Below are 115,343 nucleotides of genomic sequence, written 5' to 3'. Positions count from 1 at the left end.
CCTGTTACACCAAGGATTTAACCCTGACAGATAAATTTCAGAATGAGCTTGAAATAAAAAACTATGAACTAAAAAAGGAAAACAATGCCCTGGATTCATTTGTCTATAATGTTTCCCATGATTTAAAAGCTCCTTTATCTTCACTGAAAGGATTGATTGAGTTAGTAAAAAACACCGAAGATCCCTCTCAAATTGATTTATATGCTGATTTAATGTCTAAAAGTGTCAATAATTTAGATCGATTCATTCAGGATATTCTGGAAGCTTCAAAAAACTCCAGAATTAAAGTATCTAAAGAAGAGATTAATTTGAAAGAAATCGTTTCAGATATTTTTGAAGATCTCAGCTTTATGGACGAAGCTGAAAGGGTAAATAAAATGGTGAATGTCAAACAGACCGGAACCTTCAATTCAGATTCCAGATGTATTAAGGCCATTATGAACAACCTGATTACAAATGCAATTAGGTATGGTAATTATTATTTAGATAACCCTAAGGTGGAAGTAACCGCAGAAATCACTCAACACTCAGCAAACATCACGATTAGTGACAATGGTATTGGTATTCCTGAGGATCATCTGGAAAAAGTATTTGATATGTTCTACAGGGCTAATGAAGAAAAGAAAGGTTCAGGAATCGGACTCTATCTGGTAAAAGAGGCCGTTGCCAAATTAAATGGTACAATTGCTTTAGATTCTAAAGTAGGAAAAGGAACAACTTTCACAATTGTCCTTCCTACTTTAAACTAAATCACAAAATCACCATTGTGGGTGAATAATTTCTTTAAGATGCTTTTCGTAAACACCTTTAATTTTCTCTAATTCTTCTGCAGTTAGCGCATCCATCTCGGAAGCCAGGATATTGTTTTGAGCATGAGAGATCGTGCTTGCCCCGGGAATCACACAACTGATGGCCTCAAACATCAATACCCATTTGAGCGCATAAAGCGTAATTTCTTCCTTGTTAAGGATGGCTTTAATTTCATTAACTGCTTCCAGCCCCAAATCGTAAGGTACTCCTGAAAAAGTCTCACCTTTATCAAAAGCCTTTCCCTCACGGTTAAAATTTCGATGATCATCCTTATCAAAAGTGGAAGCTTTGGAAAATTTCCCTGTCAATAGTCCGCTCGCTAAAGGTACCCTGGCCAAAATTCCAATATTCTTTTTCGTGGCTAGATCAAAAAAGGAGTCAGAAGGTTTTTGCCTAAACATATTAAAAATAATCTGAACACTTGAAACTCCAGGATATAGCACCGCTTTTTCAGCTTCTGTCACTTTTTCTACACTTACCCCAAAATGCTTTATTTTTCCCTCTGATTTTATTTTCTCAAGACTATCAAAAATTTCGGAGCTTTCGTAAACCGAAGTTGGAGGGCAATGCAATTGCAGAAGGTCAATTTGTTCCAATCCCATGTTTTTTAGACTATCCTCTATAAATCCACGGATGTTTTTTTCATTATAACCCTCCGCATTATGAGGATTGAGTCTTCGTCCGGACTTTGTGGCAATTACAACTTCTTCACTTCTGTTTTTTACAACTCTGCCTACAACTTTTTCACTCATCCCATCCCCGTAAACATCCGCAGTATCAATAAAATTCACGCCTAAATCTATGGATTCATTTATTATCGCTTCAGCATTTTTTTCATTAAAAGGCTCCCCCCATCTTCCACCAACCTGCCAGGTTCCAAGTGATACTTCTGATACGTTATATCCTGTTTTTCCTAGTTTTCTATATTTCATTTCGTAAAGTGTTATTGAGTAATAAAGATCTTTGTTTTTATTTTTGAATCAAATTCGATTCATTTTAACCTTGATTTTATCTCCCTGAAATCTTCTGGATTATTTGCATTTTTTAATTCCTCCGGATCATCAGGATTGATAAGAAAAGCCTCATTCATCATTAATAATTTCCTTGGCCCTGATTTTTCTTTGCTCATACTTTTCTCCAAAAGCGGTAAAGCAGATGGCTCCCAAATAGCAATTAGGGGTTCAGGTTTATGATCAACAGGGCTTTTATAAGCAGTGGCTATTTTCGCTGGATTTCTATGATCAATCAGTTTTTGAATGGTTTCTTTTTTCAAAAGTGGAAGATCACACGCAACCACAAGCCAGGCGCAATTTAAGTTTTGTCTAAATGCTGATAAAATCGCCCCCAGCGGGCCGGCATTGGGAAATTGATCAATAACCACATTATTGCTTTTAAGTGAAGCGACCTGATCTTCCCTACAGGAAAACCAGGTCATTTTACAAAAGTTTTGAATTAAACGAAAAGTGTATTCCCTTTGAGGAAGGCCATGATAATCCAGGAACCCTTTGTCCTTTCCCATTCTGGAGCTTTTCCCTCCTACTAACACTAAACCATTCAATTCGGGAAAATTTTTGACATCCATAGGGATAATTTTTTCTAGTTTTTAAATAAAACTGGTTTAAAAGTCAACATGGCCCAGGCCCAATTATTAATCTGGCTTTTATCTCCTACAAAACCTCCATTTGGAACTCTTTTGATAGCCTCCAGTGCATCTGTTCCAAACATTTGAGAATAACCTAATTGGAAATTGATAAAACTATTGACTTGCAGGTTATAAACTAAATCAATTTCAAACCCTAAAGCTTTATCCAAATTTTCTGATGTAACCTCAGGGTTAATCACATCAACCGGAGAAAGGAAATAATGAGCATGGGTAATTAGCTTTGATTTTTCTCCTGTTTTGAAAACTGACTTCACAAAAATATCATTTAAACCAGCAGTTGTGGCACCTTGCCTGTGATCATTTCCTACATAAAAATAATCCATAAAACCATAAAACTTATGATTTGTGCCATACAATGGGTTCCACGAATTATTTTTTTCCGTTTCGGTAGCTTTAGTTCCCGAAGCTAGATCAACACCAAAATTAATAGGCACTCCTCCTGCTTTAATATCAGCATTTAAGGACACAAAATAGGCACTCACAGATCTTTTTAAGGCATCCTTGCCTCCCTGGTAATAAAATTCGCCATTTAAATTAATCCCTCCCAGTTTTTTATTTCCAATTAGCGCATAAGTCTGCATAAATTTAATTCCGGTAGAATCAAAAGCCTCCCGACCATCATTATGGATTAAAAGAGACAATCCGGACTCCCCAAAATCTTTGTGGAACCAGGCAAACTGCATGGTTTTGTTATTTGACTTTTCATAATAAGTGTCTTCCAGTTTTCCTGGTTCAGTATTAGGAATACTACTTTCATTATAAGTTACTCCGGCATGGAACTGTATCCCTAAACTGTCATTTACATATTTATATAAAACACCATCATGCCTTCTGCCTTGCTGAGCCCATTCCAGGCCTCCTAAAAATCTTTCATTATCGTAACTCAGCATCATTCTACCAACTTTTATGAATGATTTTTTGGTCATTGCATATTCCCCCCATCCAAAATTGAGGGAAGTCATGGCTGGATCGCTTTTTTGAATTTGATCATAATTTCCCCACAATCTCACATCCTGAATAGCAAACTTAAACTTAAACCTATCCATCGCGTAGTCCAGGTAAATCCTTGACCGCTGTTCTACAAATAATACCGGATCTGTACTGGCATTTGTCATTCTTTTAAACCCATTGCGAAATTCTGTTCTTGGACGAATTTCCCCGGTAACTTTTAATTGAGCGAAACCAATAGAACTGCTTCCAATTAATAGTAAAATTGAAATCAAAACAATGTTGTAAACTTTGGTATTCATTTATGAAGTGGTAAATGATTAAAAAATAAATTTTTAAGTTGAGGTATTAATTAAAGGGCAAAAATTAACATCAAAAAATTAAGAAAATACGATATGAATCAAAGCATTCCCCCATTTTAATCATAAAAAAGAACTCCTATCAAGGTTTAGAATAATAAAATAATCCCATAAATGTAGACGCAACCGGATTATCCTTTTATCACATTTTCGTAAAAAGATTTAGCCTTTTTATTAGATTCATTTAAATATAAATCCTCCATCAATTGGCTTACACCTTCCTCCTCCGATAGTAAATCCAGGGCTTTATATGCTGCTATTTTGGTATTAGCATCACTGTCGTAGGAGAAGAATTTCCTTAAAATTTTCACCCCCTGTTGTTTAGTTTCGGAGGGCCTTCCTAATAAATAACTTCCGAAATAATTGATTAAATAAGGTAATTCCTGACTTCCTCTGGTGGCCATTTTTTCATCAAACCAATCAAGTTTACCGGGCACCCCAATATAACTGTAGAAGTCTGCAATGGTTATAATGATAGAAAGATCATTGGAATCTTCAAACTGGCTCACCATTGCCACTGGATCCGGACCACCCATATTGGCATAAGCATATAAAGCGGTGGCTATTACCGCATAAGAACTGTCCTTCATGGCTGATTCCACAGTATTCAGGTACTTAATCCCTAATGTGGATAACACATTGATGGCTTCAGCTCTTACTAAAGAATTATTGTCGCTCAGGGCAATTCGTTCAATTTTTTCACCAATAATATCTTTATCATCTCCTTTGTAATCTTCAAAAGCCTCCAAAGCAGCCTGTCTGATTTTCCAGAAATTATCCTCAAGGCCAGCTAGCACTAGTGGTTTTATCTGTGAATCGCCAAGGTCACTTTTTAATTCATTTATCGCTTCCAGTCTGGCCAGAATTTTATCCGAATGATAAAATTGATAAATAAATTCGTCCGTAGATTTCAAATAATCAATTTCGCATGGCAGATAAGTTTCTGCATCAAACAACAAAAGATCTGGCTTTTTCCCTGTTTCAAACCAAAAATCTTTTCTTTTTTCTGAAACAACTACTTTATGCCTTTCCCTTTTTCCATCCACCCAAATATCTACGAATACTGGCAATTCATAAATTGGGGAAAATTTTTCATCCTGCATTTGCCTTACCCTAAGTTCAACAAAACCACTATCATAATAAGTATGAGCAACATTTAAGGAAGGATGACTTGCCTCCATAAACCACTGATTAAAAAACCAGTTTAAATCCTGGCCGGTAACATCTTCAAATGACATTCTAAGATCATGAACCTCAGTGGTTTTGTAGGCATTTTCTTTCACATATTTTTGAAGAGAAGCGAAAAATGCCTCATCACCAATTATTTTACGGAGCATATGCAACAGCAAAGACCCTTTGGCATAGGAATGACTATCAAACATATCTTCCTTATCATGATAGCCGAAACGGATCATTGGAACCCTTTTACTTTCCGATTCAAAAAGATAGGTTTCCCATTCTTCTTTCCATTTCAGGTCGGCCTCCTCTCTTCCCAATTTGTGTTCCAGCCAGAGGTATTCCGCATAGGTGGCAAATGATTCATTTAATGGAAGATTAGCCCAGGATTCGGCTGTGACCAAATCCCCAAACCAATGGTGGAATAGTTCATGGGCAATGATATCATCCCAATTCTGATCAATTAAATACCTGTCATCCACTTGAAGTTGCTCCATAAAAATAGAAGCTGAAGTATTTTCCATTGCTCCTGAAACATAATCTCTCACCACAATTTGCGAATATTTATCCCAGGGATAAGGATAATCGAGCATGTCCGAAAAGTAGGTCATCATTTCCGGAGTATTTCCAAAAATCTTTTTGGCATATTGAGCATACTCCTTTTCTACATAATAATTCACAGGAATCCCATTCCATTTCTCTTCGGAATATTTGCTAAACTTACCCACCGCCATCATAAACAAATATGGGGCATGCACTTTTTCCTGTTTCCAATAATCGGTTCTGGTACCATTAGCATTTACCCTTTGGGAAATCAATTTTCCATTGGAAAGTGTCTGGAATGCAGTATCCACGGTAATATAAATTTCCTGTTTGGTTTTTACATTTGGTGCATCAAAAGTGGGAAACCAGCACGAACTGGCCTCTGTTTCTCCCTGGGTCCAGATCTGCTGAGGTTTATTTGGATTTTTCCTGGTGGGATTTATAAAGTAAAGTCCTTTATCTGATGTAATGGCAGCACTTCCTCCTTCAGGCAATTCATTGGGTTTGGCCGTATATTTTATACTAATTTTAAATTGATCAAACCTGGTGTATTCTTTATCGAGAAATATTTTCAGTTTCAGGCTGTCATACTCATATTTCAATGAAATAGAATCTTTTAAATTCGCCAATAAAACACTGTGGATATCGAATCCTTTGGCATCGAGAATAACCTCTTTTTGCGGGTAAAACCAGGGTTTTAAGGTCAGTTCTGCTCTTCCATTCAGATACTGCTTATCCCAATTGAAGCTTACATCCAATAAAGTATTTACCAAATGGAAATAATGAGTTCTGGAAGGATTATACTCTCCCGGAGTCACTAACCACTCCGGCTTTTGAAGTACTTCTTCCTCCTCGGGAATTATCGGGACGGGAATAGTAGGAACCCCGGTTACTTCTACGTTTTCCTGGCTTTCGGTAGGAGTTTGTGTAGACTTACAAGAAATAAAAATCAAAAATATCAGAAAGGGATAATAACGTAGGATGGCATTAATATTCATTCGAGCTAAGGTTTAATGTATTTGCAGGAATTGAGTTCAGTTCAAAAAATCATTATCCAAAATTATAAAAGACAAAAATAAACCTGCAATTAAGTATAAGGCGCAAATGTAATGATAAAGATGTTTGGTAGAAATAAAGAATAAATAAATGATCTGAAAAACCAATTCAAAACACCATTAACTATATGAGATACCCACTATTGGAACAAAATTGCTAAAATTTGAATCATTTGTACAATAACCTAAAAGGAAAAACAACCAACTTTGGAAAGGACTAAGAAAAATTATTTTTTCTGCAATTAATCAAAAGTTTTCAAAAAAACCTGGTATAAAATGATTAACATTTAGTGCTTTCCCTTTTAGGGGAAGTACTTTTTTATTTTACCCTCTCCAAGGCTTGTTTTGTTTACTATTTATCCTTTATTTAGGATCAAGTTCCTTAATATTATTTTGAAATCATTTCAAAGACCTAGTTTTATTATGTTTTATGTTATATAATAAATTGGTAAGCACTAACATTTTATTCCTCACCCTTTTTTTATTTTTCATAAACTTTTGTGAAGCCCAGTTACTTACCCTGGCCTCAAAGGACAGCCTGAATAATAAACCCAAAAAAGAATTTTACATCACTGCCTGGTTGAAATTAAATGGGATAATGGATTATCAGGGGATATCCAATACTTCTGCGATGAACCTTACCTTGATCCCCACTGATGGAAGTAATCCTGATCCACATTTTACCATGGATATGTACCAAACCAGAATTAAATTGGCCAGTACTTTCCAAACCCTTAAGCTTGGAGAAATTTTTTCTTTTATTGAAACCGATTTTTACGGTGGCAATGGAGGTGGATTAAGAATGAGACATGCTTATATCCGATTTCTAAATTTTAGAATTGGACAAACCTGGTCAGGATTTACCGATGAAGAAGCCTGGCCAAATATCACCGACTTTGATGGACCTTCGACTGGTGCCTGGGTAAGGCAAACTCAGTTTACCTATTTTATCAGGCCTTCAAAAAGTGAGGATATTTTAATAGCCTTTGAAACGCCCATGCAGGACTTCAACCGTTATATAGAACTGGATACTACCATCACCAGCGGAAACCCAAGCCTCCCAGACTTTACAACCCACTACGAAAAAAGATGGGGAAAAAATCATTTTCAGGTAGCCGCTGTGGCCAGGGTATTTAAGTATAAAAATGAAGCAAATAGGGTCAATTACGAGCCAGGCTATGGTTTTAACATCTCCGGTAAAAATATTCTTTACAAAAGGGACAATATTGTGTGGCAAGCCATATGGGGAAAGGGAATTTCAAGGTATCTGGTTTCATTTGGGGGAGGAGGATGGGATGCTCTGCCTGATACTCAGGGAAACCTTGTAGCACTTCCTGTTTACGGTGGATATTTTGGCTACCAGCATTTCTGGGGCTCAACCGCTATGAGTTCTACCTTTGTTTATGGTTATGCGGCTGTTGATAACCCTTTTGATTTACCCAATGATCATCTTTTCACAGGATCATATGTAAGTGGTAATATTTACTGGCAGCCGATTGGCCCTTTAAATTTCGCTTTAGAATTTATTTATGGAAACCGCAGGGATGAGTTTGGAAACTATGGAGATAATATAAGAGGGCAGTTTGTTTTTGAATATAACTTCTAGGGAAATAAATCCCGGAGCCTTCCATAACTTATAGAGCATTAACAATTTCATCCGTATTTGGAACTGCATTATGTGACCATTTGCCCTTCACTGTGCCATTTTCAAACAGCATTATTCCCGGATTTGACCTAATCATGGCTTTTAGCACAGTAGAATCCACGAAATAGTAGGGAATCGCCAATTGCACTTCATGTCTGAACTCTTCGAAATTGCTGCCATCTGAGGTAAATGCAACCGAGGTTATTTCCGGATTAGATTTTTCCAAATCGCTAATTAACTGGTTGATAGCCTTAAAACTTTCAAAATCCGTTTCACTTACTTTATGGACAAGTATGACCAGTTTTTTACCCTGGAGTGATTCTTCCGTAAAATCCTCCCCTTCCACACTGGAAACATTATAATCCACAATTTTAGGTGAGCAGGCTTTTTCATTCAGCATTTTCATTTCCTTAAATTGATATTCGGGATCGGTGGGGTATTGCTCAAAAACAAAAATCTCCCCGTTCTTTTCCATGATATATTCATATTTACATGGTTCCTGCGGCTGCATCAATGCCCCAATATTGTTACCAATTTTATAAGACCTGAAATCTAACAGAGGCAAATAATTGATCACGTAAATGGCGATTATCATACTAAAAACAGTACTTCCTCCAACTACAAGTGAACTAATTTTTCCTGTTGAATTACTTAAATTTTTATAATCTGTAAGAAGAAAAACAATTAACACAAAGAGAATTACATCTTTAATGAAAGATTCCCAGGGGTCAAGTGGAATTGCATCTCCGAAGCAACCACAATCCGTAACTTTTTCAAAATAGGCTGAATAGAATGTAAGGAAGGAAAAGAATACGATGAGCCCAAAAGTAGCCAGAAGCGTAAATCGGGTTTTAAAACCCACTAAAATGGCCACACCCAAAACCACTTCGAAAATACATAAGAAAATGGCCAGGGGAAGAGCAATAGGAATGAAAATATGGAAGAAAGAAGCAAAATCTGCAGAAAATACTTCAAAATATTCTTCCAGCTTAATGGCTGTACCTACGGGATCATTCAGTTTAATTAAGCCCGAGAAAATAAAAAGTCCTCCTACAAAAAAAGAAACCAGTTTTCTAAGAAAATTCATGTATTTATTAAAATGTAGTTTAAACAGGATATAAAGAAATTAGTGGAAAATTGTCCGGAATATTTGAGAAACATGTCCTTTTGTAAATCTAAAAATATTTATTCCCTTGACTTCACACAAGATGAGGAATACAGAAGCCTGATACTTATACCTGGCCTTCCCCTTTAAGAATTAAAGCAAAAACTGAATAATTAAGCATATCGCTATAATTTGCCCCAACACCTTCGGAAACTAAAGTTTTACCTTTGTTTTCTTCAATTTGTTTTACCCGCAGAAGCTTCATTAGAATAATGTCGGTCAGGCTGCTAATCCTCATTTCTCTCCAGGCTTCCCCATAGTCGTGATTTTTGTTCATCATCAGATCAAGTGTTTCCTGTACTTTTTCATCATAAAGCTTCATCACTTCTTCTACAGGCAATTCCATTTCCTCACTCTTATCCAGGGTAATTTGAATTAAGGCAATTATACAATAATTGATTATCCCGATAAATTCAGACTGGATATCTTCGTGTATTTTTTGGGTTCCTTTTTCCTGTATTGATCTAATCCTTTTGGCTTTGATAAAAATCTGATCAGTGATGGAAGGAAGTCTTAATATTCGCCAGGCGGTTCCATAATCTTTTGTTTTCTTTTCAAAAAGATTTCGGCACATGCCTACCACTTCTTTATATTGTTCTACGGTTTTCGATGACTCAGACAATGGTTATTTTATTTATTTTATTGAGATAAATATTTTGCGCAAATATCCTTTTAATTTTTCATAAGGGTGAAAAATTTAACCCACTTTTAGAAATTTGAAAAAAAATTGTAATAATTACATTTTTCAATTGTCTATTATTTACTATCCAGTTATTGAATAAACTGGTCAATTGTACTAATTCCAAACATAATCAACAAAGTTATAATTGCGAAATATAGAAGTTTTAAGTCCGCACTTCATAAATGTAAAAGGCAGGCTGATCAGGCTGGATAAACCCCTGATCATGGGAATATTAAACATCACACCCGATTCATTTTATGACGGTGGTAAGTGGTTTAACAATGCTGAAAAATTAGCTACTCAGGCCACACAAATGATAAAAGACGGTGCTTCCATCATCGATATTGGTGGATACTCCTCCCGCCCAGGAGCCGATCATATCAGTGAAGAAGAGGAGATAAGAAGAGTAGTAGAAGCTATTGAGGTCATCAAAAACTGTCATCATCAAATTTTAATTTCAGTGGATACCTTTCGGGCAAATGTGGCTAAAAAAGCAGTGGAAAGTGGCGCAGATATTATAAACGATATTTCTGGTGGAAATCTCGATGAAAGGATGTTTGAAACAGTGGCAAATCTGGGCGTTCCTTATATTCTCATGCATATGAGGGGAACTCCTCAAACTATGCAAAAATTCACCAAATACGATGATTTACTTTTGGAAATGATCGACTATTTTCAGGAAAAAGTTTACCAGCTCAGGAAATTAGGCTGCAAGGATATAATAATTGACCCTGGATTTGGATTTGCAAAAAATTTAAATCAAAATTATTTGATTCTTAAGCAATTAGATCAATTTAATATATTAAATTTACCCATGCTGATTGGGCTTTCCCGAAAAAGCATGATTTATAAAAAGTTAAACATCCTACCTGACCTTGCCCTTAATGGCACTACTGCTTTAAATGCAATTGCCATTGAAAAAGGAGCTGCCATCCTGAGGGTTCATGATGTGAAGGAGGCAAGGGAAATCGTTGACTTACTAACAGACAATTAATATTCTTCCTTTTGTAACTATTCTGATATGGACTGTAATTATCGTACATTTTTTTGTACTGACAACTAACTGTATGGAATTTTCTAAAGAAAAACTTAACACAAAAAAGGATAATTTTTAGATTTGACAAAATTAAACTGAATTTGTTTGTACCCTTAATTAAATTATTACTTATACCTTAAAGTGATTTGACGTTTACCTATTAAAATATATTTTTTTGAAGCATAGTAACTAACCGGTATTTTTAAATTTATGTTAGGATTTCATGTTGGTTTTCTGGAGATTCGGTGGGTTGATATCCTGGATATCGCTCTGGTTACCATCCTATTGTATAATTTATACAAACTTATTCGGGGAAGTGTTGCGCTAAAAGTATCCATTGGGTTTCTTTCTATTTATCTCCTTTACCTTGTAGTAAAAGCCACCGAAATGGAACTGCTTAGTTCTATTCTTGGTCAATTTATGAGTGTTGGTGTTTTGGGTGCCTTAATTATTTTCCAAAATGAAATCAGAAAGTTTCTTTTACTTGTGGGGAAAACAACCTCTCTCAGAGATTTCACTTTTTCCAATATTTTCAGCTTCGGCAGATCCATGGAGAAAGATAATTATGATATTTCCCCAATTATTGAAGCCATAAAAGTTTTGGGTGGTACAAACACAGGCGCATTAATTGTCATTTCAAGAAATGACGATCTTAAGTTTTTTGTAGAAACAGGAGATGTTTTGGACGCTCAGATTTCCAAAAGACTTTTAATGAGTATTTTTTATAAAAATAGTCCACTTCACGATGGAGCTGTCATTATTCATGACAATAAAATAGTGGCGGCAAGATGTATTCTGCCAGTTTCTGATAATCAGAATATTCCTGCTTCCATGGGATTAAGACACCGTGCCGGAATTGGAATTTCAGAGGTAAATCATGTAGCGGTTTTAATTGTATCTGAAGAAACAGGGCAATTATCCTATGTTTTCAATGGAAAAATCTTCCATAACCTTTCCCCATTGGAAATAAGAAGAAAACTCAACGAATACCTTTCTGGAAAATCTATTAGCAAATCGATTGTAGCTCCTGAAGATGGGGATATAGCCGATCAGGAACAGGAAAAAGTCCAAAGTGCCTAATTCTTTAATGACAAGACTTCACAAAGCTGCAAAGAGATTTTTTTCTTTTTTTATCACGTTTGCACTCTTTGTTATTTCCATTCCCCTTTTTTATAAACTTACTTTTTATACCCACCTCGATTTTACAGCCCACGTAAACCAAACTATACAGTTTTTGGAAACCGGCTACTGGAGACCAAACTTTTTATACTATTTTTTAATAGCCAGCTTGTCTTTATTTTCTACCTCACCGGCAAAATTATACATGGCTACTACTTTAGTAATGGCACTTTCCATTGCCTTTAAATATTATGTGACAGAAAAAGTACTTTCAGACCTGTCTACCAAAACGAATCAGGTCACAAACGTTATTTTACCTCTCTGTTTCATTTTTCTATTTTCCCTTCCTGTAGCCTATAATCACTGGTATTTTGGCCAGCTGCCACCCAACGTTTGGCATAATAGCACTACCATTTTTCTCATGCCATTTGCCATTTTGTTATTCTGGAATTCATGGAAATTTGCCCAAACAGGCTTAAACAAATTCTTTTATTTTACACTTTTATTTTCGCTGATTAACATCCTGATAAAGCCCAGCTTCGTTTTCTGTTTTATTATAATTTATCCACTTTGGCTTTGGTGGAAAACTGGTTTCTCTAACCGATTGCTTAAAGGAATAATTATCGTTGTTATTTCCATATTTTTAATCCTTTCCCAATACGCCATCCTATATTTTTATCCAGAGAGTAAAGAGGCGCTGAGCGGAAATACAGGCGGGGTTAAAGTAACTCTATTCCATGTTTGGGGTAAGTATTCTGAAAATATTTTCATCTCCTTCTTACTATCTATTCCATTCCCCATTGCGGTATTGAGTAAATACCACAAAGCTGCTTTTAAGTCGGATTTATTTCTATATGCACTTGGATTATTCCTTGCAGGTATCATGATTTTCAGTGTGCTTACCGAAACCGGAGCAAGAGAGTTTCATGGAAATTTCATGTGGCAGACCGTGGTTTGTAATTATTTATTTTATCTATCCTGCCTGGTTATTTTCCTCCAGGAAAGTCAGTTTATTCAAAACTTTCCCAATAAATTAATGAAGCAGCCTACTCCAGATAAACTTATTATACTGATTTTCAGTATTCAATTTATTACAGGTCTGGGCTATTTACTCAGGTTATTCATAAGAGGTTCTTATTCCTAATTTCCTTAAACCAGAAACATTAAATAAGCAACAGAATTTTGGGGCTAATTATCAACTTATTAACCCACTGATACACCTTTCTTATTTCTTTTAGACAAACTTTCTGCTAGTTACACTAGTCTTCCCCTACTAAAACCACAATAGATCGGCTTTTTAATTTATAGGTATTTTCCTCCACCATGGAAGCTTTTTCAAAAGGAATAAAATCTTCAGGATGAGGCAAGGAAGTGTCAATTACCCTTTTCCATCCTATTCCTGAAAAGAGTGGAGGAATCTCAAATTTCAAATCACCCCAATAAGCATTGATCATCACGTGAATATGGCCATTGGTTTTATGATTACCAATGGTAAAGGCAAGTGTCCGGGAATTTACTCCCCAATCCGGCTTATTTAGTTTTATACCATGCCATTTGATATTTGATTCCTTCGGATTTTTCTTATCCTCTATCCAAAATTTTTCTTCGTGAAGAATATCATATCTCTTAAACAAATTATGATTGAGATTTTTCACAAACTCAAGTACATCCTTATGTTTTTGGGTAAGGTCCCAATCGAACCAGCTTATTTCATTATCCTGACAATAAGCATTATTGTTTCCTCCCTGTGTTCGCCTTACTTCATCACCCATCAGCAACATGGGCGTTCCTTGTGAAAGCATTAAAATGGTAAGGTAATTTTTTATTTGTTTAAGTCTTAATTTTTCGATCTCAGGGTTTTGGGTTTCCCCTTCTTCCCCACAATTCCAGCTATTGTTATCATTCATGCCATCTCGATTGTCTTCCCCATTTGCCATGTTATGTTTGGAATTATAGGAAACCAGATCATTTAGCGTAAAACCATCGTGGCAGGTAATAAAATTTACACTTCTGTTAGGGTCACGGTTGATTCCCGAGAAAAAATCCGGACTGCCAATAATCCGCTGCACCGTTCCACCTGCCATCGACTTATCCCCTTTAATAAACTTCCTGATATCATCCCTGTACATACCATTCCATTCCGACCATTTATCGCCAATAAATCGGCCCACCTGATATAATCCTGCAGCATCCCAGGCTTCGGCAATAATTTTTGTCCCGGCTAAAACCGGTTCCGATTCGATTTCCCATAAAACTGGCGGGTTTTCCATTGGCACTCCTTCCTCATCTCTGGAAAGTACAGAAGCCAGATCAAAACGGAAACCATCAATATGCATTTCTGATACCCAATATCTGAGAGAATCCATAATCATTCTCCTGACAATAGAATGGTTGCCATTCAGGGAATTACCACACCCGGTATAATTGGCAAACCGATAACTGTCTTTTTCAAAAGAATAATAGGCAATGTTTTCTAACCCTTTGAAGCATTGTATTGTACCATTATCCCCAACCTCTGATGTATGATTATAAACCACATCCAGGATCACTTCAATTCCTGCCTTGTGCAAGGCTTTCACCATATCCTTAAACTCATTTACAGTTTTGAGAGGGTCATCTGTGGTTCCATATGCATGATGAGGGGCGAAAAAACCAATTGGACTATATCCCCAGTAATTTGTTCCGTTAGGAGCATCCTGTGGATCAAATTGGTGAACAGGCATCAATTCTACTGCTGTAATGCCCAACTCCTTGAGATAGGGTATTTTTTCTATTAATCCCAAATAGGTTCCCCTTAATTTATCATTTACTCCCGAGTTAGGGTTTTTGGTAAATCCTGCTACATGTAATTCGTAAATAATCGTTTTCTTATAAGGGATTTGTAAGGGCTGGTCATCTTCCCAATCGTAATTATCCGGATCAACCACAACACTTTTCATGGCTTTTCCAAAATTATTTTCCCCTACTTTTTTGGCCGCATTTCTGTCATAATTTTCTCCCAGAGCAATTGCCTTGGCATAGGGATCAAGTATCAATTTAGATTCATCAAACCACAACCCTTTTTCTGGATTAAACTCTCCATGAACTCTATAACCATATAGTTGACCTTCCTTTATTCCCGGCACGAATATATGCCAATAATAAAAAGTTTTATTTTCTTCAGGATCAAGAGGAATAATTTTACTTGGAGTGGCATCCTCCACTTTGTCGAAAAACAACAATTCAACTGCCTGGGAATTTTTGGAGAAAACACAAAAATTAACACCTTCTTTGTTTATGGTGGCTCCTAAGGGAAAACTTTGTCCTGTTTGGGTATTGATCTTCATATATTTTTAATATTATCAAATTCTCCTGACTTCAGAAGTCAAAATTGATTGACTAGTCCAATTCAGGAAATTGGGTTGAAAGAAGCTTTAACTTACGGATTTGAGATAATGGCTTTTTTAATTCATATTCATCAAAGCTCCTGGTCTGTGGAGAAAGTGATGAATAAAGCAGTTTTGGTAATTTGATGTCTTAAACTTACTCAGAATTTTTAAAAATCAAATAATTTGGGTGTGGTTCTTTAATGTTTCCGATCAGACTAAATAATTAAGCTACATGTTATTCAAACTTTAATCCTGGCAACCAGGTAACCATTTCCGGAAATAAAACAATCATTCCTAACATTAATAGCTGAATAACTATGAAGGGAATAATTCCTTTGTAAAGGTGCACTGTTTTGACTTCAGGAGGGGCAACTCCTTTCAAATAAAATAAAGAGAATCCGAAAGGTGGAGTAAGAAATGAGGTTTGCAGATTCATTGAAACTAAAATTGCTATCCAAAGCAAATCCATTTGATAGGCGGCAAAAACCGGAGTTACTACAGGCATGAAAATGAAAATAATTTCAATAAAATCGATAAAAAAGCCTGCTATAAATATCCCTACCATTACAAATGCCAAAAAGGCATAAGGACTCATTTCCGTTTCCCGAATAAAATTGATCAAAGCATCATCTCCCTCAAGCCCCCTGAATACCAAACCAAAAACTGTCGCCCCCACCAGAATGATAAATACCATACAAGTTAGGAATGTTGTTTCTTTCATCACATCAGTGAGCACTTTCTTGGTAAGTTTTCCTTCCAGAACGGTGAGGATGGTAGCCATCAGAGCCCCAACTGCTGCTGCTTCAGTTGGAGAAGCAATGCCTAAAAATATGGAGCCCAACACTGAAAAGACCAGCAAAAGAGGCAAAACAAATGCCCTGAATAATTTGCTGTAAAAATCTTTTTCCTTAAAAGCATCAATTTCCTCTTTTGGCACAGATGGTGCAGCACTTGGTTTTATAATTGCCACTACGACTACAAAAAGGATGTAGCATAAAACCAACAAAACCCCGGGAACAATCGCCCCAATAAATAAATCACCAACGGAAATGTTCATGACACTTCCCAACAATACAAGCACAATGCTTGGAGGAATAATCTGTCCCAGAGTTCCAGCTGAAGCGATTGTACCGGTGGCCAGTTCAGGACTGTATTTTCTTTTGAGCATGGTAGGCAAACTCAGTAAACCCATTGTAACTACAGTCGCTCCTACAATTCCGGTGGATGCGGCCAGCATAGCTCCAACCAAAATTACTGCAATGGCCAATCCTCCTTTAATTCTTCCCAAAAGCATGGCCATGGTATTCAGCAACCTCTCGGCAATTCCAGATTTCTCCAGCATTACCCCCATATAAACAAACAGGGGAACTGCAATCAGGATAAAATTGCTCATGGTGCCATAAATCCGAAGGGGCAGTAAGTTAAAAAACTCTACATCCAGAAAAATTAATCCAAAAATTATAGAAACTCCTGCCAGGGTAAAAGCCACAGGGTAACCCAACAGAATGAGAATAATCAGAACAAGGAAAAGTAAAAGTGCTTCCATCTAGTTTGTTTTGTTAGTATTTAAGTTGCTCCACTTATTTTTATATAACTGGCATTCTGCCCTGAAACGGTTTATACCCTATTTGAATCCTTTTCATTATCAGGCTGAGGTTTATCTAAAACCGTAAGTAAAGAGGAAAAAATCAGGGAAATTCCCTGAATTAGCAGAAAGAAAAAGCCAATAAAAATGGAACTTTTAATAATGTACCGGGCAGGTAAACCACCAGCATCATTTGAGCCTTCTGCCAGTTTATAGGAAGTAGCTACATAAGGGAGACTCGATTTGATTATAATAATACAAAATGGAATAAGAAAAATAATACTTCCAATTATATTGACCCAGGCCTGGCCTTTTGGAGATAGCTTTTGATAAAAAACATCTACACGTACATGTTTATCATGCTTTAAAGTATAAGCTGCACCCAACAAAAATATCAGGGCAAACAAATGCCATTGTAATTCAAAAAATGCCACCGAAGATATACTGAAAATATTTTTTATGGCCACATCGAGACAAATAACTATTACCAAAATACTACTCAGCCACGCTATTGCTCTCCCCAGATTCTCATTTATTTGGTTAACGATGTGAATATAGGTTTGTAAAAATTTCATTTTCTTATACACTTTTGCAGACTCAGGGTGGTCTTTGAAGATTTATTCAGATAATTTTTGAAAAACTAAAATTAAGGTGAAAATGGGATTTTCCTAACTATAAGGGCATAAAAAAAGTCCGACAAGCTGCCGGACTCCAATTCAATTTTCTCTGGTTAGGACAACCAACCATCAACTTCATCCTTTGTTGGGTTTTTCACATCCTTAAGTTTGAGCTTTTTCCTCATGCCACAAACATCATTAAACAATTTAGAAGGACTAGATTTCTTTACCTCCTCAATGGTTAGCAATCCAAGTTGCTGAATGATTGGTACCAACTCTTCTCTTATGCCCAATTTCACATAATCTTCTACTGTAGCATATTTTGGTTTCTTTTCAGGTTTCATTTGTGGGAAAAATAAAACATCCTGAATAGAATTTGAATTCGTCATGATCATACTGAGTCTGTCAATTCCAATTCCTAAACCAGCTGTGGGTGGCATACCATATTCCAAAGCTCTCAGGAAATCTTCATCCAGCACCATAGCTTCATCATCTCCTCTTTTTCCCAATTCCAGTTGTTCCTCAAATCTTTGTCTTTGGTCAATTGGATCGTTTAGTTCAGAAAAAGCATTACAAATTTCTTTTCCGTTACAAATCGCTTCAAACCTTTCTACTAATCCTTCTTTGTCTCTGTGTTTTTTAGCCAATGGAGACATTTCCACAGGATAATCAGTAATGAAAGTCGGCTGGATTAAATAAGGCTCACATTTTTCACCAAAAATTTCATCAATCAACTTCCCTTTTCCCATTGTATCATCAATTGGCACATTCAGTTTTCTGGCGGTTTCTCTTAGTTCATCTTCACTCATTTCCGAAATATCAATTTCAGTGAAGTGCTCAATTGCCTCATACATGGTAAACCTTTTCCAGGGTCTTTGGAAATCAATTTTATTTTCGCCCACCTGCACCACAGTATCTCCATGAAGTTTCATGGCTATTTTTTCTACCATTTCCTCCACCACATCCATCATCCAGTTGTAATCTTTGTAGGCCACATACAACTCTATCTGGGTAAATTCCGGATTGTGGAAACGGCTCATTCCTTCATTCCTAAAGTCTTTTGAGAATTCATAAACTCCATCATAGCCTCCTACAATAAGTCTTTTTAAATACAATTCATTGGCAATTCGCATATAAAGCGTCATGTCCAAAGTATTGTGATGGGTTTTAAAAGGCCTTGCAGCTGCCCCCCCATAAATAGGCTGAAGAATAGGTGTTTCTACCTCAAGATAACCCTTATCATTCAGGTATTCCCTCATTACATTCATCAGCTGAGTTCTTTTGATAAAAGTCTCCCTCACCTGAGGATTCACTACAAGGTCTACATACCGTTGTCTGTATCTTAATTCAGGATTTGTAAAAGCATCGTGTACCACACCCTCATCGTCTGTTTTAGGAAGTGGAAGTGGTTTTAAAGATTTTGTTAAAACTTTAAATTCAGTAACATGAATTGTAATTTCCCCAGTCTGGGTGGTAAACACATATCCTTTTACCCCGATGATATCCCCAATATCCAATAGTTTTTTGAATACGGTATTATACATGGTTTTATCCTCTCCAGGGCAAATATCATCCCTTCTCAGGTAAACCTGAATTCTGCCTGTAGCATCCTGAATTTCAGCAAATGCAGCACTTCCCATTATCCTAAAGCCCATGATTCTTCCAGCCAGGGAAATATCCTTGTACTGAAGCTTCATCCTTTCGTAATTTTCATGGATATCTTTACTATGGGCATTAACAACAAATAAATCAGCCGGATAAGGCTCTATGCCTAAATCCAACAATTTTTGTCTTTTTTCTCTTCTTAAAATTTCTTGTTCGCTTAAATGCTGCATCTTTTTAAAAATTTTTCCACCAACCTGTCTATATAAATGGACTTTCTCCATTATTTCCGACAAAATCCTTTTTTGTGTATTTTATCTCAACAATTTAGAAGTTTCAGGAAACAAAAATGTCTTAATTCAACTTCTAATATTATCAACTACCAATTCCCAATATTTTGCAAGGGCATTTATTGGGAAAAAACATGGGATCGGCAAAGTTAGAGAAGAATTTGAGTATATGATATAAAATAATTAATTTGTTAATAATTTTACTTCTGAATTGCCTGAAAGGGTACGGTACATTGATTTTTTAGAGATAAATTTCACGTCTTTTCTTTTAACCAATTAAGCCTTCTTCTGTCTTTTATTGTTTTTAGACTTTTCTGGAAAAACAATTTAGAATTTTGGCATACTTGGTTTAAAGTTTGCGCCAAACTATATTTGAATTTGCCATTTAATAAACAAATATTATTAGTAAATTCCAGGATTTTTTCAACGGCTGCTAAAGAGTACTTTTTTAATTAACAACAACACCGAATCCTCAAAACAAATAGTATAACTATCATATTACTTGACAGCACCAAAAAGACCTAACAGATTTTCTAACTAAATGAAACCTTTAAGGTTAATAATTCACGCGACTGTAGGGGGTATATTTTTAATCATTCTTACCCTGGCCGTCCTAATCAATAAAAGGATTGGGATACTGGAATTATTATTACCAAATGACATTAAGGGAGTAAAAGAAATGGTACTGGTGCCTGGAGGAAAGCTCACCTTAAAACACAGACCTGCCTATATTGACCCATCCGGGAATTATCAAAAAGTTTGGGTTTCGGCCTTTTATATGGATAAAACGCCTGTCACCAATCAGGAATTTGAAGAATATCTGAAAGCCGGAGGATTGCCTACCGCCTATTGGGAAGAAACTGAATTTCAGGATAAAAATAATCCGGTAACAGGAATTAGCTGGTATCAGGCTGTGGACTATTGTAATTGGAGAAGCAAAGCAGAAGGACTTTCGCCTGCTTACATTCAGGTAATGGATAAAGATAGCTGGGGCCAGCAAAAATGGGTAATTGCCCCACTTTCCAATGGTTACAGGCTTCCAAGCGAAATCGAGTTTGAATATGCCGCTTGTGGCGGGCATGAAAAGCATTATTACCCTTGGGGGAATTCCTTTAAAAATACTTTTGCCAATTTCGATAATGAAAAAGGAAATGAAATTGGTAACTGGGTTTATCTCGCTGATGTGTCATCTCAATATGAAAATGATTTTGGGTTGCTTGGTATGAGCGGAAATGTGTGGGAATGGACAGATGACTGGTATGAAGAAGGAAAAGTTAAAATCAGTAACAGAAAAAAATCGGCAAGGGAAAAGCCACATTTCTCCAAGGTTCTGAAAGGAGGTTCGTATGGGAGCCCTTCCAAAAAATTTCTTCGGGTGGCTTCTAAAAGCCATTCCACCCCAGGTAATTTTAATTTTGATATAGGCTTTAGGTGTGTGAGACCTATTTCCCTGCCTATGGTAGTCTCACGGGGAAAAACCAATATCGATTTGGATGTCCCCCACCAATTTTATACACCAAATTACCAGATTACTGATTTTAAGAATGTGGACTTTAAAAGATTCGATGATAAGTTCAACAAAAAGCTTGAAGTTTTTATAAAGGAAAATTATCCCAATTGCCTTTATTTTAGTGAAAACGTAGGTAAACAAAAAGTGCTTTCTCCAAAGGAATTAGCTGATTTGATTATTGAAGTTGCGCTAAACAATAAGGTTAATCCCATTTTTCTCACTGCAGTTTTAGCTTCGGAAAGTGGCTTTGCAAGTGCCGGATTGCCTCGCTGGTTTAATAATCCCCTGCATTTCAGGTGGAAGGAAAAACCCGTTCCAAAGGATAGTTATTATTCAGTTTTACCAAATCATTTTGATCGAAATAAGCAATACAGTGATTTAAGGGCAAATTTTACCGCTTTTTGCAAATTCATTCAAAAAGAACAAATAAAAGCAGCAGGCAAATCAGATTTATACGACTTTCAGCTTAATTATTTAGGAAAAGAAAATAAACGATGGTTTTATGTTTTCCCAAAAATTTATTTCGATTTGGCAGGCATGCCTGTTGGAGCCGATTTCCCGGAAAGAAACTTCGGAAAGCTTGTTTACACCAACTGGAACAGTTATACCCCAAGAGCACCTCTAAAAGCCAAAGTTCCTGTGAAAAAAGCTGAACCAAAGCTGGCCAACAAAAGACCAGAGGCAAACACAAAATACTTTTTAATTGTTGATTCTTTTGAGAACAATGACAAAGCAAAAACTTCTTTGGGTAAATTAATCAACTTTGGATTTGTTGGATCTGAATTGATTAATGTAAATCAGGAATATAATTTATCAATTGCACATTATTCTTCATTGGATGAAGCGCAATCTGCTCAAAGAAGCTTTAGTGAGTTGTACGATAACATCTGGATTTTAGAATTATAGCCCTCCAACTGAAAAATCATGATTATTTCAATGATTGCTGCAGTCTCCGAAAATAATATAATTGGCCAGGACAACAAACTAGCCTGGAATCTTCCTACCGACACAGCATATTATAAAAATACTATACAGGACAAAACCATCATCATGGGAAGAAAAACTGCTGAATCTCCTGATATGTTTTTTTCCAAGAAAAGAAATATTTTAATAACCAGAAAGGGAAACTACCAAAAGGAAAATTTTGAGGTAACCTCAGGCCTGGAAGAAGCTTTAAAACTACCAGAAGAAAATGAAGAAGTTTTTATTACCGGTGGAGGAGAAATTTATAAAATGGGAATGGAAATAGCCGATAAACTTTACATCACCAGAGTACATACAGTAATAGAAGGAGATACAAGTTTTCCTGAAATAAAGCCTGAATTATGGAAAATGATTTCCGAAAGAAAAATTGAGGCTGATGAAAAAAATGAGTACAGTTTTTCATTTTTGATTTACGAAAGAAAATAAGTGGAATGGAAAAATCAATCCATGAAAAATTCATGCAAATGGCCATAGACCTTGCGGTAGATGGTGTTCGATCGGGAAAAGGCGGGCCCTTTGGAGCCATTGTAGTAAAAGACGGAAAAATTGTGGGAAAAGGAAATAATCAGGTGACTTCCACCAATGATCCGACTGCCCATGCAGAAGTGGTCGCCATTCGGGATGCATGCAAAAAACTTAATACTTTTCAACTAGATGGATGCATCCTTTATACGTCCTGTGAACCCTGCCCGATGTGTCTGGGGGCCATTTATTGGGCCAGGCCGGATCAGTTATTTTATGCCTGCACGAAAGAAGATGCTTCAGAAAATGGCTTTGACGATTCCTTTATTTACAGGGAATTAGATTTAAAATGGGAAGATAGAAAAATCCCTACAAAACAAATCTCCAGACATGAAGGGCTGGAAACCTTTCTGGCCTGGAGAAATAAACCTGATAAAAAGCTTTATTGAAAAACTAAATCAGTCAGTTACCTTACTTTTAGCTTTTTTATCTTTAAGCATTTTTATGATTTTATCCTTATCCTTAAGTTGTTCTTTAAGGGTTTCTACCTGTTCCTTCAGGTATTTTATTTCCAAATCCTTAGAAAAGTCATCTTTTTTATCCTCTTCTTTTGTAGGCACAACTTCCTCTGAGTTATCCCATTCAAATTTTTGTTTGAATTTGTTGAACATATCGAACAGATCATCCATCCCCGGATTTCTGCCATTATTCGCTTGCCTGAATTTATTAAATCCTCTGGACATCATTTCCTTAATAAATTCATTTATCAGTGATTCTAATTTATCATCATTCTGCTTCATAATTTCTGGCTTTAATCTTAAGGCTTCAATTTAGAAAAAGAAGCCGATTTAATATTTACAGTAAATTTAACGAAATCTTTACTCTATTAAACAAAAAGATTCCTTGTATAGATTCATTTTAATTTAAAAGGTTCATTAGCTTTATATTAGGCTACTTAATTTCAGAATTCTGTGCTGCAAATAATCTTTATTTAGAAGGAATAATACTAAATGAAAGGCTCGTTTTAATATTATAAAAAGGGAATCATGCTTTAGGAATAATGCGAAATTCCCTAAAAAACAGGTATAAAAACATGTTAGAATCCAAATCTTTTTTTCTTGATTTTTTAGGATGATTGAAATTAGATTTATTTCTAATTTAGCTTTTTGAAAAAATTTCTGGCAGCAAACCGCTACCCTTTGATTTCTATTTTTTATGAATTTTTAGTTGGTAATTTAATTCACATTTAAGAGGATAAGGCAAAATAATATTAATAAATGCCCATAATTACATTCATATCCGATTTTGGTAATACTGATTTTTACGTTGCTTCCGTAAAAGCAGCCATCCTATGCCATTTCCCCAACCAGCAGATTATTGATATTTCTCACTCTACGGACTGTGGTAATATTGCTTATGCCGGATTTAATTTAAAAGCTGTTTACCAGGACTTCCCTGAAGGCACTATTCACCTGGTGGCTATAGGGACTACGGATAGTTTTCAAAACCAGCATTTATTGGTAAAAATAAACGGCCACTATTTTATAGGTCCTGATAACGGTATATTCAGCTTAATTACCGAAGAAGAGCCCGAAATTATTATTAACCTTTTCAAGCCCGACAATTGGATAAAATCATTTCCTGCCAAATCGATTTATGCCAATATCGTAGTTCGATTACTTAGCGGACATACTCCCGAAGAGTTTGGTGAGCCAATTTCTTATTTTCAGAAGAGAACTTTGGGAAGTGTTTCGGTAAATAAAAATCAGATTAAAGGGAAGGTAATTTATGTGGATTTTAATGGCAATCTCATTACCAATATTGACTTAGATACTTTTCAGAAAATCAGAAAAGAAAGACGGTATGAAGTTGAATTTGAGTATGAATCCATCAGAAAAATCACTCACCATTATTCTGTGGTAGAGTTTGGGGACTGTGTAGTTATTTTCAACAGTTTAGGCTATCTTGAAATTGCCATCAACCAGGGAAATGCCAGTAATTTACTGGGCATGACTGTCAATAGCCCGGTTTTAGTTTCCTTTCACCCTGAAATCAATTGAATTTAACATTTCTTTAACAAATTTTCATTGCTTTAAAATGTAAGTTTGTGACGCGTCAAATTTTTAGTAAATTGAATTTCCTCAATCATATTAATTGCGAGGGAATCCATCTCTTTATCAAGTAGTTGATGCAGGACTGATGGAGCTTTTTTACCAACTTGACTTTTACAAACACATTATCGATTTTATTTTTTTACTAAAATTTTTTAAAATGAAAACACACAAATTTCTACCCATTTTTATCGCCATTTTTACATTAGGACTTTGCAGTGCTGAACTATTCGCACAAATTCAAATGCCTCAGCCAAGCCCTGCTGCCAGTGTAACTCAAAAGGTTGGACTTACCAACATCACGGTGGAATATTCTTCGCCTGGAGTAAAAGGGAGAAAGGTTTTTGGTGAATTACAAAAATTTGGCACTACCTGGAGAGCAGGAGCAAACCAGCCTACAAAAATTACTTTCAGTACCGCTGTAAAAGTAGGAGGAAAAGAACTTAATGCGGGTTCATATGCTATTTCAATCAAACCTATGGAAAGTGGAGACTGGACAATCTACTTACACGGTGATGGAAAAAGCATTTTCACCTACTTCAATCAGGGAAATGTAGATGAAGCTAAATTAGAATCGGAAGCTGCTGTAAAATTAAGTGCTACTCCAAAACAACTTTCTGATGCAGTGGAAAGATTAGTTTATGTAATTTCTGCAGGAGATAACAAAACAGGAAAAGTTTCTATGGCCTGGGATAAAACTATGGTATCTTTTGATGTAGATACAAATCCAGAGGGTATTATTGAGAGCATGAAAAATTCCTTGAAATAAGAAATTCCAATTTTATAATAGTGGTAAGTTCGCTTGCCACTATTTTCCCTTCTATCTGCTCATTACTTCCACTTACTATCAAAAAGAAAAAAATTCAGACCTTTTCACCCTGGAAATTGTTAATTCATAAAAATCCAATAGATATTAAGGATTCCATTTTCCATTTTTGTTGAGAATAATATTCAAACTTTTTTATTTGTCAAACACTTTCTCTCAAAGCACAAATTAATTCTGGCATGTCTCATAAACCAATAAAATCAGCCTTCATATTGTTGGCAATTTTAATTTTACCATTTGAAATTTTAGCTCAGGCAGGCCCTGATCCCTCTAAAAACTCTTCAGAAATAAAACATGCCCTAAATAAATTACAGGTATTGGGTTCAGTGCTTTATGTAGCAGCCCACCCGGATGATGAAAATACCCGGATGATTACCTACATGGCTAATGAAAAAGGCATGAGAACAGCTTATCTTTCCTTAACCAGAGGCGATGGTGGTCAAAACTTAATTGGTAAGGAAGTAAGAGAACAAATGGGTTTGATCAGAACTCAGGAGTTACTGGCAGCCAGAAGAACAGATGGGGGGGAACAGTTTTTTTCCAGAGCCAATGATTTTGGATACTCCAAACATCCGGATGAAACCCTTACCATATGGGATAAAGAAAAAGTACTGGCAGATGCCGTTTGGGTAATCAGAAAGTTTAAACCTGATGTGATCATTACCAGATTTTCTCCTTATCGGGATGGAGAAACACATGGCCACCATACAACCTCAGCCAAAATTGCCCTTGAAGCCTTTTCAGCAGCAGCCGATCCCAACAGGTTTCCGGAACAATTGGAATTTGTAGCACCCTGGCAGGCCAAAAGAATTTTATGGAATACTTCATGGTGGTTTTTCCGCACCCAGAAAAATCATGATTATTCCCAATACCTCAAAATAGATGCAGGAGCTTACAATACCCTTTTGGGAAAATCCTATGGAGAGATTGCCGCAGAAAGCAGATCAATGCATAAAAGCCAGGGCTTTGGGGCAAGTAAGCAAAGAGGAAGTGAAATTGAATATTTAGGCCATTTGGCAGGGGATAGTGCTGCCACAGATTTATTCGAAGGAATTGTCACAAACTGGGATAGGGTAGATGGAAGTGAAAAGGTAAAAGCCCTTATTAAAAAGGCAATTGCCAATTATAATATTGAAAAGCCTTCTGCTTCACTGAGTACACTTTTAAAAGCACATGCAGAAATAACTAAACTACCTGCAGATAATCATTATGTAAACCTGAAAAAGCAGGAATTGGAAGATTTAATCTTACAGTGTGCAGGAATCTGGGCAGATGCCAACAGTAAAGTTTACAGTACTTCTCCCGGAGATAGTTTATTTGTGACAGCAAGAATTATTAAAAGATCAGAAGCAAAGGTTGTTCTAAAGGAAATCGATTATCAATATACCAAAATTAAAAATGATTCTCTGCTGGAGTTTAATAAGCTGGTTTCTGTTTTGGATTCTTTTAAAATACCCACTAATCTCTCTTACTCACAACCCTACTGGCTCAAAGAAACTCCTCTAAAAGGTATGTTTCAGGTAGAAAACCAGGAATTAATTGGTTTACCAGAAAATGAACCACCTTTGTCAGTAATTTATGATTTGGAAATTGAAAGTGAAGGGATCAATAGGGAAATATCTTTAGTTACTCCGGTAATGTACCGATGGGTTGACCCGGCTGATGGGGAAAAATACAGACCGCTTGCAATTGCTCCTCCGGTTACAGCCAATATTGCCGAACAGGTTTATATTTTTGCCAATCAGGAAGCCCTTCCTGTTAATATTGTTTTAAAATCAAACACTCAAGATATTGAAGGAGAATTGACTTTGGACCTGCCAAAAGGCTGGAAAGTTTCTCCTGATAAAATTCCTTTTAGTTTTAAAGAAAAGTTTGAAGAATTAAACACCACATTTCAGGTAACTCCTCCAGTAGGTCAATCTATAGGAAAGGTAAAAGCATTGGTAAAAATTGGTGACCAGATTTTAGATTACAGCCTTAAAATCATTGACTATCCACACATTCCTGTTCAAACCATTTTTCCGAAAGCGGAAGCCAAACTGGCCAAACTGGACATTCAGATTCAGGGTAAAAAAATTGGTTATATTATGGGCTCTGGAGATGCAGTTCCCGAAGCATTAAGACAAATTGGTTATACAGTAGATATTCTTTCCGATGAAGATATCAACACTGATAACCTGAGCCAGTATGATGCAGTTATTACCGGAGTTCGGACATATAACACCAATAGCCGAATGAAATTTCATCAAAAATATTTAATGGAATATGTGGAAAAAGGTGGAAATGTAATTGTTCAATATAACACCAGCCGTACACTTTCTATGGATTTAGGACCTTACCCATTAAAAATTTCCCGTGACAGGGTAACTGTGGAGGAAGCTGAAGTAAAATTGCTTAACCCAAATCACGAAATTCTTAATTTTCCCAACAAAATTACAGAAGCTGATTTTGATGGCTGGGTACAGGAAAGAGGACTTTATTTCCCAAATGAATGGGATAATAAATATGAAGCGATTCTTTCTATGAATGATCCTGGGGAAGAGGCTAAATCTGGCAGTTTGTTAGTTACTCAATATGGAGAAGGGAATTATATTTACACGGGTTTATCCTTTTTCAGAGAATTACCAGCCGGAGTTCCCGGAGCTTACAGACTATTGGCCAACCTGATTGGATATGGAAAAAAAGAACCCTTAAAACTGGAAACTGCCAAGTAAGTAATCAACACTTCATCTAAAAGCAAAAAAGGAATTGATTTTAAAATCAATTCCTTTTTTTGAGACCAGGTTGATGCTTGTTTAAACTGCCATCTGAACAGCTTTGGGCTGAACATGAAGTCCACATTCAGTTTTCGTACTGGTTTTCCATCTTCCGGTTCTGCCTTCTCCTTTCGAAGTACAGTGCATACATCCTACTGAACCATATCCCTTACTCAACAAGGGGTTTCTTGGCAGGTTGTATTTGGCAATATGCTTATTGACTTCATCCAGAGAAACATCTATTATCGGGTGGAATTTTAAAATTTCCTTAGTCTGTTCAAAGATTGATCTTCCGTTTCTAAAATCATTTTGCTGACCAATTAATCCTGAAATCCACACCTGGTGTTTTTCTTTAAGGCTATTGAGAGGCAAAACTTTATTTACCGAGCAACACAAATCCGGATTTTCCTTCCAGGTCTGATTTTCAGTGGTAAATTTATTATGTAATTTATCAGGATGCAGGTCAACTATTTCTATCCCCAGCAAATCCTGAAGTTGATTTTTATAATTTAAAGTTTCCTGAAAGTGATAATTTGTGTTGATAAAATATACTTTCTGGTTTTTATTTATTCGGCTGATCAAATGCAACAAATAAACTGAAGTTGTTCCAAAAGAAGAAGTCATTAAAACCTGATTGTTAGGAAAATCCTGGTATAATAACCCCAACCTTTCTTCTGGTTTTAATTTATTGTAAAGTAAATTAAGCGATTCTGTTTCAACTTCCTGTGTCTCCATTTTTGTCATTCTTCTCAATTAGGTTTGAAGTAATTTGATTAAGTACGTCTATTTTATGCTGGAAATCTCCTTTAAGACTGTCCCTAATGGTTTTGAGTCTGTCAAGGGTTTCCGTAATATTTTCTGGTAAAATATCCTCAAGAAGCATTCTGAACCTCTTGGCAAAAGTTGGTGATTTTCCATTTGTGGAAATAGCAACTTTAAGATCTCCTTTAGTCACAATTGATCCCAGATAAAAATCACACAAATCAGGCGTATCAGCTACATTAGTAAGTATATTTCTGGCAACTGCCAATTCCCTGATTTCCTTGTTTAATTCGTGATCGTCAGTGGCTACAATCACCAGTTTTTTCCCATTTAAATCTCCCTCCTCAAAATTTCTTTTGTGCACAATTACCTGCTCATGTCTTCCGGCTATTTCCGCAACCTCTTCAATGAACTCAGGAGCGACCAGGGTAACTCTTGCATTGGGGCTGCTTTTCATTATATATCTCATTTTTTCTGCGCCTGCATCCCCTCCTCCAACTATTAAAATGTCAAATTTGTCCAGTTTCAGGAAAACTGGATAAAGTACATTTCGAGATATATTTTCAGCAGATTGATCCATAAAACTAGCCTTCGTAGTAATAATTATTGGAGACATATTCCATCACAAACTCAGGATGAAGTTTTACCACCTCCCCAATCACAATAATGGCAGGAGTACCAATTTTTCTCTCTTCCACTTTCTCCACTATATTTTCCATTGTTCCTACCACAATTTGCTCTCCGGGCAATGAACCATTCTGGATAATCAAAACAGGGGTTTCTGCTTTCCCTAAAACTTTAAACAGTTTTGAAATTTGAGGTAATTTTTTCATCCCCATCAAAACTACCAAAGTGGCATTGGTTCCGGCAGCAACTTTGATATCTCCGGTCAATTCATTTTCACTTCCGGTAGCTGTGGTTACCCAGAAACTATGCGTAATTTCCCTTCTGGTTAATGGAATACTTTGGAGACCCGACAGCGAGGTTGCACTGGAAATTCCGGGAATCACTTCCACCTCAATACCAAAACTTTCTGCATATTCCTTTTCTTCATGTCCTCTGCCAAAAATAAATGGATCTCCACCCTTGAGTCTCACCACACTGCCCTTAGTAAGCGCTTGGGAAACAATTATTTCATTAATTTTCTCCTGCTTATAACTATGAGCTCCAGACCTTTTTCCTACAAATATTTTGGTTGAATTTTCCGGAGCATAATCCAATAAATCTGTATGCACAAGAGCATCATAAAGCACTACCCTTGCATTTTGTAGTGCTTTTACTCCTTTTACACTTATCAAATCAGGATCACCGGGTCCCGCCCCAACCAAAGTAAGTTTCTTTATCATTAAGCTTTATAATAATCCTCAATCACCAACTTTTCATCCTGATTTTTGTCTTGTTGGATTTGATCTTTTCTGTGTGCTAATACTTCCTTGAAAAACTTAACTCCATTTGCCAAATAGCTTTCTGCAAATTCTTTGGATGGCTCCTGCTTATTCAATTGAAGTACATCTTCCTCAAAAGAACCTTCAAATTTGAACTTTCCAGTTGATACAAAATGCTTATCAAAATCACGGATGATACCGATTTGTGTATTACATTTTACATCATCACTCAGTAATAGTGCTTTTGCAGCAATGATTTTCACATTATATGCATGGTAAATGGCGTCTGCATAATGTCCTTCCTCAATGGCTTCTTTTGCTAATCCCACTTTAGTTTCAGCATCTTTCAAAATCAACCCAATCATATCATACATTACACCCGCACATTCTCCAACACCTATGGCCAGTTTAAACTCTTCAGTATCTCCCCAATCCACAAAATCTTCTCCTACTAATTCACTGGTATCTGAAAGAGGCTTTAATAAATCGTAGAAATATCTTTTCCCCAACCGATAGAAGTAATCATTGAAATATTCTCCTTCTTCCTTATTTTCCTCAAAATCATTAAGGATCCATCTAATCGCTTCAATCACTTTTTTAGAAGGAAGTTTAATTACTTTTTCGGCTACAAATCCTTTCCCGCTAGGGTCAATTCCTCCTCCTATCACTACTTGCATGGCTGGAATTACTAAAGCTCCTTTTTTTATTGAACTCCCATGGAATCCAATATTGGCAGCCATATGCTGGCCACACGAATTCATACATCCGCTCAACTTGAATTTTATCTGAGAATCAAATACCAGGTCATGGTATTCTTTTCTGATCAGTTTTTCTATCTCAAGTGAAAGAGCAGTACTGTTCGAAACACCTAAGTTACAAGTATCCGTACCAGGACATGCAGTAATATCAGCAGCAGAATTAAAACCTGGTTGAGCAAGATTCAATTCATACAGTTTATTGAAGATTATAGGAAGAGCTTCTTTCCTTGCATATTTAAATAGAAGGTTTTGATCCACAGTCACTCTAATATCATCAGCCGCATAATCTTTGATCAGGTCCGCAAGTTCCCTTGCAGTATCCGAACTAAAGTTGCCTAATGGTACAAGAGCATAAACCCCAAAATATCCTTTTTGCTTTTGCTCAAAAACATTTGTAACCAGCCAGTCTTTATAAAGTTTTTCATCTACTGGTTTAACCTCACCAATTTCTTTTTCCTCTGGAAGACTTACAACCTCTTCTTTTAATTCAATCTTACCTGCTTTAGCTTTAAGCGCTTTTCTTTCTTCCTCCACCAATTCCATGATTTTTTCAGCACCTATTTTTTTGGCTAAAAATTTCATTCTGGCTTTATTTCTACTGGCTCTTTCACCATGTCGGTCAAATACCCTTACCAAAGCTTCTGCAAAAGGTAATACATCTTCTTCCGGTAAAAATTCATAAGCAGTATAAGCAATCATGGAAAGCGCGCCTAAACCACCAGCTATTAAAACCTTAAATCCTTTCTTTTCAACTCCGTCAACCGTTTGTACCCTTGGGATTAAACCCAAATCGTGGAAATAAGTAAAAGCAGAATCATCATCACTTGAAGAAAGCGCAATTTTAAACTTCCTTCCCATTTCCTGACAAATAGGATTTCTCAAAAAGAATTCAAATAACTTTTGTGCATAAGGAGAAACATCAAAAAGTTCATTTGGATCAATACCTGCTGTAGCAGAAGCCGTTACATTTCTTACTGTATTTCCACAAGCTTCTCTTAAAGTAACATCAGACTCTTCCAAATCTGCCCAAAGTGCAGGAGACTCTTCAACTTTTACATAATGGAGCTGAATATCCTGCCGGGTAGTAAGGTGCAAATTACCATTACTGTACTTATCTGAAGTAGCCGCAATAGTTTTCAATTGCTTAGTGGAGATCTTTCCATAAGGAATTTTAATCCTTATCATTTGAACGCCCAGTTGTCTTTGTCCATAAACACCTCTGGTTAGCCTGAAAAGCTTAAACTTGTCTTCTGGAATTTTACCTGCATTAAATTCCTTAATTTTTTCTTCAAGTTCCAGAATATCTTTTCTGGCTTCCTTACTAATATTTGAATTAGGATTTGTGCTCATTTTGGTTGACTATATATATTTTGAGATAAAAAAAACCTTCATATTTAAAATAGGAAGGCTTACACTTTTTGTGATTAACTTTTAATAAAATTAAAATCAATCGGTACGTATGAAGCCTTCCTTTAGCTGCTGTATTTCACAGCAACAACAACAATTACAACAACAATTATTAAAACAATTCATGTGCTTTTGGTTAAGAATAAGGTGAAAATAAATAGCATGGTCAAAAAAAAAAGCCTTTCCATTTGGAAAGGCTTTAGTATTTTGAATATGTACTAAATTTAATGACGTATTGACACACCTTTCCCATAGAAAACCTGCATCATACAACAGCTATGATGTGCATTTGGTCGGCTTTGAAATGGTGTACTTAATGACATAAAATCGATATTTAAACTTTTTCTAGTTACAATATTATAAACTAAACTAAGCCCATGCAAGCTTTTTGTGATTAATTTATTAATATGTTAATGAATCAACTAATCTTTTGCAAATCTATCAGCTTATTTACGGTTTAGTTGAAAAACTAGTATGCATTTCCCTGTATTTAATTTCCCAACTTTATCTGCTAACCTAAAGGCTTGATTTAAAGTTCAATTGATTCCCGATTTTTTTTGATTTTATGAAAAAGAGTAGCTCACAAAAAAAACCCGGGTTTCCCGGGTTTTAAAAGTTTTAAAGGTGGATGGATTTAAAATTCAAAATCGTACTCGTTGAAAGAGTCCTGGAAAACTTCTCTAAGTTCATCCAATTCTTCCTGCTCAAAATCAGAAAGCCTTTCATACATCGCTTTTTGATTTAATTCTTCGATCCTATCGAAAGCCTGGCTGGGCGTCCAGGTAAAATAAATAAAATCCATAATGAAAAAATGTTTGTTATAATCTGCCTGAAGATAATGAATAATGAAAGGAAAAAAGCAGCCTATCTGTTAACAAACCATAATTAGCGTAAAAAAAAGAGAATTTTACAAAAGAAAATTACACTGATTTTTTTCAGGTTTCTATTATTGGATGAGAAAAAAACACCGAAATTTGTCAAATAAATTTAACATTTTTAATGTACCTGTTGAAAAACTATTTTTCCAATATTAAAGCCTCTTATTGGATTTTAAATCCTTCACCATTTAAACAATCAACTACCCTAATTTAAAATGGCCGATCCACTACAATCAATTTCCAGTGCTGAAATTTATTATCATCCTAATTTTTATGAAAAAGAAGGTGCTGCCAATATTTTATCCCAACTGCAAAAAGAAATAGTATGGGAACAAAAGGAAATCCAACTTTTTGGAAAAACGTTCAATCAGCCCCGGTTAACAGCCTTTTATGGGGAGAATGGTATCTCCTATACTTATTCAAAACTTACCTGGAAGGCCATAGAGTGGCATCCTGTGTTGCAAGGGATCAAACAAAAAATTGAAATGGAATACCATGAACAATTCAATTGTGTTTTGTTGAATTTCTACAGAAATGGAAATGATAGTATGTCATGGCATAGTGATGATGAGCCGGAGCTTGGAAAAAATCCGGTAATTGCTTCTATGAGTTTTGGCGCAAAAAGAAAATTCCAGCTCAGGAAAAAGGAGAATAAAAAAGAAAAATATGACTTAGAATTAGAAAATGGCAGCCTGCTTTTAATGAAAGGCAAAACACAGCATCTTTGGCAACATCAATTGCCGAAATCTAAAAAGGAAACTGGGGTAAGAATCAATCTGACTTTCAGGAAAGTCATTCCTCAATAATTTCCGCTTCATCCAAAATATAAATGACTCCGGTAGTACTGAATTCGTTTACCATAAACTTCCCTTTTAGGGTAATCCTTTCTTCAGTATATTCAATTTCCTTTTTTGCATATACTTCCACTACTGTTTCCGGGCCAGCCTTTCCACAAAAGAAACAAGTAGCTATGGGCTTCATGGAAAGCACAAAATATTTGGAAGCTTTAGCGCCTTCCAGCGGATAAATAAATCCATCAAGTGTAATTTCTTTTCCGGTTTTTTCTCTGATTTGTTCGGTAAAAATGGGAGGAGCTATTTTTAATCCAAAGTCGGTTTCTCTTTCCTCGCCAAACATCACCTGAGAAAGAATAATCCAGTTCGGATCATTCTGAGCTTTAATTTTCTCCGGAGCTAAATTGAGAAGTATAAGTACAAAAGCAAAGGTTCCAAATAACTTATCCACAAACTAAATTGACTTTGGTGAATGACAAATATATTTAAAACCTTTTCTAATTTCAGGTCAGGTTATAAATGTCTTAAATTTTTCATTTTAATTAATTACTCCTCCAAAAACTTCAATACTTCCTCAATTCCCACTTCATCTTTTATCTGAATGGCTCTTGAAGCTCCTTTTAGCCTATAAGTATTTCTACATCTGGCAAATAAACTTAGCCCTGTTCTCTGACTTACTGGTTTATTATCTATACTTCTTAAATTTGATAGGAAAAGCGATCTTGGAGCTACAATAGATGCGATATCCTGTACATCTCCATACTCCAAAATTTCCGGCAAGTATATATCCAGATTCCAGTTTTCCCAATTATTATATTGGGTTGAAGTTCCTTTGAAAGTCGCCAGTGGACGATTTACCATTATCTTTTTTATTCTGTCATCAATGGCGGAAGCCACTAAGGCCTGAAGAGCCAAACTGGAAGAAGTATCAGTATCAACCAGAAATATCCGGGTACTGTCACATATTTCTCTTCTGGTAGTTAAATAATCCAATGACCGGATAATATCGAACACCTTTTGTCCAAATAAAGGCTTGCCCAGAAATAAACCATTTGTAAAGGAAAGGTATTGGGGTCCTCTGCTTTTTCTGGGTTTGTTGTGTGCATTCGAACCTTTCCTGAGTTTTACACTGAATACATTAAAGCCATTGGAAATGAGGCTGTCTATTTCATTTTTTGAATTTGAGAAAAGGAAAACCACTGGCTTTTGTTCATCCTTTTTCTGGTAAAATAATTCCCCTGATAAATAAATGCCTGACTCGCTTTCAAATACAAATGTTTCCTCAAAATAACTTCCATTAAATTCCAGACTATTTGACCTGCTTCTGATTTCCAAAGGTCTGTCAAAATACGCATCGAACCCCAATAGTTTTTCTAAATTATTTTTAGTGAGGTTTACAGGAGCTTTTGGAAGTTTCAGGCTTTCTCTGTAAGCAAGAGTTGCCAGGGTAGCAGTGGAATAAGCGGGCATTCCAAAATTAATTACCGAAGCCGAATCAGGGTGCACTTCCCCTTCCTTTTCTGATTCCTCCACCTGGAGATGTTGATTAAAAAAGGCATATACGGCTTCTCTATGCACAATGGTATCTTTATGTCCAATATTTACCTCCTTTAGTGCCAGATGATCTGCTTTCCCATACAAACTGTAAATCTCTTTCGCTTTGTAAAAAGTTCGTTCAGCATTTTTGATTGGGAAAAAATCTTTTGTACCAACTCCCATAAAAAATGGTCTTGGGGCTATTAGCCCTACCAGATGAGGCTGTTCGAAATACTTTCTGGGATTAATAATATAATTATCCATAGTATGAGTCTGGTCAGTTTCAATCATACCATCGTATCCGGCTACGTACATTACCGGAGCCGCACATTTTATTCTTTCATCAATGGCTGCAAGATAAAAAGTCTGGAAACCACCACCTGATCGTCCTGTAGCCCCAATTCTATTCACATCCACCAGATTTTTTTGGGTATATAAATAATCTATTGCCCGAATTCCATCCCATATCTGCCAGCCTCCTGCACTTTTCCCTACCAGATATTGAAATGGCTGGCTTTGCCCTGTAAAAGTTCTTTCTCCTGCTCCCACTTCATCCGGAGCCAATACGATATATCCTTTTTTGGCGAGTGCAATCATACTTTTCTGGTAATTCATTGTTGCTTTACCATCTCCACTATGTCCATTGAGGTAAATTACGGCTGGCAAAGGAAAATTTCTGTTTTTGGGAATATATAAATTAGCAGTTACCCAAAAACCTGGCTGACTTTGGTACACCACATGCCGTATAGTATAATCAGGATATTCCACTGGTTTTCCCACAAAACGACCATTTACCGGAGGTCTTTGATTCAGGCTTTTTTCATCAAACCCAATGGCATTTATTAATTTTTCCTTATAAAATGCTTTTTGTCCTTCCCATTCTTCCAAACTGACTGGCCAGGGCTTTGCCAGTGGAGGAGGAAGCTGAGCTATTGCCTTATGCTGACGGTTTACCATTTCCACCGTATCAATTTCTGAAGTTTTCAAATACAACTGTCTGAAACTTACCTTATCAGTAATTCCCGGCCAGTTGTCCGTACGGAAAGGAGAGGCGGGGAGTCCTTCTATGTTGTAAAGGTTTGCTCCTTCAGGGTCATTTCCCCATGCATATCTTGCAGCTATAGGATTTGGAACTGAATCACTAAAAACCTCAATTTTATTATCATCAATTATATAGGCTTTTGCCCAATGAAATTCCCGGTCAGGACCACAAATTTGGAAATGCTTCCCATATCCATATTTATTATTAAAAACCAATCCGCTTCCAACTTCCTCAAATTCGAGAATAATTTTTTGATTATCAATCTGATAATTTTTGAAAACAGGCCCGGAACTCACAATATCATTTCCATAAGCCTTCTCCCAGGCTAATAGTGCCAGCCTTTTCCCAACTGTTTTCTTATTTCTGGGATGAATATCCGTTTTGTCACCAATATCTATGGTAACTGCCATTCCTGTATTAGGCATATCAAGGGCTTTGAACTGAGCGTCTCTTAATTCCGGCCATTCACCTGGTTTCGGATTATTTTCAGTTTTCTGATAATTGGCTAATTGCACATACAAAAAAGGGAAATTTCGGTTCAATGTATCTTCATCAGCCCAGTAATCCCTCCAGGCATTTATCATTTCCTCAAATAAGGTATTATATTTAAAGGCTTCCCCCGCATTGGATTCTCCCTGATACCAAATTACGCCTTTCATAGAATAGGGAATAATCGGGTGAATCATGGCATTAAATAAAATGGATGGGTATTGATTCGGTTGAATCTGAAAAGTAGAATCCTGATATTGCTGTTGTTTCTCTATTTCCTCTACTGTGCGGTAGCTTTTGCTCATTTCCACCAGTTTTTCCTGGTATTCAGGAAATTTCATCAGTCTATCTGCCGGAATCCAGGTTTCCACTTTTGTCCCCCCCCAATTAGTGCTGATCAATCCAATTGGAACATCCAGCTCTTTTTGAAGGATTTTCCCAAAATAATAGCCTACTGCTGAAAATTCTTTTACTGTTTCAGGGTTTGCTTCCTTCCATTCAGCAGGCAATGTATTATCCTTTGGCTTAAAACTCCGGTCTTTTTTTACTTCAAATAACCTGATTTTTGTATTTTCGGATTGGGCAATCTCCTCTTCCGGATTTTCTGTATTTTTTAATTTCCACCGCATATTCGATTGTCCGCCACATATCCAGACATCCCCAAGCATTACATTTCGGATGGTGATCAGGTTATTTCCCAACACATACATATCATAAGGACCTCCGGCCGGCAACCTATCCAAAACCACCTGCCAGTTTCCCATCCTGTCCGCTCTTGTTCTGTAACTTTTACTTCTAAAGGTAACAGCTACTCTTTCTCCCGGGTTGGCCCATCCCCATACCTTTATTTTATGGTCTCTTTGCAATACCATATGATCACCAAAAAGATAAGGTAGTGTAACATCCGCCTTTGCCAAAGGCAGGTTAATCAGGGAAATAAAAATCAGGAGAAAAAACTGGTACTTCAAATTAACCATATCAAAAAATAGAGGAAATCTTTAAATTCGTGATTGAAATTAAAGGATTTGAAATGATTTTCAATCCTTTGCCAAACATTTTCTAAGGATAATTTTTATGAAGTGAGAAATTTCATAGGGGAAATAAGCACCTTCGTTTTTATTTTCGAAAATAGTAAACTCTCAATCAGGCTTTTATGGCTAAAAAATACTGTCGGTTAGATTTACCTCTTAAAATTTTTGGAGAGTTTTAAATCCTGGCCATAAAAAAACAGCTGAAAAACTTAATTTTCAGCTGTTTTAAAAAGTTTATTTTTTAGGAAAAAGTACTTTCTTAGAATAATTTATATTCACCAGGAACTGCCGGAGCTTTAGTTGACCAATCCAAATCCCAGGAATAATCTTCCATTGGCGGGCCTAAAACTTCTTCAGATTTCATAGCTTCTTCCCAAGTAATTGTCTGGCCGGAATAGGCCGCCATTCTACCAATAATGGCCAGCATAGTACTATTGGCCATCCATTCTCCATCATTCATGTGTTTTCCACTTCTTATCGAAGCAAACAATTCATTATGTTCTGTCTGGTACATATCATTGCCTTCACCCCTGTATCTCCACTTTTCTCCTCCACTTACAATTTCGTGCTTCCTTTTGATACAATCTACCAGGCAACTTCCTTTGGTTCCATTCACATCTACAGCATAACTGTTAGTACAATTTTTTTGCTGGCGACTAAAATGAAATCCTTTCGCACCATTTTCATATTCATAAACTATTGCAAAGTGATCGTACACATGGCCATATTTGGGGTCAATTCTTTGTTGCCGCCCACCGGTTCCTGTTACTTTAACAGGTAAAACATCACCCATCGCCCACGACATCATATCTATACTGTGAACAGCCTGTTCGGCAATGTGATCTCCAGAGAGCCAGTTGAAATACAACCAGTTCCTCATTTTAAATTCCATTTCTGTCCATTCGGGTTGTCTTGGTCTGGACCATAATTCACCAGTATTATAAGTATTGTAAACTGACATGACTTCCCCAATATCTCCATTCAATACTTTTCCAAAAGTTTCTCTTTTGGGGAAATGATATCTCCAACAGAATCCGGATACCAGAGATAAATTCTTTTCTTTAGCTGCCTTTGCTGCTGCATATACTTTTTTCAGGCCTGGCACATCTACAGCCATAGGTTTTTCACAGAAAACATGTTTCCCTGCTGCAATTGCCGCAGATAAGTGTTCCGGACGAAAGGCAGGAGGAGTGGCTAAAAGCACTACATCTACATCAGAATCCAACACTTTTTGATAGGCATCAAAACCTAAGAATTTATGATCATCATCTATTTTAACTTTATCTTTATGAATCTCTTTGAGATTGGTAATTGAGGCTTCCATTTTATCCGGAAACACATCACCCACTGCGGTAAGTATCACATTATCATCTGCATTGAGTGCCTGATTGGCTGCTCCTGTTCCTCTTCCTCCACATCCGATTAACCCAATTTTTAAGGTATCAACATTAGTATTATCCAGTCCCTGGGCCATTCCAATATTGAATACAAATGGGCTGGCCAAAGCAGCTGCACCAGTCGATTTAATAAAATCTCTTCTTGTTCTCGATTTTGAGGTATCCTTTCCTTTTTCCATTGTCTATCTTATGATTGTTTATTTTAAATACATAAAGTAAAAGTATAATGAGAAATAATCAAAATAACCGATTTCCATCTAAGCGGCATTTTTTCCAAATATGACTACATTGGCCTTTTCCCTCACTATTTCCTGAATTGGTCTTTTTTGAATTTTAGATTCCAGCCAGGAAATAATATCAAAATAGATAAAGGGCCTTTTTTCAAATCTGTTACTGGTAAGTGGTAATAACTGATCTCTTAAGTTTTTAAATTGCTCTAAAAGTTTTTCTTCTGTCATTTCCTTATTCAGCCTTTTCAAAAAGTTAAGAATGTATTTTTGATAAAGGTGCAAATCGTCTTTTTTCAGTAAAAACCTGTAAGTTGACTTGATATAATATTCAATTACGTCAGTATTCCCAAGTTCATAATGACTAACAAGGTTTACAATCCGGGCGAAACAGTGAATATCTTCTCTCAAATCTATGTCAGAAGTATTGATAATTTTATTTAGCCATGAAATTACCATTCGGTGATCCGCATTCCCAAAGTACAGACAAGCGATTTTATAAAACATAATTAACTTGGAATGTTCATCAAGCCTGTTGATATAAACTTCAAGGTTGGTTTTAAATTTATTGAACCTTGCCACTCCCTGGGCAAACTCTCCAAGCATGAAATACCTATTAAACTCATGTACATAGTTATACTTAAAGAGTTTTAGCTGAATATTTTCATTTAATTCAATCCCGGGAATATTTTTAATATTCCTAAGTGTTCTGTGGCTTTCTACAAATTCATTATACCGCCAAAGTTTATGCTGGGCAATTAAAAGACTATTTAGTCCCTTAATGTACATTTCCAATCTGGCAGAAATCAAATCTTTAGATCCTTCAAATAAACCCACCCATTTTTTGGCATAACCGTAGCCTTTTTCAAAGTCCTGGATAAAAAAACAATAACTTACCATCAGGTCATAGAGGTGGAGTTTTTCATTGAAGGAAAGCTGATCCTCTTCATAATAGGGCAGGCTGGCATTAAAAAAGTTCTTAATCTTATCATAGTCTTTTTTATTCCGGATAAACCCCAGTTTTAGGTAAAAGGAATTCAGTTTTACTGCCAGGTTGGTAAATGTATTGATATTATTAATTCTATTGTTGGCATCCTGGACTTCAGCTACAATTTTGTTTGCCCTATTCTGATTATCCGGCCCTACAGTATTATTTATGACCAGCTTTTCCCATTTATAAATTTCGAGCAGTAATTCAAGGTTATCATTTTTCCTTGCTCTTTTCTTTGCTTTTTGCAATACTTTCAGGCATTGATCATACAGGCACCGGTTAAATAGAATTTCAGAATAATCGATCAATTCTCTGGTTTCAATATCCAATACTTTGGTTACATTATATTGCCTTAAGCTCTGTAATATCCTTTTATAGAGATGTGCCTTTAAATTGGACAATTGATCTGCTTTAATAATGCTGTCCTTTGCAATAATTTTGTCCTCATCAAAGTCGGATTGTTTATCAATTAAATCAAAAAGCCTGATAAATTTTTTTCCTTTCCCACTTTCTATTTGGGTAACAAATAATTTAAAATATCGCTTTTCACTTTTTTTTAATGACTTAATTAATTTGAACAAGCTATCAGATTTTCCCTTAGCCATCGTATTTATTTTTTCTTAAAAATGGCCTTAAAATTAATAAAAATCCACATAAATCCGATTTAATACCTTTAGAAATTGTAATGTCCTTTTTTTTTAATTTTTATTAAAATTAACTGCGCTTTACATTTATTGAACAATTTGAAATAAAAGAAAACAACATACGCATAATGGAAAACAAAGTTGACATTTTTGACACTACTCTAAGAGATGGAGAGCAGGTCCCTGGTTGCCGATTGAATACCCAACAAAAGGTCATGATTGCCAAATCTCTGGAAGAACTGGGAGTGGATATCATTGAAGCTGGCTTTCCTATTTCCAGCCCTGGAGATTTTGAATCCGTTACCGAAATTTCCAAAAATGTAACTAATCCTATAGTTTGTGGGCTTACAAGAGCCGTTGAAAAAGATATTGATTGTGCTGTTGAAGCATTAAAATTTGCAAAAAGACCCAGAATCCATACCGGGCTTGGAACCTCTGACCAGCACGTTTTCACCAAACTGAAAATTACAAGAGAGCAGGTAATTGAAAGAGGAGTGGCTGCTGTAAAATATGCAAAGAAATTTATTGAGGATGTAGAGTTTTATGCTGAGGATGCCGGAAGAACCGACAATGAATATCTGGCAAAGGTAATTGAGGCTGTAATTAATGCCGGTGCCACAGTTGTAAATATTCCCGATACTACTGGATATTGCATTCCGGAAGAGTACGGGCAAAAAATTAAATATTTAATGGAAAATGTACCGAATATCCACAAGGCTACAATTTCTACTCACTGCCACAATGATTTGGGAATGGCCACAGCCAATTCGCTTTCCGGTGTTCAAAATGGAGCCCGACAGGTAGAATGTACTATAAATGGAATTGGAGAAAGAGCAGGAAATACTTCTTTAGAAGAAGTAGTAATGGCTATCAGAAAGCACAAATGGTTGGATTTTACCACCAATATTGATGCTACTCAGATCTATCCAATCAGTGTTTTAGTATCTGAAACAATGAATATGCCTGTGCAGGCTAACAAAGCGATTGTGGGAAGAAATGCATTTGCCCATTCTTCAGGAATTCACCAGGATGGATTTTTGAAAAACAGGGACAATTATGAAATTATCGCTCCTGAGGAAGTTGGTGTAGAAAAATCCTCTATTGTACTTACTGCCAGAAGTGGCAGAGCGGCTCTAAACCACAGAATAGCGGTTTTAGGTGTAGAACTTACCAAAGAGGAATTGGATATCGTTTATGGTAAATTCCTGGAATTGGCTGATAAATTACAAGTGATTGGAGATAAAGAATTAAAAATATTACTCTCTACTCATTTAGAAAAAACACTTGATTTCTAAAGTGATCTATTATAAAATTTTATAATGAAGCCACTTTTAAGTGGCTTTTTTTATGCTCAAAAATTGATTTTCACCATCATAATAAAAAATGAACAGGCGAAACTTTATCCAAAAAACGATGGCTACTTGCGGAGGTTTTGCCTTTTCTTCCAGTATTTTTTCCGGTATTTTAAGTCAAAATTTAACCAACCAAAAATTTAATTTCATGAATGATTCTCATCCCAATCTCAAATTGATAAATGCCTTTTTTCAGGCTTATGGACGTCACGATATTGAGGCCATAAAAGGAATTCTCGAAGAAAATATAAAATGGCATATTCCTGGAAATCATCCATTAAGTGGCACAAAAACCGGTGTGGATGAAGTACTTGAGTTTTTTGGAAAACTGAATAAGGCAGCATTAAAAGCCGAGCCGATTGTAATGGGCGTAAATGATAATTTCGTGATCGATTGCCATAGAAACTGGAGCAATCTGGAGGATGGGAATAATCTGGATAGTATGTCCTGCTTGCTTTGGAAAATTGAACAAAACAAAATTGTGGAAGTGCATAACTTCCCTGCCGATCAGCAGGTAGTGGATTTATTTTTTATGGAACACTATAAATAATCACCATATTCCCCTGTAAATAAAAACTCCATTGGCATCATCTATGACCAATGGAGTTTTTTTAGGCAATATCTTCTTATTTCTTATCCAGGAAAGTTTCTATCACCCAGTTTCGTCCCTCTTTCTTCAGCAAATCCATTGCTTTTTTTGGACCCCATGAGCCAGCAGCATAATTTGGAAAATCATCTGCCTTAGTCCCTTGCCAGTGGTTTAGAATAGGCATAATTAAACTCCATGCGGCTTCTATTTCATCTGCTCTCATAAATAAAGTAGCATCTCCTTCAATCACATCCAGTAAGAGGGTTTCATATGCCTCTGGCGTTCCTCCATCATAGGAATCGGAATAATTGAAAGACATTTCCACGGGTTGTACATTCATTTCCAAACCAGGCTCTTTTGCCTGAAAACACAATTTAATGCCCATTTCCGGCTGAATATGGATGATTAATAAGTTGGAAGTGGAAGCATGAGAAATATTGCAAGGAAATAACTGATGTGAAACCGGCTTAAATTCTATGGTAATGGTAGAAGATTTTCGTTTCATACTTTTCCCTGTTCTCAGGTAAAATGGCACTCCTTTCCATCTCCAGTTGTCCACTAAAAGTTTAAGCGCCACAAAAGTTTCTGTATTCGATTCCGGGTCAACCCTGGGGGATTCTCTGTACCCCACTACTTCTTTTCCTTTGATTTCACCTGCAGCATACTGCCCTCTTATGGCATTTTCCTCAATCTCATCGGGGATAAATTTTCTCACCGAATGCAACACATCCACTTTCCTGTTTCTGATATCATCGGCAATGTAGGTGACCGGAGGCTCCAGCGCCACCATACATAAAATTTGCAACAGGTGATTCTGAATCATATCCTTTAAAGCTCCGGAATGATCATAATAATTTCCCCTGTGTTCTACTCCAACATCTTCAGCCACTGTAATCTGCACATTGTCGATATAATTCCTGTTCCAAAGGGGCTCAAATATGGCATTGGCAAACCTGAAAGCCAGAATATTCTGAATGGTTTCCTTTCCCAAATAATGGTCAATCCTGTAAATCTGACTTTCTTCGAAACTATTCGACAATTTTTTATTTAGTTCCTTAGCACTTTCAAGGTCTTTTCCAAATGGCTTTTCTACCACAATCCTGGCCCGTTTTTTATCGGCAGCCAATCCGGAAGATTTTAAGTTTTCTGCAATTGGCTCAATAAACTTGGGAGCCACCGAGAGATAAAAAACTTTCTGTGATTTCATTTTCCATGATTCTTCCAGGCGATCTACCTTTCCCGAAAGTTTACCATAAGCCTCAGGATCAGTGAAGTCTGCTCTTACATAGTAAATACAATCCAGGAATTCCTCCAGCTTTTTCTCATCCACTATCCCTCTTCTCGAAAATTCTTCAATTCCTCCTTTCAGCAATTCCCTCAAAGAATTATCATCATGTTCATGATGACTTACTCCCAACAATGCGAAATTCTTTGGCAGCCAGTTATCCAGAAATAAATTATATAATGCAGGAGCAAGCTTTCTTTTACTTAAATCTCCTACTGCACCAAAGATTACAACAATGGTGGCATCTTGTTTTTTTACCGCTTCAATCATCGATTAAAGTGTTTAAGAGTATTTTTAAAATGATTTTTTGCTTAAAAGATCTTTCTTCCCTTATTCCCACTCGGTATGAAATATTCCATCTTTATCCACTCTTTCATAGGTATGTGAACCAAAGAAATCTCTTTGTGCCTGCACTACATTTAATGGCAGCCGCCCTGATCGGAAAGCATCGAAATAAGAAATAGTACTGGATAATGCTGCAATTGGAATACCCGCTTCAATTCCCGTGCTGATAACTTTTCTGGCATCTTTTTCCAAAGTAAGAATAGTAGAAGCAAAATCTGGTGAAGTGATCAGGTTAAATAATTTAGGATCGGCTTTATAAGCCTGCATGATATCCTCTAACAATGCCGCTCTTATGATACAGCCTCCCCTCCAAATCTTTGCAACCGTTTCTAAATTCAGGTTGTAACCATATTCTTCAGAAGCATTGCTTAATACAGCCATTCCCTGTGCATAAGTGATGATAAAAGCAAAATAAAGTGCGCTTTCCACCTGACTTACGAAGGCTTCTTTATCTACAGAAGGAGCACTTCCGCATCCTTCATAAATAGAATCAATGGTAATTCTTTCAGATTTGAATGAAGATAATTCCCTCATGGTCACCGCCATATCTATTGTAGGAATTGGCATTCCAAGATCCATGGCATTTTGGGAAGTCCATTTTCCAGTACCTTTTTGCTTTGCCTTATCTAAAATTAAGTCAACCAAATGCCTTCCACTTTCATCATCCTTCACCTTAAAAATTTTAGAAGTAATTTCCACCAAAAATGACTGCAATCTACCCTCATTCCACTTAGTGAAAACTTCCTGCATTTCATCATTATCCAACCCTGCCACGTTTCTTAAAAGATCATAAGCTTCGGCAATCAGTTGCATTAAGCCGTACTCAATTCCGTTATGCACCATTTTCACATAATTACCAGCGGATTTTGGACCTAAATATGCTACACACGGATCGCCATTTACTTTAGCTGATACTGCTTCCATAATAGGTTTTACTGATTGGTAAGCTGCCTCTGGTCCGCCAGGCATGATACTAGGCCCTCTTCTCGCACCCTCTGCTCCACCAGAAACACCCATTCCAAAGAAATTAATTCCTTTTTCCTCCAGTTCCTGACTTCTTCGGTTGGTATCTGTAAAATAGGAATTTCCACCATCTATAATTAAGTCCCCTTTATCCAGCAAAGGAATCAAATCCTGTATTACACCATCAACTGGTTTTCCTGCCGGAACTAAAAGCATAATCTTTCTGGGTGAAGAAAGTGAACTTACAAATTCCTTAATTGAATCGGTACTTTTTATTTTTCTGTCCTCAGCCTCTTCCTTTAATGCATTTACCTTTTCTTTATCAAGGTCTAACCCTACTGTGGAGAAACCATTATCTGCCACATTTAAAATAAAATTTCTTCCCATTACACCTAGCCCCACCATTCCAAAGTCGTAAAGTTCTTCTTTCATTTTAATTATTTCTTAGATGATTATTAAATTTTGATTTTGAAGTTGTAAAAAAAATAATGCTCCAGCCTTAAGATCTTTATTGAGCTGAATTTAATGACCAGTTACTACTTATTTTATGATAAATCAAAAGGAGTAAACTGATATTTTTTTTACGTAAAATTACGTAAACTAAAAATTAAAAACATTACCCATAAAGATAAAAGCAAGTCAACCCAAAAATCACTAAAGCATTAAATATCAATCAATTAACGTTAAATGAAGGTTTTATCAATTTAAACTTCCCACAAATGTAGCTAAATAATCCGCAGAATAACAACTAAGTAACCTTAAGTGCCAGTCCCAATTGATTTTGTACCAGTTCAACCATTTAAAATTAAAAATAGTTTGGATGGGTTCCATCAGGGAAATATTAGGTATTATTTCTATTCGAGGTAATAATTCCTAAGCCTCTCCAAATCCTGCCGTCCCACATTTAAAGCTTTTTCAAAATATTTTTCGAATGATCCAAAAGTTTTTATCAATTCTCCAAAAGCTACTTCCAGATATTCTTCTCTCACTTCCAATATAGGCCTTACCAACTCAGGGTCAATACTTTTCGACACTTCATTTAATAGCTTTTCGTTATGTTTTTTTCTGTAATAATTGGTAAGTAGATAATCTGCAATTACAGTTTCTTTCGATACACCAAGGGCTATCAGAATCAGGGCTGCTCCAAAACCAGTCCTGTCTTTTCCGGCACTGCAATTAAAAACCAGAGGCACTTCAGAATTAAGCAACAATTGGAAAAGTGCTTTATATTGCGGATAAGCCTTATTGGCGTAATATTTATTCGCAGCTTTCATTAATGCTACTCCATCAACCATTTCCTCTCCTCCTGAATCGATCATTTTGCGAATGGCCTGAAAACCATAGGCTCCGGATATTATAGGATAATTGTGAATAGTAATATCCATATAACCCGGTAGGCGATGTGGCGCCTTTTCTACTTCATCAGTTCTTCTAAAGTCAAAAACTGTTTTGAGGCCTAGGTTTTCGATTTCACGGAAATCATTATCGGTAAGCAGGTCCATTCTATTGGCCCTGAAAATTTTCCCCCACTTCACTGTTTTACCATCTTCTGTAGAATATCCGCCAAGATCTCTGAAATTATCCGTCCCTTCCAATTTCACTAACCGCTTTGGGTGTGGCTTCATAAATTTTTTTGTGTAGGTAAAAAAATAGGGTTTTTTAATCCTCAGTAAAGATAAAAAATAATTATTCGCTTTCTACTTGTTCCTTTTGCCCTATAACTTTTTTGTATTTCCGTGGCTTAGCAACTGCTATGCTCCTTTAAAACGTATCGTTCCGGGAAAAAATAAAAGATGTAAAAAGCGAATATTATTAATTCAACTTTACTTAATCCTCCGGATAAGGTATAAATATAAAGTTCACAAAATCTTTATCCACCACAAAAAGGCAACAAAATTCATCTGGATCTTTATAAGCTTCTTTAAATGCATCTAGTTTTTCAGCATCTACCAGTTTCCTCTGTAAGAACTCATCCAGATAGGAAATGTTAAAATTCCAATCTGTTCCTACTTCTTCCTTACCTAAAAGCTTCTGGCCAATTTGTAAATCAGACTTTGAAATTGGAAAAATCGGGTAATCCGAGATTTTCCGGATTTTAATCTGATAGGCACCTTCTTTTAAAGTATTGGAAACTTTAGCGAAGTCACCAGTTATTTCTCCTAGATATTTCCCGTTTAATTCTGGACTATTTTCCATTGTACTAATTTGATTTTGATATGGAAGCTGTCTAAAGTAAAACCATTCAGCTGCGAATGGCAGATTTTGTTCTATGTTTCCACAGGTGGCTACCCAGCCATTTTTTCGTTACAAAGATGGATATCCATTCTCCCCAGAGCCCCCCCTGCTTTAGACAACTTCATGCAAAGTTCTCATTGTCAAAGTTAAAAACAAAGGTTTATAAAAAATGATTGAGGAATTAAGCTTTAGAAATTCGATTGGGTTTTATTTGTTTTGTGAATTTTTATTTCAATCCCTGAGCTCATAAATCCTACATGGCTGGTTTCAATTAGCAAGCTATGGGACAAGTGTCATTTTTTGCATGAAATCTCCAATTTCCAATTGGTGGACGACTTCCATGCCATTGGTAACTTTACCGAATATGGTATATCTGCCATCCAGATGTGGTGTAGGAGAATGAGTGATAAAAAACTGGCAACTTTCGGTATCCTTGCCTGCGGATGCCACTCCTACATAACCTTCATCATCATAATAAGTATCCGCAAATTCCGATCTTATGGTTTGGGGTAATCCACCAAAACCATCACCCCTTGGGCATCCGCCCTGCACCACAAAGTTAGGTGCTACCCTGTGAAAAGTTTTTCCATCAAAAAAACCTTCTTTAATTAAAGAAGTATATAAACTTGTGGTTCCCGGAGTCTTTTCCACAAACAATTTGAATTCTATTTCCCCTTTATTGGTTTCCACTTTTACTTTTTGATTTTTCTTAATAGAGGCTACTTCCAGCCAGTCTATTTCAGATTTGGAAGTTTTGGGTAAACTGGCAATTGCGCCTTTTCCTTCAATATAATTAATGGTTTTCTCCAGTTCCAGCCAGGCTTCTATATCCAAAGGAAGGTTCAGGTTATCTCTGGTTTCATATAGAAAATCCAGATTGTCATAGGATTCCTTCAGATTAAGAGCCTCATCTCTGAAGGCCTGTGCCGCATAATAAACCAGGGAAATGTCTTTTGATTCAATGGCATATTTTAAAGATTTTTTAAAATCTTCCGGTATTGAACCTTTAAATTTCACAGCTTTACCATAGTGGGCTCCTTTTCTAAATGCCAACATAGCCTCGATAGCAGCTGTTCTAATTACCGGAGCTATTTTTTCATTATAAAGCTGGTTCTGCAAAAAACTAAAATGATGGAATCCTTTACCCATAGCCTGCACAATGGCAGCTTTTTCGTAGTTATTTTCAATTTGAGAATAATAGTGATAAACAAAATCATCCATTTCCTTCAGGGAAGCCATATTAAAAACAGTTCCAATTAAAATGGACCGAATTCTCCAGTTTTTCTCAACTTTTGCTCTGTCAATGTATTTCCTTAAATCTGCCTTTATTCCTTTTTTGGAAAAATATTCTGCTGCCACTATACCTACATTTACATTTTCATCATCTAAAGCTTTCCAGATTTCTTCATTAATAAAATTATAATCCAGTTTATCAGCTGCCCTAATCGCATTTAATCTTACCCGATAATCGGGGTCAGAGGCAATACCATTTTTAATGGTTTCCATGCTATGAGAATCTTCAAAGTTTTGGAGGGCAATTATAGTGTTCATCCTTACATATGCTGCCGAATCGAATCGTGCTGAATTGGCTATTTGGGTGGCATATTCACTAAATGATTCATCTCCAAATCGCGATAAATAATTAGCCGCTATTATTCTTGTTTTAACCCAAACATTGGGGTGTAAAAATTCTGCGATTTTTTCTTTGGTAAAGGAAGAATGGTAACCTTTTACTCCCGCCCGGTATAAACCCAGTGCCTGACCGTATTTTAAACTATCATTTGACAGACTGAGCATGGCCAGATAATCAGGAGTTGATTCATTGGCACATTTTCCCAATGCTTCAAGGATTTTTATCTGGATCTCTGGGTTATTTTCAATTGCTAAAGCTTTTTTCAGGGAGTTTTCAGCCTTATTATTTCCTGTCTGGCCCAGGGCAAATGCTGCGCTCACTTTTAATTCCGATGGAAAATCACCTTTTAAAACCTCCTGAAGTTCGGGAATGGCGGCACTATCCTGAACAGAAGCCATTCCATTAATTGCAACCTTTTGGGCGATTTGGTCATCTGAAAAGAAATACGCTGTCAAACTATCCGTTTTTCTGGCATCAACCAGGTTATAAATTTCCTGATATCCCTGGTTGGAAAAAAAATGATTAGTAAAATTTCTTTCTTGTCCATTATCAATAACTTTGTTACAGGAAATTGATAAAATTGCAAGAAAAAAAGTAAGCAGATTTTTTTTTTGCATTATTTAATTTCTGGTATTTTCATTAATCTCTTTCTAACAAAGAGATGATAAATTTCAAAAAACAGAGTGCATTTAACTATCCAATGGAAATATACAAAAGTCAATTCATCGAAATTCAATTTTTCAAAAAAGATTCCATCATAAGGAATTCATGGTCTCCTAATACCTGTATTATGCAGGAAGGTGAATTTAAGTCGGAATTGCTCAAAATTGTGGAATCCATCTCCCAATTCAAACCAAAATATCTGCTGTCCATAGCTACAGAACTCTTTTTTAATATGAGTCCGAATCTGCAGGAATGGGCAAAAGAAAATTTTATAGATAAGGCTTTTAATCTCGGGATTACTAAAATTGGGGTTGTCCTTAGTCCGGAAACTTTCGATAAAAACAATATCCAGGAACAAATTGACCAAACCTTTGATCTCCCTCTACATTATTTTTCGAATGAAAAAGAAGCCAGGGTTTGGCTGGAGAAATTTTAAGACCTTAAACCTGTTTAACTTCCAACTCAGTTTTTTTCTCTGCCTGTAATCTGGCCAGTTTCCTTGCCTGTAATTTCTTTTGATATTTGGATTGAACTACATCTATAATTATGAGTACAGCAATTACAAAGTAGAAAGTAGTTTTGCTCATTGGAGTGATCTCATTTCCAAAAATGTAGATATGCGCCAAATGACCACCTTCTGTTAATAACATAATACCGACAATAAAAAGAATAAATAACCCAAGCACTTCATACATTCTGTTTTTTTGCAAGAATGTAGAAACTGTACCCGATAGCCAAATCATCAGTAAACCTCCTATGATTATGGCTGTAGCCATTACCCAGAAAACTTTAGTGAGTGCCATGGCACTAAGGATGGAATCGAAAGAGAAAACGATATTCATTAATATTATCCAGAATATAATGGTATTTACAGAAGCTTCTTTCTTTTTTCCATGATCAGCCTCTTCAAGACTTAGCATATGGATAATTTCCTTTGTTGCGGTATAAAGAATAAAAATGCCACCAATCAGCACAATAAGGCTGTGGACATTCATTTTAGCAGATAAAATATCGGGAATATCGAATTTTAAGAATGGATCCTGAAAATATTCTATTACGGAGATAAGCACGAATAATAACCCAATTCTAAGGATCATTGCCACCCCTATGCCCATCTTTCTAACAAATGCCTGTTTCTCTTTGGCCACTCTTTGAGATTCCAGGGAAATATATAACAAATTATCAAGGCCAAGAACTGCCTGAAGCAAAACCAGCATTAACAGGGTTAGGATATTTTCAATCATGTTGTTTGTTTTTTCAGGTTAGTTATCATTTCTAATGAAAAAAGGTGAAATTAAATTCCACCTTTATAAGTGCCAGAATTTCGCTACGGGTTACAAATTATATGGTATTTTTTTCTGTCCTAGCACTTATATAATTCCTTTAAAGTTATCAGATCAAAAAATAAATACAAATAGAATTATGTTTTCCTAAGGTTAATTTTTTATTTCCGGTTTCACTTCAATTAAAGAAATATCAATTTCTTCATCTTCATCTTCCACATAAAAATTATCATATTTCTCAAATAATGATTGAAGAGAAATTCTTTCCTTAGTGATATCGAATGACCTGAGTAAACAAGGAAGTAAAATAAGGTTGGTAATCATGGCGATTAAAAGAGTCGTTGAGGTCAAAGCGCCTAAGGCTACTGTTCCTCCAAAATCAGATGCTCCGAAAATCACAAAACCGAAAAACAATACAATTGAAGTATAAATCATACTGGTTCCCGTTTCTTTCAAACTTATGGAAATTGCCTTGACTACATCGAAATTATGGGCCACCAATTCCTGCCGGTATTTGGCCAGAAAGTGGATGGAATCATCCACTGATATCCCAAAAGCAATACTAAACACCAAAACAGTACTTGGTTTCAATGGCACATTTAAAAAGCCCATTAACCCGGCAGTGACTATCAATGGAACCATGTTAGGAACAAGGGAAATGATAATCATCCTGACATTTTTAAATAATGTACCCATGATTAAGGCAATTAGGAAAAATGCGATAATCATACTGGTCCTCAGGTTGCTGATCAGGTACTGATTTCCTTTTATAAAAAGCAGGGTTGTTCCTGTAACATGGACTTCATTCTCTGTTTCTGCAAAGATAGAATCAATGGCCGGGCGAATTTTTTGATTCACCAGCGTATCCATTTTAATTGATCCCAAATCCGCCACTTTCATCGAAACCCTGATAATCTGGCCAGAGGTATCCACAAATGAATTAAGAACATCATTTTGCTGATCGGCATTTTTAAGATATCGTTGAATAAAGGCTTCGTCTCTCTTTGCCGGAAGTTTATAATCCTTGGGATTATTATTGAAATAGGCCTGGTTGGCAGCCTTATAAAAACTCACTAAGGAAACCGGGTTAGTAACTTCAGGAAGTGAAGAAAGATATGTCTCCAGTTCTTCCACTTTTTGGATATTTGATCTTTTTCTTATTCCCTTTTTCTTTTTGGTATCTACCACAATCTCCAAAGGCATTATTCCCTTAAAATTACTTTCAAAGAAAGCCAGGTCCTTCCTAATGATGCTATCTTCAGGGATATCATCTACCATAAAGGCAATTGCCCTGATTTTCCACATACCAACTAATGAAACACAAACCAAAACAATGGTAATAGCATAAACTGTCCCTCGATGATAATTAATTAATTTATCAAAAAACAACAGAATTTTGTTGATCGGCTCAAAACTTAAATGCCTGATATGCCTGCTTTCTGGTGCCGGCCGGTAGGAGAATACTGCTGGAATAAAAATAATACTGATAAGGAAAGTTCCAATGATATTGATGGTAGCAACAATTCCAAATTCTTTTAAAACACTTATATCAGTAAAAGTTAGTACGAAAAAACCTATGGCAGTAGTCGTATTGGTAATTAAAGTTACTATACCTATTTTCCTGATAATTCTACTTAATGCCTTGTTTTTATCGCCATGGAGAGCATATTCCTGATGGTATTTATTTAAAAGGTAAATACAATTGGGAATACCGATTACTACCAAAATTGGAGGTAGTAATCCGGTAAGCATGGTAATTTTGTAACCCAGTAGGGCAATGGTTCCAAGTGTCCAGATGACCACCATTCCTATCACTGCGAGAGAAAATATTACTGGAGAAAAGGAACGGAAAAATAAAAAAAGGATTACTCCGGTAATGATCAGTGAAAATACAAGGAACATATTAAGCTCCTTTTTTACCTGAGACTGAATTGAAGTTCTCACATAAGGAAGCCCAGCATAGTGAAGATGGATTCCGGTAGATTCACTAAATTCCTCCCCTGCCTCGGTAATTTTATCCACCACATTTCCCCTTCTTTTCGAATTGAGATATTTCTCATCCATTGAAATCAGGATCACTGTAGCTAAATTTTCAGGATTAAAAAGCCGCCCTTCAAAGTATTTTAACTGAAAGGTAAATTTTAAAATACTATCCAGTTCTGCCTGAGTAGTGGGGTTTTGACTAAATATTTTTGGACTTTCAAACTTTTTTTCTGCCTTATTATTTAAAAGATAATAAGTTTTTGGGATGGATACTACATCTATTATACCTTCCTGTTCTGAAATAAAATCATTGAATTCAGCAAAGGCATTAAACTTTTCCAGTTGGTAAAGAGAACTGTCTTTTATCCCTATGGCAAACATATTGGCATCTTCTCCAAACACCCGATTGAATTCACTGTAATAAATCATATCAGGATCATCGGGAGGAACTATCTTCATAAAGTCATATGATAGTTCAGCTTTTCTACCAAAAAATCCCATTAATGCTGTTAAAACCACCAGACCAATGATCAGGGAAAGTCGGTTTTTAAGAATAAATTTTGCCAGCCAGGTCCACATGTTACTAATGAATTTCCCTCAACAGGGTTTGAATTTTATTGATGCCCAACAAAAAATCAGGGCTGAAATTATTTATTTAAGGTTTAGGTCCGATTATCGGACTAAACTTTTTAGTAAAAGTTTAACATTTTAATTGCCGCAACAGCTGCTTCTACCCCCTTATTCCCATGTTTTCCTCCAGCTCTGTCCAATGCTTGTTGCAAATTGTTAGGTGTTAATACTCCAAAAATGACAGGTTTGTTATATTTAAGCGATACATTGGTCAATCCATGAGCTACTGCATCACAAATAAAATCAAAATGTTTGGTCTCTCCCTGAATGACACAACCAAGGCAAATCACAGCATCAATTTCCTCAAGCTGGGCCATATATTGAGCACCCAGGCTTAGTTCATAAGCTCCGGGAACTTCTCTTTTAATGATATTATCTTTTAGGGCACCTTCTTTCAAAAGTGTTTCTTCCACGCCTTGATAAAGTGGATTGGTAATCTGCTCATTATATTCAGAAATGACTATACCAAACTTTTTCTGGGAAATATCTGCCAGGTTTTCCTTATTATATTCACTTAAACTTTTTAATGAAGAGGCCATTTATTATTAATTATATTTTTGGGTTTCATTCAAAGGATGCAAAGTTAGTAATTCTTTAGTTAAAGGCTGCGAAAAAGCATTCAAGCTTTAATGCTATCTTACTTCCTTCAATTTAAAAAAATCAGGCTCGTTAATTAGCAAGTGTATAGCTCGCCTTCCGGGTAATGGTGAAAAAACTGTTATCTATTTGATTAAAAATAACTTCCTGATACTCAGGGTAAATAAAGGTAATACCGTTTATCTGGTTCACACCATATTTCCCATCTCTTAGCAAAATAATATAGTCATTCCCACAATCCTGCACTTCCTCATATCGTGGGTAAAGAATTGAAAAATCCTTACTTGAAATCATTCCGTATTTTCCATCTTTTTTTATAATGAAGTTGCCGAAAGCTGATCTTTGAATATTATCCCATTCGGGAGCAATGACTTTTTTTTCCTGTTTATTTATAATGCCAAACTTGCCCTCCTGCTTTATTTTAGCAAATCCCTTTTTAAAAGGATATACTTCTTCAAATTTTGGTTGGATTACGAATGATTCTCTTTTGTCAATATAGCCCCATCGACCATTAAGTTGAAAGCCGGCCAGGTTTTCGGAAAAATTCTGCACATTTTCATACCTGTTAGAAATTCTGATTCTCCCCAAGTAATCAAGAAAGCCATAACTATTCATAATTTTGGCCCTGAATAATTTTTCACCCGACTGTTGGTCTACTTCAAGTCCGCTAAAAGCCTTAAAGTTGGGCGCATCTTTTTCCTCAATATCCATGAAAGTCATCTGCCCTTTTTTGTAAACTTTTATGATGCCATCGTCCGATGGTTTTGATATTGAATCGTATACTGGTTCCAGCATAAGTGATCCAAATTGATTAAGCAGGCCCTTCTTTCCCTTCTCTTCGATTTCTACGCAGCCACTTTCCAGCACTTTATATTTCAGGGAGCTTTTGTATAGCTCAATTCCCGAAGGATTAACAGTTCCCCATTCGTTGTTGTCATGGAAAACAAAATATTTATGGTTAATAACCTGAATATCATCAATATAAGGACTAATTATCCACTTACCATCGCTGTCAATTACACCAAAAAGACCGCCTTCTGCTACAGGAGCATAATCGTGCTTAAAAGGTTTGGCATTTTCAAAAGAAAACACCGGGTTCAGTTTTTTATCAGTAAAGATTTTCTGCCCATTTGCTTCTATCAGGTAAAACTCATTGGAAAATTCACTAATAAAATCGTAATTTCCATTGGTAATATTTTCGCCTTTGGTATTGAATAGTTCTGGCTGATTAAGCTTTGTTGCTCTAATTAAGCCTGATTTGTCCAGTGAGATTTTATCATAGGCTATCGGGATAATATTTTGCCATTTAGAATTAATCACACCAACCTTATTTCCACTTTTTATGATTAATAAATCGTCAACCAGATGTGTGAGATTAAGATTTGTATCAAAGCCAAAGAGTTCATTCTCTTTATTTACCCATCCTGCTTTTCCATTCATAAAAATTTGAAAAACATCTGGAGCAATATTTTGAAGACTGTCACAATATAAATCCAATTCTTTTTCTGAAGAGGGTTTTGCAAGGGAAAACCGCGTGAAGGGAGTAATGTTCAATTCCTGGTTTTTGCCCACAATTGATTTATTTCTAAAATCAACCAACACATTTCCGTTGGGCTCAATAATTCCAAAGCGATAATCTTTTATTGCAATGGCTTTTCCGTGTTCGAAAGGAAATACTTCAATAAAAGATAAGTCACTTATTTTCTCCCCTTTAGAATTATAGATTTCCCACAATTGCATATCATTTAACCCGGCAAAAATACCGTCACCAAGCTCCTTCAACTGATTGTATTTACAGGGAATCAATTCCTTTCCGTTGAGGGAATAAAGCCCAACTTTTCGCTGGTCTTCAGTTTGAATTTGTGTTTTAAAAAACTGGCCTGTTTCATCTCTTTCCAGTTGGGTAAACTGAGGTTGAATTACAAAACTTCCATCTTCAGCAATTGCTCCATAGGTAATGGCCCAGTTGTCACTATTGAGCATCCCAACCTTTGCAATCTGTTGTTCAAAAAAATTAATGGAATGGAATTGAGGAGAAACAACTTCTTCACCCTTCACCGTAATCAAACCCCAAAAACTACCTTGTTTAAAGCCTACTTTATCATTATAAAATTTGGGCAGGCTATCTGTATTGGCCCAGCCCAGTGAATCGTATTTACAATCAATCAGGTATTTTCCTTTTTTATTGATTAGTCCAAATTTTCCATCCAATTTCACAATTGCATTTCCTTCAGCAAATGGAGAGGCTTTTTGGAAAATAGGCTCTACCACTATTTTATTTTTCGATGGCAGGATATAACCAAAAAGCTGATTTTCTTCCGATTGAAAAGGGACGGGAAATTCCGATTGGCCCCAAACCAGATTTGATAAAATACAGGTAAAAAAAATACTAAAAGCTAATTCCAAAATGGTTTTGGAAAGTTTAAAAAATTTCATTGCCAACACGTATCCTTTCGGGTATTACTTTTTCTTAAAACCCAAAGGTATGGCTTTGGGCTGAATTTAGCTTGCTTAATTCCTTATGAAACAATCTTTAGGATTTAAACCGGCTTATTTATATATCGGTTATAAATATCTTTTATTGATTCATAAGTATTGTTAAATGCAACAGATTCCACTTCATTAGCAGTAAACCATCTAATTTCTTCAATATCTTCCTCCAATTGTGGTTTTGCATTTTGATCATTTTCACAATTCATCAAATACCAATGGGTCTCTTTTAAAATATCCTTTCCTTTTTGAATATAAGTATGCCAGGTTTCTCCAATTTTTTGATTTAGACTTACTTCAATACCACATTCTTCGTTTACTTCTCTCACTGCCGCTAATTCAATTTCCTCCCCTTTTTCCACCTTTCCTTTTGGTAAATCCCACTTTTTCCACCTGGAAATAAATAAAAACTGCTCATCCTTTTTTACAAGACCTCCTGCCGCTTCAATAAGCTTAAATTTTGATTTGAGCTTCTCAATCACTTTTTTATAATCACTTACCTTAAATACCATATGAGCCTTGCCTTTTATTTTGCTTTCCACTGCCATCTGGTAATGTTCCCAAATTTGCGAAAATGAAGCATTACCCAAAACATACATTTTTTCACTTTCTATATATTGAGTTTGGGCAGGCAGGATGTCAAAACAAATTTCATTGGTAAAAAATCTCATATTTTTGATATTGTTTAAAATACTCGAATTGATTTGGACATGGAAGTGAGTACAGCCGAATAAGAAGGTCTTGAAACCACAAATAATATGCTTGTGGCAAAATCAGATATGAGCCTCATTAATTTCGGAGAAATTGAAAGTATAATCACACTTTGAATGAAAGGTCCCACAAGCTTTATTTCTGATAATTAATTTTAGCAGGAAACTTTGAATAATCAGCATCATCAGAAGAAAAATTCTGGGTAGCCTTAAACATAGGCGGTTGATCTGAATCTTTAGGCACATCCAGAAAAACACCACAACCCAAAAACACATATTTCTGGTTTTCGATATTTGCCCTGTGACCTGGAGATTTCATCCATTGGGTTACCATCGCTCTTGCAGCATTCCAATAAGTATGATTTTTTATAGGCTCTCCTCTAAATTCCAGGCTGAAATACCCCCCGTTTTGTGAAGGAAGATAAAAGGATTCCCCTTCTTTCATTTCAAGAGCGTAAGAATAGGCAATATTTTCACCGGCATAAATATTTTCCAATCCCACCAGCTTTAGCCGGTCACTCAAATGCTTTTTCCCTTTTACTTTACTGGTATGACTTACAAACCTGTACTTTACCATATCTCTGGAATGTTCAAAAGCCGCTTTTTCCAATGCCTTGGAATATTTGAAAGGGGGGAGAGCATTTAAAACTCTTTGCCGGTTAGTTTCATAAAAAATAGCCGCATGAAGTAATGCATAATCTATTTCTTCAAAATTGATTCTCTCGTGTACTGGCTCATATTTCTGAAAGGTAGTATACTCGAAATCCTGGTACATGGAATCTGTCCACTGTGCATTTACAGTAAATGGGGAAAGACAAATTACCAATATTAATATCTTAAAGAATGGATTCATTATAATTAGAAAACTGACAAAACGAATTAAAGGTTATCTACTAAATCAACATTAAAAATTGGAAGATAAATATTTTCCAGGTTCAAAATAATTAAAAAAATGCTCTTTTGTGAATAAAAAGGCCTTTTCAAAGGATTATTTTTCATTCCAATCCTAAATTGATTGCCCCATATCTTTTTCCTCTATTAATTAAAATTGCAAACCATTTTAAATTCTTTCTAAGCAGATAAAAATAAAGCCTTTCCCATTTATCGAGAAAGGCTAATTATTTTAGATCAAATTAATAGAATTACAACTTGATATAAATTTTCTTTCGGTAGAGTATCCAAACTGGGATAAAGCACATGAATGCATAAAACAAGGCCCAAAGCAATGAGGCCATTTTAGGATCCATTCCAAAATCCACTAGACCATTATAAAAAACTGACCGCAAAGAAAATAAATTGAAAATTGTATAAAGAATTCCGGACAATACATAAGCAGTAATGGCATTGGCTCCGAATATCAGTCCTATTTTTGTCCATTTTTTATATCCTAAAACATCCACAAACCAAATTGAACAGGCTAGAGTAAGACCCGCCAGGCCTGAAGAATATAACACATAAGAACTTGACCAAAGGTTTTTGTTTATAGGGAAGAACCAATCCCAAATTCCCCCCAGAATAAAACTTAGAAATCCAAAGGTGAATAACCACACTATTTTTTTATTTTGATCCATGTTGCTAATAATCAGGTGTCCGGCCAACATTCCCGTAATTCCTGTGACAATAGCCGGGAAAGTACTTAACAACCCTTCAGGGTCCCAGTTTCCCTGATATAGCCTGCCAGGAACTAGCAGACTATCAATATAGGCTGCCAGGTTTTTTCCTGGTTCTAAAACTCCAATCCCTACACCCGGAACAGGAATTAGCATCATAGCCGCCCAGTAAAGCAACAAGGTTATTCCTCCAATTTTAGCCTGGGTTTTCCAATCTGTATGAAGAAATAAAAGCCCACAGGCAAAATAACAGATTGCGATTCTCTGAAGGACACCCGGAATTCTTAAATTCATAAAATCGAATTTTGGAAAAAGAGCCAGAAATATCCCCAAAGCAAAAATCTTTAAAGACCTTATTACTAATTTTTTTATTATTTCTGACTTAGGTTTATTTACTTCTAATTGTTTGGTAAATGCGAGCGTAATGGAAACTCCCATTATAAAAACAAAGAAAGGAAATACCAGGTCAGTTGGAGTAACACCATGCCATGACGCATGTAAAAGCGGAGGGTAAACATTTGACCATGAACCTGGTGTATTTACTATAATCATTCCTGCAATGGTAAGCCCTCTGAAGGCATCAAGGGAAATTAACCGTTGCTGAGTTTTGTTTGTTGCTGTTTTTGTTGCTTCCATATAATTTAAAAATAAAAATTTCAAGCCTGAGAATTTCTCATTTACCCATACCTGAAATTCAAGTAAAGTCGCCAGATAAAAACTGGAAAGTAAAATTATAAAAAAAATGTGTCCGAGCACATTTAATCAATCACCAAACAAAGCCTATCCCCCAATTTGTAGTATAATTTCAGGCATTAACAAAATTCACCTACAAAAATCGCTAATTAGTCGCAGCGTTTTGGAAGTTTCTTCCGTGATTAAAAACAGACACAGCGTAAATAATCTTTCAACCAGCTTATTTTCTTTAAATTAAAAATAAGCTCAACTAACTCATTTAGGCCTACAAAATAATCAATTGGTAATGGAGCTCTTCACCATTGGCTAATTTATTAAATTACTCAGGATGTTTGTGGATTAAAACCCGCAAAAATTTCCTCAATTCACTAATTAAATTCAATACCTGAACTGGTAATCTAATTGAAATCAGACCACATAATTGTGGAAATTAAAGTATCAAAATCATTAAATTAGGTAATGGTTTTGGTAACCTGACACTTTAATTCAATCTCTTTATGGCTATCTAATTTAGCCTGGGGATTATGCGAAATCTTATTTGTTAAAAAACTCAACTTTAAATAATTATGAAAATCTTTCCCAAGATAATTAAACTTTGGCCAGCATTCTTTTTTCTGGTTTTAATGGGGCTGCAAGGCTGCGAGGATAAATGCGAAAGTGTTTACACCTACATGACTTACGAACCTGTATATATGTCTTTTGCTGAGCTGAGGAGTGCTATTACTGAAACTACTCCCCAAACCATAGAAACTCCGGGGAAAATTTATTTGTATGATAATTATCTCCTCATCAATGAAGTAAATAAGGGAATTCATGTAATTGATAATGAAAATCCCGCTTCTCCCCAGAAATTAAAATTTATTGAGATTCCCGGAAATGTGGATATGGCGGTAAAAAACGGTTTTTTATATGCTGACAGCTATGTGGATTTGGTAGTGTTGGATATTTCTGATATCAATTCTGTGAAGGAAGTAAACCGGGTGGAGGATGTATTTCCAATTCATGTAAATTGGGAAAGACATTTTACTTTTGATCAAAGCCAGGGAGTTGTAACAGACTGGATAGAAAATGAAGTAACAGAAACCAGAGATTGTGGATCAAATCAGGTAAGCGTTTGGAGAGAAGGCGTATTTTTTGACCTTTCAAATGCGCAAAGAGGCAATAGTACAAACTTTACTCCTCCTTCCTCCCCAACAAGTATTGGAGGTTCAATGGCGAGGTTTACTGTGGTGGATAATTATTTATATACTGTTGATGAATCCTCGCTTAATCCATTCGATATATCATCCCCATCCGATCCAGTGAAAGGAGACCAAATCTGGACTGGATTTGGGATTGAAACCATTTTCCCTTACAAAGATCATTTATTTCTTGGCGGACAGACAGGAATGCAAATATTCAGTCTGAAAAATGCAGCTGCCCCAGAGTTTGTTTCCAATTATGCACATATCAATAGCTGTGATCCTGTAGTGGTAAATGACGATTATGCCTATGTAACCCTCAGAAGTGGAAATCCCTGTGTAGAGGTTGTCAATCAATTGGATGTACTTGATATTTCTGAAATTGAGAATCCCAAACTGCTTAAGTCTTTTTCTATGCAAAATCCCCATGGGCTGGGTATAGATGGAAACAATTTATTTATATGTGAAGGAGAATTTGGTCTTAAACATTTTGATGCCGCTGATCCACTAAAAGTTGGTGAAAACATGATTTCCCATTTTGACGATATGCATGCTTTTGATGTAATTCCTTATGATAACCGATTGATGATGATTGGTAATGATGGATTGTACCAATATGATTATTCTGGAAATGAATTAAAACTTTTAAGTACCTTAACGATTGTACCAAAACCTTAAAAAATCTCCATCTAAAATATACCAGGAATGACTTTCAATAAATTTTTAAGACCGGGACTATTTATCATCTTTTTGCTCATTTCGATTTATGGGTTTTCCCAAAAAGGAGAATCAGATATAGTAAAACTCAAAAACGGAAGTGAAATAAAGGGAAAAATAATTTTGGAAGATACAGAGAAAATCGAAATTCAGACATATGACAAAAGCATCTGGGTATTTACTCACGATGAAATTGAAAGTAAAACCATCATTCCTGTAAAAACAAAAAATAAATCCATAGCAGCCAATGGACCAAGGTTTGTAAACCTTAGTTCAATTGGCTTGTTGATTGGCCGATCATTTGGCAGTAATTTCAATAGTTTTTCCAGCCCCACTGAGGCCTCCTTAAGCCTTCATACTTTTAATGGAATTCAGGTTACTCGGGGATTTGGAATTGGGGCTGGATTTGGGATTGATGGATACCAAACTATGGTGATGATGCCCCTTACTTTACAAGTCACTGGGGATATTGCTCCAACCAAAATAACGCCCTTTTATGTAGCGGCATTGGGTCATGGTATGGTTTGGCTAAAAAATGATGGTGAAACTGTTTACAAAGGAGGAACAACTTACGAAATAGGAGGTGGTTTAAAAGTCTATACTGGAGCCTCACACCATGCTTTTACTTTTTATTTAGGTTATAAAAGTCAGAAAATGTCCACTAATTATTCTGGCTGGGGATGGGGAAATTCTGGTAATGTAACCGACTCTTATACTATGAACAGAACAAATTTTCGAATTGGTTTTGCATTTTAACCCAATAAAAAGGAGGTCACATCCAGTGCAGAATCTTCTGGTATTTCCTCCATGGGTAGATGCCCGACTAAATCATAAATAATTAAATCATTGGTAGGAATTATTTCATGGAATCTGTAGGCATTTGCCACAGGAATCCAGCAATCTTCTTTTCCCCACAGGATTAAAGTTGGTACTTTTAAATCCTTTAGGTGATTTGAGTTATCCTTATAACGACTGTTTACCATCTTGAGAAAAGCCTCAGGGTTTCCTTCTCTGGTAAACAAGTCGTAATAACGGTCGGCCAACTCCTGAGTTACTTTCGACTTATTAAAATAAACTTCCCTTACAAAATCTTCTAATAAAGATTTCCTGATTACAAATTTGATAACCTTGTTTAAAAATGGCGTTTTAGCCATTCTGAAAGGAAGTGGTAATTGATTGTCGGTGATAAAGCCCGCTGCATCAATTAAAATCAGCTTTTTTACTTTTTTGGGAAACTGAAGGGCATATTCCCATGCAATCCAACCTCCAAGGGAACTTCCGGCAATACTTACTTTTTCAATTTTCAACATTCTCAGGAAGCAATCAATATATCTCAGGTAAGTTGGAATATTATATTGATCATTCGGCATTGGCCCGGTTAAACCAAAAGCAGGCAAATCCAGCCGGATCACTGTAAATTTTTTCGAAAGGATTTTAGTCCATTCATCAAAAGTGTGAAGGGAAGAAAATGAACCGTGAAGGAGAAGCAAATTGGGACCCCTTCCTTCTTTTCGATAGTGAATCAAGGTTCCTTTTACAGGTAAGAACCGTGAATGTTCATTGGTATATTTTTGAATAAGCTCAGTCACAAAAAATTGCTGGTTGTTATTGGAATAAGGTGAATCACTCGGGCCTGGCGCCCCAATCAAATATAATTTAATTAAGAAAAAATTAACTTTTCTTTAAAGGAATCAATGGTAAAAATGTTAGTAGCTTTTAGATGGGTCTATTAATAAAAACGCGTATCAGGTACATAAAGTGTCAGTAGGCATATTATAATGAAAATTTGGGAATAATTCAAAAATACGCTTAATAATCATTATCCTTTCTATGTCAAAAGATAATTCACAATTTTCTATCAGGTTGTTTTGTGTTTAAGCACATTACATCCTAATATTGAGCAGCTTTAAAGCCTATCCTAAGACAACATTAAACGATCATTTTTTTCGGATTTTTTGTTCAAACCAATTTAGAATATGAGAAAAAGCCTCAACCTGCTTATCTCGATAGGAATTCCATTATTAATCCTGATACTACCCCAATCAGTTTTCCCTTTTGAAAATTTTACCATTATAGAACAAAGGGTGGTAGCTATTTTCTTTCTGGCTGCCCTTTTTTGGGTATTAGAACCCATTCCTATTTATGCTACTTCAGTTTTGATAATTGTACTGGAACTTATGATGCTCACAGAAAGTAGCTTTGTGCTGTTCCAGGATCATGGGAACAGAGAAAACTTTGGGAATTATCTGAGCTATAAAGAAATAATGGGAACTTTTGCTTCTCCTATCATTATGCTTTTTCTGGGCGGTTTTTTCCTTGCCATGTCAGCCACTAAGTACAGACTTGATCAAAATTTAGCAAGAGTGTTGTTAAAACCATTTGGTAAAAATCCGAAAATGGTCATGCTTGGGTTGATGAGTATTACAGCTATATTTTCCATGTTCATGAGTAATACCGCTACCACCGCTATGATGCTTTCTATTCTCACACCGGTTTTAGCAGTTTTTACACCAAATGATAAGGGAAAAGTAGCATTTGCATTGGCAATTCCGGTTGCAGCAAATATTGGGGGAATTGGTACTCCTATTGGAACCCCACCTAATGCTATTGCACTTAAATATCTTATCGGTGACGATTTGGTAACTTTCAGCCAATGGATGGGGTTTGGGATACCATTTGTGATTATTCTTTTACTTTTTTCGTGGGTTTTATTGGCTGTTTTGTTTCCCATTGAAACCAAAGAAATTAATCTGGATATAAAGGGAAAGTTTTTGAAGTCTCAAAAGGCGATTATTGTCTACTTTACTTTCAGCATTACGATTTTACTCTGGTTAACCGATTTTATCCATGGAATGAATTCATATGTGGTTGCCCTTATCCCGGTGGCCGTATTTTCTGCTTTGAGTATAATCAACAAAGAGGACTTAAAAAAATTGAGTTGGGATGTTTTGTGGCTGGTTTCAGGAGGAATTGCCCTGGGTATTGCTCTGGAAAAAAGTGGGCTGGCTTTAACTGCGGTGGAAAGTATCCCTTTTGAAAATTTCCCCCCATTATTGATTGTGGTTGCCGCATCAATATTAGCTCTTACTATGGCCAATTTTATGTCAAACACCGCTACGGCTAACCTACTGCTTCCGATTATTGCTGCTCTTGGCACATCTCTAAGTAGTCTTGATGACTTTGGAGGCAATCAAATGCTTATTCTGGCGGTAACCTTTGCAGCTTCTATGGGAATGGCTTTGCCTATCAGTACACCTCCCAATGCGCTGGCCCATGCCACAGGACTAATTCAGACAAATCAAATGACAAAAGTGGGGTTAATTGTAGGACTTTCAGGAGTGTTACTTACCTATTTAATGTTGTATATTATGAACCTAATCAACTTTTTTTAAGGAAAATTTATAGAGGTGAGTAGTAAACGTTTTTTACAAAGTGTAGATTTAGACTGGCTAAAGGAGGCCTACTTTTCAAACCCTGAACAGCGCAGAAGCCTGAAAAAGGGGGATGTCCTGATGAAACAGGGTGAGAAAAATGATAAATTATATCTCATTCTAAGCGGAAGTTTAGTTGCGCATTTAACAAATGAGGAAGGAAATAATTTTGAGGTTTTTCGGTCCACTACCGATATGTTTGTTGGGGTTTATAGCTTTTTTTCAAAAACTTTTTCGAGTTATGCTACTATACTGGCAGAAGAAGATAGTGAACTGGCTTTCATTGATTCCCATCAGGATGTGGTAGAAGATGATGAATGCCGAACTTTTGTAGAGCATTTTATGCCTATTGTGGTGAGCGAAATTTCTGCAAGACAGCTCATGGCTCAAAGAGTAGCTATGGAGAAGGAAAATACCTTAAAAAAACTGCTACAAACTGAAAAAATGGCAACACTTGGCCAAATGGCTGCAGGATTAGCTCATGAATTAAACAATGCCATTGGTGTACTTCAAAGAAAAACAGAATGGCTTTCCGAAGAAATATCTGAATACCTTAATGAAAAGGATACTAAAGGAATGTTTTCCTTTTTCAAAATCGGATTAAAAAAAGGACAATTCCTTTCCAGTTCAGACGTGAGGAAAAGGCAAAAAGAATTACAAAGCAAATATCCACTTGACAATAACCTGGCGAAAAAACTGGCAAAAACCGGGTTAACCGATGATGAACTTTTACCATTTAAGGAAGAGATCTTGGAAGGTGCAGAGCGAATGAATTATTATTGGGAAATAGGATCTACATTTCACGATATGCTTTTGGCGTCAAATCATGCAGTTCATGTAGTGAAATCTGTGAAACAATTGGGAGTAGCCAATGTGGGAAAAACTGAAGATCTTGATCTTAATGAATCCATTAAGGAGGCACTTTCCTTACTAAAAAGTATCTTGAGAAGAGTTGATCTAAAACTAGAGTTGGGAGAATTAAAAACTATTTCTGCCAATAGTGGAGAACTCGTTCAGATTTGGCTTAATATCATCAAAAATGGTTGTGAAAGTATGCTGAACAGCAATACCGTGTCACCAACAATTTTGGTAAAATCTACTATGAAAGGTAGGTGGATTAATGTAATAATTGAAGACAATGGCCCTGGAATTCCCGATGATTTAAAAGATAAGATATTTCAACCCAGTTTTACCACCAAAAAAGATGGGTTATCTTTTGGTCTGGGTTTAGGGTTAGCCATAGTGCAGAGGTTGGTTGAAAATTATAGTGGAAAAATTGGGGTTGAAAGCCGACCCGGAAAAACAACATTTAAAATAAAATTACCTGTTTCCTAAATTAAAAGAAAATGGAAAAGCTGTATATAATTTGTGTTGACGACCAAAGAGAAGTTTTATCAACTATAGCCAAAGATTTAGCAGTTTTCGAAAATGACCTGATAATCGAAGAATGTGAATCGGCTACAGAAGCAGAAGAACTTATTGATGAAATTGATTCGGAAGGGGATTTTGTTGCTTTAATTATTTCCGACCATGTAATGCCTGGGAAAAGTGGGGTTGATTTCCTGAGTGATGTCAATAAAGATGAGCGATTTCCTAATACCCAAAAAATATTACTCACCGGATTAGCTACTCATCAGGATACAATTGAAGCAATTAATTCAGCCAGTATTAATCAATATCTGGAAAAACCCTGGAATAAGGAAGAATTGATAAAGTCGGTAAAGAAATTACTGACCAGGTTTATTTTAAAAACTGGGTTGGACTACCAAAAATATCTTCCTCTTACTGATCAGGAAACATTATTTGAAATATTAAAGAAACAAGGGTAAAAAATAAAAAAAAACGGACTGTCAAATAGTTTTGGTAGTCCGTTTTTTTTAGCATTAACTGGAAATTAACTTTCTACAGATTCATCCGGGAGTTTGCCTACCATTTTCTCTAATTTTTCAATTTTTGCCATGTATTCCCTTTCTTTTCTTTGAACCTGTTCCTGAGTTGCCTGCATTTCTTCCATATTCTGTCTCATTTCCTCGTCCTTCATTCTCAATTCTTCTGACTGAATTTGAGATTCTTCCAATAAACTCTTTGTCCTTTTATTCACCGAAATACTTGATATTGTAGAGGCAATACTTTCAGAAAGTCGCTCAATGAACTCAATATCATGTTTGGAAAATACTTTAAATGAAGCTATTTCGATAACCCCATAAATTTCCTCATTAAATTTCAGAGGAACTACCAAAATTGATCTTGGATTCGACTTGCCCAGCCCGGAAGTAATTTGTACAAATTCTTCAGGCACATCCGTCATAAATACAGTATCCTTTTCTCTCCAAACCTGACCAGCAATGCCTTCTCCATAGTTTACTCTCTTTTTAAGGTGTTTTCGCTTTTTCCAGGCATAACATCCAATCAGTTCTAAGTGTTTATCATCCAGGTTTTCTTCATTCAGGATAAAGAATGCTCCCTGATTGGCATCCATATACTTCACCAATTCAGAAATTAATTTTGGACCTAATTCTTCAAATGAATCGGTACTACTTCTTAATAATTCTCCGAATTTCGCATAACCTTCATTCGCCCAATTTCTAAACTTATCTTCCTCAGCAACCATTTTCAGGTTATCACGCATAGCTAATAAAGAATTTCCCAATTCATCCTCTTCGCTTAATGCATGGTATTCCATGTCATAATTTCCTTTCCCAATTTCATTGGCAAATTTTGAAGTTTCTTTTAACCCTGAAACCAAATGGTTTACAGATTCCATTGTGGCTCCTATTTCATCCTTTAATGTATAATTTAGATTTTCTGCCAATTGACCTTTACTAAGCTTTTCTACAGTTAATTGAATCTCTTTCACCGGTACAGTAATCCTGTTGGCAGTAAGTAAAGAGGTAAGTATAGAAATGGCCATAATTACCAATCCACTAATAATGATACTAATGGTTATATAATAGTTATTAGTTAGGAGTTCTTCTCTGGCAGTGTTTTTTTCTAAAACTTTTTGGTCTATTAATGTTTCCAGATCGGCAACTAGACTTTTACTTAAAGGCAGGATATGAAAATCCAGATTTTCTTCAGCTTCAAATTTTATTTGAGGATCATCATACGATTCAAATTCAGATAGTGAAGTCATTATTTCAAGCTGCATGGCTTGAATTTCCTCATATTTTGCAAACGTAGAATCCAATGAGGCCTGAGATTCCGAATCCCAATCCTGAGCAAGTTTTTGAAGCTTTCCTTTTAGCAGAGGATAACCTTCCTTATTAATCTTCCTTAATTCCACCTTGTCTTCCTCATCCTTAATCAGGTAAACCCAATTGGTAGTTAGCTCTCTGGAATGGGTAACCAGTAATTTAAATTCATTCAAGGAACTTAAGGAAGGATCTTTTCCATCATATAAATCACTGATGATGGATTCTGATTTTTGAATAATGATGTAGTTAAATACTGCACTTACAGAAAAGAGTATTACCAAAATAAAAAAGCCTGTAATAATTTTTCCTCTTATCGTATCAAAAAACCTAAACTTCATGGTTGTTATTTAATTTTGAATTGGTCTCATTTTGGATACTTTATGAATATCCATGTTTTTAATGCCTGGTTAACATTTATATTGTTAATTTTTCTACATTAATTCCACATTTTAATAGCCATGGAATTGGCGATTATTAATTGTTTTACCTTAAGTGATTTCAGCTGGCAGGAGGTAGGTTGTTAATTTATTTCAGGTTATATTTTAAATCTCTTAATTTTTTTATTGAATTATGGGATAATACCATTTGGTACTCACTTCAGAAATTTCTCCTTATTCTGGTAATTCGTAATTACTATGCTTAATTTAGTGTTTTGAACACTTTATTTTTTGTTATTTTTTGATAGAGTGAAGGGGATTTTTACAAAAAATAATTTTTCATTTTTTTGATCTAAAGAATTATAAATATATGGGTTGTGGCTCTTGCTCCACAGGTGCTTGTGGTTCGGTTGCTGCAGAATCTACTATCCAAAGCAACACAAATGGGAAATGTAGTTCGGGCGGGTGCAGTAAAATGAACTCCTTTGACTGGCTGGGAAATATGGATCTTCCCGGAGAAACCTCTTTTAATATTGTTGAGGTAAAGTTCAAAGGTGGCAGAAAGGAGTTTTTCAGAAATATTAATAATTTGGACCTTACCACTGGTGATTCAGTGGTAGTAGAGGTTCAAAATGGGTATCATCTAGGTTTTGTGGCCTTACAGGGAGAACTGGTAAGGCTTCAGATGATTAAGAAAAATATAAAAGACGATGACAAGGTAAAACAGATTTATCGTAAGGCGAGTGAAAAAGACCTTGAAAAGTTTGAAAAGGTAAAAAAACGGGAATTGCCTACCATGTTCCGTACACGGGAAATTATCCAAAATCAAAAACTACAGATGAAATTATCGGATGTAGAGTTTCAGGCGGATAATACCAAGGCAACATTTTATTACTCTGCTGATGAAAGGGTTGACTTCAGAGAGTTGATTAAGATAATTGCCGGGGAATTTAAAATCAGGGTAGAGATGCGTCAGATAAGTCTCAGGCAGGAAGCCAGCAGGATAGGAGGGCTTGGTTCCTGTGGAAGAGAACTTTGTTGCTCTACCTGGCTAACTGATTTTAAAAGTGTTTCTACCGGTGCAGCCAGATACCAAAACCTTTCCTTAAATCCCCATAAATTATCCGGTCAGTGTGGAAGGCTTAAGTGTTGCTTAAATTATGAACTGGAAACTTATATGGATGCTCTGGTTGATATTCCCAAAATTGAAAAACCATTACTTTTCAGCAAAGGAAAAGCTCTTTTACAAAAAGTAGATATTTTTAAAAAGGTAATGTGGTTTTGTATTGAGGGAGAAAATTCCTGGTTTTCACTTAATGTGATAGAAGTAAAAGGTGCAATTGATACTAATAAAGCAGGAAAACCGGTAGAATTTTTCAAGGTTGAGGAGGAAATCAAAACCCTGGACTTCGAGTCTAAACTCAATGATACTTTACCCAAAAAAAATTCAAACCAGAAAAAAAGATCAAACAAAAAAAGAAGAAGGAATAGGAAAAATAAACCCAAACCTCCAAAGAAATAATTTTTTTTTTGGTTTCCAATCCCTAATTGAACTAAAGTTATTGATATTACTTATGACTAAAAATTATACACTCTGTTTAATTTTTTCCATTCTCATCCTTTCATCAGGTTGTTCCAATCAGGTAGTTTATGAAAATTACATCGACCTGAATGATAATTATTGGGCAGAGGATAATCAACTTGAATTTGCTTTTGAAATTCAGGATTCCGGAGTACCATATGACTTATCAGTGTATATTAGAAATGGATTATCTTATCCATTTTATAATCTTTATGTGAAGTACGAATTATTGGATGATAAAAAAAATACAGTTTTATCATCTGAAATGAAAGAAACCTCTCTGATGGATCCCACAACAGGAAGACCTTTAGGATCAGGAGTAGGAGATTTTTATAATAATGAGATGAATATCTTTTCAGATTTTAAATTCCAGTCTCCAGGAAAATATTCTTTAAAAATCAATCAATATATGAGAATGGACTCCTTACCTGATATCACTGCTATAGGATTAAAGGTGGCCAAAAGTGAAGATTAGCCAAAAACTTTATGCAGAAAGCTTTCTTTCTTCCTGTTTGGCCTTTTTAATCATTTTCCGTTTAATAATAGCCTTTCTGATATCATCAAGATCTCCTCTGGGGATGGCATTAATTAATTTTTTGGTGTATTCTGATTGGGGGTCTTTATAAATATCTTCCGCAAAGTTTAATTCTTCTTTTCTACCCTTGTTCATCACCAAAATTCTATCTGCAATAAACTTTACCACCGCCAAATCATGGGAAATGAAAATTAGCGTAAGGTTCAATTTATTCTTTAAGTTATTTAGCAAATTTAACACCTGAGCTTGTACGGAAACATCCAGGGCCGAAACTGATTCATCACAAATTAAAAACTTTGGTTGTAATGCAAGCGTTCGGGCAATGCAGATTCTTTGCCTTTGGCCACCAGAAAATTCATGGGGATACCTGTTAAAATGTGCACCACTTAAGTTTACCATTTCCAGCAATTCTATAGCCCTTTCATTCATTTCCTTTTCTGTATCATAAACTTTATGAACCTTCATGGGTTCAATGATAGCATCACCTATACCTTTTCGAGGATTCAGGCTGGAATATGGATCCTGAAAAACTATTTGCATATCCTTTCTGATCGCCCCTAATTGCTTACTGTTTAGCTCCAATAAGTTTTTATTTTCAAAAACTATCTCCCCTGAAGTTGGTTCAATTAACCTTAACAAACTTCTTCCCAGAGTTGTTTTTCCACAACCAGACTCTCCCACCAGCCCCAAAGTTTCTCCGGGATACACTTCGAAAGAAATATCGTTGACTGCTTTTTTGAATTCAACTGGTCTGCCAAGCCAATCTGTTTTTTCAGGAAAGAAGGTACATAGATTTTTTACCTTTAAGATTGGTTCTTTCTTTTCCAACTCTTCAAATTGCTCCCTCAAGTCCAATTCGCTTTGGTAATTCTTCATGATAGCCTCCCCAACTGACTTGAACCTGGCATTTACCACAGTTGGAATGGAGCCATCAGAATTGATATGAAGAAAGTCTGTAATCACCGGGAGTGTTTCCAATTTTATATCTAATCTGGGCCTACAGGCAAGTAATCCATTGGTATACGGATGTGTAGGTTTTGAAAAAATATCCCATACCGAGCCTGATTCTACCACATCTCCACGAAACATCACCATGATTTCTTCCGCAATTTCAGCCACAACCCCCAGATCATGAGTTATGAAAATTATTGAAGTATCTTTGTCATCACGAAATTCCTGTAATAATTCCAAAATGGTAGCCTGAACGGTAACATCCAATGCTGTAGTGGGTTCATCGGCTAATAAAATTGAAGGTTTGCACGATAAAGCCATGGCAATCATTACCCTTTGCTTCTGGCCTCCAGATATTTTATGTGGGTATGAACTGAATATTCTTTCGGGTTCATTAATTTTTACTTTTTCAAAAAGCTCAATCGTTCTTTTTCTGGCTTCTTTTCTGGAAATATTTTCATGGTGAAGAATGGTTTCCATTACCTGATTTCCACAAGTATAAACCGGGTTTAGAGAACTCATGGGATCCTGAAAAATCATGGAAATTTCACCTCCTCTTATAGCTCTCATTTGCTTGGGACTTAGCTGTAAGATATCTACAATCCCAAATTTTCGGGAATTAAAGATAATTTCTCCACTAGTAATTTTTCCCGGAGGAGACTGAATGAGTTGTAACAAACTCATAGAGGTAACAGATTTTCCCGATCCAGACTCTCCAACGATTCCCAAAGTCTGCCCCCTTTTTAAATCAAAACTTATATTATTTACTGCAGTAATTTTACCTTCCTGATTGTGAAATTCAATTGTTAAATTTCTTACAGAAAGAATGGTATCCTGATCTATAGTATATTTTCTAATCATAGAATCGATTGATATTGAATATACGAAGCCCCGATTAAAATTTTAGTTATAAATTCATTCGGGGCCCTTTAACTACGATTGTAGTATAATTTTCCTGTTTGATGAACCAATATTTAAGGGAATTATTACAGAAAAACCCTAATATTATAATGGAATGCAGTCAGGTTTCATCAAAATATTTCTACTCCTATTAAAGTTGTCTAAACCATAAGTTTTGAGTTTCCCATTCCGGTATTCCTGCCTTTTTTAATAGTGACCAGAAGTTACCTTTACCAAACCCCATATTTGAAAACTTAGGCATGCATCATAATGTATTTTTTGATTAAAGGCGATTGAGTGAATGAAGGAGGGTATTTTTAATTCCCATGACAAAAAATAATGATTGATATGATATTGCGTTATGACAGCGCATCAAGTTTTTGAATGATCTTTTTCCAGCTTAATATTTTTTTGGAATCTCTTAAAATGGCCTTCAGAAAAAAACATACCAACATATATAAGTTAATAATTGCGGCTACTGCACTTATTTATTCCAATTATTCATTTGGACAAATGGAGTCAACCGCATTTTCAGCAACCGGAAGAGGAGGCGTTGCCACCACGTTCGTAACTGATTATCAGAGTATTGGTATTAACCCGGCTAACTTAGGTTTTCATAAGAGTTTTAGAGATCCCAAAATTACATTTGGTTTTTTTGAAGTAAATGCCACCTGGTTTTCGGAAGCGCTTTCAAGAAGAGAACTTAAGCAAACATTGTTTAATTCCAGTGAAATAAAATTTACAAGTGAGGAAAAACAAGCAGCAGCAGAAAAGTTCGCCAACACCATACAGGCGGTAAATGCTGATATAATGTTAATTGGGGGTAGTTTGAGACTTCCCAAAAACCAGGGAGTAGCTTTTAGTGTAAGAGATAGAATTCAGGTTTTTTCAAAAATTAATCAAACAACATCTGAATTGGCCTTTTTAGGTGCTAATGCAGGTTACTTTCCTCAATTATTGCTTTCGGACGGAAGCACGATCAGAAACCCAAGGCATCCGTCCAACCAGGGTATGGATGATTTGCCACAGGAAATTCAGGATCAGGTAATTCTGGGATTATATAATAATAGTGATTCCGCTAAATTTTATTCCAGAATAATGGATGGTTCAAAAGTTTCAAGTTCCTGGTTTAGAGAAATCAATGTCAGTTATGGAAAGCAGCTAGTCGACACTTATGATTTTTCTCTTTTTGCAGGGATTGGGGCCAGATATATTTTAGGTATTTTAATGATAGAAATGGAGGCAAACGGAAATGAACTGGTTTCCTCTAATATTTCCCTTTCTGCAGATTTTGGATTGGACTTTGGTGATTCAGCCTCAGTTTCAAGCCCTACTTTCAGGCCTCCGAAGGATGTAAGTACTTTTCGAAGGTTAGCTTATCCTAAACCAGTAGGCAGGGGTTTTGGCTTCGATCTTGGAATTACCATGGTAGTTAAAAGAAATTTATACATTGGGCTTGCAGTAACTAATGTAGGAAGTATAAACTGGGATGGAAATGTGTATAAGGTAAATGATGGAAAACTTGTTCAATTTGCCGGAGCTGGTTTTAATAATTTCAATATTCTCGCGAGTGATGCTGGGGCTTTCCAATTTGCCGGTGACAAATCCCCATTAGCCTGGGAAGGCTCAAATAGTTTGAAAGTACAATTACCAAGTACTATACGATTGGGTGCCAGCTACGAACTTTACAATACTTTTCATATTGGTTTTGATATTATCGCCCCAAGAAATAAAGCGCCAGGAAACCTTGAAAATACGCTTTATGCAATCGGTGGTGATTATCGTCCGAGTAAAATATTTAAAATATCCACAGGATTAAATTATGGTGGGAACAATACAAGTAAAGTTAATATACCTTTTGGTATTACCTACATTGCTCGTAAAGGATTTTATGAAAGTGGCATTGCCACCAGAGACCTCACCACATTTTTTGCTAACCTGGGCGGAGGCAGCACCATTTCACTGGCGGCAGGTTTTCTAAGGTTTAAATTTTAGGAGAGTAACGTTAATATTTTATTAGCTTTTCATATTTCCCTTTCCTGATAAAGCTGCTTATTATTCTGGCAGTATCTTTATTATCTTCAAATGGTTTAATTACCTCTTTTAATTGCTCAGGGGCAGAAAAACCTTCAGTAATATCCACAAAACCGAACCCCTGGTAAGTTCCATTTTCCACATGAATCACAGACTTTTCCTGATCATGCCTTCCAGGCTCTATGATAAAAAAGTTTTCATTTTCATAAAGAAAGAACTTAATAGCAATCCTGGCTCTTTCATTATAAATCTCCACTCCTTCTTTTTGAACACAAGCCCCATTACATTCCTGAACCAAATAATTAAAACATTCTTTCCTAGATTCATATAAACCACATAATTTTTGGCAAAGCCTATATTTTTTTAGTGCCTTTTCCAGGAGGTTTAGTCCATGAGACTTGGCATAAACTCTTGCTACTGGTTCTTTCTTAAAATCTTTTAACCTTTGCACAGAAAAAGTAATATAACCCTCAGGTGAAAAGAACTGATAAATTCCATACCTGAACTTCCCCCACTTTTGTGCACTATTAAATTTGGGCTGGTTCTTTTTTATTTCATGGGATTCTAATAAAAGGGCAACTAGTTCACTTCCGGTTTCCTCATAGGTAATATCTGAAACTTCATTTTTTAAAAGCTGACCTTTTTTAGTTTGTGCTGCAGCGAAATGGCTCATCACCCTATGCCTGATATTTTTACTCTTCCCTACATAAATAATCTCTCCATTTTTATCATGCATATAGTAAATCCCTGTTTTTTCATCCAGGTTATCTATCGTTTCTTTTGAAATATTCGGATGATGCTTAATACTATAAGTATCAATATTTAATAATTGCTCAAAAACAGGCTCATAGTTTTTTGAAAGCAATAACTCAAAAACTTTTACGGTAGCAAAAGCGTCTCCTCTGGCCCTATGCCTTCCTTCTATTTTTATTCCCAATTCTGTGCACAACTTCCCCAGGCCATAAGAAGACATTCCTTTTATCAGTTGTCTGCTTGTTTGGATTGTACACAAATTATTCCTGCGATAATTGAATCCCAGGGCCTTAAACTCACTTTTTAGAAAATTATAATCAAATCCTACATTATGTGCCACAAATATGCAGTCCTTAGTAATTTCTACAATTTGCTTAGCGATTTCGTAAAATTTGGGAGCATCGGCTACCATCTCGTTGGTAATTCCTGTCAGGCGGGAAATAAAAGGAGGGATATCTCTTTCAGGATTGACAAGTGAGGTAAATTCATCTACTATTTTTTCCCCATCATGAATAAAAATAGCGATTTCTGTAATTTTATCAGTAAATGAAATTCCTCCAGTACTTTCTATATCTACAATTGCATACATCTTATCCTTCCTGAAAAATAGAGACACTTTCCATGTCTATGTAATTTTGAATATATAGATTCACTTAGTTAAGTAAATCTCCAACCAAAGGCCTTTTCTACAACTCTGCACAATTTTCATCAGCGCAGCTTTCAAACAAAGATAACTGTTTCAATACAGGCCTTACCTTTTGTTTGGTTGCCTCATCATCGCACAGTAACAAGAAAATTTCTCCATAAGAAAAATTAGTCTCGAGCTTCTCATTAAATTTTCTTCTAAAAGCTTTAATAAAACTTTTTTCTTTAGAAGTTAAACTTAAAGTCAGCCTTTCTGTTCTTCTTATTTTTTTTCTTCTTCTGGGCATTGGGGTTAAAATAAATCCGGAACAATTCCCGGAAACCAGTTCTGGATGTAGTTTAGTTTAATTATTCGTCACTGAACCTTTATATTATTTTCACTATCAGCTTATCTCTTTCAAATAAGAATAAAGCTTTCGCAAAAATAAAATATCATTAATTAAGCCCAGCCACTTATTTCCAAAAATAGTTAATAATTTATTTAAGCTATAGGTTAATAGCATTTCAAATCCACATTTATTCATTATTCCTGAATAAATATAGAATTATTCACACATTACATTGTTCACAGTTTATAACCGCTTTTAAAACTCAATACAATCTTTCATTTGCTTTCTACCAGACAAAAACAAAAACCACTGATTTTCAACACTTTAAATTCATTAAAATTAATTTATTAATAAATTTTTTTGGGGTGCTAGTAAATATCAGAATAACACTCTAATTTTGTGCGGCAAATAAAAGAAGCTAAAATTATTTGCTATGTCATTAAATTCATCCAAAATTTCATACGAGGCATTAACCTATGATGATGTCTTGTTAATTCCGGCTTATTCGGAAATCCTCCCCCGCGATACCGATACTTCAACTTTTCTGACAAAAAAAATTAAGTTGAATATTCCCTTAGTTTCAGCTGCAATGGATACTGTTACTGAAGGAGAGTTGGCAATTGCCATGGCTTTGGAAGGAGGAATTGGTTTTATCCATAAAAACATGTCCATTGAAAGCCAGGCTTCGCAAGTGAGAAAAGTGAAACGTTCTCAAAGTGGAATGATCCTGGACCCTATCACGCTAAAACCAGATGAAACACTTGCCGATGCCAATAGAATAATGCGGGAATATAAAATTGGCGGTATCCCGGTAATTGATGCTTCAAACAAACTTATTGGTATTTTAACCAACAGGGATTTAAGATTTCAGAAGGATTTATCCAGAAAAGTTTTGGAAATCATGACGAAAGATAACCTGATAACTGCCCCAGAAGGAATAGGTTTGGAACAGGCGGAAGAAATTTTGCAGGAATATAAAATTGAAAAACTTCCAATTGTAGATGAAAACAATAAATTAATTGGGTTAATCACTTATAAAGATATCCTAAAAAATAAAGATCGGCCAAATGCCTGCAAGGATGAATTCGGTAGACTTAGGGTAGGAGCTGCAGTTGGGGTTACACCTGATATTATTGATAGAATTCAGGCATTGAAAAATGCCGGAGTTGATGTGGTGACTATTGATACGGCCCATGGTCACTCTAAAGGTGTTATTGATTCTCTTAAGGCAGTGAAAGCTAAATTCCCCAATCTGGAAGTTATTGTAGGAAATGTGGCTACGGGAGAAGGAGCAAAAGCATTAGCTGATGCTGGTGCCGATGGCATAAAAGTAGGAGTGGGACCTGGGAGTATTTGTACTACAAGGGTAATTGCAGGAGTTGGTGTTCCTCAATTATCAGCTGTTTTTGCAGTTGCAGAGGCTTTAAAAGATACAGGTGTTCCGTTTATTGCGGATGGTGGTATTCGTTTTTCCGGTGATATTGTGAAAGCCATCGCTGGGGGAGCTAGCAGCATTATGATTGGTTCTCTTTTGGCTGGAACAGAAGAAGCTCCAGGAGAAATGATCATTTATGAAGGGCGAAAATTCAAGTCTTACCGTGGAATGGGTTCTGTTGAGGCCATGGAACATGGTTCTAAAGACAGGTATTTTCAGGATGCTGAAGATGATGTGAAGAAATTAGTTCCAGAAGGAATTTCAGGAAGAGTTCCTTACAAAGGCAGGGTAAATGAAGTTTTATATCAAATGATTGGTGGATTAAAAGCTGGAATGGGTTATTGTGGAGCTCCTGATATCGAGACCATGAAACAGGCTAAGTTCACCAAAATTTCTGCTGCAGGCGTTCAGGAAAGTCATCCACATGATATTTACATCACCAGGGAAGCTCCAAACTATAGCAGAAAAAATTAAAAAAATAATATTATTCAGATTGAGCCAGGTAAATAATAATTTATCTGGCTTTTTTCATTTATCCCAAAATCAAAATACCTAAAATAGCCAAAATAAAATAAGGAACCAGAGTGGCTGCTCCTTCATAATCTTTAGCTAGTCTTTGCCCAAAAAACAACATTACAATACTTAGGGCAGATAATTGTGCTCCGATTAAGGAAAGACCTGTTGATTCCGCAAAAATGATAAAAACTACCCCGACTGCCGAGAGCAACCCTGCTGAAATTTCGAAAATAGTGATTACAAATAAAAGAAATGGCACTTGTCCTTTCAATGGACTTTTTTCAAAATGACCTTTCAGCCAGTCAAAATTTCCTTTCCAGTCGAATACTTTATCCAAACCAGATTGGAGAAATAAAATAGCCAAAATGGCTGAAGTAAGGACTTGTGCTGAAGTTTCTCCTTTAAGTAAATCTGACAGGTTAATGATTAAAAGATCCATAATAAGGCGCTAAAGTTGTTTGTAAGTTGGTATAATAATTCAAAAATATAAAACCTAATTCAAAATGGCTGAAAAATCAGATTTCCTGAATGGTTTCCCCTTTTAGCCAACCCACATTTCCATCACTCAGTTTTATTTTTTTCCAGTTTTCCTTTATTTCCATCACTTTCACCTTAGTTCCTTCATGGATTACAAATAATCTTGTTCCGTTATCATCAGGCATACTTTTTACCGTAACACTTGGCTCAAAAACAATAGCCTCCAGATTTTCTTCTGCAAACTTTTTCTGTTGCCAGGCAAAAACAAAAGAGGTTCCTGAAAAAATAAAAAATACCAGTGTGACCCAAATGGCTATTTTCTTTATTTGTATGTCGTAAAAAAATAAAAAGATAGATAATCCTGCCAGGAACACCACAAAAGTAATCATACTCATAATGGACCAACCATTCGAAGAAACCGCATTGATAAAAGATTTATACCACTTCGCTACTGACAATTCGGGTAATTTATCAAACTTATCCACAGTATGTTCCTGGGCTAAAGACAAGTTAAATAGTAAATCTTCCTGATCGGGATCGAGCTTTTTGGCTCTTTCATAATTTAGAATGGCTGCCGCATAATTTTCCGACTTATAATATGCATTTCCCAAATTATAATATAACTCAAATGCTTCATATCCCTGACTGGCAATTTTCTCATAATTACTAATAGCCTCCTCATACTGACCTGCATTATAAGCCTCTTCAGCTTGTTTTAATTCCTGAGAAAAATCGGCTGCAGTTGCCAATTTACTTACCAATAAAAGCAGACTTAAAAAGAGTATATTTTTCATTTCTTAAGATTCTTGATGTTTAGGTCCATTCAATTAAACCCTGGCCGCAACTTTTCCTTTTATATTTCCTTCAAGTTCGCTGATCAAATCGATGGCCTGATTATAATCTTTGTCCATTGCCCCTGAGCCTCCAGATGGTGAAAACTGGGCAAATTCGCAATCGTTCATAAAAGCAATAAATTTTTCTATCAATTCCTCACCAACCTCCCGTGCCTGTAATCGCTCTTTTACATTATCTTTTGTCAACTCAGATAAAGGCATATTCAACTTATCGCCAATATAACCCCACATGGCATTGAGCAACTCCTTATAGAATGGGTCCTTTTTCTCTTCTTTTAAAAACAACTCTGCCTGTTTTAAGCGCTTTTTGGCCATTTTCCCTGCTTTCTTATTTTTCACGAGTGTGATATCAGATTCCTGCTTTCTTTTTTGTTTAATGAAAACAAATGCTAAAAGAAAAAGACTGGAAGAAACTATATAAACTGTATTGAAAACAGTAGAACCAAATAAGTAAGTATCTTCTTTTTGGAGTTCAAAATCATTGGTTTTAATATACCGAATATCACTTCCTATCATTTTCACATTTTCCCTGGTTGTTCCCGGAGTAGAAAGCTCTGCTACTTCATCGTTTTCCCCTTTTACCACATGAATTTTAAATTCTTCAGACTGATCTGTCTCATATTTTTTTGTTTCAGGGTTGAAATAAGAGAACTTTATTGGGGGAATGGAATAATCACCATGATGTCTGGGAATCATCAGGTATTCAAAAGTTTTTGTTCCTGAAACCCCTGAGGAAGTGGTACTTAAATTATTTTGAACTTTCGGATCATAAACCTCAAAATCTGCGGGAAATTCGATTTTTGGTGGTTCTAAAAATTTCAGTGTTCCATTGCCTGCCACATTTACTTTTAGGGTAATGGGATCATTTGAAGTAGCTTCCAATTTATCGATAGTAGTGGTCATCTTTAACTTACCAACAGCTCCGTTGAAAGTACTGGGTCTGGTGTTGAGGGGTAAAGATTTCACTTTTACAGTTACTTTCGGACTGGAAACAGTCTTTTTTAATTCCACACTGGAAGTTCCAAAAAAATCATCGAATGGGCTATTACTTCTCCTTCTGGTTTTTACCCTGACCACGCAACCTAATTCCGCAGGTTCTATCACCAAATCCCCCGATCGTTGTGGGAATAATATAGAACTTTTTAAAACACCTACATTAAATACTTCTCCATTGTAAACTTCCCTTTGGATCGAAATCTGATTTGGTAAATCTAAATCTTCACTCCAAAACCCATTAAATGCCGGAAATTTGGTGTTTTCAAATCCTACAAGATTAACCCTGGTATAAATTTTCACAGTAGCCTGTACATGCTCTCCCTGAAAAACTTCTTGATCAGGTACAATTACCCTCACAAAAAGGTCTTGATCGGAGATTTGTCCATTTTGACCATTAGCGCTGTTGTTTTGATTCTGTTGCCCTTGTCTGGCCTTGGCCACCTCAATTTTTGGGCTATTTGAAGTATATTCCTTTCCATCTACCGTAATGGTTGCTGCGGGCAGTGAAAATTTTCCCTCCCTGGTAGCCTGAAGGATAAAAACATAGGAATAGGAAACACTTTGGCTCATTTTTCCATTTATGATCTGCACACTACTACTGGTAGAGAGGTTTGGTCCTGATAATACAGAAAAACCTTCCAGATCTCCATGCTTAAAATTTTCCCCTTCAGCATTCACTTCATAAACCAGGCGAAACCTATCACCATTGGCCACAGCAATTGGTGCAGAAGCTGTAAATTTGACATCCTGCCCCAATGCCATATGACTTAGGAATACTATAAATATTATTTGGATTAAAAATTTCATTTTTTCTAGATTTGGAAAATCACCTAATCTTCCTTTATTATCACCAGTCTTTTTCGATTTTCACAGGATTCCCCTTCATTTTTTTCTTCTTCATGTCATTTTGCAATTGCTGCTCCTGATTTTGCAAAGCCTCTAACAATCTTTGAGCATCCTCTTTGGAGATACCCTGTTTTTGAGGAGATTGCCCCTGCTTTGGAGGCTGTTCATCTCCTTGTTGCTGCTGTTGTTGTTGGTTTTGTTGATCCTGATTTTGTTGGTCTTTTTGATCTTGATTTTGCTGATCCTGCTGATCCTGATTTTGGTTTTCCTGATCTTTATTCTCCTGGTTTTCTTTATTTTCCTGATCCTGCTGATTCTTATCTTGATTATCCTGATTATTCTGATTCTGTTGATTTTGCTGCTGTTGCTCTTTTAATTTTTCCATGGCATAAGCTAAATTATATCTGGTTTCTTCATCAGTCGGATTATTTCGTAGAGCATTTTTATAGGCTTCTACACTTTCCTGATATTTCTGTGCTTTCAGCAAACTATTTCCCAAATTGTGGTAAGCCTGAGCCAGTTGTTGTTTGTCGGAAGAAGTGTTGGCTAACATTTCAAACTGCTCTGCAGCCTCTTCGTATTTTTCTTTTTTATAAAGCGCATCTCCCAAATTGAAAGCAGCTTCATAAGAATCTTTATTTTCTTCAATTCCTTTTAAATAGGCTTCCTGGGCTTTCTCATAATTTTCCTGCGCATAATATTCATTCCCTTCACGAATGTATTTTCTTTCACTCTGCGCAAAAGCCATTTGATGAATAATAGCGATAAAGATTGATAGAAAAATATGTTTCATAATTTAATACAGGTTTAAACCTTAAATTTAAATAGATCAATTTTACTCATCCATTTATTTTTTCTGGGCAAAATCAAAAACTCCAGTAATAAAAAGAATAATGCTAAGCTGATAAATATGGGAAATCCGTCTTCATAATCTGTATAAAGTTTGGACTCAAATTCCTTTTTCTCCAGTTCATTTATTTTATCAAACAAAATATTTAACCCTGTTCCCGAATTGGTTGCCCGAATAAAAGTTCCATTGCCCGCCTGAGCGATTTGCCTCAGCATGGTTTCATTCAGCTTGGTCACAATCACATTTCCCTGGTTGTCCTTTCGGAAATCTTTTTGCCCATAATTGTTATAAACCGGAATGGGAGCACCTTTTGCCTGACCCATACCAATGGTATTTACAATTATTCCAGCTTCAGCTGCCTTTTTAGCCATTTCCAATGCATCATCTTCATGATTCTCCCCATCAGTAATTACAATTAAAGCCTTATTTTTAGTTTCATCTTTACTAAAAGAATTCATCCCTAATTCAATGGCTTTTCCTATTGCCGTCCCCTGAACCGGAACGATATTCGTTTTCACACTTCTCAGGAACATCCTTGCAGCAGAATAATCGGTGGTAATAGGTAACTGGGTATAGGCATCTCCAGCAAAAACTATTAATCCCAGCTTATCATTATGAAGCCTTTTTACCAATTGAGCGATGGATTGTTTGGCTTTTTCAAGCCGGTTAGGTCGAATATCTTCCGCAAGCATACTGTTGGAAACATCAATGGCAATGATGATTTCCACTCCTTTCCTTTTCACAATTTCCATTTTAGAACCTACCTGAGGATTAGCTACAGCAATTATTAAGGAAAGTACTGATAATATGATAAATAAATTTTTCCATACAGGCCGGGTTCGGGAATATTCGGGCATTAATTGCTTAATCACCGAAAGACTTCCCAATGACCGGATAGCCTTTTTTCTCATCCTTCCCTCCAGCCAAAACAAGATGACTAAAATTGGGATCAGAATAAGTCCATACAAAAAATCACTATGCTCGAACCTGAACATTTTAATACTTTTTTAATTTTTAAACACTTCTCAAAAACTCCTGGTTTGTCAACCACAACTCCTCAATTCGGTACATATGAAAATGATCGTGCATCATAACATGTCTTAAAAATATATATGGATTAAAGGGTTCATACTCAGGATGAATCACTTTTTTTTGCCAGGTTTTTTCATCGAAACCGTCCACGATATCCAATAAACTTTTCCTATAGCCTGCAAACTTTTCAACCGTTTCTTTTAATGGCAAATCCATTAAAAAATCATCTGCCACATTTGTTCCTGGCAAATAGGGTTTTACTTCTGGTTTTTCATCATCTCTAAATTTTATAAACCTGGCATTTATCATTTGCTGGACATCCACCAGATGGCAGGCATGTTCATGAATACTCCATTTGCCTTTAATCCTCCTTTCCTTTAATAAGCTATCCGGAATATCTCTGATTATGCTTCCCAGAAATAATGGCCCATCGGCTAAGTTCCTTTTTATAGCTTCAATATCTGTCATTTTCTTAAGGAATGGTTCTTAAAACAGTATTTCTCAATGTAATTTCCATAAATAATAAAATAGCAGCAAGTAAGGCGAAAGGTAAAAATTCCTCCTTCTTCTTGCTGAACTCAGTGACATCAATTTTTGATTTTTCCAACTGATCAATTTCTTCATAGATCTTTTTTAAAGATTCATTATCAGTTGCCCTGAAATACTTTCCTCCTGTCATTTCGGCAATTTTTTGTAAGGCATCTTCATCAATTTCCACCTCTACATTTTTATATTGCATACCAAAAGGGGTTTGCACAGGCATTGGCGCAACTCCATTTGTCCCCATACCCACGGTATATACTCTTATATCAAACTCATCAGCGATTTCAGCTGCTGTAACTGGAGCAATGGAACCTGAATTATTTACCCCATCAGTAAGCAAAATGGCTACTTTACTAATGGCTTCACTTTCTTTTAGTCTGTTTACTGCACTTGCCAGCCCCATTCCAATGGCAGTTCCATCCTTTACCATACCACTTTTTATATCTTCAAACAGATTAACCAAAACCGAGTGGTCGGTAGTTAGGGGACATTGGGTGAAACTCTCTCCTGCAAAAACAACAAGCCCGACCCTGTCATTGGGCCGTCCCTTAATAAATTCCTTAGCCACATTTTTTGCAGCCTCAAGTCGGTCGGGTTCAAAGTCTCTGGCAAGCATGCTTCCGGAAATATCTGTGGCAATTACAATATCAATACCTTCAATATTGGTATTTTCCCAGCTATCCTGAGACTGCGGCCGGGCAAGAATAGTAATAAATAAAGCGATGGTAATTACACGTAAGAAAAAAGGAAGATGCTGCAGATAATATTTATAGGTCCTCCCAGCCAGTGCAAGGGCACTGATATCTGAAACCTGTAAAGAAGCATAAGCCTTATTCCTATTCATCACATACCATGCAATCATGGGAATAATAATGAGGAGTAAAAAGAAATACTCCGGGTTAGCAAATGTTATATTATTCAGGTTCATACTACTTCCTTTTCAATGTTCTCTGAATACTTTGTATTATCTACAAATTCCACCGCCAGTTCCATACTTCTTTCATTCTCATTGGGTAGCGGATGAACTTTGGCAAACTTTACCATATCCGCCAGGTTAAGCATACTTCTCAGGTTATCATACTCCTTTTCTTTGAGCACGCCTGAATTAGAAAAACTTTGCAAAATTTCATCAGAAACCTGCTCCAGGGCAGGAATTTTATATCTGTTTTCAATATATCTCCTGATAATTTCGGTCAGTTCACTGTGGTAATCCTTAAACTCTCCTTTTTGCCACACCTGTTTGGCTTCCAGTTGTTCTAAATCTCTTAATGCAATTACATGTGGAGGATCTTGCGGAATAGTTTCCTTTTTTTCTTCTACAGGCTTATTCTGCTGTTTCTTCCAAAACCAGAAACCGAGTGCGGCAAGTCCGAGCACAAGTATTCCTGAAAGGATATAAGGTAACATTTCCTGGAAAGACACCGGCACCACAATAGGTTCTTTTATACTCATTATGGCCTTAGAGGTATCTACAGCAACGGTTTGTACCTCCAATAAAAATGCTTCTGTATGATAAGATTTGAGCGGATTACCAGGTTCACGGCCTATAAATTGGAGCGGAGGAATGGCATGAAATCCGCTGTCGAAAGAAGTCACCGTAAGATCCATCCATAACTTTTTATAGCCTTTTTCTTCCACTGAATCTACGGATGAAGCTTCCAAAATTTCAACTTCACTTATCAAGGTATCACTAAAAACCGGAAAATTAATATCCCCATTTTCAGGAATTTTCGCTTCTAGTTTAATTTTGATTTGTTCCCCAATTAAAAATGTATTGGTATCGGGTAATGCGGCTACTTCAATTTTTTGTGCATAGCCTTCCCCAAAACCCAACCACAGGCAAATAAGAAATAAAGATTTTATAAAAAAACTTCTAGCCATAATATCCTCGGTGATAATTTCAAACAGTTTTTTATGCTTCTCTTTTCTTAAATAAGTTCATTAACGGTAATACATAAGACTGATCTGTTCTAAGCTCCGCATAATCTACACCCGATTTATTAAATAAATCCTTAAGCTTTTTCGAAGAAATCAACCAGGATTTTTTAAAGGTTTCCCTTACCTTTTTGCTGGAAGTATCCACCCAGATATCCTTTCCGGTTTCTGCATCTCTTACCTTTAAAAGCCCTACTTCCGGAAGCTCAGTTTCCCTTTTATCATAAACTTTAAGGGCAATTACATCATGCTTATTATTAGAAGCTTTCAAAGCATTTTCAAATCCCTGATCAATAAAATCGGAAATCAGAAAGGCAGTACACCTTTTTTTGATCGCATTTGAAAAATACTTTAAGGCTTCAGAAATATCGGTGGTTTTATTTTCAGGCTCAAAATCAATTAATTCCCTGATTATTCTTAGTACATGAGTCTTTCCCTTTTTTGGAGGAATGAACTTTTCAATTTTATCACTAAAAAATATCACTCCAATTTTATCATTATTCTGGATAGCAGAAAAAGCCAAAACCGCAGCTATCTCAGTAACCATTTCCTGTTTCAGCTGGATTTCAGAGCCAAATTCCTTCGACCCACTTACATCCACTATCAACATAATGGTCAGTTCTCTTTCCTCTTCAAAAATCTTAATATAAGGATGATTAAATCTGGCAGTAACTTTCCAGTCAATAGTCCTGATATCATCTCCAGGCTGGTATTCTCTTACTTCACTAAAAGCCATGCCTCTTCCCTTAAAAGCACTGTGATATTCTCCGGCAAAAATATTTCGGGAAAGTCCACGTGTTTTAATTTCAATCTTCCTTACCTTTTTTAGTAATTCTGAGGTCTCCATAGTTTAAATAATTGCTTCTTTAAAAAGGTTTCACCTTAGTTCCGACCCCTATGGAACTTCTATGGTGTTAAGAATTTCCTTAATGATGTCATCAGCTTTAACATTTTCTGCTTCTGCCTCATAAGTTAAACCCAGTCTGTGTCTGAGAACATCATGGCATACAGCCCTCACATCTTCTGGAATCACATAACCTCTTCTTTTAATAAAAGCATAAGCCCTGGCTGCCAAAGCCAAATTGATACTGGCTCTGGGCGATCCACCGAAATTGATCAGATTTTTCAGGTGTGGTAATTTTGCTTCCTCCGGGAACCTTGTCGCAAAAACAATATCAACAATATATTTCTCTATTTTTTCATCTATATAAACTTCCTTCAAAACTTCCCTTCCCTTTAAAATCTGGTCAGTAGAAAGAATCTTGTTAGCCTTTGGAAAACTTTTTGAAATATTCTGTCTGATAATAAGTTTTTCTTCCTCTCTTTTCGGATAATCGATAATTACTTTCAGCATGAACCTGTCCACCTGGGCTTCTGGTAAGGGATATGTTCCTTCCTGCTCTACAGGATTTTGGGTGGCCATAACTAAAAATGGTTCTTCCAGTTTAAAAGTCTCATCTCCGATAGTTACCTGTCTTTCCTGCATTACCTCCAATAAGGCACTCTGTACCTTAGCTGGGGCCCTGTTAATCTCATCGGCCAAAATAAAGTTGGAGAACAGAGGTCCTTTTTTTGTAATAAATTCCTCCTTTTTTATGCTATAAATCATTGTTCCCAGCAAATCAGCAGGAAGTAGGTCAGGCGTAAATTGCAATCTGCTAAATTTAGCATCAACTGTGTTGGCAAGTGTATTTATAGCTAGGGTTTTCGCCAAACCCGGAACTCCTTCCAATAAGATATGGCCATTGGCCAACAAGCCCATTAAAAGCCTTTCGGTAAGATGTTTCTGGCCGACAATTACCTTATTCATTTCCATCAGCACCAAATCAACAAAGGCACTTTCTCTACTTATTTTTTCATTGATTTCTTTGATATCAATGTTAGTGGTTTCGCTCATTACTTTAATTTATTGATTACAGTTTTTCCCAAAAAGTCTGTTCAAAAAATAAAAAAACTTGGTTTTGACAAAAGATTCCATGGATTGTCTTTTATCCAAAAACAAACATTACAAATTAAGCCTTTTTTGAGTAGGATAAACAAAAAGGAAGGTTCTAAAAATTGTTAAAATAACAGGTTATCATGGGTGTAATGCGTTAAAAAATGTGAAAAATATAAATCACAAAATGCTTTATCAAAATACCTTACCCAAAACCAAAAATTAGTATCAATTCAAAGAACAATTATAGAAAATGAAGTGAAGAAATTTAGACACAAAAAAAGGGCTGCCTTTTGGGCAGCCCTTTTCAAATTTTTTAAACTTGAGATTACTTCAACTCAACTTCAGCACCAGCTTCTTCAAGCTCTTTTTTCAAGTTTTCAGCTTCTTCTTTAGAAACAGCTTCTTTAATTGGAGATGGAGCCTCATCAACTAAAGCTTTAGCTTCTTTAAGACCTAATCCAGTTAAACCTTTCACCAACTTAACAATTGCAAGCTTAGCGCTTCCAGCTGATTTTAGGATAACATCAAACTCAGTCTTCTCAGCAGCAGCTTCACCACCTTCACCACCACCTGCAGCAACCATTACTGGAGCAGCAGCAGCAGCTGGCTCAATTCCGTACTCGTCTTTTAATATTCCTGCTAACTCATTTACTTCTTTAACAGTAAGGTTAACAAGCTGATCTGCAAATTCTTTTAAATCCGCCATTTTAAAATTTATTTAGTGCGTTTAAAAATAAAATAATTATATATGTGGAAGCATATTATTATTTGTCATACAGACAAATGCAAACGCGTAACATTTCTTATATTAATTTTGCTCTCTTTCTTCTAAGGCTTTCAACAAACCACTAAGCGTTTGTCCTCCACTTTGAAGAGCAGAAACAACATTTTTAGCAGGCGACTGAAGTAATCCAATGATTTCCCCAACAAGTTCCTGCTTCGATTTAAGGCTACTCAACAAGTCAAGTTGATTTTCGCCAATGAAAGTATCAGAATCAATAGAAGCACCTTTTAACAAAGGCTTATTTCCTCCACTTTTCTTTCTAAATTCCTTTAGTAATTTAGCAGGTGCATTTCCCGCCTCTGGAGAAAAAATAATTCCTGAAAATCCCTTCAATACATTTTCTGAAAACTCAGTGTAATCAGTAGATAAAGATTCCAGCGCTTTATTGATCAAAGTATTTTTAACTACTTTGTATTCTAACCCTTTTTCAAAACACAGTCTTCTGAATGAGTTGATCTCAGCAACAGTCATTCCCGAAGCATCTGTTATATAAAAGTAGTCGGTGTTAGATAACTTTTCACCTAACTCACCAACTAACTGAATTTTTTCTTCTTTAGTCATGATTATATTCCGGCTAATGATGATTTTTCAATTTTAATTCCTGGACTCATAGTGCTAGAAAGTGTAACACTTTTGAAGTAGGTTCCTTTTGACGATGAAGGTTTTAGCTTTGAAATAATGCTTATTAACTCTTCAGCGTTTTCCTTTATTTGTTCTGGCTTAAAAGAAACTTTACCGATACCGGCATGAATGATTCCAAATTTATCTACTTTAAAATCAATTTTACCAGCTTTCACCTCTTGCACAGCCTTTCCTACTTCAAGAGTAACTGTTCCTGCCTTTGGGTTAGGCATCAAACCTCTCGGTCCTAAAACTCTACCAAGCCGGCCTACTTTAGCCATTACTGTTGGCATGGTAATAATCACGTCTACATCAGTCCAGCCTCCTTCAATCTTTTTGATATATTCATCAAGACCTACATAATCGGCACCTGCAGCTTTAGCCTCTTCTTCCTTATCAGGAGTACATAATACTAAAACTTTAATTTCCTTTCCTGTACCATGAGGAAGGGTAGCAACACCCCTTACCATTTGATCAGCTTTTCTTGGATCAACCCCTAATCTAATATCAAGGTCAACAGAAGCATCAAATTTTGTGTAAGAGATTTCTTTTACAATACTACTGGCTTCGCCTAGAGAATATGCTTTAGTGTTGTCATATTTCTCAAATGCAGCCTTCTGCTTTTTTGTTAATTTTGCCATTTTCTAAATTTAAATGTGGGAAGCGGAGTCTTTTACAATCGGCAGAACTGTATTCTCCTACCACATTTGATTAAAGATTAAATTAATTAGTTTGAAGCCCAGGGAGCATCACCAGAAACGGTTAACCCCATACTTCTTGCAGTTCCTGCAACCATTTTCATAGCAGATTCAATCGTAAATGCATTTAAATCTGGCATTTTGGTTTCAGCTATTTCTTTTACCTGATCCCATGAAACAGAACCTACTTTATTCCTGTTTGGCTCTGCAGAACCTTTCTTTAATTTTGCTGCTTCCATTAATAATACTGGAGCAGGAGGTGTTTTAATTACAAAATCAAATGATTTGTCTGAATAAATTGTAATTAACACCGGCAATAATACGCCTTGCTTTTCCTGGGTTCTTGCATTAAACTGCTTGCAAAAATCCATGATATTTAAGCCTTTACTACCCAATGCCGGACCTACCGGAGGTGATGGGTTTGCTTGTCCACCTTTAATCTGTAGCTTTAAAAAGCCAGAAACTTCTTTTGCCATCGTTTTATTATTCCTCTTTTTCTACTTGCATGTAATTAAGTTCAACAGGAGCATTCCTGCCAAATATTTTCACCATCACATTTAGTTTTTTCTTCTCTTCAAAAACTTCCTCAACGGTACCAGTAAATCCATTAAATGGACCATCCATAACTTTTACCGTTTCTCCTACTACAAATGTGGTTTCGTGTTTTACTTCCGTATCGTCAACCTCGTCTACCTTACCAAGAATTCTGTTAATCTCAGATTCTCTCATAGGTCTTGGAAGCGCTGATGGATCTTTTCCATCTACTTGTAAAAACCCTATTACTCCGGGAATACTTTTTACAGTATGTAATACCTCCCCATTACTTAAATTAGCATGAATGATTACATAACCAGGAAAGAAATTCTTCTCAACAGCAATTTTCTTGCTTTTCCCATCTTTCATCTTCCTGATTTGGTATACCTTTTCACTCGGGGTCAGGATTTCTGTGATATAGTCTTGCAGATTACTGCTCACTACTTCTTTTTCAAGATAAGCCTTTACCTTTTTTTCCTGACCACTTACAGCCCTAACAACATACCATTTTAAATCACTCATTTTATAAATAAAAAAGAGGTTAAAAAGAACCGTAAAACATTTCTAACACAGATTTAAACCCTGCATCGATTACCCCTATTAATAATGCAAATATTAGGGATGCTACCAAAACAAGTACAGAACTGCTTTGCAACTCACTGTACTTTGCCCAGGTTACATGCTGAGTCATCTCAATGTATGATTCCTTTAAAAATTTTTTTAAGCTTCCAATCATTTTCTTATGATTACTATAACTTTTAGAAAAGCACGGGTGGTAAGATTCGAACTCACGACCTTTGGTTTTGGAGACCACTGCTCTACCAGCTGAGCTACACCCGTGTATATACTAAGTTACCTTTAAAATCGGAGTGCAAAGGTACATATTTAACTATTAACTTTCAAAGAGTTTGAAAGTTAAATTGCAAATATTTCCAAGATTTTTTAGAAAAAAAAGCCCTGTTAACTAAATGATTAACAGGGCTTTAATATTTGTACCCAAAATTTTATTCTAAAATTTCAGTTACCTGACCAGCACCTACTGTTCTACCACCTTCTCTAATCGCAAATCTTAAGTTTTGCTCCATAGCAATTTCTTTTTGCAACTCAACAGTAATAGTAACATTATCACCTGGCATTACCATTTCAACTCCATCAGGAAGAGAAATTTCACCAGTCACGTCAGTTGTTCTGAAATAGAACTGAGGGTTATATCCTTTAAAGAATGGAGTATGTCTTCCTCCTTCATCTTTTGAAAGCACGTAAACTTCTGCCTTAAACTTAGTGTGAGGCTTCACAGATCCTGGCTTACAAATTACCATTCCTCTTTTGATCTGCTCCTTGTCAATACCTCTTAATAAAAGACCTACGTTATCACCAGCTTCACCTCTATCTAGAATTTTTCTAAACATCTCAACACCAGTAATTGTAGAGGTCATTTTTTCTGCTCCAATACCGATAATATCAACAGTATCTCCAGTGTTAGTTATTCCTCTTTCAATTCTACCAGTAGCCACAGTACCTCTACCAGTAATTGAGAATACATCCTCAACAGGCATTAAGAAATCTTTGTCAGTCAATCTTTCTGGCAATGGGATATTCTCATCTACAGCATTCATTAACTCTTGTACTGTAGCAACCCATTTTTCTTCACCGTTCAATGCTCCTAGAGCAGAACCCTGAATAACAGGAATATTATCTCCATCAAATTCGTAGAATGATAACAATTCCCTTACTTCCATCTCCACAAGCTCCAACAATTCAGGATCATCTACCATATCCACTTTATTCATAAAAACAACCAAAGCAGGAACACCTACCTGTCTTGCAAGAAGGATGTGCTCTCTTGTTTGAGGCATTGGACCATCAGTAGCAGCAACTACTAAAATAGCACCATCCATTTGAGCCGCACCAGTTACCATGTTTTTCACATAGTCAGCGTGACCTGGACAATCTACGTGAGCATAGTGCCTTTTGGCAGTTTGATATTCTACGTGAGACGTATTAATTGTGATACCCCTTTCTTTTTCTTCAGGAGCGTTGTCAATTGATTCAAAATCTCTCAACTCTGCTAATCCGTCACCCGCTAGCACTCTTGTAATTGCAGCAGTTAATGTTGTTTTTCCGTGGTCAACGTGTCCAATTGTACCAATATTTAAGTGTGGTTTGGAACGGTCAAACGTTTCTTTAGCCATTTTTCCAAATATTAATTATTAATAAACTTCTTTTAATTATTCGATTCTAATTTTGAGCCAATGACGGGAATTGAACCCGTGACCTCTTCCTTACCAAGGAAGCGCTCTACCCCTGAGCTACATCGGCAATGCCAAAAAAAGAGAGCGGGAGACGAGGCTCGAACCCGCGACCTACAGCTTGGAAGGCTGTCGCTCTACCAACTGAGCTACTCCCGCTTTTTTAATAGCTCAAAGTTACTAATTGTAACTTTAAAAAAAAATTCCAAAGTTTAACTTGTGGGGGGAGCAGGATTCGAACCTGCGAAGACGTAAGTCAACGGATTTACAGTCCGTCCCAGTTGGCCGCTTTGGTATCCCCCCTCAATTTTCAGATGAAAAACAAGTATATTTTAACTTGTTTTTTCTTTCCTTTTCCTGAATTTGGTGTGCAAAGCTATATGGATTTTTAATAAGTTCAAATTTTTCTCAAAAAAATTACAACTTTTTTTTTATTATTTTTTTTTACATTAAAAATCTACCTTCAAAATACGCCCCAGTATATCAATTAAAAAGGAAAATAGGGTAAATTTGGATGCACAATCCTTAATCAATAATCACATGAACTTTCAAAAAAATCTGCAATTTGCAAAAGAACTAGATGCTTCTGACCCTCTGAAAAGTTTCAAATCTGAGTTTTACTTTCCTATTAAAAATGGAAATCCAGTCATTTATTTTTGCGGTAACTCTCTTGGCTTACAACCCAAAATCACAAAAGATTTTATCGGAACAGAACTCGAAAAATGGAAAAACCTTGCAGTTGATGGCCACTTTGAACAACCTGATCCATGGATCGATTATCATCGAAAATCGCTTGACGTTTCATGCAAATTACTAGGAGCTGTTCCCATTGAAATTGCTATTTTAAACTCCCTTACGGTTAATCTCAACCTCCTGTTGGTTTCCTTTTATCGGCCAACTCAAAAAAGATTCAAAATTATAATGGAAGGAGGAGCTTTTCCATCAGATCAATATGCAGTTGCCAGCCAGGTTGAATTTCAAGCGCAGCATTTAGGCAAAGGAATCAAGCCTGACAACGCTATTATTGAGCTTTTCCCAAGAAAAGGAGAAAATTTATTAAGAACCAGTGATATTTTAAATTCCATTAAGGAATGTGGGGATGAACTTGCACTTGTATTAATGGGTGGCATCAATTATTACACAGGCCAGGCCTACGATATGGAGGCTATTACAATAGCAGGGCATGAGGCTGGAGCTTATGTAGGATTTGATCTCGCCCATGCAGCGGGAAATATTCCTTTAAAGCTGCACAAATGGGGTACTGATTTCGCTGTTTGGTGTTCTTATAAATATTTAAATTCCGGACCAGGCAGTACTTCAGGAGTCTTTATTCATGAAAAACATGCCACAAATTTTGAATTACCAAGATTTGCAGGATGGTGGGGGCATGATCAGAAAGAAAGGTTCCTGATGGACAAAAAATTCAAACCCATGAAAGGAGCAGAGGGATGGATTCAAAGTAACTCCCAAATATTTTCAATTGCCCCTTATTTAGCTTCTCTTGAAATATTTAACAGGGCTGGAATTGATAACCTATTTCAAAAAAGCAGGCAATTAACCGGATATTTAGAGTTTCTGGTTAATGAAATTAATATTGAAAAAGGAAAAGAGGCAATACAAATTCTCACTCCAAAATCACCTCAGGAAAGAGGATGTCAATTATCATTAGTATTTTTGGAAAATGGGAAAAAAGTATTTGAAGAATTGACCAATTCAGGAATTGTTTGTGATTGGAGAGAACCAGATGTTATTCGTGTGGCTCCAGTACCCTTGTATAATTCTTATTCAGATGTTTTCCAGTTTTATAATGTTGTAAGTAAAATAATCTAATGAATGATTGAGGCGGAAGAATCACTGGAAAGGAATTTCCCGTTTGCTCCAACACCGGGGCAAAAAACCCTATTTCACCAACTGGATATTTTTATCAATCAAAAAGATCAGAAAAGTACATTTCTGCTGAAAGGATATGCCGGAACTGGGAAAACCACTATGGTTAGTGCTCTGGTAAAAGCCTTAAAGAATTTCCAGATCAAATCTATTCTGATGGCACCTACTGGAAGGGCCGCCAAAATCATGTCTTCCTATTCCAAAAGGAAAGCATTTACTATCCATAAAATTTTATTCAAACAAACAGAAGACCCAAATACCGGAAGGCTGTTTTTCAAAAGACAAAAAAATTATTCCAGAAATACGATATTTATTGTCGATGAAGCTTCGATGATTGATAATTCCTCAGAAAATTATAAAAAAGGCGGTCTGCTGGATGAATTGGTTTCATTTATTTTTGAAGACCCGGGTGCGGGGAACAAACTCCTTCTTGTGGGAGACACAGCTCAGCTCCCTCCAGTGAAACAAAATATTAGTGCAGCCTTAAACTTTGAGGTATTAATTAATGATTTTTCACTTTGTGTAAATGAATTTACCTTAACCGAAGTCGTCAGGCAAAAAGAAAAATCCGGTATTTTGGAAAATGCTACCGGAATAAGGGAACTTATTGCATCTAATGCTCTCCATTTAAATCTCCAGACTAAAGCTTTTCCGGATACTTTCAGGATGACCAGCCAGAAAATGGAGGACGGCTTAAGATATGCTTATGATAAATTTGGTGTTGAAAACACCTGTATAATCTGTCGCTCAAACAAATCAGCTACCTTTTATAATAAATTTATCCGAAATCAAATCCTCTTTCGGGAAGAAGAAATCTCGGCAGGTGATTATTTAATGATTGTTAGAAACAATTATTTTTGGTTACCTCTGGACTCCATTGCCGGGTTTCTGGCCAATGGTGAATTTGTGGAAGTGATGAAGGTGAAAAATTTTGAGGAAATCCATGGGGCAAGATTTGCTGATTTAACGCTTCGACTTCTGGATTACCCCAATGAACCTTATTTTGATGCTAAAATTTATCTAGATACCCTGCATTCGTTTTCCCCAAACCTGACTTTTGAAGAAAGTAATCAGGTTTATGAAAAAGTTTTAGAATCCTATGCCGAGCTAGGTGATGAAAAGGAAATCATGAAAGCGGTTCGGAATGATCCGTATGTCAATGCACTGCAGGTAAAATTTTCTTATGCACTTACCTGTCATAAATCCCAGGGCGGGCAATGGGATGCCGTATTTGTGGACCTTGGCTATTATAAGGAAGGTCAAATGGATGTAGAGTTTATGCGATGGATTTATACAGCGATCACCAGAAGTACTTCTGAATTATTCTTTGTAAATTTCCCCAACAATTTTTTCATCTGATACACTAATAAACAAATCAGGAACTTTACTTTTGTAATCCGCCCATCTTTAATTAATTTTTCCTTTGGATAAACTCTAAATCAAATAAAAATGAACGCATTAAAAATTATATTTTCTTTTAGTTTTTTCATCCTCATTTCATCTATAACCTTTTCTCAAACACCTGAAAACAAAGGTGTTGCAAAAATTCATTTTGAGGAGGAATCATTTGACTTTGGAGATATTTACCAGGGGGATGTAGTTCAGCATACCTTCATTTTAAAAAATACAGGCTCGGCTCCTTTGCTGTTGACAAATGTGGCCACTACTTGTGGGTGCACTGCCCCCAACTGGTCCAGAGAACCTATTTTACCAGGAAAGGAAAGTGAAATTTTGGTTAAGTTTGATAGCAGGGGAAAATCTGGAATTCAAAACAAAATCATCACTATTTACTCTAATGCCGAAACTCCACAGACCAGGGTAAAAATTACCACAAATGTGCTTCCTGCCAAGCAAAACTAAATCTAGGGAATTCATGAAATTTTTTATCGAACAACTTTTTATTTCATAGTTTCCTGAAAATTCAAAACTTACTAACCTCTTAAAAATGGAATTCCAACAAGCTAAAGAAAAATTTATTCAGACCTGGGGCACCCTGGGTTCTAACTGGGGAATTAACAAAACCATGGCCCAAATCCATGCCTTATTGCTTATTAGCCCCAAACCGCTTTCTACAGAGGAAGTAATGGAGGATTTGATGATTTCCAGGGGAAATGCCAACATGAACATTCGTGCACTGATTGATTGGGGGATAGTCTTTAAAGAATTCATTCCCGGGGAAAGAAAAGAATATTTTACCGCTGAAAAGGATATTTGGGAATTGTCCAAACATATTATTGAGCAAAGAAAAAAAAGAGAATTGGACCCTATGATGAGATCTCTTAGCCAGATTGGAAAACTTGAAGGGGGAAAGCCTGACGAGGTTCAGGAATTTGAAAAAATAATGAGTGAATTGAATGTATTTTCTACAAAAGCGGAAAGTATGTTAAATAAAATAATTTCCGCCAACAAAAACTGGTTTTTCAATTTTCTCTTAAAACTATTTAAGTGAAATGGAAACCTAAAAACAAAAGGCCGGTTTCTCAAAACCGGCCTTTTATATTATCTGGCAATTACGGGAAAATCGAATAAATTTTCTTTTTTAATAGTTTTGGCTACAATTTCAGGTACAGCAGTCTCCCAACCATCTTCACCTTTTTTGATGAGTTTTAATATTTCATCGGAAATGATATGCAGGTTTTCCTCCTTAAAGTCTGTGATGTTTTCAATTTTATCATTGGCTACCAGATGCATAAACAAATGCACTAAGTGATCGGGAAGTTTAATATCCTCAGAGAAAATAATTTCCCGGCTTCCTTTTGCATATGATGGATAAACATAAAGCTTCACATTTCCTCCAAAAAGCGTCCCAAATGACTCTAAAATACCACCCTGTAAATTTTCATAGTATTTTTCCATGAAAATCTTTTCGAAGTTGTAAACACCTAAAATTAGTCCTATTTTCTTCTTCCTGGAAAATTTGGACAAATAAGAAGTTAACCTGAAATATTCCGGGTAATTGGAAATCAAAACGGTTTGTCCAAGTGAACAAAGAATATCCACTCTGTCCAGAAAATCCTTTTCATCTATCTGGCCTTTAGTCGGGTCCTTGAGATCACTTAGGTTTAGTTCGGCAAGGGCAATAATATTTTCTTCGTTTACATCCTCCTCATTTCTGAATAGTTCATATCCTTTTTCCAACATATCAATATTTACATTGGTAACCGGTCGGAATCTTCCTCTTAATAACAGAATGTTTTTCTTGTATAAGACCTCAGCGGGTTGCAATACACTTCCATCTGGCCCGAACATAGTAGCCTTTGCCAATCCGTTTTTCACCAATTTCAAGCTAAAAATCCGATTATCCACGTCAGGAAAATCAGGGCCAGTTAGTCTGAAAAAATCAACTTGCATTCTATGAGAGGTCAGTTCATCCAGCAAAGAATTCAACAAAGCTTCTGGATCTTTATTCAGATAAAAACAACCAAACACCAGATTTACCCCAACTATTCCCAGGGCCTGTTGCTGCAAAATTGGATCATTGTCAAACATTCGGATATGAATCACACATTCGTTGGGCTCACTTTCCGGGGTAAGTTGAAACCGCAAGCCAACCCAGCCTTTTCCCTCATTAGTCCTGCTGAAATTAAGGGCTTCTACGGTATTGGCAAAAGCAAAAAATGTAGAATTTGGTGCCTTATGCTGTAATCTTTTTACACAAAGATTATATTCTTTCTCCAGCATTTTTATTAACCTCGGTTCACAAACATACCTTCCACTTTGCACCGAACCATAAATTGCATCTGAAAATGCCATGTCATAGGCCGACATTGTTTTGGCAATTGTACCAGAAGCCCCACCTGCTTTAAAAAAATTGGCTGCCGTATCCTGCCCGGCTCCTATTTCGGCAAAAGAACCATAAATTTGAGAATCAAGATTTATTTGTAATGCCTTTTCCTTTGTGGTTAATTTCTTTTTAAATTCCATTGAAAAAATGATTAGCAGGTTTATTTTAAATTGAGTATTAGTGTCCCGTCCACTAAATTCCTTTATAATTTAACTATCTGGTAATAAACTAATTAAAACCATTTTATAAAATTTAATTTGCTTCTGGTACCACTTGTGGTTGTTTATTAGTTTGAGAAAAATGATCTCATTATCAAACAGCTATGGTTTAAAAGAATGTGTAAGGTGGTATATGGTTAATAAGTAAGGCAAATTATAATGAAAATTTTTATCATGTATTTAATAAATATTTTTACATTTGCACTTCTAAAAAATTAATGCCCTGTTTATTAATTATATTATTGAACACTTGCATTAATTTATCATTTAGATAAAACGCATCCGTAGTTCAACTGGATAGAATACCGGATTTCGGCTCCGGGGGTTGAGGGTTCGAATCCTTCCGGATGCGCTTTTCTCTTCTTTATACGCTTTCCTTTTCTAATACTCCCTCTAATATTTCCCAAACATTTTCTGCAACTATGGCATGACCATCCACATTTGGATGAATTCCATCTGACTGATTTAAATCGGCTTCCCCACCTACTTTATCCAACAAAAATGGAATAAGACCCACCTGGTTTTTATCTGCTAATTCAGGATACATATTCCTAAATGCTGAAGTGTAATCATTTCCCATATTTGGAGGAGCCTCCATTCCTGCCAAAATAATTTTCACTTCAGGGTTCTTCGATTTTACCTTATCTATTATTCCCTGTAAATTTTTATAGGATTCTGTAGTTGGAATCCCTCTGAGACCATCATTTCCACCTAATTCCAATACAAAAACATCCACATGTTGTTTTAAAATCCAATCAATTCTGTTAAGTCCGGCAGCAGTAGTTTCCCCGCTCAACCCGGCATTCACCACATTGTAGGGAAGGCCTTTTTCATTTATCTTTTTCTGGATCAAAGCCGGAAAAGAATATTTATCGGGTTCATCAAGTCCATAACCCGCACTTAGGCTATTACCGAAAAATATAACCGTTTTTAGCTCAGAATTCTCAGCAACTTTATTTTCCTCTTCCAGATTGGGCTGTACTTTTTCATCCTTTGAAACCTCTGGTTTCGAGTCATTTTGCTTTGAGCTACAGGCAATTAGAAAAAGTAGACTTAATAATGATATCCAATTTCTTTTCATCCCAGATATTTTTAAAAATGTAATCGATTTTTTTATAATGGAAACCAATTTGCTGCGTCCAGAGTTTGCTTGAAATACAAAGAAAAAATTGAAATAACCGGAGTAATCTGATATCAGTCTCACGTTTCAATTCAATGTTAAAAAATCATGAATTTCCAGTTCAATTTACCTCTAATGTAAAGTTTATATCTTTTTACCAATAAACTTATTTAAATTTAGCTTGTTTTTAATACAGTTTCAAAGGAAGATGAATGACTAATTTGAATTGTTAAAAAAAATAAAATTTCAAACTTCTGTTTTGGTGTTTTGCAATTTTAAAACCTTAATTTTTAGTCGACAGGTACTATAAAAGCAATAATTTTTTCTAAAAAGTTTAGAACCCTTGTGTTCTTCAGATTCAATTCAAAATTATCAATTTTATTTCCATAATTCTTTTCAAATCGATAAAAATTCCAAATTTCTAAAAATATAATGTCGGAAATCTTAAAAGTTGAAAATTTAACTAAACAATATAAAAGTCATAGCGGATTACTTACCGTGTTGGATGCTGTAAATTTTGCCATAGAAAAAGGCTCAACTTTTTCTATAGTGGGACCTTCAGGAAGTGGAAAAACCACCCTGCTTGGTCTCTGTGCTGGTTTGGATAGGGCCACCTCGGGTTCTGTAATTCTGAATGATATTGTTTTGGATAACCTGAGTGAAGACGATCGAGCTTATGTAAGAAACCAATATGTGGGTTTTATTTTCCAAAACTTCCAATTGATTCCTACATTAACCGCTCTGGAAAATGTAATGGTACCTTTGGAATTGAGGGGAGAAAAAAATATTAAAAAAAGATCGCTCGATTTATTAGACAAAGTTGGTCTGGCCGATCGGGATGACCATTATCCCACACAACTTTCAGGAGGAGAACAACAAAGGGTTTCTATTGCCAGAGCTTTTTCTAATAGTCCTCAAATTCTTTTTGCCGATGAACCTACCGGAAACCTTGATGAAGAAACCGGGCAAAAGGTAGAAAACCTGATTTTTAACCTTAACAAAGAATTGGGCACTACACTGGTAATGGTTACCCACGATTTGGAACTGGCAGCAAAAACTCAAAGAATTGTACGCATAAAGGGAGGGAAATTAGTTTCAGACCAACTTACTGAAAGTGGAATTGCTTCAAATGCTATTAAACTAAAACAAGGCTAAAACCTGATCAAACTAATCGAAAAATTGGAACCTCAACCCAACACAAATCTTTCCTGGATTATCAGAATGGCATGGCGTGACAGCCGGAAAAACCGCTCCAGGTTATTGTTATTTACTTCTTCCATCATTTTGGGGATTGCTGCACTGGTAGCTATTAATTCTTTTAGCAATAACCTGAAAAATGATATTGATGATCAGGCAAAATCACTTATTGGTGCGGATCTCTCTGTAAGAGGAAGATTACCCATGAGTGATTCTGTTCATGCTTTTTTTGATACACTTGCTTTATTCAAGGCCAATGAAGTACGGTTTGCCTCTATGGCCTATTTCCCCGTTTCGGATGGTACCCGACTGATTCAAATTAAAGGTTTGGAAGGCGATTTTCCATTTTACGGGGAATTTGAAACTGTTCCGCAAAGCGCTGCAAGGGATTTTAGAAATGGAAGAAAAGCGCTGGTGGACAATACACTTTTAATTCAGTTTGGAGCAGATGTAGGGGATTCTGTAAAAATTGGTAAGCTCAACTTTTTAATTGCGGGAAGATTAGAAAAAGCACCAGGGGAAATCGGACTCAATGCCACCATTGCCCCTACAGTTTATATTCCCGGAAAATATTTGGAAGAAACCGGACTCATAAAAAAAGGAAGCCGGATTAATTACACCTATTACTATAAATTCGAATCTGAGGAAAGGACTGAGGAAGTAGTTGAGAAAGGAAAAAAATTTTTAAAAACAGAATCTTTAAGGTATGAAACTGTAGAAGGAAGAAAGGAGAATGTTGGAGAAGCATTTTCTGATTTAACCCAATTTCTCAATCTGGTGGGATTTGTAGCACTGCTGCTGGGATGTGTGGGAGTAGCCAGTGCAGTACACATTTACATAAAGGAAAAAATAGGAACGGTTGCGGTTTTACGATGCCTGGGCGTAAAAGGGACCGGAGCATTTTTGATTTATTTATTCCAGATTTCTGCCATGGGATTATTTGGATCTATTGTGGGAGCAATATTGGGAAGTGGAATTCAGGTGATTCTTCCCAAAGTATTACAGGATTTTCTTCCCCTGGAAGTCAGCTATTCCATTTCCTGGATTGCCATTGCCGAAGGAATTTTTTCAGGCTTTATTGTTTCTATTTTATTTGCCTTGCTTCCTTTGCTTACTGTAAGGAAAATTTCCCCATTAAGAACCTTAAGGGCATTTTTTGAAGAAGATAGTTCATCCAAAGATTTACTGAAGTGGCTGGCTTTCCTGGCCATTGCCATTTTTATATTTGGATTTGCATACTTGCAAATTAGGGAAATTAAAGAAGCTTTTTTCTTTACCGGATTCATTGCGCTTTGCTTTTTGATACTCACTGGAATTGGTCGCCTCATTATGTGGTTGGTTAAAAAGTATTTCCCGGCATCCTGGAGTTATGTTTGGCGACAGGGCATAGCCAATTTGTACCGCCCAAATAACCAGACTTTAATTTTAATTGTATCCATAGGGCTGGGAACTGCCCTTATTTCCACTTTATTTTTCACCCAAAGTTTGTTATTGGATAAAGTAGAACTTTCTGCGAGTGAAAATCAACCCAATATGGTGTTATTCGATATCCAGACTCCTCAAAAAGATGAGGTTGAAAAACTGGTAGAAGAATTTGATATGCCTTTAATTCAAAAAGTACCTGTAGTAAATATTGGTGTGCAGGAAATTAACGGGGTAACCAAATTTGAAAATGAGCAGGATACCACTTCCGAGATCGATACCTGGGTTTACAATAGAGAGTACCGGGTGACCTACAGGGATACACTAATAGATTCAGAAACTTTGGAGAAAGGCAATTGGGTAGGGGAAATTGAAAGTTTTAATGATTCTATTTTTATTTCTATTGATGAAGGTTTTGCCCGAAGAATGCATGTAAAATTAGGAGATGAAATTTTATTTAATGTGCAGGGAACTCCTGTAAAAACTTATGTATCCAGTTTCCGGAAAATAGACTGGAACAGGGTACAAACTAACTTCCTGATTGTATTTCCAAAAGGCGTATTGGAAGAGGCTCCCCAATTCCATGTAGTAGTCACCAGAGTGAAATCGGACGAACAATCAGCCAAATTTCAGCAGGCACTTGTTAAATCTTTTCCCAACGTTTCATCTATAGACCTTGCCTTAATCTTAAAAACCCTTGACGATGTGTTGGGTAAAGTTTCTTTTGTCATTCGCTTTATGGCTTTATTCAGTATTGTAACCGGGATTTTGGTTTTAATTGGCTCAGTCATCATCAGTAAATATCAAAGAATTCAGGAAAGTGTTTTACTCAGAACACTCGGGGCTAACAGAAAACAGGTCTTGAAAATAAATGCATTGGAATATTTCTTTTTGGGAAGTCTTGCCTCGCTATCAGGAATAATACTGGCGCTTGTCGGAAGCTGGGCATTGGCATATTTCAATTTCGATTCGCCCTTTGTCCCCGACCCGGTTCCTTCCCTGATAGTTTTAGCCATCATTACAGGTTTAACAGTCATCATTGGAATGTTAAATACCAGGGGAATTTTGGGCAAACCTCCATTGGAAATTCTTCGATCGGAGGTTTAGGAATTGTTTTTCAACTTGAACTTTATTTACAAATACTTATAATATTTAATTTCAAACCTGATTTTCTTTCCTTTTTAAAAGGATAAAATTTGGACATCTGAAATTAAAGCCGGAATATTCGGATAGAAACTTCTTGATTATACCGGATTGCGGTGATAGTTAGCAAAAGTACTCCATTTCTTTACAGTGTCTTCTCTTCAGAGAGACCCTGCAAGTTGGCAGAGTGCTAAATTGAAGGCAGGGTCGCAAAAATGCAGACCCTGCTGCGAATTCCGTTAACTGTTTTTAAGCATCACCGCAAAGTGTTATTATCAGGAAACTTCTTATTTGATTCTTTAATAAGAGCATTTTTTAATTTTTAACCTTGCTCAGAAACCAATTTCATTATGCAAAGGCATTTTTTTAAACTTATATTATTCTTTTTAAGCTATTTTATCCTTTTCCAGGTAAATGCACAAAAAGTATCGGTACCTAAAATTGACATTGCCGATCTCAGCAAACCAATCCCGGTTGATCCCAATGTGAAAATTGGCAAACTTAAGAATGGCATTACTTATTATTTAAGAAAAAATGCAAAGCCTGAAGAAAAGATAGAACTCCGGCTGGTACTCAATGCAGGTTCTTTAATGGAAAATGAAGACCAGCGAGGCCTTGCCCACTTTATGGAGCACATGTGTTTTAATGGTACTGAAAATTTTCAAAAAAATGAATTGGTGGAATACCTGCAATCTGTAGGGGTAAAATTTGGTGCTCACCTCAACGCTTACACTTCTTTTGATGAAACCGTTTACATTCTGCCTATTCCTTCCGACAAAGAAGAAGTAGTGGAAAATGGCTTTCAGATTTTAGAAGACTGGGCACATAATGTCACTTTAGAACCGGAAGAAATTGACAAAGAAAGGGGAGTAGTAATAGAAGAATGGCGATTGAGAGATTTGGGACCTGATGCCAGAATGCAGGAAAAATATTTCCCCATTCTCTTTAAAGATTCCAGATATGCGGAAAGGCTTCCTATTGGGAAAGTAGAAGTTTTAGAGAATTTCAAACCGGAAACCATTAAAGACTTTTACAATGACTGGTACCGGCCAGATTTAATGTCGGTTGTAGTGGTAGGAGATATGGATTTAAAAGATATGGAAGCCAGGGTAAAAAAACACTTTGGAAAAATTAAACCGGTTTCCAATCCGAAAGAAAGAAAAGTATATGATGTGCCTGACCACAAGGAAACATTAGTAGCCATAGTAACTGACAAAGAAGCTTCCAACACTCAGGTTCAGGTAATTTATAAACATGATACTGAAGCACAAAAAACACTGGCTGATTACAAAACCGGAATTGTACAGTCCCTTTACAACGGCATGCTGAGCATGAGGCTGCGAGAATTAACGCAATCTGCAAATCCTCCATTTATTTTCGGTGGCTCCGGATATGGTGGTCTTATCAGAACAAAAGATGCTTATTACGCTTATGCCGGTACTGCAGAGGATGGGGTAGAAAAAGGTTTGCAAACCCTGTTAGAAGAAAATAAACGGGTGATGCTTCATGGATTTACTGAAGGAGAATTATCCAGGTATAAAATGCAAATGATGGCCAGTTACGAAAAAGCCTACAATGAAAGAGACAAAACAGAATCAGGTGCATATGTAGGGGAATACCAGCGGAATTTTTTGGAAAACGAACCTATTCCAGGCATAGCTTTCGAATTTGGTTTTGTAAAAGCCATTCTGCCATCTATCACACTTGATGAGGTGAATGCACTGGCAAAAAAATGGATTACTGAGGAAAACAGGGTAGTGGTGATCACTGCTCCGGAAAAAGAAGGAGTGGAAATACCTTCCGAAGAAAGAGTTTTGGCGATCTTAAATGAAGTAGATGAAAAGAATATTGAACCCTATGTGGATAATCTGGCTTCGGCAGCTTTAATGGAAAATATTCCCACACCGGGAAAAGTAACTGCCTCTGTGGAAAAGCCCCATGGTGTCACAGAGTTAACTCTATCGAATGGAGCCAAAGTGGTTTTAAAGCCTACTGATTTTAAAAATGATGAAATTTTGTTCGATGGATTTAGTTTTGGCGGAAGTTCCATTTATCCGGATGAGGTTTACCAATCGGCTAGTAATGCAAGCGTTTTAGTTTCCCAGGGAGGAATTGGGGAACATTCCATTACTGATGTTCAAAAGTTACTTACCGGAAAAATTGCCGGAGTAAATCCTTATATCAGGCAACTTACGGAAGGACTTTCAGGAAGATGTTCTCCGAAAGATTTGGAAACCATGTTTCAGCTGGCGCATTTGTATTTTACGGCTCCAAGAAAAGATCCTGAGGCATTTCAGGGATACATGACCAGACTTAAAGCTTATATGCAAAACCTGCTTTCTGATCCAAATTATTATTATTCCAATGAAGTATCAAAAATTTTAAGCCAGAATCATCCAAGGGGAGGAGGAATTCCGACAATGGAGGAATTGGATGCCATCAGCCTGGATAAAGCTTTTGAAGTTTATCAGGAACGATTTAAAGATGCAAGCGATTTTACTTTCTTTCTGGTTGGGAATTTTGATGTAGAAACGATAAAACCATTATTGGAAACCTATTTGGGAAGCCTCCCTGATATTGAAAGAGATGAAACCTGGAAAGATGTGGGCATGCGCTATCCTGAGGGTGTAGTGAAAGAGGAAGTAAAAAAAGGAGCTGATGCCAAAAGCCAGGTGACCTTAGCCTTTACCGGAGATTTGGAATATTCCAGAAAAGAAGCCTATAAAATCAGATCGATTACGGAAATTCTGCAAATAAAACTGACTGAAAAATTAAGGGAAGAAATGGGTGGTGTTTATGGAAGCCGGGCCAATGGATCAGCACAGCAACTTCCAGTTGAAAATTATTCCATCAACATCAATTTCACCTGTTCACCAGAAAATGTGCAGGCTCTGATTGATGCTACATTTGGGGAAATTAAAAAATTACAGGAAGAAGGACCTTTGGAAAAAGATTTGGTAAAAATAAAAGAAACCCAAAAACTGGAAATGAAGGAAGGGCTGAAGGAAAATGGCACCTGGTTGAGCCTGCTAAGAAATCATTATATCTATGGCAGGGAATACGAAGACATCATGGATTACGCCAAAAGAATAGATGCCATGACAGCCGAAGAACTAAAGGATACAGCAAAGCAATATTTCAATTTCGATAACTACGCCCAAATCGTACTCTATCCTGAGACTAAGGAAGGAGGGAAGTAGGAATTTACAAAAACTTTAATCTAAGCAGGGGCTGCATTTTCTGCAGCTCTTCTTTTTTCTTCCTGCCCTCCTGGCTTAAGTTTGCAACTTAAGCTTAGCAATTTCTCAAGTTTACAAACTTAAATTTATCCCAAGATTTCACCATTCCATTGCGGGTATTAAACTGAAACCAGCAAGTGCTTTTTTTGTTTTTATCAACAAAGTATTACCATATTTTTTAGTTGTGTTTTATAGGAAAATAATAATTTAATTGGTTTTTTTATAAAATTCAATAACAATTTGAGCAACAGCTTATTTCAAAAAAATGCCACCTCTTAAAGTAGAAATCAACCCACTATCTTATTGCTCAATACCTATTACCATGGTATTTTCTGAAACTATGATAACTCTGGCTAATGGAACAGGATTTATTTTTGAGAAAAAATCAAAATATTATTTAATTACCAATTGGCACAATTTGACAGGTAGAAACCCAGATACAAAAGAGTTTTTAAGTAGCCATGGAGGAATTCCAGATAGAATTAATTTGAAGCTTTTGTGTAGAACAAAACCCCACATTCTCTGGAAAGACTTCTCATTCAGTTTATATGACGAAAACAATAATCCATTATGGTTTATACATCCTGAACATTGCGAAAAAGTTGATGTTATTGCTCTTGAACTTAAATTTTCCAATGACTCTCAAGCTATCCTAAAACCCTTAAATAAAATATGTTTTGATGAATATAAATTAGAAATTGCTGACGACATTTATATTTTAGGCTTTCCTTATTCAATTAAAGGAGGAGGAAATTTCCCAATTTGGAAGCGAGGAAGTATCGCTACAGAACCTGATTTATTCATCGATAAACTTCCAAAAATACTTGTGGATACAGCTTCTAGACCAGGAATGTCTGGTTCTCCAGTAATCTTTCGAAGAACAGGCATTCATGGATTTGAAAATGGTTTTCCCACAGAGGGCGCAGAAATAGGTCTTATCCAAGGTTTTGTTGGTGTTTACTCAGGTAGGTTGGTTACAAATAACAACTTTGACGCACAATTGGGAATAATTTGGAAAGCTAGAGTAATTGAAGAAATAATTAATGGAAATCAATTAGACAAAAAAATTGTCCCATAGATCAAATTTACAAACTTAAATTTATCCCAAGGTTTCACCATCCCATTGCAGGTATTAAACTGAAACCAGCAAGCAACACCTCAAAAAACAATTATAATTTCGACATTAAGGCAACTCACTTCCATGTATTAACATTAAAAAGAAAAACACTAACTTAAAATTCTATTTTTTACAATAATGGTAAATTATATTTTACCTAAAGTTCAATTGTGCTCTTCATGAAAAATATTAAAACCGCCTTATTATGCTTAATTCTGTGTGTTTCACATTCCTTTATTTTTGCTAAAGATAAATTAGCAGAAACTGAAAAACTAGCCGCTACTGCTCAGGTTTGGGGGTTTTTGAAATATTATCATCCTTCGGTGGCTAAGGGAAAGTATAATTGGGATGAAGAGTTATTTAAGGTTTTACCCAAGGTAAAAGAAGCTGAAAGCAAAACACAATTATCTCAAATCTATATTAACTGGATTGATCGACTTGGGAAGGTAAAGGAATGTAAAAACTGTGGAAATGAGCCGGAATTGGAATACTTCAGTAAAAATTTCGATTTATCCTGGATGGAAAATAACAAGCTTTTCACACCTGATCTTACCGAAAAGTTAAAATTTATAGAAGACAATCGACATCAGGGCAAAAAACATTATGTGTCCCAGGCTAAAAGGGTTAGAAATATTATAATAACAAATGAAATTGACTACAAGGATTTTGACTGGCAGGATGAAAATTTAAGATTGCTTTCCTTATTCCGATATTGGAATATTGTTGAATATTTTTTTCCTTATAAATACCAGACTGATACGGATTGGGAGGAAGTTTTAAACACAATGATTCCAAAATTTTTGTATCCGGAATCCGAAACGGATTTTCATTTGGCAATGCTGGAGTTAATCATAAACTTAGATGATAGCCATGCCAATTTTTTCAGCGATATAACAGAAAGTTTTTGGGGATACTATTTAGTCCCTGCCGGGTTCAAACTAATTGATAATAAGGCTGTGCTTACCCGATTCTATGATGATTCTTTAGCAAGAATCGATGACCTTAGAGTTGGTGATGTCATTACAAAAATTGATGACAAAGACGTCTGGGAAGTTTTTAAAGAAAAGGAAAAATATATCAATGGTTCAAATGTCTCAAGGAAAAAATATATTGGATCTCATGTCATTTTTATGGGTTCCTCTGGCTCAATAAACATCGAGTACACAAGAGATGGGAAAACACATTCTAAATCCATAAAAAGGTATTTGAGAAAGGATTTTAATTTCAACAAGAAGGAAAGAAAGCCTTTTAAAGTGCTTGAGGGAAACATTGGCTATATAAATATGGGCGTAATTAAGAATAAAGATGTGGAGGAGGCTATGGAAGCTTTAAATGACACTAAAGCTATTATTTTTGATTTGAGAAATTATCCAAAAGGTACTTTATATTCATTAATCCTTCATATTTCATCTAAGAAAAATAACTTTTACAAAGTAACCTACCCTGATTTAGATTATCCAGGAAAATTTATTTGGAGAGATGGAAACCAATGTGGAATTAATGGTGATTTGAAGTATCTTGGGAAGATTATTTTATTAGTCAATGAAAGCTCACAAAGTCATTCAGAATTCACAATAATGTGTTTACAAACAGGAGATAATGTCACTACATTGGGCAGTCAGACCTCCGGAGCAGATGGAAACGTCAGTAGATTTGATATGGTTGGTGGGTTTAAAACTGCCATAAGTGGTATTGGTATTTTTTACCCAGACGGAACCGAAACCCAAAGGAAAGGAGTTAAAATCGACATTGAAGTGAAACCTACGATTCAGGGAATAAAAGATGGAAGGGATGAAGTACTTGAAAAAGCCATTGAATTTTTAAGTGAATTATAAAACAAGAGCCAAGGCGATCCACAAGACCATAAAATGATGTTCAAAAAGGCTACAAGTCTCTTTTATGAAAATCCAAAAAAGCTTTTCCTAATAGATGGCTTAGGGGCGATTTCGTCTGCGTTTTTGTTGGGAATTATATTGGTGAAACTGGAGGCTATTTTTGGTATTCCTGCTTCAACTTTATATCTGCTGGCCGCTTTTCCGGTTCTTTTTGCCATTTATGATTTTTTCAGCTACCGGACAGAAAAAAGTAATTACGCAGGGCTATTAAAAGGAATTGCCATTTTTAATATGCTGTATTGTTTTCTATCGATAGGATTTGCCGTCTTTCATTTTGATATCATCACTTTGTGGGGGTGGGCTTATATTCTTGGTGAAGTTTTAATTGTAGTTTTGCTGGCTATTATTGAACTTAGGGTAGCCAATAGGCTAAAGACTTTAGTAAAAAACTGAGATTTTGTTAAAGATATCCTAATGGTTATTCATCGTTTGGAAATTCTTTCATGAAGTCGGTAACTTAAGGCAAATATTTTTTATCTCAAATATTTGCCATAAAGAATGAAAACCCAAATACTTATTTTTTGCTTCGTTTTATTAAGCCTCCAATTATCTGCTCAGGAAGAGGAGTATCCTTATCCTTCTTTAAGCCCAAAAGGGAATATTTCCCAGGTAGTAGGAAATACTTTAATTGAAATCGACTATGAAAGACCTTCAGTTAGAAACAGAAAGATTTTTGGAGAAGGAGAATTAGTGCCCTGGAATAAAGTGTGGCGAACTGGAGCCGGATATTGTACAAAAATTAATTTCAACAAACCAGTAATTGTGGGTGGTCAGGCAATTCCAGCCGGGAATTACTCTTTGTTTACCATCCCAAACCCTGTAGAATGGATGGTTATTTTAAATACAGATACTACGCTTTATGGCAGTTATGACTACGATTATAAAAAGGATGTTGCCAGATTTTCGGTTAGTTCTTATGAATCACCCAGGTTCTATGAGACATTAACATTCGATATCGAGCTAATCAATAACAACTCGAAATTGTACATTTCCTGGGCAAATATTCAGTTACATTTTGATATTGAAACTTCCACCAATGAGGAAATTGAAAAATTAATTGAAGAAAAATTACTGACCGGACTTCATAAGGATTCGGATATTTATGCTGGTGCTGTAGAGTTTTTAATTTATCAAAGTAAAGATTTCGCTTTGGCATTACAATTAGCTGAAAAGGCTATTGAATTAGATGAGCAAAACGAATGGGCTAGAAATCTTAAAATAAGGATTTACGAAAAACTGAAGCTTTATGATAATGCAATGGAAGAAATCAATAAGACTGTGGATATGCTAAAGGAAAAAGGAAATCGGGCTAGGGAAATTAACCAATTAGAAGCTGATTATAAGAGAATAATGTCCTTAACAAAACTCTAACTTATCTCACATTTTTCACCTAAATTACTAAGGTTTCCGCACCAAAATTTACTAAGGTACTCCAAAAGAAGGTAAAGCTTTTTTTGCTTTTCATTAAAAAAAACCATTTTATGATAATGGTGTAAATTAGGTAAAACGCCTTCAAAATTAGTGGGGGAAAGACTATCAGGTACTGATAATTTTTTTCAAGTCCCTAGAGAGAAAGGATTGCAGATACCTACTTAAATTTCTCGGAAAACCTTTTTGAAGGCAAGATTTTTTCGTCTATTTTTCATCGACTGGAAAAATAGACAAAAGCTAATTTATCATCCTTTGCTTATATTTTAATATTGAAGTTTTGGGTGAAAAGTCATTAATAAAATCTAAAAAGGTGCTAAAACTTCCAAAAATAAGCTTTTACTTTTTGGTGTGGAAACCCTACTAAATTACTACAAATAAACTCATTTTATGAAACTTTTTTCACTTCTTATTTTCCTATTGCTATGGTCATGTGCTCCAAAAGGAAATGAAAACAACTGGCCTCAGCCTGCCGGGCCAAATGGCAACTGGACTGTCACTACAAATGATCCTGTTCCCACAGCATTTAGTGTCACTACCGGGGAAAACATTCTTTGGAAAGCAGAACTGCCTGAAGGCGGACAAAGTGGTATTACCGTTTGGGAGGACAGAATTTTCCTGACCGTCATGAAACCCCTCAATCATTTAGAAGAAGAACAGAAGGAAATAAAAGGTGCAGATATCCTGGCACTTTGCCTGGATGCCAAGGAGAGAAAAATACTTTGGGAAAACGAACTGAAAGGAAGTGTGAAATCAGAATACATGTCTGGATTTAGTGATTCTTCTACCCCAGGCCCGGTCACGGATGGTAAACATGTCTGGTTTTATAATGCCAGTGGCAACCTTTCCTGTTTCGATTTTGAGGGAAACAAACAATGGGAAAGAACCTGGAAACCTGTGGAGGAATTAGAAAGTGTGCATTTTCCCTTCAACAAACAATTTGAGCCACTTCTTGATAGCAATACCATTCTGAATATGGAAACCTACTGGGAAAAGGATGGAAAAAGGGTTTATGGCTGGAATTATATTTATGGTCTCGACAAACTTACAGGAAAAGTTTTATGGATTTCCGAAGATGCCCTTACCCACTACAATACGCCATTTTTTGGCAAAACTGAAAAAGGGAAATCGGCTTTAATGATAGGAAGAGGAGGGCATCATCAAGTTCCTGAAAAACCTACAGGATATTCTTTAATAGATCTGGAAAACGGGAAAACCATTTGGCAGTATCAAACCGATGAAGGCTTAGCACTATATCATGCCACCTGGAATAAGGATTATGCAGTCTGGTATACAGAGAAAGAATGCGTAATCCATCTTATTAATGCCAAAACCGGGGAATTACAAAGGAAAATCTCCCTGACATCCGGTGTAGATATCAGGAGCTATAATGATTCTACAGGAAAGTATGATTTACAGGAAAACATTGATATTCAGCAAGATTTTGAACTAAATGTTTTTCCAGCCTGGTTCACTAATATTATCGTAAATGACAAGCTTTTTTTCCTTTGTTTTAAAAGGGGAAAGTATCGCAAAAATATTGGACCTGAATATTCCATTGGCAGAGTGGACTTAAAAACAGGAAAAACAACTTACTTGCAAGTTCCGGTTCAGGTGGCTTATAATAATGGTCAGAAGTCCTATATCTGGAATACCGAACTCACTACCACAAATATTAATAATAAAGGTCTGGATGTTGCCCACGATAAGCGGTCACGAAGAGATGGCTGGCATTGGAACTTCAATGGCAACCCGATAGCCATTAATGATAAAATTTTCTTTACCACCATGTTAGGCCTGACTTACTGTATTGATGCCTCCACAGAAGATTTTGATGAAACTGCTTTTATCAGTCTGAATGACCTTGGGCCGAAAGGGGAAACCTGGTCGGTGAATACACCATCATTTGCCAATGGGAAACTATATCACCGTACTTTAAAGCATTTGATTTGTATTGGAGAAGAATAGAATTCAACCATTTAATGTTTGGTATCTTTGGGAAGCATCAAATATTTCAATCAGAACATTAAACTCCTTTAACCATACTTTACAGAATAATAAAAACATAATTATTGCAAATACAATTTATCATTAATAAATTTAGATATATCCTAATTCAATTCTTTAGCAACATTAAAAAACACATAATGGACGATGTACTTGATTATTTAGAAGGCAGAGATAATCCTGAGCGAACTTATACAATAGCAAGTAAGGGGAAACGATTTGGGAATTATATAATTGATTTGATAGGCTACCTTATTTTTTCTTCAATAATCGGAATAATCATTGGTGTTTTAGCCGTTGCTTATGGAAATGAAGATTTTTTAGAAGAAGAAACAATAAGTGCAGAGGCAAAAATACTGGAATGGCTTACTGGATTAGTAGTAATCACAGCCTATTACACTTTTCAGGAATACCTTTTTAAGGGAAAGACATTGGGAAAACTATTAACCAAAACTCGTGCTGTTACAATTGACAATAGGAGGATAGATTTGAATACCTCAATAAAAAGAAATTTGATAAGGTTAGTTCCATTTGAAATTTTTTCTTTTTTGGGAGAAGATTCAAAGGGATGGCATGACAGCTGGTCTCAAACCAAAGTGATTGAAGATAATGACTGGAGAGATATTGGCGATTATGAATAAAAACCAGGTTTTATGGCAAACTATGAACCTGAAAAGGATAAATAAGTACCTCAGCATTTACCAATTAATTGGCTTTACTATAAGCTTCATTTTAATTTCCGATTTTTCTTTGAGGGATAGCCCCATGGGTATTTTCAATGTTTTATTGATGATTCCTGCTTTTCTTCCCTTTTTAATTGTTTCAACATTTTGTTTGTTCAAAAGGGAAAAATATGCTCAGCTAATTAAATACAATATCAATATTTCTTCAGGTGTTCTGGTTTTGTCGTCCATTTCCTTACCTTTTTTCTATGTGGATAAACCGGATTAAACAGTGCCAGTAAAAACGGAGTGAACCGTGCCAGTAATTTCGGTTCAAACTGTGCCATTTTCGGATTAAGTTGTGCCATCGGTTTCGGATTAAACTGTGCCACTTTAAAAGATCAGGTATAATGTGTTATATCGCTGAAAAAAAAGACAGTGATATGGCAAATAAACTTGATCCTATGGATTTAAAACAAATTATTACGCTACATTTAGATGGGTTGAGTAACCGTAAAATCGGAAAAACCCTGGGTATCAGCCGCAATACTGTCAATCAGTATATGGCCTTG

95 protein-coding genes and 5 tRNA genes (1 of these 100 running past the window's edge) are annotated in these 115,343 nt (G+C 36.0%); 41 read left to right on the top strand and 59 right to left on the bottom strand.

Going from position 1 to position 115,343, the window contains the following annotated elements; all coding sequences use genetic code 11:
- A protein-coding gene (locus tag A3EM_RS46585) for a PAS domain-containing sensor histidine kinase (RefSeq protein ID WP_020532755.1) crosses the window boundary here: on the top strand, positions 1-749 show its final stretch. Its footprint begins 892 nt before the window's first position; the window shows 749 of its 1,641 coding nt (coding positions 893-1,641); its start codon lies beyond the left edge, outside the window; the stop codon is at positions 747-749.
- A gap of 9 nt (positions 750-758) precedes the next feature.
- On the opposite strand, the gene A3EM_RS0134150 is transcribed toward A3EM_RS46585, so the two are convergent.
- The 4 genes from A3EM_RS0134150 to A3EM_RS44540 form a co-directional block, all read right to left on the bottom strand.
- Positions 759-1,742 (bottom strand): aldo/keto reductase, encoded by a 984-nt coding sequence (locus tag A3EM_RS0134150; protein ID WP_020532754.1) that lies wholly within the window; start codon positions 1,740-1,742, stop codon positions 759-761.
- 59 nt (positions 1,743-1,801) lie between these two features.
- Entirely contained in the window at positions 1,802-2,392 is a 591-nt protein-coding gene (locus tag A3EM_RS0134145; RefSeq protein ID WP_020532753.1) for an NTP transferase domain-containing protein, read from the bottom strand.
- A gap of 14 nt (positions 2,393-2,406) precedes the next feature.
- A complete protein-coding gene (locus A3EM_RS0134140; protein WP_020532752.1) occupies positions 2,407-3,723 on the bottom strand; it encodes an alginate export family protein in 1,317 nt (438 codons plus the stop codon).
- 188 nt (positions 3,724-3,911) lie between these two features.
- On the bottom strand, positions 3,912-6,497 hold the full coding sequence (locus tag A3EM_RS44540) for a M1 family aminopeptidase (protein ID WP_020532751.1): 2,586 nt from the start codon (positions 6,495-6,497) through the stop codon (positions 3,912-3,914).
- A gap of 487 nt (positions 6,498-6,984) precedes the next feature.
- Between A3EM_RS44540 and A3EM_RS0134130 the strand changes: the two genes are divergently transcribed.
- On the top strand, positions 6,985-8,160 hold the full coding sequence (locus A3EM_RS0134130; RefSeq protein ID WP_020532750.1) for a DcaP family trimeric outer membrane transporter: 1,176 nt from the start codon (positions 6,985-6,987) through the stop codon (positions 8,158-8,160).
- Between the two features lie 28 nt (positions 8,161-8,188).
- Here the strand turns inward: A3EM_RS0134130 and A3EM_RS0134125 are convergent, their stop codons facing one another.
- Positions 8,189-9,286, bottom strand: coding sequence for a BT_3928 family protein (locus tag A3EM_RS0134125; RefSeq protein WP_020532749.1), 1,098 nt, complete (start codon positions 9,284-9,286; stop codon positions 8,189-8,191).
- Between the two features lie 145 nt (positions 9,287-9,431).
- The gene (locus A3EM_RS0134120) at positions 9,432-9,938 is read right to left on the bottom strand and encodes a DUF1599 domain-containing protein (RefSeq protein WP_044240725.1); all 507 of its coding nucleotides are present in this window, start codon (positions 9,936-9,938) and stop codon (positions 9,432-9,434) included.
- A 253-nt stretch (positions 9,939-10,191) separates the two neighbouring features.
- On the opposite strand from A3EM_RS0134120, the gene folP reads away from it, so the two are divergent.
- From folP to A3EM_RS0134105, 3 genes are all read left to right on the top strand, one after another.
- Entirely contained in the window at positions 10,192-11,040 is an 849-nt protein-coding gene (folP, locus tag A3EM_RS0134115; RefSeq protein WP_020532747.1) for a dihydropteroate synthase, read from the top strand.
- A gap of 252 nt (positions 11,041-11,292) precedes the next feature.
- Positions 11,293-12,162, top strand: coding sequence for a diadenylate cyclase CdaA (cdaA, locus tag A3EM_RS0134110; protein WP_020532746.1), 870 nt, complete (start codon positions 11,293-11,295; stop codon positions 12,160-12,162).
- A 7-nt stretch (positions 12,163-12,169) separates the two neighbouring features.
- Positions 12,170-13,345: a hypothetical protein gene (locus tag A3EM_RS0134105; protein WP_020532745.1), complete on the top strand. Its 1,176-nt coding sequence runs from the start codon at positions 12,170-12,172 to the stop codon at positions 13,343-13,345.
- A gap of 115 nt (positions 13,346-13,460) precedes the next feature.
- Here the strand turns inward: A3EM_RS0134105 and glgX are convergent, their stop codons facing one another.
- On the bottom strand, positions 13,461-15,527 hold the full coding sequence (gene glgX, locus A3EM_RS0134100) for a glycogen debranching protein GlgX (protein WP_020532744.1): 2,067 nt from the start codon (positions 15,525-15,527) through the stop codon (positions 13,461-13,463).
- A gap of 48 nt (positions 15,528-15,575) precedes the next feature.
- Here glgX and A3EM_RS47830 point away from each other — a divergent pair, with 48 nt between their 5' ends.
- Positions 15,576-15,713 (top strand): hypothetical protein, encoded by a 138-nt coding sequence (locus A3EM_RS47830; protein WP_020532743.1) that lies wholly within the window; start codon positions 15,576-15,578, stop codon positions 15,711-15,713.
- Positions 15,714-15,804: 91 nt separating this feature from the next.
- Here A3EM_RS47830 and A3EM_RS0134090 read toward each other — a convergent pair whose 3' ends face one another.
- From A3EM_RS0134090 to lysS, 3 genes are all read right to left on the bottom strand, one after another.
- Positions 15,805-17,115: a TRAP transporter large permease gene (locus tag A3EM_RS0134090; protein ID WP_020532742.1), complete on the bottom strand. Its 1,311-nt coding sequence runs from the start codon at positions 17,113-17,115 to the stop codon at positions 15,805-15,807.
- Positions 17,116-17,186: 71 nt separating this feature from the next.
- The gene (locus tag A3EM_RS44535; protein WP_044240723.1) at positions 17,187-17,729 is read right to left on the bottom strand and encodes a TRAP transporter small permease subunit; all 543 of its coding nucleotides are present in this window, start codon (positions 17,727-17,729) and stop codon (positions 17,187-17,189) included.
- 155 nt (positions 17,730-17,884) lie between these two features.
- A complete protein-coding gene (gene lysS, locus A3EM_RS0134080) occupies positions 17,885-19,606 on the bottom strand; it encodes a lysine--tRNA ligase (RefSeq protein ID WP_026210752.1) in 1,722 nt (573 codons plus the stop codon).
- A 598-nt stretch (positions 19,607-20,204) separates the two neighbouring features.
- Here lysS and A3EM_RS0134075 point away from each other — a divergent pair.
- From A3EM_RS0134075 to A3EM_RS0134065, 3 genes are read left to right on the top strand one after another with little or no spacing between them, the layout of a single operon-like run.
- Complete coding sequence (locus A3EM_RS0134075) at positions 20,205-22,079, top strand: formylglycine-generating enzyme family protein (RefSeq protein ID WP_020532739.1); 1,875 nt, start codon at positions 20,205-20,207, stop codon at positions 22,077-22,079.
- An 18-nt stretch (positions 22,080-22,097) separates the two neighbouring features.
- The gene (locus tag A3EM_RS0134070) at positions 22,098-22,583 is read left to right on the top strand and encodes a dihydrofolate reductase (protein WP_020532738.1); all 486 of its coding nucleotides are present in this window, start codon (positions 22,098-22,100) and stop codon (positions 22,581-22,583) included.
- Between the two features lie 5 nt (positions 22,584-22,588).
- Positions 22,589-23,068, top strand: a complete 480-nt coding sequence (locus A3EM_RS0134065; protein WP_020532737.1) for a nucleoside deaminase — start codon at positions 22,589-22,591, stop codon at positions 23,066-23,068.
- 9 nt (positions 23,069-23,077) lie between these two features.
- Here A3EM_RS0134065 and A3EM_RS0134060 read toward each other — a convergent pair whose 3' ends face one another.
- Positions 23,078-23,419: a DUF5320 domain-containing protein gene (locus A3EM_RS0134060; RefSeq protein WP_020532736.1), complete on the bottom strand. Its 342-nt coding sequence runs from the start codon at positions 23,417-23,419 to the stop codon at positions 23,078-23,080.
- Positions 23,420-23,896: 477 nt separating this feature from the next.
- Here A3EM_RS0134060 and A3EM_RS0134055 point away from each other — a divergent pair, with 477 nt between their 5' ends.
- The 3 genes from A3EM_RS0134055 to A3EM_RS0134045 all read left to right on the top strand — a co-directional run bounded on the left by A3EM_RS0134055 (position 23,897) and on the right by A3EM_RS0134045 (position 28,270).
- The gene (locus A3EM_RS0134055; protein ID WP_020532735.1) at positions 23,897-24,679 is read left to right on the top strand and encodes an SAM hydrolase/SAM-dependent halogenase family protein; all 783 of its coding nucleotides are present in this window, start codon (positions 23,897-23,899) and stop codon (positions 24,677-24,679) included.
- Positions 24,680-24,890: 211 nt separating this feature from the next.
- On the top strand, positions 24,891-25,499 hold the full coding sequence (locus A3EM_RS0134050) for a DUF2911 domain-containing protein (RefSeq protein ID WP_026210751.1): 609 nt from the start codon (positions 24,891-24,893) through the stop codon (positions 25,497-25,499).
- Positions 25,500-25,735: 236 nt separating this feature from the next.
- The gene (locus A3EM_RS0134045; protein ID WP_020532733.1) at positions 25,736-28,270 is read left to right on the top strand and encodes a PIG-L family deacetylase; all 2,535 of its coding nucleotides are present in this window, start codon (positions 25,736-25,738) and stop codon (positions 28,268-28,270) included.
- 81 nt (positions 28,271-28,351) lie between these two features.
- Here the strand turns inward: A3EM_RS0134045 and A3EM_RS0134040 are convergent, their stop codons facing one another.
- From A3EM_RS0134040 to A3EM_RS47825, 5 genes are all read right to left on the bottom strand, one after another.
- Positions 28,352-29,047 (bottom strand): phosphoadenylyl-sulfate reductase, encoded by a 696-nt coding sequence (locus A3EM_RS0134040; protein ID WP_157638230.1) that lies wholly within the window; start codon positions 29,045-29,047, stop codon positions 28,352-28,354.
- Positions 29,028-29,690 carry a precorrin-2 dehydrogenase/sirohydrochlorin ferrochelatase family protein gene (locus A3EM_RS0134035; RefSeq protein ID WP_245576587.1) on the bottom strand — a complete coding sequence of 221 codons (663 nt, stop codon included), beginning with the start codon at positions 29,688-29,690 and terminating at the stop codon, positions 29,028-29,030. Before A3EM_RS0134035 ends, A3EM_RS0134040 begins: the two co-directional genes overlap by 20 nt.
- Positions 29,659-30,420, bottom strand: a complete 762-nt coding sequence (gene cobA, locus A3EM_RS0134030) for a uroporphyrinogen-III C-methyltransferase (protein WP_020532730.1) — start codon at positions 30,418-30,420, stop codon at positions 29,659-29,661. The genes A3EM_RS0134035 and cobA overlap by 32 nt, the downstream gene beginning before the upstream one ends.
- Positions 30,420-32,567, bottom strand: coding sequence for a HEPN domain-containing protein (locus tag A3EM_RS0134025; protein ID WP_020532729.1), 2,148 nt, complete (start codon positions 32,565-32,567; stop codon positions 30,420-30,422). The genes cobA and A3EM_RS0134025 overlap by 1 nt, the downstream gene beginning before the upstream one ends.
- Positions 32,568-33,258: 691 nt before the next feature.
- Positions 33,259-33,426: a DUF896 domain-containing protein gene (locus tag A3EM_RS47825; protein ID WP_020532728.1), complete on the bottom strand. Its 168-nt coding sequence runs from the start codon at positions 33,424-33,426 to the stop codon at positions 33,259-33,261.
- 291 nt (positions 33,427-33,717) lie between these two features.
- Here A3EM_RS47825 and A3EM_RS0134015 point away from each other — a divergent pair, with 291 nt between their 5' ends.
- The gene (locus A3EM_RS0134015) at positions 33,718-34,308 is read left to right on the top strand and encodes an alpha-ketoglutarate-dependent dioxygenase AlkB family protein (RefSeq protein ID WP_020532727.1); all 591 of its coding nucleotides are present in this window, start codon (positions 33,718-33,720) and stop codon (positions 34,306-34,308) included.
- Here the strand turns inward: A3EM_RS0134015 and A3EM_RS0134010 are convergent.
- From A3EM_RS0134010 to A3EM_RS0133995, 4 genes are all read right to left on the bottom strand, one after another.
- The gene (locus tag A3EM_RS0134010) at positions 34,295-34,747 is read right to left on the bottom strand and encodes a hypothetical protein (RefSeq protein ID WP_020532726.1); all 453 of its coding nucleotides are present in this window, start codon (positions 34,745-34,747) and stop codon (positions 34,295-34,297) included. The two genes, A3EM_RS0134015 and A3EM_RS0134010, sit on opposite strands and share 14 nt — an antisense overlap.
- A 95-nt stretch (positions 34,748-34,842) precedes the next feature.
- On the bottom strand, positions 34,843-38,340 hold the full coding sequence (locus A3EM_RS46580) for a sialate O-acetylesterase (protein WP_020532725.1): 3,498 nt from the start codon (positions 38,338-38,340) through the stop codon (positions 34,843-34,845).
- Between the two features lie 313 nt (positions 38,341-38,653).
- On the bottom strand, positions 38,654-39,970 hold the full coding sequence (locus tag A3EM_RS0134000; RefSeq protein WP_020532724.1) for a Gfo/Idh/MocA family protein: 1,317 nt from the start codon (positions 39,968-39,970) through the stop codon (positions 38,654-38,656).
- Between the two features lie 78 nt (positions 39,971-40,048).
- On the bottom strand, positions 40,049-41,614 hold the full coding sequence (locus tag A3EM_RS0133995) for a hypothetical protein (protein WP_020532723.1): 1,566 nt from the start codon (positions 41,612-41,614) through the stop codon (positions 40,049-40,051).
- Between the two features lie 167 nt (positions 41,615-41,781).
- On the opposite strand from A3EM_RS0133995, the gene A3EM_RS44525 reads away from it, so the two are divergent.
- Entirely contained in the window at positions 41,782-42,948 is a 1,167-nt protein-coding gene (locus A3EM_RS44525) for a 2-isopropylmalate synthase (protein ID WP_020532722.1), read from the top strand.
- A gap of 88 nt (positions 42,949-43,036) precedes the next feature.
- Positions 43,037-43,555: a nuclear transport factor 2 family protein gene (locus A3EM_RS44520; protein WP_020532721.1), complete on the top strand. Its 519-nt coding sequence runs from the start codon at positions 43,037-43,039 to the stop codon at positions 43,553-43,555.
- Between the two features lie 76 nt (positions 43,556-43,631).
- On the opposite strand, the gene zwf is transcribed toward A3EM_RS44520, so the two are convergent.
- From zwf to A3EM_RS47820, 5 genes are all read right to left on the bottom strand, one after another.
- On the bottom strand, positions 43,632-45,149 hold the full coding sequence (gene zwf, locus A3EM_RS0133980; RefSeq protein ID WP_020532720.1) for a glucose-6-phosphate dehydrogenase: 1,518 nt from the start codon (positions 45,147-45,149) through the stop codon (positions 43,632-43,634).
- A 60-nt stretch (positions 45,150-45,209) separates the two neighbouring features.
- Entirely contained in the window at positions 45,210-46,619 is a 1,410-nt protein-coding gene (gene gndA, locus A3EM_RS0133975; protein WP_020532719.1) for an NADP-dependent phosphogluconate dehydrogenase, read from the bottom strand.
- Positions 46,620-47,041: 422 nt separating this feature from the next.
- The gene (locus A3EM_RS0133970; RefSeq protein WP_020532718.1) at positions 47,042-47,812 is read right to left on the bottom strand and encodes a tyrosine-protein phosphatase; all 771 of its coding nucleotides are present in this window, start codon (positions 47,810-47,812) and stop codon (positions 47,042-47,044) included.
- A 202-nt stretch (positions 47,813-48,014) separates the two neighbouring features.
- A complete protein-coding gene (locus A3EM_RS0133965; RefSeq protein ID WP_020532717.1) occupies positions 48,015-48,383 on the bottom strand; it encodes a hypothetical protein in 369 nt (122 codons plus the stop codon).
- Between the two features lie 318 nt (positions 48,384-48,701).
- Positions 48,702-50,672 (bottom strand): peptidylprolyl isomerase, encoded by a 1,971-nt coding sequence (locus A3EM_RS47820; protein ID WP_020532716.1) that lies wholly within the window; start codon positions 50,670-50,672, stop codon positions 48,702-48,704.
- An 83-nt stretch (positions 50,673-50,755) separates the two neighbouring features.
- Between A3EM_RS47820 and A3EM_RS0133955 the strand changes: the two genes are divergently transcribed.
- A complete protein-coding gene (locus tag A3EM_RS0133955; protein ID WP_157638229.1) occupies positions 50,756-51,154 on the top strand; it encodes a hypothetical protein in 399 nt (132 codons plus the stop codon).
- Between the two features lie 4 nt (positions 51,155-51,158).
- On the opposite strand, the gene A3EM_RS44515 is transcribed toward A3EM_RS0133955, so the two are convergent.
- The 7 genes from A3EM_RS44515 to A3EM_RS0133910 all read right to left on the bottom strand — a co-directional run bounded on the left by A3EM_RS44515 (position 51,159) and on the right by A3EM_RS0133910 (position 60,657).
- Complete coding sequence (locus A3EM_RS44515; RefSeq protein ID WP_020532714.1) at positions 51,159-51,962, bottom strand: TerC family protein; 804 nt, start codon at positions 51,960-51,962, stop codon at positions 51,159-51,161.
- 192 nt (positions 51,963-52,154) lie between these two features.
- A complete protein-coding gene (locus A3EM_RS0133945; RefSeq protein ID WP_020532713.1) occupies positions 52,155-54,563 on the bottom strand; it encodes an efflux RND transporter permease subunit in 2,409 nt (802 codons plus the stop codon).
- A 110-nt stretch (positions 54,564-54,673) separates the two neighbouring features.
- Positions 54,674-55,153: a 6,7-dimethyl-8-ribityllumazine synthase gene (gene ribH / locus A3EM_RS0133935; RefSeq protein WP_020532711.1), complete on the bottom strand. Its 480-nt coding sequence runs from the start codon at positions 55,151-55,153 to the stop codon at positions 54,674-54,676.
- 130 nt (positions 55,154-55,283) lie between these two features.
- Positions 55,284-57,647, bottom strand: a complete 2,364-nt coding sequence (locus A3EM_RS0133930; RefSeq protein WP_020532710.1) for a WG repeat-containing protein — start codon at positions 57,645-57,647, stop codon at positions 55,284-55,286.
- A gap of 104 nt (positions 57,648-57,751) precedes the next feature.
- Positions 57,752-58,372: an NUDIX hydrolase gene (locus A3EM_RS44510; RefSeq protein WP_020532709.1), complete on the bottom strand. Its 621-nt coding sequence runs from the start codon at positions 58,370-58,372 to the stop codon at positions 57,752-57,754.
- Positions 58,373-58,547: 175 nt separating this feature from the next.
- Positions 58,548-59,264 carry a CAP domain-containing protein gene (locus tag A3EM_RS44505; RefSeq protein WP_020532708.1) on the bottom strand — a complete coding sequence of 239 codons (717 nt, stop codon included), beginning with the start codon at positions 59,262-59,264 and terminating at the stop codon, positions 58,548-58,550.
- A gap of 289 nt (positions 59,265-59,553) precedes the next feature.
- Positions 59,554-60,657: an acyltransferase family protein gene (locus tag A3EM_RS0133910; protein WP_044240705.1), complete on the bottom strand. Its 1,104-nt coding sequence runs from the start codon at positions 60,655-60,657 to the stop codon at positions 59,554-59,556.
- Between the two features lie 623 nt (positions 60,658-61,280).
- Here A3EM_RS0133910 and A3EM_RS0133905 point away from each other — a divergent pair.
- Together A3EM_RS0133905 and A3EM_RS0133900 are read left to right on the top strand one after the other, a co-directional pair.
- The gene (locus tag A3EM_RS0133905; protein ID WP_020532705.1) at positions 61,281-62,573 is read left to right on the top strand and encodes an LVIVD repeat-containing protein; all 1,293 of its coding nucleotides are present in this window, start codon (positions 61,281-61,283) and stop codon (positions 62,571-62,573) included.
- 27 nt (positions 62,574-62,600) lie between these two features.
- Positions 62,601-63,368, top strand: coding sequence for a hypothetical protein (locus A3EM_RS0133900; protein WP_020532704.1), 768 nt, complete (start codon positions 62,601-62,603; stop codon positions 63,366-63,368).
- On the opposite strand, the gene A3EM_RS0133895 is transcribed toward A3EM_RS0133900, so the two are convergent.
- The gene (locus tag A3EM_RS0133895; RefSeq protein ID WP_020532703.1) at positions 63,365-64,261 is read right to left on the bottom strand and encodes an alpha/beta fold hydrolase; all 897 of its coding nucleotides are present in this window, start codon (positions 64,259-64,261) and stop codon (positions 63,365-63,367) included. The genes A3EM_RS0133900 and A3EM_RS0133895 overlap by 4 nt on opposite strands.
- Positions 64,262-64,588: 327 nt before the next feature.
- Between A3EM_RS0133895 and A3EM_RS0133890 the strand changes: the two genes are divergently transcribed.
- Genes A3EM_RS0133890 through A3EM_RS0133880 form a run of 3 tightly spaced genes read left to right on the top strand, consistent with a single transcriptional unit; the run spans position 64,589 to position 67,872 of the window.
- The gene (locus A3EM_RS0133890; RefSeq protein WP_020532702.1) at positions 64,589-66,004 is read left to right on the top strand and encodes an SLC13 family permease; all 1,416 of its coding nucleotides are present in this window, start codon (positions 64,589-64,591) and stop codon (positions 66,002-66,004) included.
- A gap of 15 nt (positions 66,005-66,019) precedes the next feature.
- A complete protein-coding gene (locus A3EM_RS0133885) occupies positions 66,020-67,378 on the top strand; it encodes an ATP-binding protein (RefSeq protein ID WP_020532701.1) in 1,359 nt (452 codons plus the stop codon).
- 11 nt (positions 67,379-67,389) lie between these two features.
- A complete protein-coding gene (locus A3EM_RS0133880; RefSeq protein ID WP_020532700.1) occupies positions 67,390-67,872 on the top strand; it encodes a response regulator in 483 nt (160 codons plus the stop codon).
- A gap of 65 nt (positions 67,873-67,937) precedes the next feature.
- On the opposite strand, the gene A3EM_RS44500 is transcribed toward A3EM_RS0133880, so the two are convergent.
- Positions 67,938-69,575 (bottom strand): GAF domain-containing protein, encoded by a 1,638-nt coding sequence (locus tag A3EM_RS44500; protein ID WP_020532699.1) that lies wholly within the window; start codon positions 69,573-69,575, stop codon positions 67,938-67,940.
- Between the two features lie 514 nt (positions 69,576-70,089).
- Here A3EM_RS44500 and A3EM_RS0133870 point away from each other — a divergent pair.
- Positions 70,090-71,136, top strand: coding sequence for a PSP1 domain-containing protein (locus A3EM_RS0133870; RefSeq protein ID WP_245576586.1), 1,047 nt, complete (start codon positions 70,090-70,092; stop codon positions 71,134-71,136).
- A 52-nt stretch (positions 71,137-71,188) separates the two neighbouring features.
- Positions 71,189-71,671, top strand: a complete 483-nt coding sequence (locus tag A3EM_RS44495) for a gliding motility lipoprotein GldH (RefSeq protein ID WP_157638227.1) — start codon at positions 71,189-71,191, stop codon at positions 71,669-71,671.
- Between the two features lie 9 nt (positions 71,672-71,680).
- Here the strand turns inward: A3EM_RS44495 and A3EM_RS0133860 are convergent, their stop codons facing one another.
- Entirely contained in the window at positions 71,681-73,543 is a 1,863-nt protein-coding gene (locus A3EM_RS0133860) for an ABC transporter ATP-binding protein (protein WP_020532696.1), read from the bottom strand.
- 465 nt (positions 73,544-74,008) lie between these two features.
- Between A3EM_RS0133860 and A3EM_RS0133850 the strand changes: the two genes are divergently transcribed.
- Positions 74,009-75,577 carry a DUF5723 family protein gene (locus tag A3EM_RS0133850; RefSeq protein WP_157638226.1) on the top strand — a complete coding sequence of 523 codons (1,569 nt, stop codon included), beginning with the start codon at positions 74,009-74,011 and terminating at the stop codon, positions 75,575-75,577.
- A 10-nt stretch (positions 75,578-75,587) separates the two neighbouring features.
- Here the strand turns inward: A3EM_RS0133850 and A3EM_RS0133845 are convergent, their stop codons facing one another.
- A complete protein-coding gene (locus tag A3EM_RS0133845) occupies positions 75,588-76,985 on the bottom strand; it encodes an exonuclease domain-containing protein (protein WP_245576585.1) in 1,398 nt (465 codons plus the stop codon).
- Between the two features lie 791 nt (positions 76,986-77,776).
- Between A3EM_RS0133845 and guaB the strand changes: the two genes are divergently transcribed.
- A complete protein-coding gene (guaB, locus tag A3EM_RS0133830; protein ID WP_020532690.1) occupies positions 77,777-79,252 on the top strand; it encodes an IMP dehydrogenase in 1,476 nt (491 codons plus the stop codon).
- Positions 79,253-79,310: 58 nt separating this feature from the next.
- Here guaB and A3EM_RS0133825 read toward each other — a convergent pair whose 3' ends face one another.
- The 21 genes from A3EM_RS0133825 to A3EM_RS0133725 form a co-directional block, all read right to left on the bottom strand.
- Entirely contained in the window at positions 79,311-79,733 is a 423-nt protein-coding gene (locus A3EM_RS0133825; RefSeq protein ID WP_020532689.1) for a DoxX family membrane protein, read from the bottom strand.
- Positions 79,734-79,809: 76 nt separating this feature from the next.
- Entirely contained in the window at positions 79,810-80,565 is a 756-nt protein-coding gene (locus tag A3EM_RS0133820) for a tetratricopeptide repeat protein (protein ID WP_020532688.1), read from the bottom strand.
- Positions 80,566-80,598: 33 nt separating this feature from the next.
- On the bottom strand, positions 80,599-82,428 hold the full coding sequence (locus A3EM_RS0133815; RefSeq protein ID WP_026210745.1) for a BatD family protein: 1,830 nt from the start codon (positions 82,426-82,428) through the stop codon (positions 80,599-80,601).
- A gap of 40 nt (positions 82,429-82,468) precedes the next feature.
- The gene (locus A3EM_RS0133810) at positions 82,469-83,260 is read right to left on the bottom strand and encodes a tetratricopeptide repeat protein (RefSeq protein ID WP_044240669.1); all 792 of its coding nucleotides are present in this window, start codon (positions 83,258-83,260) and stop codon (positions 82,469-82,471) included.
- A gap of 14 nt (positions 83,261-83,274) precedes the next feature.
- Entirely contained in the window at positions 83,275-84,312 is a 1,038-nt protein-coding gene (locus tag A3EM_RS0133805; protein ID WP_020532685.1) for a VWA domain-containing protein, read from the bottom strand.
- Positions 84,313-84,331: 19 nt separating this feature from the next.
- Positions 84,332-84,817 (bottom strand): DinB family protein, encoded by a 486-nt coding sequence (locus tag A3EM_RS0133800; RefSeq protein ID WP_020532684.1) that lies wholly within the window; start codon positions 84,815-84,817, stop codon positions 84,332-84,334.
- 4 nt (positions 84,818-84,821) lie between these two features.
- Positions 84,822-85,820 (bottom strand): vWA domain-containing protein, encoded by a 999-nt coding sequence (locus tag A3EM_RS0133795; protein ID WP_020532683.1) that lies wholly within the window; start codon positions 85,818-85,820, stop codon positions 84,822-84,824.
- On the bottom strand, positions 85,817-86,773 hold the full coding sequence (locus tag A3EM_RS0133790) for a hypothetical protein (RefSeq protein WP_020532682.1): 957 nt from the start codon (positions 86,771-86,773) through the stop codon (positions 85,817-85,819). The genes A3EM_RS0133795 and A3EM_RS0133790 overlap by 4 nt, the downstream gene beginning before the upstream one ends.
- A 31-nt stretch (positions 86,774-86,804) precedes the next feature.
- Positions 86,805-87,674, bottom strand: coding sequence for a DUF58 domain-containing protein (locus tag A3EM_RS0133785; RefSeq protein WP_020532681.1), 870 nt, complete (start codon positions 87,672-87,674; stop codon positions 86,805-86,807).
- Between the two features lie 48 nt (positions 87,675-87,722).
- Complete coding sequence (locus A3EM_RS0133780) at positions 87,723-88,724, bottom strand: AAA family ATPase (RefSeq protein WP_020532680.1); 1,002 nt, start codon at positions 88,722-88,724, stop codon at positions 87,723-87,725.
- Between the two features lie 367 nt (positions 88,725-89,091).
- On the bottom strand, positions 89,092-89,472 hold the full coding sequence (gene rplL / locus A3EM_RS0133775) for a 50S ribosomal protein L7/L12 (protein WP_020532679.1): 381 nt from the start codon (positions 89,470-89,472) through the stop codon (positions 89,092-89,094).
- 102 nt (positions 89,473-89,574) lie between these two features.
- Positions 89,575-90,111: a 50S ribosomal protein L10 gene (gene rplJ / locus A3EM_RS0133770; protein WP_020532678.1), complete on the bottom strand. Its 537-nt coding sequence runs from the start codon at positions 90,109-90,111 to the stop codon at positions 89,575-89,577.
- 2 nt (positions 90,112-90,113) lie between these two features.
- Entirely contained in the window at positions 90,114-90,812 is a 699-nt protein-coding gene (rplA, locus tag A3EM_RS0133765) for a 50S ribosomal protein L1 (protein WP_020532677.1), read from the bottom strand.
- A gap of 86 nt (positions 90,813-90,898) precedes the next feature.
- Complete coding sequence (gene rplK / locus A3EM_RS0133760; protein WP_020532676.1) at positions 90,899-91,345, bottom strand: 50S ribosomal protein L11; 447 nt, start codon at positions 91,343-91,345, stop codon at positions 90,899-90,901.
- A gap of 7 nt (positions 91,346-91,352) precedes the next feature.
- A complete protein-coding gene (gene nusG, locus A3EM_RS0133755; protein ID WP_020532675.1) occupies positions 91,353-91,925 on the bottom strand; it encodes a transcription termination/antitermination protein NusG in 573 nt (190 codons plus the stop codon).
- Positions 91,926-91,944: 19 nt separating this feature from the next.
- Complete coding sequence (gene secE / locus A3EM_RS0133750) at positions 91,945-92,139, bottom strand: preprotein translocase subunit SecE (RefSeq protein ID WP_020532674.1); 195 nt, start codon at positions 92,137-92,139, stop codon at positions 91,945-91,947.
- A 31-nt stretch (positions 92,140-92,170) separates the two neighbouring features.
- Positions 92,171-92,243: transfer RNA gene (locus A3EM_RS0133745), tRNA-Trp, on the bottom strand.
- A 164-nt stretch (positions 92,244-92,407) separates the two neighbouring features.
- Positions 92,408-93,595 carry an elongation factor Tu gene (gene tuf, locus A3EM_RS0133740; RefSeq protein WP_020532673.1) on the bottom strand — a complete coding sequence of 396 codons (1,188 nt, stop codon included), beginning with the start codon at positions 93,593-93,595 and terminating at the stop codon, positions 92,408-92,410.
- Between the two features lie 55 nt (positions 93,596-93,650).
- Positions 93,651-93,722, bottom strand: a tRNA-Thr gene (locus A3EM_RS0133735).
- Between the two features lie 16 nt (positions 93,723-93,738).
- Positions 93,739-93,811, bottom strand: a tRNA-Gly gene (locus A3EM_RS0133730).
- Positions 93,812-93,872: 61 nt separating this feature from the next.
- Positions 93,873-93,955, bottom strand: a tRNA-Tyr gene (locus tag A3EM_RS0133725).
- Positions 93,956-94,192: 237 nt separating this feature from the next.
- On the opposite strand from A3EM_RS0133725, the gene kynU reads away from it, so the two are divergent.
- The 4 genes from kynU to A3EM_RS0133705 all read left to right on the top strand — a co-directional run bounded on the left by kynU (position 94,193) and on the right by A3EM_RS0133705 (position 97,988).
- The gene (gene kynU / locus A3EM_RS0133720) at positions 94,193-95,482 is read left to right on the top strand and encodes a kynureninase (protein WP_020532672.1); all 1,290 of its coding nucleotides are present in this window, start codon (positions 94,193-94,195) and stop codon (positions 95,480-95,482) included.
- 3 nt (positions 95,483-95,485) lie between these two features.
- Positions 95,486-96,898 (top strand): ATP-dependent DNA helicase, encoded by a 1,413-nt coding sequence (locus tag A3EM_RS0133715; protein WP_020532671.1) that lies wholly within the window; start codon positions 95,486-95,488, stop codon positions 96,896-96,898.
- 90 nt (positions 96,899-96,988) lie between these two features.
- Positions 96,989-97,399 carry a DUF1573 domain-containing protein gene (locus A3EM_RS0133710; protein WP_020532670.1) on the top strand — a complete coding sequence of 137 codons (411 nt, stop codon included), beginning with the start codon at positions 96,989-96,991 and terminating at the stop codon, positions 97,397-97,399.
- A gap of 85 nt (positions 97,400-97,484) precedes the next feature.
- On the top strand, positions 97,485-97,988 hold the full coding sequence (locus A3EM_RS0133705) for a GbsR/MarR family transcriptional regulator (RefSeq protein ID WP_020532669.1): 504 nt from the start codon (positions 97,485-97,487) through the stop codon (positions 97,986-97,988).
- Between the two features lie 50 nt (positions 97,989-98,038).
- On the opposite strand, the gene A3EM_RS0133700 is transcribed toward A3EM_RS0133705, so the two are convergent.
- Positions 98,039-99,463, bottom strand: a complete 1,425-nt coding sequence (locus A3EM_RS0133700) for a hypothetical protein (protein ID WP_020532668.1) — start codon at positions 99,461-99,463, stop codon at positions 98,039-98,041.
- 356 nt (positions 99,464-99,819) lie between these two features.
- On the opposite strand from A3EM_RS0133700, the gene A3EM_RS0133695 reads away from it, so the two are divergent.
- Positions 99,820-99,893 (top strand) — tRNA-Arg (locus tag A3EM_RS0133695).
- 12 nt (positions 99,894-99,905) lie between these two features.
- Here the strand turns inward: A3EM_RS0133695 and A3EM_RS0133690 are convergent.
- Positions 99,906-100,622, bottom strand: coding sequence for an arylesterase (locus tag A3EM_RS0133690; RefSeq protein WP_044240698.1), 717 nt, complete (start codon positions 100,620-100,622; stop codon positions 99,906-99,908).
- Between the two features lie 471 nt (positions 100,623-101,093).
- Here A3EM_RS0133690 and A3EM_RS0133685 point away from each other — a divergent pair, with 471 nt between their 5' ends.
- From A3EM_RS0133685 to A3EM_RS47815, 11 genes are all read left to right on the top strand, one after another.
- The gene (locus A3EM_RS0133685; RefSeq protein WP_020532666.1) at positions 101,094-101,816 is read left to right on the top strand and encodes an ABC transporter ATP-binding protein; all 723 of its coding nucleotides are present in this window, start codon (positions 101,094-101,096) and stop codon (positions 101,814-101,816) included.
- Positions 101,817-101,882: 66 nt separating this feature from the next.
- Complete coding sequence (locus tag A3EM_RS0133680; protein ID WP_020532665.1) at positions 101,883-104,387, top strand: ABC transporter permease; 2,505 nt, start codon at positions 101,883-101,885, stop codon at positions 104,385-104,387.
- A gap of 386 nt (positions 104,388-104,773) precedes the next feature.
- Positions 104,774-107,623: a M16 family metallopeptidase gene (locus A3EM_RS0133675; protein WP_020532664.1), complete on the top strand. Its 2,850-nt coding sequence runs from the start codon at positions 104,774-104,776 to the stop codon at positions 107,621-107,623.
- Positions 107,624-107,927: 304 nt separating this feature from the next.
- On the top strand, positions 107,928-108,740 hold the full coding sequence (locus A3EM_RS44490; RefSeq protein WP_020532663.1) for a S1 family peptidase: 813 nt from the start codon (positions 107,928-107,930) through the stop codon (positions 108,738-108,740).
- A 218-nt stretch (positions 108,741-108,958) separates the two neighbouring features.
- Positions 108,959-110,614 carry a S41 family peptidase gene (locus tag A3EM_RS0133660; protein WP_020532662.1) on the top strand — a complete coding sequence of 552 codons (1,656 nt, stop codon included), beginning with the start codon at positions 108,959-108,961 and terminating at the stop codon, positions 110,612-110,614.
- Positions 110,615-110,647: 33 nt separating this feature from the next.
- Positions 110,648-111,067: a hypothetical protein gene (locus A3EM_RS0133655; RefSeq protein WP_020532661.1), complete on the top strand. Its 420-nt coding sequence runs from the start codon at positions 110,648-110,650 to the stop codon at positions 111,065-111,067.
- Between the two features lie 105 nt (positions 111,068-111,172).
- A complete protein-coding gene (locus tag A3EM_RS0133650; RefSeq protein WP_020532660.1) occupies positions 111,173-112,045 on the top strand; it encodes a DUF2911 domain-containing protein in 873 nt (290 codons plus the stop codon).
- 447 nt (positions 112,046-112,492) lie between these two features.
- The gene (locus A3EM_RS0133640) at positions 112,493-114,070 is read left to right on the top strand and encodes an outer membrane protein assembly factor BamB family protein (RefSeq protein WP_020532658.1); all 1,578 of its coding nucleotides are present in this window, start codon (positions 112,493-112,495) and stop codon (positions 114,068-114,070) included.
- A gap of 179 nt (positions 114,071-114,249) precedes the next feature.
- Positions 114,250-114,750: an RDD family protein gene (locus A3EM_RS0133635; RefSeq protein ID WP_020532657.1), complete on the top strand. Its 501-nt coding sequence runs from the start codon at positions 114,250-114,252 to the stop codon at positions 114,748-114,750.
- Complete coding sequence (locus A3EM_RS0133630; RefSeq protein WP_020532656.1) at positions 114,743-115,060, top strand: hypothetical protein; 318 nt, start codon at positions 114,743-114,745, stop codon at positions 115,058-115,060. Before A3EM_RS0133635 ends, A3EM_RS0133630 begins: the two co-directional genes overlap by 8 nt.
- 121 nt (positions 115,061-115,181) lie before the next feature.
- A partial coding sequence (locus tag A3EM_RS47815; protein ID WP_342663075.1) for a sigma factor-like helix-turn-helix DNA-binding protein occupies positions 115,182-115,343 on the top strand: 162 nt, incomplete at its 3' end.

Origin of the sequence: Flexithrix dorotheae DSM 6795 (genome assembly GCF_000379765.1) — a bacterium.
Classification (GTDB): Bacteria; Bacteroidota; Bacteroidia; order Cytophagales; family Flammeovirgaceae; genus Flexithrix; species Flexithrix dorotheae.
The sequence above is the reverse complement of the archived record's forward strand: the minus strand, read 5'-3'. Positions and strand labels throughout refer to the sequence as shown.

Coding starts and splice junctions, on each gene's coding strand:
- A3EM_RS0134150 (WP_020532754.1), bottom strand. CDS start 1,742: ATGAAATATAGAAAACTAGGAAAAACAGGATATAACGTATCAGAAGTA.
- A3EM_RS0134145 (WP_020532753.1), bottom strand. CDS start 2,392: ATGGATGTCAAAAATTTTCCCGAATTGAATGGTTTAGTGTTAGTAGGA.
- A3EM_RS0134140 (WP_020532752.1), bottom strand. CDS start 3,723: ATGAATACCAAAGTTTACAACATTGTTTTGATTTCAATTTTACTATTA.
- A3EM_RS44540 (WP_020532751.1), bottom strand. CDS start 6,497: ATGAATATTAATGCCATCCTACGTTATTATCCCTTTCTGATATTTTTG.
- A3EM_RS0134130 (WP_020532750.1), top strand. CDS start 6,985: ATGTTATATAATAAATTGGTAAGCACTAACATTTTATTCCTCACCCTT.
- A3EM_RS0134125 (WP_020532749.1), bottom strand. CDS start 9,286: ATGAATTTTCTTAGAAAACTGGTTTCTTTTTTTGTAGGAGGACTTTTT.
- A3EM_RS0134120 (WP_044240725.1), bottom strand. CDS start 9,938: ATGTGCCGAAATCTTTTTGAAAAGAAAACAAAAGATTATGGAACCGCC.
- cdaA (WP_020532746.1), top strand. CDS start 11,293: ATGTTAGGATTTCATGTTGGTTTTCTGGAGATTCGGTGGGTTGATATC.
- A3EM_RS0134105 (WP_020532745.1), top strand. CDS start 12,170: ATGACAAGACTTCACAAAGCTGCAAAGAGATTTTTTTCTTTTTTTATC.
- glgX (WP_020532744.1), bottom strand. CDS start 15,527: ATGAAGATCAATACCCAAACAGGACAAAGTTTTCCCTTAGGAGCCACC.
- A3EM_RS0134090 (WP_020532742.1), bottom strand. CDS start 17,115: ATGGAAGCACTTTTACTTTTCCTTGTTCTGATTATTCTCATTCTGTTG.
- A3EM_RS44535 (WP_044240723.1), bottom strand. CDS start 17,729: ATGAAATTTTTACAAACCTATATTCACATCGTTAACCAAATAAATGAG.
- lysS (WP_026210752.1), bottom strand. CDS start 19,606: ATGCAGCATTTAAGCGAACAAGAAATTTTAAGAAGAGAAAAAAGACAA.
- A3EM_RS0134075 (WP_020532739.1), top strand. CDS start 20,205: ATGAAACCTTTAAGGTTAATAATTCACGCGACTGTAGGGGGTATATTT.
- A3EM_RS0134070 (WP_020532738.1), top strand. CDS start 22,098: ATGATTATTTCAATGATTGCTGCAGTCTCCGAAAATAATATAATTGGC.
- A3EM_RS0134065 (WP_020532737.1), top strand. CDS start 22,589: ATGGAAAAATCAATCCATGAAAAATTCATGCAAATGGCCATAGACCTT.
- A3EM_RS0134060 (WP_020532736.1), bottom strand. CDS start 23,419: ATGAAGCAGAATGATGATAAATTAGAATCACTGATAAATGAATTTATT.
- A3EM_RS0134055 (WP_020532735.1), top strand. CDS start 23,897: ATGCCCATAATTACATTCATATCCGATTTTGGTAATACTGATTTTTAC.
- A3EM_RS0134050 (WP_026210751.1), top strand. CDS start 24,891: ATGAAAACACACAAATTTCTACCCATTTTTATCGCCATTTTTACATTA.
- A3EM_RS0134045 (WP_020532733.1), top strand. CDS start 25,736: ATGTCTCATAAACCAATAAAATCAGCCTTCATATTGTTGGCAATTTTA.
- A3EM_RS0134040 (WP_157638230.1), bottom strand. CDS start 29,047: ATGGAGACACAGGAAGTTGAAACAGAATCGCTTAATTTACTTTACAAT.
- A3EM_RS0134035 (WP_245576587.1), bottom strand. CDS start 29,690: ATGTCTCCAATAATTATTACTACGAAGGCTAGTTTTATGGATCAATCT.
- cobA (WP_020532730.1), bottom strand. CDS start 30,420: ATGATAAAGAAACTTACTTTGGTTGGGGCGGGACCCGGTGATCCTGAT.
- A3EM_RS0134025 (WP_020532729.1), bottom strand. CDS start 32,567: ATGAGCACAAATCCTAATTCAAATATTAGTAAGGAAGCCAGAAAAGAT.
- A3EM_RS47825 (WP_020532728.1), bottom strand. CDS start 33,426: ATGGATTTTATTTATTTTACCTGGACGCCCAGCCAGGCTTTCGATAGG.
- A3EM_RS0134015 (WP_020532727.1), top strand. CDS start 33,718: ATGGCCGATCCACTACAATCAATTTCCAGTGCTGAAATTTATTATCAT.
- A3EM_RS46580 (WP_020532725.1), bottom strand. CDS start 38,340: ATGGTTAATTTGAAGTACCAGTTTTTTCTCCTGATTTTTATTTCCCTG.
- A3EM_RS0134000 (WP_020532724.1), bottom strand. CDS start 39,970: ATGGAAAAAGGAAAGGATACCTCAAAATCGAGAACAAGAAGAGATTTT.
- A3EM_RS0133995 (WP_020532723.1), bottom strand. CDS start 41,614: ATGGCTAAGGGAAAATCTGATAGCTTGTTCAAATTAATTAAGTCATTA.
- A3EM_RS44525 (WP_020532722.1), top strand. CDS start 41,782: ATGGAAAACAAAGTTGACATTTTTGACACTACTCTAAGAGATGGAGAG.
- A3EM_RS44520 (WP_020532721.1), top strand. CDS start 43,037: ATGAACAGGCGAAACTTTATCCAAAAAACGATGGCTACTTGCGGAGGT.
- zwf (WP_020532720.1), bottom strand. CDS start 45,149: ATGATTGAAGCGGTAAAAAAACAAGATGCCACCATTGTTGTAATCTTT.
- gndA (WP_020532719.1), bottom strand. CDS start 46,619: ATGAAAGAAGAACTTTACGACTTTGGAATGGTGGGGCTAGGTGTAATG.
- A3EM_RS0133970 (WP_020532718.1), bottom strand. CDS start 47,812: ATGAAGCCACACCCAAAGCGGTTAGTGAAATTGGAAGGGACGGATAAT.
- A3EM_RS0133965 (WP_020532717.1), bottom strand. CDS start 48,383: ATGGAAAATAGTCCAGAATTAAACGGGAAATATCTAGGAGAAATAACT.
- A3EM_RS47820 (WP_020532716.1), bottom strand. CDS start 50,672: ATGCAAAAAAAAAATCTGCTTACTTTTTTTCTTGCAATTTTATCAATT.
- A3EM_RS0133955 (WP_157638229.1), top strand. CDS start 50,756: ATGGAAATATACAAAAGTCAATTCATCGAAATTCAATTTTTCAAAAAA.
- A3EM_RS44515 (WP_020532714.1), bottom strand. CDS start 51,962: ATGATTGAAAATATCCTAACCCTGTTAATGCTGGTTTTGCTTCAGGCA.
- A3EM_RS0133945 (WP_020532713.1), bottom strand. CDS start 54,563: ATGTGGACCTGGCTGGCAAAATTTATTCTTAAAAACCGACTTTCCCTG.
- ribH (WP_020532711.1), bottom strand. CDS start 55,153: ATGGCCTCTTCATTAAAAAGTTTAAGTGAATATAATAAGGAAAACCTG.
- A3EM_RS0133930 (WP_020532710.1), bottom strand. CDS start 57,647: ATGAAATTTTTTAAACTTTCCAAAACCATTTTGGAATTAGCTTTTAGT.
- A3EM_RS44510 (WP_020532709.1), bottom strand. CDS start 58,372: ATGAGATTTTTTACCAATGAAATTTGTTTTGACATCCTGCCTGCCCAA.
- A3EM_RS44505 (WP_020532708.1), bottom strand. CDS start 59,264: ATGAATCCATTCTTTAAGATATTAATATTGGTAATTTGTCTTTCCCCA.
- A3EM_RS0133910 (WP_044240705.1), bottom strand. CDS start 60,657: ATGGAAGCAACAAAAACAGCAACAAACAAAACTCAGCAACGGTTAATT.
- A3EM_RS0133905 (WP_020532705.1), top strand. CDS start 61,281: ATGAAAATCTTTCCCAAGATAATTAAACTTTGGCCAGCATTCTTTTTT.
- A3EM_RS0133900 (WP_020532704.1), top strand. CDS start 62,601: ATGACTTTCAATAAATTTTTAAGACCGGGACTATTTATCATCTTTTTG.
- A3EM_RS0133890 (WP_020532702.1), top strand. CDS start 64,589: ATGAGAAAAAGCCTCAACCTGCTTATCTCGATAGGAATTCCATTATTA.
- A3EM_RS0133880 (WP_020532700.1), top strand. CDS start 67,390: ATGGAAAAGCTGTATATAATTTGTGTTGACGACCAAAGAGAAGTTTTA.
- A3EM_RS44500 (WP_020532699.1), bottom strand. CDS start 69,575: ATGAAGTTTAGGTTTTTTGATACGATAAGAGGAAAAATTATTACAGGC.
- A3EM_RS0133870 (WP_245576586.1), top strand. CDS start 70,090: ATGAACTCCTTTGACTGGCTGGGAAATATGGATCTTCCCGGAGAAACC.
- A3EM_RS44495 (WP_157638227.1), top strand. CDS start 71,189: ATGACTAAAAATTATACACTCTGTTTAATTTTTTCCATTCTCATCCTT.
- A3EM_RS0133860 (WP_020532696.1), bottom strand. CDS start 73,543: ATGATTAGAAAATATACTATAGATCAGGATACCATTCTTTCTGTAAGA.
- A3EM_RS0133850 (WP_157638226.1), top strand. CDS start 74,009: ATGGCCTTCAGAAAAAAACATACCAACATATATAAGTTAATAATTGCG.
- guaB (WP_020532690.1), top strand. CDS start 77,777: ATGTCATTAAATTCATCCAAAATTTCATACGAGGCATTAACCTATGAT.
- A3EM_RS0133825 (WP_020532689.1), bottom strand. CDS start 79,733: ATGGATCTTTTAATCATTAACCTGTCAGATTTACTTAAAGGAGAAACT.
- A3EM_RS0133820 (WP_020532688.1), bottom strand. CDS start 80,565: ATGAAAAATATACTCTTTTTAAGTCTGCTTTTATTGGTAAGTAAATTG.
- A3EM_RS0133815 (WP_026210745.1), bottom strand. CDS start 82,428: ATGAAATTTTTAATCCAAATAATATTTATAGTATTCCTAAGTCATATG.
- A3EM_RS0133810 (WP_044240669.1), bottom strand. CDS start 83,260: ATGAAACATATTTTTCTATCAATCTTTATCGCTATTATTCATCAAATG.
- A3EM_RS0133805 (WP_020532685.1), bottom strand. CDS start 84,312: ATGTTCAGGTTCGAGCATAGTGATTTTTTGTATGGACTTATTCTGATC.
- A3EM_RS0133800 (WP_020532684.1), bottom strand. CDS start 84,817: ATGACAGATATTGAAGCTATAAAAAGGAACTTAGCCGATGGGCCATTA.
- A3EM_RS0133795 (WP_020532683.1), bottom strand. CDS start 85,820: ATGAACCTGAATAATATAACATTTGCTAACCCGGAGTATTTCTTTTTA.
- A3EM_RS0133790 (WP_020532682.1), bottom strand. CDS start 86,773: ATGGCTAGAAGTTTTTTTATAAAATCTTTATTTCTTATTTGCCTGTGG.
- A3EM_RS0133785 (WP_020532681.1), bottom strand. CDS start 87,674: ATGGAGACCTCAGAATTACTAAAAAAGGTAAGGAAGATTGAAATTAAA.
- A3EM_RS0133780 (WP_020532680.1), bottom strand. CDS start 88,724: ATGAGCGAAACCACTAACATTGATATCAAAGAAATCAATGAAAAAATA.
- rplL (WP_020532679.1), bottom strand. CDS start 89,472: ATGGCGGATTTAAAAGAATTTGCAGATCAGCTTGTTAACCTTACTGTT.
- rplJ (WP_020532678.1), bottom strand. CDS start 90,111: ATGACTAAAGAAGAAAAAATTCAGTTAGTTGGTGAGTTAGGTGAAAAG.
- rplA (WP_020532677.1), bottom strand. CDS start 90,812: ATGGCAAAATTAACAAAAAAGCAGAAGGCTGCATTTGAGAAATATGAC.
- rplK (WP_020532676.1), bottom strand. CDS start 91,345: ATGGCAAAAGAAGTTTCTGGCTTTTTAAAGCTACAGATTAAAGGTGGA.
- nusG (WP_020532675.1), bottom strand. CDS start 91,925: ATGAGTGATTTAAAATGGTATGTTGTTAGGGCTGTAAGTGGTCAGGAA.
- secE (WP_020532674.1), bottom strand. CDS start 92,139: ATGATTGGAAGCTTAAAAAAATTTTTAAAGGAATCATACATTGAGATG.
- tuf (WP_020532673.1), bottom strand. CDS start 93,595: ATGGCTAAAGAAACGTTTGACCGTTCCAAACCACACTTAAATATTGGT.
- kynU (WP_020532672.1), top strand. CDS start 94,193: ATGAACTTTCAAAAAAATCTGCAATTTGCAAAAGAACTAGATGCTTCT.
- A3EM_RS0133715 (WP_020532671.1), top strand. CDS start 95,486: ATGATTGAGGCGGAAGAATCACTGGAAAGGAATTTCCCGTTTGCTCCA.
- A3EM_RS0133710 (WP_020532670.1), top strand. CDS start 96,989: ATGAACGCATTAAAAATTATATTTTCTTTTAGTTTTTTCATCCTCATT.
- A3EM_RS0133705 (WP_020532669.1), top strand. CDS start 97,485: ATGGAATTCCAACAAGCTAAAGAAAAATTTATTCAGACCTGGGGCACC.
- A3EM_RS0133700 (WP_020532668.1), bottom strand. CDS start 99,463: ATGGAATTTAAAAAGAAATTAACCACAAAGGAAAAGGCATTACAAATA.
- A3EM_RS0133690 (WP_044240698.1), bottom strand. CDS start 100,622: ATGAAAAGAAATTGGATATCATTATTAAGTCTACTTTTTCTAATTGCC.
- A3EM_RS0133685 (WP_020532666.1), top strand. CDS start 101,094: ATGTCGGAAATCTTAAAAGTTGAAAATTTAACTAAACAATATAAAAGT.
- A3EM_RS0133680 (WP_020532665.1), top strand. CDS start 101,883: ATGGCATGGCGTGACAGCCGGAAAAACCGCTCCAGGTTATTGTTATTT.
- A3EM_RS0133675 (WP_020532664.1), top strand. CDS start 104,774: ATGCAAAGGCATTTTTTTAAACTTATATTATTCTTTTTAAGCTATTTT.
- A3EM_RS44490 (WP_020532663.1), top strand. CDS start 107,928: ATGCCACCTCTTAAAGTAGAAATCAACCCACTATCTTATTGCTCAATA.
- A3EM_RS0133660 (WP_020532662.1), top strand. CDS start 108,959: ATGAAAAATATTAAAACCGCCTTATTATGCTTAATTCTGTGTGTTTCA.
- A3EM_RS0133655 (WP_020532661.1), top strand. CDS start 110,648: ATGATGTTCAAAAAGGCTACAAGTCTCTTTTATGAAAATCCAAAAAAG.
- A3EM_RS0133650 (WP_020532660.1), top strand. CDS start 111,173: ATGAAAACCCAAATACTTATTTTTTGCTTCGTTTTATTAAGCCTCCAA.
- A3EM_RS0133640 (WP_020532658.1), top strand. CDS start 112,493: ATGAAACTTTTTTCACTTCTTATTTTCCTATTGCTATGGTCATGTGCT.
- A3EM_RS0133635 (WP_020532657.1), top strand. CDS start 114,250: ATGGACGATGTACTTGATTATTTAGAAGGCAGAGATAATCCTGAGCGA.
- A3EM_RS0133630 (WP_020532656.1), top strand. CDS start 114,743: ATGAATAAAAACCAGGTTTTATGGCAAACTATGAACCTGAAAAGGATA.